This window comes from Pseudomonas trivialis (assembly GCF_036864995.1).
Lineage (GTDB): Bacteria > Pseudomonadota > Gammaproteobacteria > Pseudomonadales > Pseudomonadaceae > Aquipseudomonas > Aquipseudomonas trivialis.
On sequence record NZ_CP142151.1, the window covers coordinates 2,290,726 to 2,406,068 of the forward strand.

A 115,343-nucleotide genomic window follows, 5' to 3' on the forward strand; every position below is an offset into this window, starting at 1 on the left:
GGCAAGGTGGGCGGCGATGCCCAGGCGATTGAGCCAGTCGGTCACCGATTGGGCCAGCTCGCGCACCGGCGCCTGCACATACACCGCTGTGGTGCTGGGCTCGATCAGCGGCGGCTGGGTCAGCGCGCCGCCGCACAGTGGCAGGCGTATTTTCAGGGTAAAGCTGCTGCCCAGCCCCGGCTCGCTGACCACCCGGATCTCGCCGTCCATCATCTGCGCCAGCCACCGGCAAATCGGCAGGCCCAGGCCCGCGCCGCCTTCGCTGGCGGTGGCCGGCGCCTGGTAGAACAGGTCGAACAACTTGGCCTGCTGAGCCTCTGCAATGCCGGCGCCGGAGTCGGTGACCTGCCATTCCAGCTCCACATGGTCGCTGTCGCGCGCCGTGACCCTGGCGCGAATCACCACGCGCCCGATGTCGGTGAACTTGATCGCGTTGCTCACCAGGTTATTCAGAATCTGGCGGATGCGCATGGGGTCGCCCAGTACCGCGTCCGGCAACTGCGCGTCAATGCAGCTGTAGAGCTGCAAACCCTTGCGGCGGGCGAAGGCCGCGTAGGTGTGCAAGGTGTCTTCGAGCATGTCCAGCGGGCAGAACTCCACGGCTTCGATCGCCATTTGTCCGGACTCGATCTTCGACACGTCGAGCACGTCGCTGATCAGCTGGAACAGGGTGGCCGATGAGCGCTGGATGGTCTGCAGGTAGGTTTGCTGGTGCGCGTCAAGGTCGGTCAGGCCGAGCAGTTCCAGGGTGCCGAGCACGCCGTACAGTGGCGTGCGGATCTCATGGCTCATGGTCGCCAGGAACAGCGTCTTCGCCTCGTTGGCGGCATCGGCGGCGCGGCGTGCATCTTCCAGCGCCTGGGCGTCGTCGATGTGCCGGGTGATGTCGTTGAACGCATACAGGCGCACGTCCTCGGCCTGATAGCGGGTCGACACGAAGCCGATCTGCAGGTGCCGGCCTTCGATCTCCAGGTGGATTTCGCCGCTGTCGGCACCGTCATGGGTGCCGGCCATGGCGGCCACCAGGCGTGCAGTGCCTGGCCATTGCTGGGCGCGCTGGTTTTCGATCAGTACCTTTCCATCGCTGCGCCTTACCACGCACAGGCCGGTGGGCGCGGTGTCGATGATCACGCGGCTGAACGCCACGCTCTCGGCGATGCGTTCGTGTGCCAGGCGCGCCGGGTTGATCACCTGGCGCCGATACCAGCGGCTGCCGCCCCAGCCCAGTGTGACCAGGCCGACAAGGAACAGCGCCAGGGTGCTCAACGGCCACAGCGCCGAGTGGAAGAAGTGCGAGTAGTTCAGGCCATACACCGCGCTCCAGGGTTGCTCGCCGGGCTGGGTGATCTTGAATTCAAAACCGTCGGCGGTGAAATGCACGCCATCGCCGAGCGGCGCCTGGGTCACTGGCCCGACCAGTCGGCTGCCGTCCGGCGCAAACAGGGTAAGACGGTCAAACGCGGAGTGTTCGAGCACCCGTTGTACGTCGTCGACCCGGGACAGGTCGAGCAAGGTGCCGACCACCGACTGCTCCGGGCTGTCGAGCGGCAGGCCGATGTAGGCCAGCAGATCGTCGGGCGCGGGGCCCGCTTGCCAGTACACGCGATTGGGTTGCAGCGGCTGCGGCGTCTGCTCCAGGGCTTGCTGTACTGCGTTGACCTGTGCGACCAGATTGCCGGTGTCTTCGGTGTTTTCGCGACGCTGGTAGCCCACCGATGGAACCGTGATGGTGTAGCGGGTATGCCGATCGAGGAGGAAGGTTTGCGGCGCCTCGTACGGCGACGACGACCAGAAGGCGCTGTAGTAGCTGGTCAGGTGCGCGCCGAGTGCGAAGATCTGCGGTCTGGCGGCGGCGCCGACTTCCTGTTCGTCGAACTTGACGCCGAACGGCACTGAAAACGAATACTTCTGCCCTTCGTACAGGGTGCGCCGGGTGTCGACCATGCGGCTTTTGAGGCTGACCTGCACATGGGTGGCGCGCAACAGCTCGGCCTGGATGCCGGGGTGGGTGAGGCTGCGCAGGTAGGACTCCTGTTCCTGCAGGTTTTCCATCAGCCGTGCAAAGTGAAAGCGCGTGGCGCCGTAGCGGGTTTCGATGGCCCGTTGCAGCGACCAGTAGTTGGTGAGCACCAGCAGCAACGCAATGCCGATCAGTACCATCAGGCCCTTGTTCAGGCGCAGGGAGCTACGGGTGAAGGCTTCGAGGACCGCGTTGTTGTGCTTCATCAAGGGTTTCCGCAGGCGCAGGAGAAATCGGCACTGGATGGAGCTTACTCCTTATAAAAGGGCAAATAATCCGGGGCCGTCTGCTAGTGAGATGTCGCAGGGCCATCATTGTTCAGTAGTTGCTGAAATTGCTCTGAAGACACGGCGTGGGAGATCAGGAAACCCTGCACCTGGTTGCAGTCGATCTTGCGCAGCAAGGCCAGTTGCTGGGGCGTTTCCACGCCTTCGGCGACCACCGTCAGGCCGAGCTTGCGGCCCAGGGCGATGATGCTTGCCAGGGCCTGGGCGATGCCTTCGTTGTCGTGGCTGCCCTGGACCAGCGCCTGGTCGATCTTCAATTCCGTAAAGGGCGTGGACACGAGGTTGAGGTACGAGCTGTAACCCTTGCCGAAATCATCCTGCGACAGGCCAAAACCCTTGATGCGCAGGCGACAGGCACCGGCGTAGAAATTACTGATGTCCTGGGGCACCGAGCATTCCATCAATTCGAAGCAGATCAGCCCTGGGATGCCGTCGTGGTGCAGCACGAATTCCAGCAGGCGGTCGGCCAGGTCGTGGCTGTTGAGCAGGTGCGTGGGCAGGTTGATCGACACCGGAATTTCGTAGCCGCGCTGGCGCCAGCGCTCCTGGGCCTGGATCGCCTGCTTGAGCATCAGCCACAGCAGGCGTTCTTCCAGTTCGAACGCTTTGATCGCCGGCAGAAACGCGGCCGGCAGCATCACGCCTTGCTCGGGGTGCATCCAGCGCACCAGCGCTTCGGCGGCGACGATGCGCCCGTTGGCCAGGGATTTTTTCGGCTGGAACCACGCCTGCAACTGGCCGCTGCTCATGGCCTGCAGCAGCGCGTGACGGTCGATGTCCAGGTGCTCGGCCAGCGCCGGGCAGGGCTTGCGCACCTGGTTGTGCAATTGGTCCACCAGGCTGCGCAGGGCGTCGATGGCGACCGGTTTGGAGATCAGCCCGATCACCTCCACATCGAGGTTCTTCGCCACCAGGCTTGCGGCCATCAGCATGCGCCGCGACGCCGCGCTCATGATCGCCAGCGCCGGCTTACAGCGCAGGCCGGCCAGGCACTGGATAAATTGCACGCCGTCCATGCCGGGCATCAGCAGGTCGGTCAGCACCAGGTCGAAATCCCTCTGGCGCAGGCGCTCCAGCGCTTGCTTGCCGTCCTGGGCCGCTTCGAGCATGAAATCCCCCAACTCACCGAGCAGGTGCTGCAGGTAGATGTGCTGCAGGGGGTGATCCTCGACAATCAGAATACTAATGGGCTTCATGGGTGATCCGTGCATAAGGCGCCAGGGAGTTGAAGAGAGCCCGCAACGCAAAGGGTTTGACCAGGCAGTGGTTCATGCCTGCGGCCAGGCACAGGTCGGCCTCGCCGCGCATGGCGTTGGCGGTGGCCCCGATGATCGGCAGCGGGCAGCCCTGGCGGCGCAGTTCGCGTGCCAGTTCGTAGCCGTTGAGGTGGGGCATGTTCACGTCGGTCAGCACCACATCGAAGTGGCCGGCGGCGTACAACTGCAAGGCTTCGCTGCCGTCGGCGGCCAGCTCCACGGTACAGCCGAGCTCTTCGAGTTGGTCGCGCAAGATCAGTTGATTGATGACGTTGTCTTCGGCCACCAGCAGGTGCAGGTTGAGTTGGCTCAGATCGCGCGGGCGCGTCTGTGCATCGGTGCGGGCCACCCACAGGCCCTGTGCCTGGCTGACGGCCTGGTGAATTGCGCTGAGGTGATTGAGGTTGACGTGCCAGCCGCCGGCGTCGACCTCCAGCGTCGTGCACGTGCTGGCGCTCACGTGGATCACCGGGCCCGGCCAGTCGGGCACCAGCGAGGGATCGACACTGCCGGGGTGCACTTGCAGCAGCAGGTGATTGTCCGCCAGTGTCGGCAGGCCGGCCTGAGCCCTTGCGCCCCAGCGGCGCAACCAGCCGCTGATGGCGTGCGCCAGTTCAGGGATCGGCGAGACCACGTAGACGGTTTCGGCCAGCAGGGGTGGCATGGGGGCGGTGGGCGCTTCTTCCAGCGGCAGGATCAGGCTGAAACTGCTGCCCAGGCCCAGCTCGCTGACCATGCGGATGTTGCCGTTCATCAACTCGGTGAGGCGCTGGCAGATCGGCAGGCCCAGGCCGGTGCCGGCGACCACGTTGGTGTTGCCTTCACTCTGGTAGAACGGCTCGAAGATCCGCGCCTGGTCCTCCTGGGCGATGCCTTTGCCGGTGTCCGACACCTGCCACAACAGGCTGGAGCGTTCGCCGTCGCGGCCCAGCACCTTGACCCGCAGCACCACGCGCCCGTAGTCGGTGAACTTCACCGCGTTGCTGAGCAGGTTGTTGAGAATCTGGCGCAGGCGCGTCACGTCGCCGATCAGTCGCTCGGGCAGTTGGGGGTCCAGGCACGCATACAGTTGCAGGCCTTTGCCCTGAGCCGCTGCGGCATAGCCCTGGATGATGTCGTGGACCACTTCCAGCGGCGAGAACTCGCTCAACTCCAGGGCCAGTTGCCCGGCTTCGATTTTCGAAACATCCAGCACGTCGCAGATCAACTGCAGCAGCGTCGAGGACGAGCCTTCGATAGCTTGCAGGTAGTCTCTCTGCTGTGCGTCCAGGTGCGTGCGCGCCAGCAGTTCGAGGGTGCCGAGCACGCCGTACAGCGGCGTGCGGATTTCATGGCTCATGGTTGCCAGGAACAGGGTCTTGGCCGCATTCGCCGCATCCGCCGATTGCCGCGCGTCTTCGAGCGCCGCCTCGACCTGCTTGCGCGTACTGATGTCGCTGAAGGCGCAAAACAGCACATCTTCGCCGCGATAGCGGGTGGGGGCGCTGCTCAGGTACAGATGGCGACCGTCGACGGTTTCAAAGTAATCGCAATGCTCGCTTGCCTGCGCGTCGAATGCCTGCTCGATCCAGCCGGCGCGCAGGGCCTCGCGCTCGGGGCCGTCGCCCAGCCATTGCTGGGCCAGGGTGTTTTCCAGCACCACCTGGCCATCGGTGCGGCGCAGCACACAGAGGGCGACGGGCGCGGTCTGGATCACGTCGCGGCCGAACGCTTCGCTTTCGATCAACGCCTGGATGCGATGGATCGAGGGGATGATGAAGCGCTGGTCGACGCGGCGCATCACCAGCCAGATCAGCGCCAGGCTGCACAGGCAGAACACCAGCGAGCCGAGCAATTGTTTCCACAGCCCGGTGACCACTGCGCGCAGGTCGATGGAGTACATCAGTTGCCAGTCCGAGGACTTCAGGTGTTTGCGAATCACCAGGTGATCGGGCAGCCAGCCGTTGCCGACGAAACCGAAGAAGCTGTCTTCCCGCGGTTTGAGAGGTTGCTGGCGCAACTGCGCATCGGCGCGGTTGCTGAACACCAGCATGCCCTGGGAGTTGAGCATCATGAACTCACCGGCGCTGTGATCGCCGAGGGCCTGGGACACTCCGCGGCTTTCCATTTCCAGGCCCAGCCAGCCGGAGGCGGGGTCGCGGTCGTCGAGGCGAATGAAGATGTAGAGGTGCGAGTGTTGCTCGGTCTTGTCGCTGAGCCACAGTTCCTTGAGCGTGGCCGGGTCGCTGTGTTGCAGCGCTTTGAGGCGATTGAGCATGCACCTGGAAATCGGCAGCACCTGTGCGGTGGCGTCATACAGCCGCGTGACCTGCGGCACGGGGCTGGCGCTCACGTAGAGCAGGTTGACTTGTCTGGCCTTGAGGTAATCGCGCATGCGCGTGGTCAGCCAGAGGCTCCACTGGCTGCCCGGCGTGTCACCCAGCTGCAGGTGTTGTTCTTCTGCGGAGGCGGGGTAGATCGGCGAGCGCTTGCGTACCGCCGACAGGCTGAGGCTTTCGAGCAGGGCCTGGCGGTTGGTGAAAAAGGTGTGGGCTTGGGCGATGGCGCTGCTCATGTAGCCGCGCCGTTGCGAAATATCGTTATTGAAGGTGGACAGCAGGAAGGTGTAGACCCCGCTGAGGATGCCGATCAGCAGCACGGCCGCGAAGATTCGCAACAGCCGCCTGGCGGCTTCGGGTCGGGAAAGGACGGGGTTGATCTGCAGCAGGTAACTTTTCAATCGCATCGGCGCACTGTAAGCAGGCGTGTGCGCCGGGGGCATAAGACGATCCTTAAAAGCCGGCTACTTGTAGTACATATCCACCACCACGGCGCCCTCGAACGGGCCGGGAATCGGCAGGGAGCGCCATTTCAGATCGGCGCGAAATTCATCGTGGCTCTGGCCCAGGCCCATCAACTGCTGCAGGGTGAACCAGGTATTGAACGCCAGCGGCTGCTGGCTATCGGCGCGTGACAGCGAGATGCCCACCGAACTGTTGTTGTCCGGCACCAGCAGGCCGTTGATCACGCTGCCGCCGCCCGCCGTGCTGGCGAAGCGCGCGCTGACGGTGTAGGGGGTGTCGCAACCCTTGCGCAGGTTCAGGCTGAAGTTGGCGCTGCTGGCGACTTCGCCGATGGCCGCCTGGCGCGAGGGCGTGGGGAAGGTGACCACGCTGGGGGTGATGGTCAGGTCGGGGGTGCAGGGTACGAAGCGGATGTCGTTCATGCCGGTGACCACGTAGTTGAAGTTGCTGTTGGGCCGAGAGTTGAGCCCCTGCACGCCGTCCAGTTGAAACACGCGATAGGACGTGAGGGTGCTCGCCTGGCCGCTGGGGGGCGTGGGGTCGTATTTTTCGATGAACACGCTGAAGTTGAGGGTGAAGCGCGCCTTGTCCCAGCCGATGCAATTGGACGTGCAGCCACGGTCGGAATAGAACCCGGTGCTGACCTTGCCGCTGCTTTGGGTGATCGGCTGGTTGTTATAACGGATGCCCACGCGAATTCCCTTGCCGATGCTGACGTTTGCCGGGTTGACGTAGAAATACACCAGCTCGCGGCCGACGCGGTAATCGTCCTTGCAGATCACGTTCGTGGAGCGTGGCCCGGACTCCCAGATAATGGTGCCGTTGGGCGCGTCGGCGGCCACCGCCAGTGCGGTGCCCAGCGCTTCCTGGGTGATGATCGAGTCGGTGCCGTCCTCGCGGCACGCCAGGGCATGGCTGGTGGCGGGCAATACGGCGCAGGCCCACAGCAGCAGCGGCAGGCAGCGTTTGATAAGTGACATGGGGGCCTCGTGTTGGTTACTTGAGCGCCGCACTGTGGCGGGTCTGCAAGCCGATATCGTTGATGTTGGTGAAGTGCAGGGTGACGCCTGCGGACAAGGGACTCGGTGCGGCCAGGGTTTTGCTCTCGCGGGGTTTAAGCAGCAGGTAGTCGCTGAGCACCTGGGTGTCGGTGTGCACGTCCACCAGCGACAGGTAAAACGCGCTGGGGTTGCTCACCGTAACGCTTTGCCCGCCGTCACTGCGCCATATCAACTGTTGCAGCGCCTCGGCTGAACCCCCCTTGAGCGTGGGCGGCCGATAGAGCAACTTGAGCCGTTGGCGGATCGCGAACTGCACGGCGTTGGGGCTTTGCGGCTTCAGAGGAATTTCCATGATGTTGAGCCACAGCAGCGATTCACGGTCGCTGGGCAGGCCTTCGCCGGCGTACAGAATGCGCAGCTTGTGATGCTCCCCGGCGCCCAGCTTTACGAGGGGTTCGGTCGCGGCAAACAGCACCGTGCGGTCGTCGGGAGCGTCGCCGGTGATCCAGGTTTGCACCACCATTTCACGGTTGGCCTGGTTGACCACACTGATGCTGGCGTCCCTGTCCTGGCCGAAATAGATCAGGCGCGTGCCTTCGATTTTCAGCGCCGCATGGGCGGGCGGTGGCGCGAGGGCCAGCAGCGCACCGGCCAGAAGCAGCATTCTGAGTAGGAACATGAGCACGGGAACATCCATGGAGGCGTAGGGGAACGCAGGCCATGGTAGGGAGAGGGCGGCGCGATGGCTTTGAGGCGATTCTTAAAAGCACTTGCCTTGTGCGCGCCCGCGCCGCGCCGTTTCAGAATCGCCTTAAAGTCAGGTCTGACCCGTGACGGTTAACGTGGTCGGCGTTGAATGATCGACGTTGATGGCCAACTGTCAGGTTTACCCTATGCCCAATAAAGCCTTACGCCTTGTGATTGCCGATGCCGAGCTGCTGCCCCGGATCAAGATCGAGAAAATGCTCAACCAGCTGGGCTATCACCGTATCGCCCCGCTGAGTTCGTTCGATGAGCTGCAGGCGTTGACGCGCGCGGGCGGTGTGGCGTTCGACCTGTTAATCATCAATACGGCGCTGGTGCATTCGCGGCAGATCAACCTGTTGAAGTACTGCCACGATAACCCCTTGATCCGCCACACCCTGATCTACGACGGGCAATGCGCGCAGCCCTCGATGATTTCGGTGTCGGTGAGCCAGACCCTTCACCTCGCCCTGTCGCAATCGCCGGACTTCAACTCGTTGCGCTGTTGCATGGAAATTGTTGACCCGACGCACAGCCTGCCGCTTGTCGAGCGACCGACCTTGCGCGCGGTTGACACACGGCCGAGCCCACCTGCTGCTTTGCCGCGCACATCGTTTAAGGGCGATGCGGCGGTGGTGGCGTGCGCGGTGGGGTTATCGCCCAAGGGCTGAGGGCAGCTCTGTTCAGGCAACCGCACTGTTGGGGGCAGCTATCCAGACCGTCACACTGTTGTGGCGAGCCCGCTCGCCACGACAAGCGTGGCGGCGCCTGGCTGGGTTGATAGCCTTCGAAAGCGCTACTTGTCCTTGCGCGCATCCATGGTCTTGCGATGCTCCGCCAGAAACGGCTGCTCGGCCGGGTCAAAGCGATCGATCCCGGCGGTGAAGCGGTGCCAGTATGGATACAACGGCTGGCGCCGCGTGACGGCCTCGATACGCGATGACTGTTCCTCGGTGAGTTTGAGCTCGGTGGCGGCCAGGTTGTCGCGCAGGTGCTCCTCGGTGCGGGCGCCGATGATCAGCGAGGTGATCCCCGGACGGTCCTTCAGCCAGGCCAGGCAGGTGCGTGCCACCGATACGCCGTGCTCGTCGCCGACGGCGGCGAGGGTCTCGATGATGTCCAGCGCGCGTTCCTGATCATGCACGTAGGGTTCCGGCCAGTCGCTGCCCTGGCGGGTGTTGGCCGGCGGCTTGTGCCCGCGTCGGGTCGAACCGGTCAGCAGGCCTTCGCCCATCGGGCCCCACACCAGGGTGCCGATGTTCTGGTCCAGCGCCAGCGGCAGCAGTTCGTACTCGGCCTCGCGGGATTCCGGGGTGTAGTAGATCTGCTGGGTGATGGGCTTGAGCATGCCATGCAACTCGGCCTTGCCCAGGGCTTTCATCATTTGCCAGGCAGTGAAGTTGCTGGTGCCGAAGTAGCGGATCTTGCCCGAACCCACCAGCAGGCGCAGTGCTTCGAGGGTTTCCTCGATCGGCGTCAGGCCGTCCCAGTTGTGCAGTTGATACAGGTCGATGTGGTCGGTGCCCAGGCGCTTGAGGCTGGCTTCGCAGGCGCGAATCAGGTGGTAGCGCGAGGAGCCGGAGTTGTTCGGGTTGTCGTCCACGGGGCTGCGGCCCTTGGTGGCCAGCAGGATGTCGTGGCGCTTGTCGCCCAGGGCCTTGCCGACCACTTCCTCGGCCAGGCCGTGGGAATACAGGTCGGCGGTGTCGACCATGTTCACGCCCGCTTCGAACGCGATATCAAACATGCGCCTGGCCTGGGGCACATCCACAGCGCCGCATTTTTCGAACTCGCCGCGCCCGCCGAAGGGCACGGTGCCCAGGACGATTTCGGATACCAGCAAGCCCGAATGGCCCAGTTGTCGATACTGCATGTCGCCTCCTGTTTCACATTGAACGTAGGGTTGTGAACGAAACAGGGCGCGATAGTTTGAATTTTTTACCTGAAAAAACGCCGACCTGTTGCTGGCTAGAACACCGCCTTGACCTGCAGCCCCAGCAGCAGGGCGTTGTCGATGTGTTCCCCGGTAAACGCGCCTGGCTCGATGATGTATTGCACATCCGGGCGCAGGCTCAGCCACGGCGTGGCCTGGTAGCCGTAGCTGAGTTCGATCAGTTGTTCGGCGCTGTCCAGTCCGTCAAAGCCGGCGCCGACCCGACTGCGCGGGTTTGGCACGGCGCGCCCGTAACCGAGGGCGAGGGTATCGCGCGGCCTGCCGGTGAACGGCTGGTACAACACCACACCGGTGCCGTACCACTTGCTGAACGGCGAGGCCGCTTCGCTGGCTGCCGAGTATTGACCGAACACATGCAGACTGCGGCCCTTGCTCACGTCGCTGGCCCACACCGCCTGGTCGATCAACAGGTAGTGACCGCTGCGGCCGCTGACCTGCCGGTCGCTGCCGATGCGTTTCACCTCGGAGCTGTCGTGGTAAAAACCGAGCTTGTATTCGCCGGGCAGGGCGCCTGCGTGTTTGTACACCAGTTCGATCGGCACCACGGTGCCGGTGGTGCGTTTGGGCCCCAGGTGCCAGGCGCGGCTGGCGTTGCCGTTGCTGTCGGGGTCGACGTTGAACGCCGCCACCCGCAGTTGCCAGGCCGGGGAAAAGTCGTATTTGAGCCGCACGCCCAGGCGCGCATTGGGGTAGTTGGTCCAGCCACTGCCGCCGGACATGTTCAGCGGGTGGCCGCAGAGTCCGGCGTTCATGAAGTTGCACAGGATGCCGCTGTCCAGGCCGCCGAGGTCGTTGCCCATGGCCATGTAGCCGAGCTTGACGTTCAGGGCCTGGGTGAACAGCGTGCGTTCGTAACTCAACTCGGTGAGCCGGGTGTAGAGGCCGCCGTAGTTTTCCTGGATCGGCAGGCGGTTGCCCACCATGTCCTCGGAGGCGCTGTTGCCACGGCGGTCATTGACGGTCAGTTGAATACGGTCGTTGTTGCTCAGACCGTAGAGCTTGCCCAGATCGAACTGCACGCCGAGCTTGAGGTTTTGCGAGTAGCGCGCCGAACGGTGCGTGCCGCCCTTGGCGTTGTAGGCGGTCTCGCCGCTGTAGTCGCCGATGAAGCGGATGCCTTGCGCTTCCAGTTCACGGCGCAGGCCGCCCCAGTCGCCGGTGAGCGTGGTGTTGTCGGCGTATGCGGGCAGCGCGGTGGCAAATGTCAGGCCCAGCAGCAGGCCGCCGAGTCGGGGGTCGGAAAAAATGCAGTCATGGGGGCTTCCAGACAGAAGGCGCGGTGCCGCGAGGGGCACCGCGCGCGCAGGGTTATGGCAGGGCGTAGGCGATCACGTAGTCGCCACGGTCAGTGGACTGGCGTGCGCCGCCGGCGGTGACCACGATGTACTGCTTGCCGGTCTTGGGCGAGACGTAGGTCATCGGGCCGCCCTGGCTGCCCACGGGCAGGCGGGCTTTCCACACTTCGTCACCGTTGCCGCTGTTGAAGGCGCGCAGGTAGAAGTCCTGGGTGCCGGCGATGAAGATCAGGCCGCCCTGGGTCGACAGCGTGCCGCCCAGGGTGGGCAGGCCGATCTTGATCGGCAGGTGCATGCGGATGCCCAGAGGGCCGGTGTCTTCCACCGTGCCGACCGGCACTTGCCAGGCGATTTTTTGCGTCTTCATGTCGATGGCGGTGAGTGTGCCGAACGGCGGCGCCTGGCACGGAATGCCGGCCACCGACAGGAAGCGGTTCTTGTTCACCGCATACGGCGTGCCCTTGAGCGGCACGGCGCCCATGCCGGTGTTCAGTGCTTCACCACCGGAGGCGGCCAGGGCCTTGTTCTGCGACGGCACCATCTGGATCCACAGGCCCAGGCGCATGTCGTTGACGAAGATAAAACCGTGCACCGGGTCGGTGGAGAGGCTGCCCCAGTTCATGCCGCCGAGAGAACCCGGGAAGCTCAGGGATTTGTCGGTGCCCGGTGCGGTGTAGAGGCCGTCGTAGCGCATGCCCTTGAAGTCGATGCGGCACAGCAACTGGTCGTACGGCGTGGCGCCCCACATGTCCGATTCACTGAGGGTTTGCGCGCCGATCTGCGGCATGCCGACGGATTTTGGCTGGGTTTTCGCGTAGGGCTCGTTGGGAATGTTCGCGGCCTTGACCGGCACTTCCTGCACATCGGTGAGCGGTTTGCCGGTGGCGCGGTCAAGCACGTAGATCTGCCCGGCCTTGGTGCCGATCACGACTGCCGGCACGGCTTTGTCGCTGCCCGGTGGGGTGAAGTCGATCAAGCTCGGCTGCATTGGCAGGTCGAAGTCCCACAGGTCGTTGTGGACGGTCTGGTACACCCATTTTTCCGCGCCGGTGGAGGCGTCCAGCGCCAGCACCGAGGCGCCGTACTTGTGATTGAGCGCCGTGCGCTCCACGCCGTAGATGTCGGTGGACGAACTGCCCATGGGCAGGAAGACCGTGTTCATCAGCGGGTCGTAGGACATCGGCGCCCAGCTGTTGGGCGTGCTGCGCACGTAGGTGCTGCCAGCAGCCGGCGCCTGCTTGTCTTCGGGGTTGCCCGGGTCGAAGGCCCAGCGCATCTGGCCGCTGATCACATCAAAACCACGGATCACGCCGCCCGGCATGTCGGTCTGCACGTTGTCCGCCACGCGGCCGCCCACCACCACGGTGGTGCCGGCGATCAACGGCGCCGAGGACAGTTGGTAGTAGCTGTCCGGCACATTGCCCAGGCCCGCCTTGAGGTCGACCTGGCCATGGGTGCCGAAATCTTCGCAGAACTGGCCGGTGTCGGCGTCCACGGCGATCAGACGTGCGTCGATGGTGTTGGTCAGCAGACGGCGCTGGCACTGCCCACCGGCGGGGACGCTGGCGGCGATGACCGGCGAGCTGCCCGGTTGGGTGGGCTGTTTGAGCGGTGCGGTGGCGTCGAAATACGCCATGCCACGGCAACGCTGCCATACCGCCGACTGCGCGTTGACCTCGTTCTTCCACAACTCCTTGCCGGTGTCGGCATCCAGTGCGATCAGGTTGTTGTGCGGCGTGCAGATGAACACCTTGTTGCCGATCTGCAGCGGCGTGAGCTGGTCTTCGGCGCCGTTGCCGTCGCTGATGGCCACGTCACCGGTGCGGTAGGTCCAGGCCACTTTGAGCTTGTCGACGCTGTCACGGTTGATCTGGTCCAGCGCGGCGAAGCGGCTGCCGCCTTCGGTGTTGCCGTAGTGGGCCCAGTCTTTCTGCGCATCGGCTGCAGTCACCGGCGTGACGCCAGGACCGGCGCCGGTAGGGGCAACGCTCGGATGGGCGACAAACATATTGCCCGCCGCCACTGCCACGCCCACCGCCAGCACAGCCGCCACGCCATACGCGCCACGCGCAGGCCGGCCGACCAGCAGCGGGTACACCAGCGCCACCACCAGACCAATGGCTGCGAACATGAACAGCCGCGAGAACAGTGGCCAGAACACCAGGCCCACGTCCGCCACCGCCCAGATGGCCGTGCCGACGAGGAACGCGCCGAACAGCCACGCGCCCGCCGCTTTGCGTTTGGCGATCAACAGCCCGGCAATCGCCATGGCCACGCCGCCGATCAGGAAGTACCAGGAGCCACCCAGGCTGACCAGTTTGGCGCCGCCGACGGCAAGCGCAAGGCCGAGCAGGGCGATGATCACGCCCAGGCCCAGCAGGAAGAATCTAGAGACGCCAGCGGCGCGCGATGCTCGTTTCATGTCGAAAGGACTCGATTGAGAGAGGGCAAAGACCGGATTTTAGCAACATAAGTAACCGGTTAGTACATTACAGTCTCGCAATAGACTGTTACCGAGACTGCCACAGTCAATTGAAAAAGTTGTGGCGGGGCCGTCACTGTAGCGAGCGGGCTTGCCCCGCGTTGGGGTGCGAAGCGCCCCTTATAAAGGACGAATGCGCTGCATCAGGCAGTGCGCGGAGACTGCTTTGGGGCCGCTTCGCAGCCCAGCGCGGGGCAAGCCCGCTCGCCACAACATAGATCGCTCACACAGGTCAGATCGAACTTGCCCTGATTTTGCCGTGGAGCTTTTTCGGTGGGTTTTCATCGTCTGCCAGTGCATCGCCGCCCAGGCTGCGGGTCAGCTCTACGGCTGCCTGCTGGAACAGCGGATGAAGGGTCTGCGCTTGCTCGGCGGTGAGACGGCTGGCCGGGCCGGACAGCACCAGTGCGCCGATCAGGTTTTCTCCTGGGCCGAAGATCGGCAGCGCCATGGAGGCTGCATGCGGGTCGGTGGCGCCGTGGGAATAGATCGGTTTGATCATCCTCGCCGCCAGCAAATGTGGCGAGCGGGCTTGCCCCGCGTTGGGGTGCGAAGCACCCCCTATAAAGGACGAATGCGCTGCATCAGGCAGTGCGCGGAGGCTGTTTTGGGGCCGCTTCGCAGCCCAACGCGGGGCAAGCCCGCTCGCCACAGCACAGGTGAGCCATTGCTCACACAGGTCAGATCGAACTTTCCCTGATTTTGCCGTGGAGCTTTTTCGGTGGGTTTTCATCGTCTGCCAGTGCATCGCCGCCCAGGCTGCGCGTCAGCTCTACGGCGGCCTGCTGGAACAGCGGATGAAGGGTCTGCGCCTGCTCTGCGGTGAGACGGCTGGCCGGGCCGGACAGCACCAGTGCGCCAATCAGGTTTTCCCCTGGGCCGAAGATCGGCAGCGCCATGGAGGCTGCATGCGGGTCGGTGGCGCCGTGGGAATAGATCGGTTTGATCATCCTGGCCGCCAGCAAATAGGGCGTGCGCAATGCCTCGGCACCGGCCGCGCCGTCCATCGGGCGGGTGTCGCCGGGTTGCAGGTGCAGGCGCAGGTGGTGGGGCGAGTTGACCCGGTAGAGGCACATTCTGTAGGCACCATGGCGCACGTAGAACGAGGCGGTTTCGCCACTTTCCTGGGTCAGCCGGTGCAACAGCGGGGTGATGTGGCGCTCCAGGTCGAGGCCGTCCTGGTACACCGTGTTCAGGCGCATGATTTCAGTCGCCAGTTGATAGCGGCCGTCCGCCAGGCGCGTGATCAGGCCATGGTTTTCCAGCGATACCATCAGACGCATGATTGTGCTTTTGATCAGCCCGGTGCGCGCCGCCAGCTCGGCCAGCTCGAGGGCGGTGTCGCCTATCCTGAAGGCGGTCAGCACGGTGAGCACCCGATCAGCCGAAGCAACCCCGGTGACGGCCGGGCGTGGGCGGGTTTTTACCATGGGGTGCTCCTTGAGGATGTGCGGGTACGCTGCAAAATACTGGCATTGCCCGCGAGGGGCAATGCTCAAGTGCTTGACCTTGCAGCGTTTAACCGCGCCTCAGTGGGCGTTCGCCGCTTTGCCGAGTTCGAGCGCCTGCATCTGCTTGCGCCCCATCAGCAACACCATCACCGCACCGGCAGCACACAGCGCCGCCAGTGGCAGCAGCGCCAGGGCATAACTGCCCGTGGCGTGATGGATGGTGCCGTACACATTGACCATGATGCCGCCGCCGACCAGGTTGGCCATCGCGCCCACGGCGGCCAGGCCGGCAGCGGCCGTGGAGGACGACAGCCAGGTGGACACCAGCGCCCAGAACGGCCCCTTCATCGAGTAGGCGCCGATCAGCACCATCGACAACATCACCACCGTGGCCACCAGCGATGAGGTGACCAGTGCCAGCAACAGTCCGGCGGTGATCAGCAGCAAGGTGGTCGCGGTGTGCCAGCGGCGCTCACCGGTCTTGTCGGAACTGCGTCCCCACACAATCATCAGGACCGACGCCAGCCCATAGGGAATGGCATTGACCAGGCCGATCTGCAGGTTGTCCAGGCCAAAGGTCCTGAGCAGTTGCGGGGCCCACACGCTCATGGTGCTGCCGGCGGCCGATGCGCCCGAGTAAATCAGCGCCAGCACCCAGATGTGCTTGTGGCGCAGCAGTTTCCACAGCGAGATATGCCCGATTGCGGTCTTGCGGCTGCGTTCTTCGTCGAGACGCCCGGTCAGCCAGCCGCGCTGTTCGTGGCTCAACCATTTGGCCTGTTCGGGGCGGTCGGTCAGCACGAACAGGCAGGCGATCCCGAGCAGCACCGCAGGGATGCCCTCAATGATGAACAGCCAGTGCCAGCCGCGCATGCCGAACCAGCCATCCAGGCTCAGCAGCAGGCCGGAAAGCGGCGAGCCAATGAAGTTGGCGCCGGGAATGGCCACCATGAAGATTGCGACCATGCGTCCACGGTAGGCCGCCGGCAGCCAGTAGGTGAGGTACAGCAATACGCCCGGGAAGAAACCCGCTTCGGCGGCACCCAGCAAAAAGCGCATGACGTACAGGGAGTTGGCGCCCTGCACGAATGCGGTGCCGGCGGAAATCAGCCCCCAGGTAATCATGATCCGGGCGATCCACACCCGTGCGCCAAAGCGTTGCAACGCCAGGTTGCTGGGCACCTCCACGAGAAAGTACGAGACGAAGAACAGGCTGCTGGCGAAACCGAAGATCGCCGGGGTAAGGCCCAGGTCCTGGTTCATTTGCAGGGACGCCATGCCGATATTGCCCCGATCGATGATCGCGAGCAGGTAGCAGAGGATCAGGAACGGCAACAGCCGCCACGCCACCTTGCGCATGGTCGAGCGCTCGATGGCGCTGATTTCAGTAGAGCTGACAGGCATGACTCTCTCCCATTTTGTTTTTGTCGGAGAAGCGTATGAGCCCGCTCTTCATCAAGTGAAGTGCGGGCGGTGTGCGGGCAAATCAATCGGCGAACAGGTGGCGGTTGGCCACCGCGCGTGGCTCAAGCGGGTCGCCGTTCCAGACGTCGAGAATCTGTTGCAGCGCCAGCATGCCCACACGGTCGCGGGCCTCATGGGTATTGGCGCCGACATGGGGCGTGGCGACCAGCGTCGGCAGGCCCCACAAGGCGGAATCGGCCGGTGGCGGTTCGGGGTTGAAGGTGTCGAGGCCGGCGCCGGCGATCTGCCGGGTGCTCAAGGCGTGGACCAGCGCGTCGGTATCGATCAGCTCGCCGCGTGCGGTATTGATCAGCAGGCTGCCGGGGCGCATCTGCGCGAACTGCGCCGCACCAAACAGGTTGCGGTTCTGCTCGGTGAGCGGGCAATGCAGGCTGATGACATCGCAGCCGGCGAGCAAGGTCTGGAAATCGTCGGCGCGCTCGACGTTCGGCTGGTCGGGCAAGTGCGCAAGGTAGGGGTCGTACACCTTGACGGTCATGCGCAGCGGGGTCACCAGTTCCATCAGGATGCGCCCGATGGCGCCCAACCCCACCAGGCCCAGGGTCTTGCCGCAGAGTTCGATGCCTACGGAGGTTGCCTTGTCCCAGTGCCCGTCACGCAGGCGTGCATCGAGCAGGGCGGTCTGGCGCGCGACGCTGAACATCAGCGCCAGCGCGTGTTCGGCCACCGATTGAGCGTTGGCGCCCAGGGCGATGGTCACGGGGATATTGCGCTCGGCGGCGGCGGCGATATCGATGGTGTCGTAGCCCACACCGTGCTTGGCGATGATCTTCAGTGCGCGAGAGGCGTTGATCATCTCGCGGGTCAGGTTGCCCTGGCGCACGATGATGGCGTCCGGCTGTTCGCGGGCAATGATGGCGGTTAGTTCATCGGCCGGCAGGTAGGGCGTGGTGGGGATGACGCGCACCCCGTGGGCGGCGGCGTGAGCCATGGCCTCGGCGGTCAATTGCGGGCCGGTCAGCAGAAGGGTTCGGGTCATGTTGCGCACCTTGGTTTTGTTATCTGAGTGCAGTTGGCGCTCGTGGCGGCGCTCAACGTTGGCTTGAAAGCTATCATAATGAAACGTCGTTGCAATAAATAAATTTGCTCGATTTGGGTTTTCGGCGCGTGCAGGTGTCGCTAACTCTTTATTTGATAAGGTATTTCTTTTTTAAATTTACCGATTTCAAATTTTCGTGATGCGCCTTGATCGGAGTCTGGTGTTGCTACGTACGAATCTTGGTGATAATTTCGAAATGGCGTTTCGTTTATGATGATGCGCCATCAATAAAAATCACAAACAAGAGGAAGACCCCATGTCCATCGGATTCAGAGTGCTCCATCAGCCACGCAAAGTTGCCGCTGATTGGGTGGAGCGCTACCGCACGGTGCCCGTGGCGAACATCAGCGATTCGATGAACCGCATGACCGCCGGTGGCGCCAGCCTGCAGCCGATGCACAGCAAGGGCGTGCTGGTGGGGCCGGCGCTGACCGTCAAGGCGCGCCCGGGGGACAACCTGATGCTGCATCACGCGCTGGATATCGCGCAGCCGGGCGATGTGATCGTGGTGGACGCCGGCGGCGACCTGAGCAACGCGCTGATCGGCGAAATGATGGTGGCGTATGCGATCAAGCGCGGCGTGGCCGGCATTGTGATCAATGGCGCCATTCGTGATGCGGCAAGCATCGGTGCCGGCGACTTCCCGGTGTTCGCCGCCGGTATCACCCATCGCGGCCCGTACAAGGATGGACCGGGCGAAGTGAATGTGCCGATTGCCCTGGGTGGCATGGTGATCGAACCGGGCGACCTGATGATCGGCGACGAAGACGGTTTGCTCTGTGTGCCCTTCGATCAGGTCGGCGAGGTGTATGATCGCGCCTACGCCAAGCATGCCGCTGAACAGAAGCAGCTTGAACAGATCGCACTGGGTGAAAACGACCGCACCTGGGTCATGAAATCGCTCATACAAAAGGGCTGCGCGTTTAGTTGAACCCTGCTTCCCCGTCCCGCTGGCCCGCGCCGATACGCGCGCTGCGCCATCGCAATTTCCAGATCTACTTTGTCGGCCAGGGCCTTTCCACCCTGGGAAAGTGGGTGCAACAGGTCGCGCTTGCCTGGCTGGCCTACCACCTCACGGGTTCGGCCGTGCTGCTGGGGACCATTGCGTTTCTGACGCTGTTGCCCCAACTGCTGATCGGGCCGCTGGCGGGCGCCTGGTCCGACCGCCACGACAAACGCCGCCTGTTGATGGCCGTACAGGCGGTGCTCGCCGTGCAATCGGTGGCCCTGGCGCTGCTCACCTGGCAGCACTGGATGGGGCGCGAGGTGATCATTGCGATGGCGCTGCTGCTGGGCTTGCTCAACGCCCTGGAAACCCCGCTGCGGCAAGCCTTGATCGCCAGCTTCGTCGATGACCCCGGCGACCTGCCCAATGCCCTTGTGCTCAATGCGATGTTGATCAATGCCGCGCGCTTTATCGGCCCGCCGCTGGCCGGGATGCTGATCAACTGGAGCGGCGAGGCGGGTTGTTTTCTGCTGACGTCCATCGCCTTCGGCATGTTGCTGGTCGGCCTGGGCAAGGTGCAGAGTCGCGCGCAGGCCAGGGCCCAGGGCTCCACCGGGGAGATTTTCCGTGAAGGCCTGCGTTACCTGTGGCGCACCCTGGCGATTCGGCGACTGTTGATCAGCGTGGTGATGGTCAATCTGCTGGCGTCCTGCTACTCGGTGCTGCTGCCGATTCTGGCCAAGCATGCGTTCAGCGGCGATGCCCAGACCCTGGGCTGGCTCTGGGGCGCGGCCGGTGCCGGGGCCTTTGTGGCGACGATTTTCCTGGCCTTTGCCGGCAGCGCCTCGCGGCTGAGCCGCATCATTGTGCTGGGCACCGTAGTGTGTGCGGTGTCGCTGTGCGCGATGGCGGCCAACCCGCCGCTGGGGTATACCCTCGCAGCACTCGCCGGGCTGGGGTTCGGCATCACGGTGAGCAATGTCAGCAGCAATATGACCCTGCAAGGCGCCGCGCCGGAAGCGCTGCGGGGCAGGGTCATTGCGTTTTATATCGCCATGCGTTTCGGCTTTGAAGCGATTGGCGGTTTGTTGGCCGGCCTGCTGGCGGCAGCCCTGAACGTGCAATGGACCCTGCTGGTGGCGGGGGTGTTGCTGGGGGCTTACCAGGTGTGCAGTGGGTTGCTGCAAAAACGGGCCGAGAAAGGGCGGCGTTAAAACGCTTGCCGCCGCCCTGGCTGGCTAGAACTTGAAGCGCCCCACCAGCCCCTTGAGCTGCGCAGAAATATCCGTCAGGCGACCCGAACCGGTCTGCGCCGAATGCGCGAAGCCTTCGACCAACTGCGCATCGGCATGGATCTGCGCGATATGGCGGTTGATCTCCTCGGCCACCTGGTGCTGTTCCTCGGCGGCGGTGGCGATCTGGGTGTTCTGGTCGCGGATCGAATCCACCGAGCCACGGATCTTTTCGAAACTGTCGCGAGCCTGCTGGATACGTTCCACGCTGGTGTGGGACACCTGCAGGCTGCCTTGCATCTGCTGGGTCACTTCCTGGGTGCGGCAGGCGAGGTTGCCGAGCAGGCTGTCGATTTCGCCGGTGGAATCGGCCGTGCGACGCGCCAGGGCGCGAACTTCGTCGGCGACCACCGCAAAGCCACGGCCCTGGTCACCGGCGCGCGCGGCTTCGATGGCGGCGTTGAGCGCCAGCAGGTTGGTCTGTTCGGCAATCGAGCGGATGGTATCGAGAATGGTGTTGATGTTGTGGCTGTCCTGCTCCAGCAACTGCATGGTATGGGTCGACTTCTGCAGGTCTTCGCTGAGCTTGAGCACGCTGCCGGTGGCTTCGCCGATATGCTGCTCGCCGGTGTGCACGTCGCGGTAGCCCTGGTCGGCGCTCGACGCGGCGGCGCTGCAGGAACGTGCCACTTCGTTGGCGGTGGCCACCATTTCGTTGAACGCGGTGCTCACCAGTTCCACCGCTTCACGTTGGCGACCGGCGGCCTGGTTCAGGTTGTTGGCCACATCGCTGGTGTCGGCGGCGGCAGTCTGCAGGTCGGCGGACGCATTGCCGATGCGCTGCACCAACTGCGCGATCATGCCCAGGAACTGGTTGAACCAGCCGGCGAGGATCGCGGTTTCGTCCTTGCCCTGCACCTTGAGCTGGCGTGTGAGGTCGCCTTCACCTTCGGCGATTTCCTGCAGGCCGTCGGCCACGCCACGAATCGGGCGCACGATCACTCGGGCGAAACTGGCGCCGACGATGGCGAAGACAATCGCGAGGGCGGCCGCAATGGCGGCGATCAACCAGGTGAGACGGGTGGCGTCGGCCATCACTTCGTCACGTTTGATCAGGCCGATAAAGCGCCAGCCCAGGTCTTTGGAGCTGACCACGTTGGCCATGTAGGGCACGCCGTCGATCTCGACCTGAGTCACGCCGTCGCCGCGCTTGGACAGCTGCGCGTAGTTGGGGCCCAGCTCGACCAGGGGCTTGAAGTTGTGTTTGGCATCGCTGGGGTCGACCAGCACGTTGCCATTGGCCTCCACCAGCATCAGGTAGCCGCTGTCGCCCAGCTTGATATTGCGCACCAGTTCGGTGAGCTGCTTGAGTGACACGTCCAGGCCGACCACGCCGAGGATCTTGCCGGTGGCATCGGCGACGGTGTGCACCGTGCCGATCAGCGTCACATCGTCCGGCGCCCAGTAATAGGCGCCCGTGCGCACGGTGGTGCCTGGCGCGGCGACGGCGGCCTGGTACCAGGGACGCAGGCGCGGGTCGTAGTTGCTGATCTTGGGGTCATCCGGCCAGCTGGCGTAGCCGCCGTCGCTCAAGCCCAGGGACAGGTAGGCGGTGCTGGCATGGCTTTTGGCGAACTGGTCGAAAATCGCCAGCAGTTCCTGGTTGGTCGGGGTCAGCGGGAGTTTCGCCGCGTCGGCGCCCACGTAGCTCTTGAGATCCCTGGCCGCGACCATGCGCGGGTCCTTGGCCAAGTAGTCGACGTTCTGACTGATGCCGTCGAAAAACTGCTTCATGCCATTGTCGATCTGACGGATTTCGCGGCCGCTGCTGTCGAGGAAATTGGCCTTGGCCCCCTCGCGCACGTTCATTACGACCAACACCGCGACAAGGATCACCGGCACGCACGCGATAGCCGCGAACGCCCAGGTCAGCTTCTGCTTGATATTCATGACTTCACCCGCGGATATTTATAGTTTTGGCAAGGGGAAACGCTAGCGCTGAATGTCGCATGGGTTGTTTTGAGGGGAGATTGCCATGCGTACCCCCGGTTTATCGACCGAGGGGGCATTCACTTGAGGGGAGGGCGTGATCAGCCGATGGTGGTATCGGCGAGGGTGTCACGGCGCATCGATTGCAGGTTTTTCTCGATGGTTTCGCAAATGGCTTCCATCTGGATCTGGTGTTCGCTGGAGCGGAACGGGCTTTGCAGGTCGGTGCCAATGCGTTCGATGGCCAGCAGCATAAAGCCCACCACGGTGGAGGCCAGCGGTGTGAACCAACCCAGGGATTCCACCAGGCCCACCGGCACGATCAGGCAGAACAGCGAGATAAACAGCCGTGGAAAGTATACGTAGGGGTAGGGCAGTGGCGTATTGGCGATGCGCTCCATGCCGCCCTGAGCGTTGGACAGATCGACCATCGTTGATTCGATCCGCGCCAGGCGAATGCTGTCCAGGTGCCCGGCCTTGTATTCGCGCGACAGAATCGCTGCGGAGCCGGTGAGAATGTCATTGGCAAAGTTGTTGGTGGCGCCATTGCGCGCGAACTCTTCGGCGGGAATGAACGCACGGACCTCATCGGGGCACGGCTCGCCCCTCAGGTGAGCGGCCAGGCAGTTGACGTAGGCCACATGCCGGCGCAACAAGGTGGACTTGATCGGGTTCACTTCACTGCCGGGGTCATCAAGCAGGGTCAGCACCTGGCGCGCGAAGCTGCGCGAGTTGTTGACCATCGCCCCCCACAGCGTGCGTGCCTCCCACCAGCGGTTGTAGGCGCTGCTGTTGCGAAAGCTGATCAGCACGATCAACGCCGAACCCAGCAGCGTGAGCGGCATCAGCGGCAGGTTGACCTTGGCGTTGAGGAACAGCATGAAGTCCACCGTCACGGCGATATCCCACAGCAATAGCCAGAACAGGGACCAGCCCACGTAGCCCATGGTCTTGATGATCAGGCGGTATTTTTTGAGGATGGCGGCTTTCAAATGAGGACCTCGCGGCGGGGCGGTGAGCGACTATGCTCTAGCTCGGACGCCAGCTTGCGGGGAAGGTTCGGCGCGGGACTGAATCGGTTAAGCCACTTAGGCTGTTTCGGAACAATTTTGGTAAAGACGCGGTCCGCTTGTTTAATCACTATAGATTGCGCTCAAAGCAAAACGCCATTATCGGTACTGCAATTGAGATCAGTGCATCCAAGTTGTTTGATCAGGGCTTTTTCTCATGTGTGGCAGTTCGTTGAAGTTGGCGATGGAAGAGTCGGTGCAAGCGTTTGAGCAGCATGTAGAGTTTGACGCTTGCATGCGTATTCATTACAAGATGTTACTGGGGACCTATTCAAAAAGAGCATTTTTTTATAAGACGGCTTTGAAGTTCAACCGTTTGATGGTGTCGTTTACGTTGTTCAGCACCTATTTTTCCAAACCGGTACCGTTACTGTCCGAGGTCAAAGAGTTTTGTGTGGCGCGCGGCTTTTCTTCCCGGAACAGTCTTGAGTCGATATTCCTGCTGTTTCGCGCATTGGGCTTCATGAAGGTGGCGGGGCACCCCGATGACAGCCGTCTGCGGGTATTCGGCCCGTCGCCCCAGGCCTGTCAGGAGGTCAGGTTACTGCTCAGGTCGGTGGTGGAACCGACGCAGCTGATGTGCGCCGGGCAGGACATTTTTGCGGGCGTGGAGCAGTTGGACGATCACGCCTACCTGTCCCGTTATTTCAAGGGTTATGCGACCCTGCTCGGCAATGACCTGTCGATTGATCTGCTGCTGCCTGACTGTTATTGGCTGGTCAAGCGCGATGCCGGGCATATGTTGATGCTGGCGATTTATAACGATGCCTGTGCACCGGATAATCCGGGGGCAAGTTTCCGGGTGTCCTCCTATTTGTCTATCGCCGAACAACTGTCCGTGTCCAAGACCCATGTTATTCGCCTGGTGCAGGAAGGCGCTGATCGAGGGTATTTCAAGGTGCATTCGAAAACCCAATTGGAAGTACTGCCGTCCTTTATAAACCTGGTTCGAAGATTCATGGCGTATTCATTTGCCACTTGCTTGCACAGTCTTAAACTGAGTCATGTCAGCCGCACATAGACCGCCAGCGCACGGGGAGTCAAGGGATGCCGAATAACGTGAAACTCAGGCCGCGCATGCAACGTCTGTTGTCTCCGGCGGTGACTCAGGCCGAACTTATCGGCATCATCGCCTGGCTGGGCGTGTTGCTGGCCGGGCCTTTGAAGGCGTCCGGTGTGGCAGAGGGGCTGATCACACTGGGCCTGCTGCTGGTGTGCGGCTACCACCGTGTGGCCACCAACTTTTTCGTCTGGCGTGTGCTGGGTGTGGTGTACATGGTGTTGCTGTGCGTCGGTTTCTTCCATGTGATCGGCGCCAACCTGGAGCTGCGCGTGTTTGCCTTGCCGCTGGCGGTGACCCTGGTGGTCAGCAGCGCGCTGCTGTTTATCTCGGTACAGGACTTTTTGCTCTGCGCGGCGCTGGTGTGGGCGGTGATGTGGCCGATCCTCTCCGAGTCGTTCTATGAGGGCGCGCAGGTTTATCTGTTCATCTTCTGCGCGGCGTCGGTGTCGATCGGGTTCATCCTGAGTTTTTCCTACCTGAAGAACCTGCGTTCCGTGCTGCTGGTGGAAAGCGAGTTTCGTGTGTTGGCGCAGACGGACTACCTCACCTCCATTCTCAACCGGCGCGCACTCATGGAGAGTTTCGCCAAGTTGATCGCTGCGGGGGAGAGCGGCTATTTCCTGATGCTGGACATTGACAGTTTCAAGCTCAAGAACGACCAGTTCGGCCACGATGTCGGCGACCGGATTTTGTGCGCCATGGCCGATTGCCTCAAGGCCACGCCCGGCAGCCACAGTTTCGGTCGCATCGGCGGTGAGGAATTCGGCGTATTGCTGGTGGGGGACGACCCTTCAGTGGGCAGTGCGTTTGCGTTGCGTCTGCTGCACAACATTCGCTGCAGTGTTGCGCCGCCCCATCATTACACCTGCAGCGCGGGCATGACCGGCTTCGCGGCGGGAGCGGACATGTCGACGGTGCTCAAGAATGCCGACCGCAACCTGTATATGGCCAAACGCAACGGCAAGGACTGTGTCTATCTGGATGGCGCGCCGGTGCGGGAGCAGTGCGGTGACGCGGACACTCGCGTCACCACCAGGGCCTGACTCAGCCCTGGGCCAGGATGCTCGCCAGCAGCCCGGGAAAGCGCGTCTCCAGTTCCTCGCGGCGCAGCGAGTTCATGTGAGTGGTGCCGACGCTGCGGGTGTGCACCAGCCCGGCGTCACGCAGCACGCGGAAATGGTGGGACATGCTCGACTTGGGCCGCCCGCCGTCCAGTTCGCCGCAGGAGGCCTCCGGCACGCCGGCCAGGCAGCGCACGATATCCAGGCGCACGGGATCACTCAGGGCATACAGCAGGCGCTCGAGTGTGAGGTCTTGCAGGGCAGGGTGTTTGAAGGCTCGCATGGCGGCGGATGATAACAGGGGGGTAGCGCCGAATACCATAGTTCGATTACCATCGAACTATCGAATTACCCACTTCACTTCTGGAGTTTCCCGATGACTGCACTGTTCGAACCGTTCACGCTCAAGGATGTGACACTGCGCAATCGCATTGCGATCCCTCCAATGTGCCAATACAGCGCCGATGACGGCATGGTTAATGATTGGCACCTCGTGCACCTGGCCAGCATGGCCCGTGGCGGTGCCGGGTTGCTGGTGGTCGAGGCCACCGCAGTGTCACCGGAAGGGCGCATCACGCCAGGCTGCGCCGGTATCTGGAGCGATGCCCACGCCCAGGCTTTCGTGCCGATGGTCAAGGCGATCAAGGCCGCCGGGGCCGTGCCGGGCATCCAGATCGCCCACGCCGGCCGCAAGGCCAGCGCCAACCGCCCGTGGGAAGGCGATGACCACATGCCACCCTCCGACCCGCGTAGCTGGGAAACCATCGCGCCTTCGGCGATTGCCTTTGGTGCCAACCTGCCCAACGTTCCGCGCGCCATGACCCTGGACGACATTGCCCGCGTCAGGCAGGACTTCGTCGACGCCGCGCGCCGCGCCCGTGACGCCGGCTTTGAGTGGATCGAGCTGCATTTCGCCCATGGCTATCTGGGCCAGAGCTTCTTCTCCGAGCATTCCAACCAGCGTACCGACGCCTACGGCGGCAGCTTCGACAATCGCAGCCGTTTCCTTCTGGAAACCCTGGCCGCCGTGCGTGAAGTCTGGCCGGAAAACCTGCCGCTGACTGCGCGTTTCGGCGTGATCGAATACGACGGCCGCGACGAGCAGACCCTCACCGAATCCATCGAGCTGGCCCGCCGCTTCAAGGCCGGTGGCCTGGATTTGCTCAGCGTCAGCGTGGGTTTCACCATTCCTGACACCAACATCCCATGGGGCCCGGCTTTCCTTGGGTCGGTGGCTGAGCGCGTACGCCGCGAAGCCGGCATTGCGGTGACTTCGGCCTGGGGCTTCGGCACGCCGGACCTGGCTGAAGCTGCCTTGCAAAATGGTCAGTTGGACCTGGTCTCGGTCGGCCGCGCGCACCTGGCAGACCCGCACTGGGCGTACTTTGCCGCCAAGGAACTGGGTGTGGAAAATGCCTCGTGGACCTTGCCCGCGCCTTACGCGCATTGGCTGGAACGCTATCGCTGAGGCGAGCTGTACCGCTGCATGAGCCACTCGATCGAGTGGCTTTTTTTTGCGTGGATTTTATTTGGTAGCACCTTTGATACAAAGTGGACACAAGAAAAATAACAAATGAGAATACATGTCAAACGAGAATGCATTGATATACCATGCGCCTCGAAATTGGCAGGGATGCCGCCCCATCTGGCTTTTTACTAGGTTCGTTATCCATGCGTCGTACCCTGATTTCCATCTGTGTGCTTCAGGCGTTTTCTCCGTTCACCTGGGCAGAAGATGCTCCCGCCGACAAGGCCAGTATCGAGCTGAAAGCCACCAACGTGACCGGCGCGGCCGACTACGAAACCGCGCAGGGGCCGGTCAAGGGCTACCGCGCCACCCGTTCGGCCAGTGCGACGCGTACCGATACCTCGATTCATGAAACCCCGCAGTCCATCAGCGTGGTGCCCAAGGATGTGGTCGAAGACATCGGCGCCACGCGCCTGCAGGAAGCCCTCGACTATGCCGGCGGTGTGGGTCGGGCGAACAACTTTGGCGGTCAGGGCCTCACCAACTTCACCGTGCGCGGCTTTACCACTGCCGAGTTCTACCGCAACGGTTTCCCGATCAACCGTGGCTACCCGGCCATGCCGGACGCCAACACCATCGAACGCCTGGAAGTGCTGCGTGGGCCGGCGACCATGCTCTACGGCCGCGGCGATCCCGGCGGCACCTTCAACGTGGTTTCCAAGCAGCCCTTGGCCGAACGCACCGTCACCCTCGGCAGCCAGCTCGATGACCAGGGCATGAAGCGCGGCACCCTCGATGCGTCCGGCCCGCTGGATGAAGAAGGCCGTCTGGCCTACCGCCTGAACGTGGTGGGCGAGGGCGGCGACACCTTCCGCGACCACGTATCCACCGAACGCTACGGCGTGGCCCCGGTGCTGACCTGGCAGGCCAACGACGCCACCAAGGTGATCTTCGAAGGCGACTTCATCCGCAACAATCACCCTCTGGATCGTGGCCTGACCCGCTTCGCCAACCAGCGCAGCACGCCGTCGCGCGATACCTTCTGGGGCGAAAAATACGCCGGTGACCTGCACAACGACAACAACATGGCCCAGCTGCGTTTCGAGCACATGCTCAACGACAACTGGACCCTCGGCGGCGGTGTCCAGTGGCTGGACGGCACCATGAAGGGCGACGGCGTCGAGGCGAACAACGCCTCCAGCCTGGGCGCCGACGGCCGCACCCTGCAACGCAATTTCAACTACCGCAAGCTGGAATGGACCGACCAGGACTACCAGCTCAACCTGACCGGGCACTTCTCCACCGGCGGTTTCGAACACACGCTGCTGACCGGTGTCGAGTACGAAGACTACGACTACAAGTCGATCATCCAGCGTTCCAGCGCGGCCATGGGTACGTTCCCCATCGACATCTTCAATCCGGTCTACGGCCAGCCGCGTCCGGCGCTGACCCGCACCCCCACCCACGACAAGGAAAACCTCAAGACCTACGCCGCCTTCGTCCAGGACCAGGTGGCGTTGACCGAACGCCTGCGCGTGTTGGCCGGTGCGCGCTTCGAGCGTTTCGAGCATCAGTACACGTCCTATGTGCCTGGCGTGAGACCCTGGGACGCGGCCGACAACGCCGTCACCCCTCGGGTCGGCATCATGTATGACCTGACCGACACCGTAGCCCTGTACGCCGATGCCGCGCGTTCGTTCAAACCCAACACCGGAGCCAGCCGCCTGGGTGGCGGGTTCGATCCGGAGCAGGGCAAGTCCTATGAGATGGGGCTCAAGTGGGAGGCGCTGGAACAGTTGAGCGTTGACGCGGCGATCTACCAGATCGAGAAGAAAAACGTGCAGGGCATCGACCCGCTCGACTCAGCCTTCAACGTTGCGACGGGCCAGGTGCGCAGTCGCGGGTTTGACCTCAACGTGGCCGGCAACCTGACGCCGCAATGGCGAGTGATCGGCGGCTATGCCTACGTGGATGCCGCCGTCACCAAGGACACCACGGTGCGCACCGGCACACGCCTGGCCAACATCCCACGCAACAGCTTCAGCCTGCTCAACGTGTATGAGTTCCAGGACGGCACGCTCAAGGGGCTGGGGCTGGGCGCAGGCGGCAAATACGTCGCTGAGCGCGCCGGGCAGACCAGCAACTCGACGTTCACCATGGGCTCCTACACCGTGGTCGACCTGCTCGGTTACTACAAGGTCAACGAAAAGGTCAGGCTGAACCTGGACGTGAAGAACCTGTTCAACAAGGAGTATGAAGAGGGCTCGTTCCTGAACTTCTATGCGTATCCGGGTGAACCACGCACCGTGCAGGTGGGGATCTCCTACACCCTCTGACCCTGAGCTATCCCTATGACGAACGGGCTTGCTGTGGCAAGCCCGCTCGCCACAACAGGACCGCCCCCCACAGGACCGGGTTGAAGATTCGGGGAAGCCGCTTTAGAGCGGCGTCAACACGTTCATCACCGTATCCAGCGCCACACGGGTGTCATCCAGTTGCACCAGCGAGGCGTGCCGTGCGCCCAGGGCGTCGCGGTTCTGGATCGCGGTGAGGATCGCCTTGTGCCGGGGCAGGCTCAGGCCCTGGATATCCGGGCGGCGGTTGGTGATGTTGATCGATTCGCGCAACGGCAGCGACAGCATGTTGCACATGTAGGCGAGGAGGTCGTTGCGCGTGGCGTCGGCGATGGCGCGGTGAAAGTCCAGGTCGGCCTGCAACAGCTGTTCGTGGGTTTTCGCGGTTTCCATGCCCAGGTAGGCCTGCTCGATGCCGGCGATGTCTTCGTCGGTGGCAGTGGTCGCGGCCATCGCGGCGATTTCCGGTTCGAGGATGCGCCGCACGCCGGCCAGCGTGTTGAAAAACTCACTGTGGGGCGTGGACTGCATCAACCAGGACAGCACGTCCGGGTCGAGCAGATGCCACTTCAGCCGGGGCCGCACCACCGCGCCGACCCGGGGCTTGGAATACACCAGCCCCTTGGCGCTCAGCACCCGGGTGGCCTCGCGCAGGACCGAACGGCTGACCTTGTATTCCTCGCACAGCGTGGCTTCCATGGGCAGCCGTTCTTCGGGCTTGAAGCGACCGGAAACGATGTGCATGCCCAAGTCCTGAACGATCTGGGCATGCATGCTTTTGCGCGGCTTGGGCGGCTGGTGATCCATAACGACAGGCAGGCTCTGGCTTAGATTCGGCGCATCATAGCATCCCGATTAATGGGAATGCCGTGGGACTTCCGCGCCGCGGCAACCCACCAGAAAGTCGAAGTCGCAGCCCTGGTCCGCCTGCAGAACATGGTCGATGTACAGCTGGCGATAGCCGCCGACGATCAGGTTCTGCACAGGCTTGAGGTCAGCCATGCGCGCTGCCAGCTCGGCCTCGGAGATGTCCAGGTGCAGGCGGCCATTGGCGCAGTCCAGTTCGATCCAGTCACCTTCCTGCACCGTGGCCAGCGGCCCGCCCGCAGCGGCTTCAGGGGCCACGTGCAACACCACCGTGCCGTACGCGGTGCCGCTCATGCGTGCATCGGAAATACGCACCATGTCCGTCACGCCCTTGGCCAGCAGCTTGGCCGGCAGGCCCATGTTGCCCACCTCGGCCATGCCTGGATACCCCTTGGGCCCGCAGTTCTTCATTACCAGGATCGAGTTGGCATCCACGTCCAGCTCCGGGTCGTTGATGCGCGCCTTGTACATGTCGAAGTTCTCGAACACCACAGCACGGCCGCGATGCTGCATCAACTCGGCACTCGCCGCCGAGGGCTTGAGCACCGCACCCAGCGGCGCCAGGTTACCCCGCAGCACGCAAATGCCGCCGTCGGCGCGGATCGGGTTGTCGAGGGTACGGATCACTTCGTCCTGGCCGTAGATCGGCGAGTCCTTGGTGTTTTCGCCCAGGGACTTGCCGTTGACGGTGAGAGCGTTCGGGTGCGGGATCAGATTGGCTTCACCCAGACGGCGCAGCACCGCCGGCAGGCCGCCGGCGTAGTAGAACTCTTCCATCAGGAAGCGCCCCGACGGCTGCAGGTCGACAATGGTCGGCATGCCCCGGCCGATGCGGGTCCAGTCGTCCAGGTCGAGCTCCACACCGATGCGCCCGGCAATGGCCTTCAAGTGAATCACCGCATTGGTCGAACCGCCGATGGCCGCGTTGACGCGAATTGCGTTTTCAAACGCTTCCTTGGTAAGGATCTTCGACAACCGCAAGTCTTCGCGCACCATCTCCACCGCGCGCATGCCGGACATGTGCGCCAGCACATAGCGCCGCGAATCCACCGCTGGAATCGCCGCGTTGTGCGGCAGTGAAGTGCCCAGCGCCTCGGCCATGCAGGCCATGGTCGAGGCGGTGCCCATGGTGTTGCAGGTGCCCGCCGAGCGCGACATGCCGGCCTCGGCCGCGAGGAAATCATCGAGGGTAATGGTGCCGGCCTTGACCTGTTCACTGAGCTGCCACACCACGGTGCCCGAGCCGATGTCCTGACCCTTGTGCTTGCCGTTGAGCATCGGTCCGCCGGTGACCACGATGGCCGGCACGTCACAACTGGCGGCGCCCATCAGCAGCGCCGGGGTGGTCTTGTCGCAACCGGTCAGCAGCACCACGCCGTCAATCGGGTTGCCGCGAATGGCTTCTTCCACGTCCATGCTCGCCAGGTTGCGCGTGAGCATGGCGGTGGGGCGCAGGTTTGATTCGCCATTGGAGAACACCGGAAACTCCACCGGGAAGCCACCGGCCTCGATCACGCCGCGTTTGACATGCTCGGCAATCTGGCGGAAATGCGCGTTGCACGGGGTCAGCTCCGACCAGGTATTGCAGATACCGATGATCGGCTTGCCATGGAACTGATGGTCGGCAATGCCCTGATTCTTCATCCAGCTGCGGTACATGAAGCCGTTTTTGTCGGCAGTACCAAACCACTGGGCGGAGCGTAGGCCGGGCTTTTTATCAGACATGATCGATTCTCTTATTGTATGACTATATGTTCTATCTGCGGCTAAACATAAGCGCAAATTCGCAGCTTTGGAAGTGTTGTTTTGCAAATAGTCCTACTATATAGTCAGCCTCAACTGAGGTATGACCCTGACGCTTTTTCGTCAGAGGCGTCCCCGAGCTTCTATAAGAACAACAATCGGAGATCGACCCCCATGAGCCAGGAACTGCGGCTTATTCGGCGTATCACGCTGAAACTGATTCCCTTCCTGATCCTGCTGTACCTGATTGCCTACGTGGACCGTTCCGCCGTGGGCTTTGCCAAGCTGCACATGGGCGCCGATGTGGGTATTGGCGATGCAGCCTATGGCCTGGGCGCCGGGCTGTTCTTCATTGGCTACTTCCTGTTCGAGATTCCCAGCAACTTGATGCTCGACCGCTTCGGCGCGCGGCGCTGGTTCGCGCGCATCATGATCACCTGGGGCGTCATCACCATCGGCATGGCCTTCGTGCAAGGTCCGCACAGCTTCTATGTGATGCGCTTTCTGCTCGGCGCGGCGGAGGCGGGTTTCTTTCCCGGGGTGCTCTATTACATTACCCAGTGGTTCCCGGTGCGCCATCGCGGCAAGATACTCGGGCTGTTCATCCTGTCCCAGCCGATTGCGATGATGATCACCGGCCCCGTCTCCGGCGGCCTGCTCGGCATGGACGGCATCCTCGGCCTGCACGGCTGGCAATGGCTGTTCATCGTGATCGGCACCCCGGCGATCCTGCTCACCTGGCCGGTGCTGCGCTACCTGCCGGACGGCCCGCAGCAGGTCAAATGGATGAGCGAGGACGAAAAAGCCTGGCTCAGCGGCGAGCTGCACAAAGACCTGCAAGCCTACGGCCAGACCCGTCACGGCAACCCGCTGCACGCCCTCAAGGACACGCGCGTGTTGCTGCTGGCGCTGTTCTATCTGCCGGTGACCCTGAGCATCTACGGCCTGGGCCTGTGGCTGCCGACCCTGATCAAGCAGTTCGGCGGCAGCGACCTCACCACCGGTTTCATCTCGGCCGTGCCCTATCTGTTCGGCATCATCGGTCTGCTGCTGATTCCGCGCAGTTCCGACCGTTTGAATGATCGCTATGGCCACCTCGCCGTGCTTTATGTGCTGGGCGCCACCGGCCTGTTCTTCAGCGCGTGGCTGAGTGCGCCGGTGCTGCAGATGGCCGCGCTGTGCCTGGCGGCGTTCGCGATGTTTTCCTGCACGGCAGTCTTCTGGACCTTGCCGGGGCGTTTCTTTGCCGGCGCGAGTGCGGCGGCGGGCATTGCGCTGATCAACTCGGTGGGCAACCTCGGTGGCTATATCGGCCCGTTCGTGATCGGCGCGCTGAAGGAATACACCGGTAATCTGGCGTCGGGCCTGTATTTTTTGTCTGCGGTGATGCTCTTCGGGCTGGTATTGACCCTGGTGGTCTATCGTCTGCTCGAGCGCCGGCATGTACTGCCTGCCGACCAGTTCGCCGCCAGCGCCCGTGGCGCCACACGTACTTAACTCAGGAGAACAGATATGCGTTTAGTCCAGTTCGAATTGCGCAACGGTGAGCGTCGCGTCGGTGTTGTCGATGGCGACACGTTGCGTGAAGTGCAGGGCGCCCACAGCGTGCGCGAATTGGCCCTGGCGGCCATCGACACAGGCGTGGGCCTGGCGCAGCAGGTCGAGCGCCTGGGCCTGGGCGACCGCCATGATTACCCGGCGCTGCTCGCCGACCTGAAGATCCTGCCGCCGCTGGACCACCCGGACCCGGCGCATATGCTGATCAGCGGCACCGGCCTGACCCACCTGGGCAGCGCCTCGGCGCGCGACAAGATGCACCAGCAGGTCGGCGACGAAGGCGCGATGACCGACACCATGCGCATCTTCAAATGGGGCGTGGAGGGCGGCAAACCCGCAGCCGGCCAGGCGGGCGTGCAGCCAGAGTGGTTCTACAAGGGCGACGGCAGCACCGTGGTGCGCCCGGGCGAGGCCTTCCCGGTGCCGCCGTTCGCCGAAGACGCCGGCGAAGAACCGGAGATCGGCGGCCTGTACGTCATCGGCCCCGACAGCAAGCCGTATCGCCTGGGGTTTGCGGTGGGCAACGAGTTCTCCGACCACATCATGGAGCGCAAGAACTACCTCTACCTGGCCCATTCCAAACTGCGCAGTTGCAGCTACGGCCCGGAGCTGCGCGTGGGCGAGCTGCCCCAGCACCTGGCCGGCACCAGCCGCATCCTGCGCAACGGCGAAGAAATCTGGCGGAACGAATTCCTCAGCGGTGAGGCCAATATGTGCCACAGCCTGGAAAACCTCGAATACCACCACTTCAAGTACCGTCAGTTCCTCAAGCCCGGCGACGTGCACATTCATTTCTTCGGCACCGCCACGCTGTCATTCGCCGACGGTATACGTACCCAGCCCGGCGATGTGTTCGAGATCAGCCAGGCCGAATTCGGCGCGCCGCTGGTCAACCGAGTCGGCAGCAGTGCCGCGGCATTCGAACCCGGCAACGTCATCACCCTTTAAAGGAGACCTCACCATGACCCAGTTCCTCGGCCACAATTACATCGGCGGCCAGCGCAGCGCCAACGGCAGCGTCAAGCTGCACAGCGTCGACGCGACCACCGGCGAGGCCTTGCCCCAGGATTTCTACCAGGCCACCCCTGAAGAGGTCGACGCCGCCGCCCTGGCCGCCGCCCAGGCTTACCCGGCTTACCGTGCGTTGAGCGCCGCGCGCCGTGCGCAGTTTCTCGATGCCATCGCCGATGAACTGGACGGGTTGAGCGACAACTTCATTGAGCTGGTATGCCGCGAAACCGCATTGCCGGCCGCGCGTATCAAGGGCGAGCGCGGGCGCACCAGCGGCCAGATGCGCCTGTTCGCCACGGTGCTGCGCCGAGGTGATTTCTACGGTGCGCGTATCGACAAGGCGCTGCCGGACCGTCAGCCCATGCCGCGCCCGGACCTGCGTCAATACCGCATCGGCCTCGGCCCGGTCGCGGTGTTCGGGGCAAGCAACTTCCCACTGGCATTCTCCACCGCCGGCGGCGACACCGCCGCAGCGCTGGCCGCCGGTTGCCCGGTGGTGTTCAAGGCCCACAGCGGCCACATGGCCACGGCCGAGCAGGTGGCCAACGCGATCATCCGTGCGGCCGAGGCCACCGAGATGCCGGCCGGTGTGTTCAATATGATCTTCGGCGGTGGCGTCGGCGAAGCCCTGGTCAAGCACCCGGCGATCCAGGCCGTGGGCTTTACCGGTTCGCTCAAGGGCGGCCGCGCACTGTGCGACATGGCGGCGGCGCGTGCGCAACCGATCCCGGTGTTTGCCGAGATGTCGAGCATCAACCCGGTGATCGTGCTGCCCCAGGCCCTCGCAGCCCGCGCCGAAACCGTCGCCCGCGACCTGACCGCCTCGGTGGTGCAGGGGTGCGGCCAGTTCTGCACCAACCCGGGCCTGGTGATCGGCATTGCGTCGCCGGCCTTTACCGCATTCACTCAGCAGGTGGCGCAGTTGATCGGTGAACAACCGGCGCAAACCATGCTCAATGCCGGCACCCTCGGCAGCTACGGCAAGGGCCTGGAAAAACTCCTGGCACACCCCGGCATCCAGCATCTGGCAGGCACTGCGCAGGCCGGCAATCAAGCCCAACCGCAGTTGTTCAAGGCCGATGCGCAGTTGCTGATCGACGGCGATGAAGTCCTGCAGGAAGAAGTGTTCGGCCCCACCACAGTGTTTGTCGAAGTCGCTGACCAGGCACATCTCAGCGCCGCGCTGCACGGCCTGCACGGTCAACTGACGGCGACGGTGATCGGCGAGCCGGGCGACCTGCAACAGTTCGCCGAGCTCACGCCCCTGCTGGAACAGAAAGTCGGGCGCATCCTGCTCAACGGCTACCCGACCGGCGTGGAAGTGTGCGATTCGATGGTGCACGGCGGCCCGTACCCGGCGACGTCCGATGCCCGTGGCACCTCGGTCGGCACCCTGGCCATCGACCGCTTCCTGCGCCCGGTGTGTTTCCAGAACTACCCTGACAGCCTGCTGCCCGACGCGCTGAAGAATGCCAACCCGCTGCGTATCCAGCGGCTGGTGGACGGCACGCCGTCGCGCGAGGCGCTGTAAACAACCCGGATCAGGAGGCGTCATGTCGTTTATCGCCGTTACCCCGCACCGTGCGCAGTTGGGCGAGGGGCCGTTCTGGGACGCGCCCACCCAGGCGCTGTACTGGGTGAATATCGCCGGCAAACAGGCCCTGCGCCTGATGGGCGGGCAACTGCAGGTGTGGCAATTGCCCGAGCACGTCTCGGCGTTTATCCCGTGCGATAGCGGCGACGCGCTGGTGACCTTGAGCAGTGGCGTGTATCGCCTGGACCTGGTCACCCAAGCGCTGACCCTGCTGTGCGTGGCCGACCCGCAGGCGGGCAACCGTGGCAATGAAGCGCGCTGCGATGCCCAGGGCCGGCTGTGGCTGGGCACCATGCAGAATAATATCGGCGAGCAGGGTGAAGACCTGCCCATCACCCGGCGTTCCGGCGGGCTATTTCGCATCGATGCCGATGCGACGGTCACGCCGCTGCTGAGCGGGTTGGGCATTCCCAACACCTTGCTGTGGAGCGACGACGGCCGCCAGGTGCATTTTGGCGACAGCATGGACGCCACGCTGTATCGGCATGGCATCCAGGCGGACGGTCAGCTTGAGCCGCCGCAGCTGTGGTTCGGCCCGCATGCGCGCGGCGGGCCCGACGGCTCGGCCATGGACGCCGACGGCTATATCTGGAACGCGCGTTGGGACGGCAGCTGCCTGCTGCGCCTGACGCCTGCCGGGGAGGTCGACCGCATCGTCGAGCTGCCCGTCAGTCGCCCCACCAGTTGCGTGTTCGGCGGGCCGGACCTCACCACGCTGTACATCACCAGTGCCGCCAGCCCCTTGGGCCATCCGCTGGATGGGGCGGTGCTGGCCATGGAGGTCGACGTGGCAGGCAAGCCCTGTCACCGCTTTGCCGGATAAGCCTTAAAAACGAACATTCAAAAACAACAACAAGGAGTCACCCTATGAATCGTCGTCGTGGTTTGCGTTCCCTGTGCTGCGCCGCTGTCGCGGTGTCGGCCATGAGCCTGAGCGGCCTGCTGCTGGCTGCTGAAGAAGTAAAAATCGGCTTCCTGGTCAAACAGGCCGAAGAACCCTGGTTCCAGACCGAGTGGGCCTTCGCCGAAAAAGCCGGCAAGGAACACGGCTTCACCGTGATCAAGATCGCCGTGCCCGATGGCGAGAAAACCCTCTCGGCCATCGACAGCCTGGCCGCCAACGGCGCCAAGGGCTTTGTGATCTGCCCGCCGGACGTGTCCCTCGGCCCGGCCATCGTCGCCAAGGCCAAGGCCAACGGCCTCAAGGTGATTGCTGTGGACGACCGTTTCGTCGACGCCAAGGGCGCGTTCATGGAAGACGTGCCGTACCTGGGCATGGCCGCGTTCGAAGTGGGCCAGAAGCAGGGCGCCGCGATGGCCGCCGAAGCGAAAAAACGTGGCTGGGACTGGAAGGACACCTACGCGGTGATCAACACCTTCAACGAGCTCGACACCGGTAAAAAACGCACCGACGGTTCGATCAAATCCCTCGAAGAAGCCGGCATTCCCAAGGACCACATCCTCACTGCCGCACTGAAAACCCTCGACGTTCCGGGCAGCATGGACGCCACCAACTCGGCGCTGGTCAAGCTGCCCAGCGGCGCGAAAAACCTGATCATCGGCGGCATGAACGACAACACCGTGCTCGGCGGCGTGCGCGCCACGGAAAGCGCCGGGTTTGCGGCGGCCAACGTGATCGGCATCGGCATCAACGGCACCGACGCCATCGGCGAATTGAAGAAAGCCAACAGCGGTTTCTTCGGCTCGATGCTGCCCAGCCCGCACATCGAAGGCTACAACACGGCGCTGATGATGTACGAGTGGGTCACCAAGGGCACCGAACCGCCGAAATACACGGCGATGGACGAAGTGACGCTGATCACCCGGGAAAACTTCAAGGAAGAACTGACCAAAATCGGGCTGTGGAAATGAGTGCGGCCGCCCTGCGTTTTGAGGGTATCGGCAAAACCTTTCCCGGGGTCAAGGCGCTGGACGGCATCTGCTTTACCGCCCAGCCGGGGCAGGTGCATGCGCTGATGGGCGAGAACGGCGCGGGCAAGTCGACGCTGCTGAAAATTCTTGGCGGCGCCTACATTCCCAGCAGTGGCTCGGTACAGATCGGCGCGCAGACCATGGCGTTCAAATGCGCCGCTGACAGCATTGCCAGCGGTGTGGCGGTGATCCACCAGGAACTGCACCTGGTGCCGGAAATGAGCGTGGCGGAGAACCTGTTCCTCGGGCACCTGCCGTCGCGCTTCGGCGTGGTCAACGGCGGCCTGCTGCGCCAGCAGGCGCTGGCCTGCCTTAAGGGCCTGGCCGATGAAATCGACCCGGACGAGAAGCTCGGCCGCCTGTCCCTGGGCCAGCGCCAACTGGTGGAAATTGCCAAGGCGCTGTCCCGTGGTGCCCATGTGATCGCCTTCGATGAACCCACCAGCAGCCTCTCGGCGCGGGAAATCGACCGGCTGATGGCGATCATCGCGCGCCTGCGCGATGAGGGCAAAGTGGTGCTCTACGTGTCGCACCGCATGGAAGAGGTGTTCCGCATCTGCGACGCGGTCACGGTGTTCAAGGACGGGCGCTACGTGCGCACGTTCGAGGACATGAGCGCGCTGACCCACGACCAGTTGGTGACCTGCATGGTCGGGCGCGATATCCAGGACATCTACGACTACCGCCCGCGCGAGCACGGTGAGGTGGCGCTCAAGGTCGACGGGCTGCTCGGCCCGGGCTTGCGTGAGCCGGTCAGCTTCGAGGTGCGCAAGGGCGAGATCCTCGGGCTGTTCGGGCTGGTGGGGGCAGGGCGCACCGAGCTGTTTCGGCTGCTCTCCGGGCTGGAGCGCAGCACCGCAGGGCAGCTGGAGCTGTGCGGCGAAACCCTGCACCTGCGCTCACCGCGCGATGCCATCGACGCCGGCGTGCTGCTGTGCCCGGAAGACCGCAAGAAGGAAGGCATCATCCCGCTGTCCAGCGTGGCGGAAAACATCAACATCAGCGCCCGTGGCGCCCATGCCTCGTTTGGCTGGCTGCTGCGCGAGAAGTGGGAGAAGGGCAACGCCGGCCAGCAGATCCAGGCGATGAAGGTGAAGACGCCCAACGCCGAGCAGAAAATCATGTACCTGTCCGGCGGCAATCAGCAGAAGGCCATTCTGGGCCGCTGGCTGTCGATGCCGATGAAGGTGCTGCTGCTCGATGAGCCGACGCGGGGCATCGACATCGGCGCCAAGTCGGAGATCTACCAGATCATCCACAACCTGGCCGCCAGCGGCATTGCGGTGATCGTAGTGTCCAGTGACCTGATGGAAGTGATGGGGATTTCCGACCGCATCCTGGTGCTGTGCGAAGGCGCCCTGCGCGGCGAACAACGGCGTGAACACGCCACTGAATCCAACTTGCTGCAGCTGGCCTTGCCGCGCGGCCCGGCCCACTGAGAGACGACTATGACGACCCAAGACAACGCGCTGCCCAAAGCGCGCAAACCCCTGGACCTGCGCGCGCTGCTGGATAACTGGGCGATGCTGCTGGCGGCCGTGAGCATCTTCGTGCTGTGCGCCTTGCTCATCGACAACTTCCTCTCGCCGCTGAACATGCGCGGCCTGGGCCTGGCGATTTCCACGGTAGGCATCGCCGCCTGCACCATGCTGTTCTGCCTGGCCTCGGGGCACTTCGATTTATCGGTGGGCTCGGTGATCGCCTGTGCCGGCGTGGTGGCGGCCATTGTGATGCGCGACACCGACAGCGTGATGCTGGGCATCGGCGCCGCCCTGGGGATGGGCCTGCTGGTGGGGCTGATCAACGGCATCGTGATCGCCAAGCTGCGGGTCAATGCGTTGATCACCACGCTGGCGACCATGCAGATTGTGCGTGGCCTGGCCTATATCTTTGCCGACGGCAAAGCGGTGGGCGTGTCCCAGGATCAGTTCTTCATCTTCGGCAACGGCCAGTTGCTGGGCGTGCCGGTGCCGATCCTGATCACCATCGTGTGCTTCGTGTTCTTCGGCTGGCTGCTCAACTACACCACCTACGGGCGCAACACCATGGCCATCGGCGGCAACCCGGAAGCGGCGCTGCTGGCGGGGGTCAATGTTGACCGCACGAAGATCATCATCTTCGCCGTGCACGGCCTGATCGGCGCCCTGGCCGGGGTGATCCTCGCCTCGCGCATGACCTCGGGCCAGCCGATGATCGGCCAGGGTTTCGAGCTGACAGTGATTTCCGCCTGCGTGCTGGGCGGGGTGTCGCTGAGCGGCGGCATCGGCATGATCCGCCACGTGATTGCCGGGGTGCTGATTCTGGCGATCATCGAAAACGCGATGAACCTGAAGAACATCGACACGTTTTATCAATACGTGATCCGCGGCTCGATCCTGTTGCTGGCGGTGGTCATCGACCGCATGAAGCAACGCTGACCTCAAGCCATATGAGCAACCCAATCTGGGAGGGGCTTGCCCCCTCCCACAGTTTCAATCGGCGGAGGGTTTGCAGCCAGTGTTCGTCCTGGATTCCACGACCATGAAGCAACGCTGACCTCAAGCTATATGGGCAAACCAATGTGGGAGGGGGCTTGCTCCCGATAGCGGTGCATCAGTTGGCATATCAATAGCTGACCCACCGCCATCGGGAGCAAGCCCCCTCCCACAGTTTCAATCGGCGGAGGGTTTGCAGCCAGTGTTCTTCCTGGACTCCACGACCATGAAGCAACGCTGACCTCAAGCCATATGGGCAACCCAATGTGGGAAGGGGCTTGCTCCCGATAGCGGTGCATCAGTTGGCATATCAATAGGCGACCCACCGCCATCGGGAGCAAGCCCCTCCCACAGTTTCAATCGGTGGAGGGTTTGCAGCCAGTGTTCTTCCTGGACTCCACGACCATGAAGCAACGCTGACCTCAAGCCATATGGGCAACCCAATGTGGGAAGGGGCTTGCTCCCGATAGCGGTGCATCAGTTGGCATATCAATAGGCGACCCACCGCCATCGGGAGCAAGCCCCTCCCACAGTTTCAATCGGTGGAGGGTTTGCAGCCAGTGTTCGTCCTGGATTCCACGACCATGAAGCAACGCTGACCTCAAGCCATATGGGCAACCCAATGTGGGAGGGGGCTTGCTCCCGATAGCGGTGCATCAGTTGGCATATCAATAGCTGACCCACCGCCATCGGGAGCAAGCCCCCTCCCACAGTTTCAATCGGCGGAGAATTTGAAGATTGTGTTCTGGGTGTAGGTCTGCCCCGGGTTCAAGCGGGTCGAGGCAAAGTTGGGCTGGTTGGGCGCATCTGGAAAATGCTGGGTCTCCAGGGTAAACCCGCTCCAGTGCAGGTACGTCTTGCCAGCCTTGCCCTTCACTGAACCATCGAGGAAGTTGCTGGTGTAGAACTGCACTCCCGGCTCGCTGGTGTAGAGCTGCAGACGGCGGCCCGACTCGGGGTCATGCACCTCGGCAGCCAGTTGCTTGACGTCGCCCTTGGTATCCAGCGCCCAGTTGAAGTCGAACCCGCCTTGCTTGGGCTCGGCGAACTTGAGCTGCGGGTGATCGTCCTTGATGTGCTGGCCGATAGGCGTAGGTTTGAGGAAGTCCATCGGCGTGCCCGCCACCGGTGCCAGTTCGCCGGTCGGAATCAGTGTGGCATTCACCGGCGTGTAGTGGCTGGCGTGCAGAGTGGCGACCTGCTTGAGGATGTCACCATTGCCCGCGCCGGCCAGGTTGAAGTAGCTGTGGTTGGTGAGGTTGAGCACCGTGGGTTTGTCGGTGGTCGCCTTGTAGTCGATGTGCAGTTCGTTTTTGTCATTGAGGCGGTAGGTGACTTCGGTCTTCAGATTGCCGGGGAAGCCCATTTCGCCATCCTTGGACAGGTAGGTGAGGGTGACGCCCACCGAGTCCTTGTCCTTGACCTGCGCGGCTTTCCATACGTGCTTGTCGAAGCCCTGGGCGCCGCCATGCAGCGAGTTGGGGCCATCGTTGAGCGGCACCTGGAAGCGCTTGCCGTCGAGTTCAAAGGCGCCGCCGGCCAGGCGGTTGCCGAAACGGCCGATGGTCGCGCCAAAGAACGCGGTGCCGGCCTGATAGCCTTGCACGTCATCAAACCCGAGCACCACGTCCTCGACCTTGCCGTGCTTGTCCGGCACCTTCAACGACTGCAACACGCCGCCGTAGGTGATGACCGTGGCTTGCATGCCGTGGCTGTTGCGCAGGATGTACTGTTCGACGGGCGTGCCGTCGTTGGTCTTGCCGAACAGCTTGTGCTCGCTGCTCAGGCCGGCTGCCTGGGCGCCGCCACTGGCAACCAGCATGGACAGGGCGAGGCCGGAGAGCAGGTATCGAGGGTGCTTCATGGTCGAACTTCCTTTTGTTGTTTTGAGTGGAATAGTTCTACTAATAGCGATATTTTGTCGGTGCGACAGCGAATTTATAGCCTTTAACGCCGATTTCGTAAAATAAAATAAGACTAATTGATCGAGGCAACCGTTATATGAGTATTCCGCAGGCTGTGTATCCCGACCTCAAGGGCAAAACCGTGCTGGTGTCCGGCGGTGCTTCGGGCATTGGTGAGTTCATGGTGCGTGCCTTTGCCGCGCAGGGTGCCAAGGTAGCGTTTGTGGACCGCGCGCAGAGCCAGGGCGAACGCCTTGCCGCGTTGTTGAGTTCGCAGGGGCATACCGTCGAGTTCGTGTGCTGCGACATTACCGACGAGATTGGCTATCGCGCGGCTATCGGCCGGTTCGAGCATTCGCTGGGGCCGATCACGGTGCTGGTGAACAATGCCGCCAATGACGTGCGCCACACCCTGGAGGAAGTCGACTCGGAGACGTTCGACCGGTTGATCGCGGTCAACCTCAAGCATGCATTCTTTGCCGCCAAGGCGGTGGTACCGGGAATGAAAGAGGCGGGCGGCGGTTCGATCATCAACCTGGGCTCCGTCGGCTGGATGATGGCCTCGGCCGGCTACCCCGTTTATGCCGCCAGCAAGGCGGCGGCCCACGGCATGACCCGTGCCCTGGCGCGTGAGCTGGGGCCCAGCCATATCCGCGTGAACACGCTGGTGCCGGGCTGGGTGATGACCGAGAAGCAACTGGCGATGTGGGTGGACGATGCGGCCAGGGACTTGATCGCGCGCAGCCAGTGCCTGCCGGGCAGCGTGTTGCCGGAGCATATTGCCAATATGGCGTTGTTTCTGGCGTCGGATGCGGCGGCGATGTGTTCGGCGCAGAACTTCATTGTCGACGGGGGCTGGGTGTAGGCACACCGATTGGCGCTGGATGGAACGTCGCCCGGCTGGCAGTATCGAAATGTTTCCAACCTACTGTTGCAACCCACGGGAGAACCGAGCATGACTGACTACCAGCCGCCGAAAGTCTGGACCTGGGACGCTGAAAGTGGCGGCACCTTTGCCAGCATCAACCGGCCTATCGCCGGTGCCACCCATGACAAGGCGCTGCCGGTGGGCAAGCATCCGTTGCAGTTGTACTCCCTGGCCACGCCCAATGGGCAGAAGGTCACGATCCTGCTGGAAGAACTCCTGGCACTGGGGCACACCGGCGCCGAATACGACGCGTGGCTGATCAAGATCGGCGACGGCGACCAGTTCGGCAGCGGGTTCGTGGCGGTGAACCCGAACTCGAAGATCCCCGCGCTTATGGACCACAGCGCCGCCACGCCTATTCGCGTGTTTGAATCCGGCGCGATCCTGCAGTATCTGGCCGAGAAGTTCGCTGCGTTATTGCCCACGGAGCCGGCAGCGCGGGCGGAGTGCCTGTCGTGGCTGTTCTGGCAGATGGGCAGTGCGCCTTACCTGGGCGGCGGTTTCGGGCATTTCTATGCCTATGCGCCGAGCAAGATGGAGTACCCGATCAATCGCTTTGCCATGGAAGCCAAGCGTCAGCTGGATGTGCTGGACAAGCGCCTGGCCGAGAGTGAATACATTGCCGGGGATGACTACAGCATTGCCGATATCGCGATCTGGCCCTGGTACGGTGGGTTGGTGTTGGGCCGCCTGTATGACGCCGCAGAGTTTCTTTCGGTGCATGAGTACACCCACGTGATGCGCTGGGCCAGGGCGATCGACGCACGGCCGGCGGTCAAGCGCGGGCGTCGGGTCAACCGGGTGTTCGGCGAGGTGTCCGAGCAACTGGCGGAGCGGCATGAGGCTGCGGACCTGGATTGATTGCACAGGCTTTGGCTGCCGTGCTCCTTGTGGGGAATGGATTTATTGTGGTGAATGGATGTGTTGTGGCGAGCGGGCTTGCCCCGCGTTGGGGTGCGAAGCGCCCCCAATCCAGCAAAATGCGGTGTACCTGATACGGCTCAGCGCCTGGTTTTGGGGGCTGCTGCGCAGCCCAACGCAGGACAAGCCTGCTCGCCACAGAAGCGCTCGCCACTGCGGGGCCCGTTGCCACAGCGCTTTTACAGATCTTGTAATAGTTTTGCGTTGTGGGAAATTTATGTTTCGGTTGTAGGATTCAAGTCCTTTTCCCATCGCAGGACTTGCATGAACGCCCTCTCGGAGCCCCCCAGTCGTCTTTCCCCAAGACACGCACCGTCGCTGTTCCCGCTCAAGCACCCCGTATTCCGACTGCCAACCCTGTCCCGGTCCACTGATCGAGCACTGCCGTGCCCGGCCTCCTGAAAACTGAACACAGAGACTTATAGAAATGGAATGGTTAGCGGACCCAACGGCCTGGCTTGGCCTGGCGACCCTGATTGTGCTGGAACTGGTGCTGGGCATCGACAACCTGGTGTTTATCGCGATCCTGGCGGACAAGCTGCCGCCGGAGCAGCGCGACCGTGCGCGGTTGATCGGCCTGTCCCTGGCGCTGCTGATGCGCCTGGGCCTGCTGGCGAGTATTTCCTGGCTGGTCACCCTCACTCAGCCGTTGTTCGAGGTGTTCGACAAGAGCTTCTCCGGCCGTGACCTGATCATGCTGTTTGGCGGCGTGTTCCTGCTGTTCAAGGCCACCATGGAGTTGCACGAGCGGCTCGAAGGCCATGTGGCCCAGCGCAGCGGCAATGTGGCGTATGCGATGTTCTGGCCGATCGTGGCGCAGATCGTGGTGCTCGACGCAGTGTTCTCCCTCGATGCGGTGATTACCGCCGTGGGCATGGTCGATGAACTGGCGGTGATGATGATCGCGGTGATTGTCTCCATCGGCCTGATGATCGTGGCCAGCAAGCCGCTGACCCGCTTCGTCAACGCACACCCCACGGTGATCATGCTGTGCCTGGGCTTTTTGATGATGATCGGCTTCGCGCTGACCGCCGAAGGCCTGGGTTTCCATATTCCCAAGGGCTACCTGTACGCCGCGATTGGTTTCTCGATTCTGATCGAGGTGTTCAACCAGATCGCGCGGGCGCGCCGCAAGAAGTCGGCACAGGGTGTGTTGCCGGTGCGTGAGCGCACCGCCCATGCGGTGATGCGCCTGCTGGGCGGGCGCCGTCTGGCGGTGGAAGAGGTGGATGACGACGTCGCCGACCTGCTGGGCGAGGCGGATGCCGCCCAGGGCCCGCTGTTCGACCGACGTGAACGGGTGATGATCAGCGGCGTGCTGCAACTGGCCGAGCGGCCGATCCGCACCCTGATGACGCCACGGGCCAAGGTCGACTGCATCGATCTGGCGGACGATGCCGAGACGATTCGTCGAACACTCATGCACTCGTCCTACTCGCGTCTGCCGCTGATCCGCAACGGCGCGGTAGATGAACCGCTGGGCTTTGTGCACAAAAAGGAACTGCTCAAGGAGTACCTGGCCGGCAACGAGCCGAACCTGGAACACCTCGCGCGCCGGGCGATCAACCTGCTGGACAGTTTTTCGATCCTCAATGCCCTGGAACAGATGCGCCAGGAATCCACCCACATCGCCTTCGTGATCAACGAATTCGGCGACTTCATGGGGGTGTTGAGCATGACCGACATCCTCGAATCCATCGCCGGCGAATTACCGGACGCCAGCGAGATCGAAGGGCCGGATATCGTCGAGGAGGGCGCGGGCTTTCGCGCCAATGGGGCGTTGAACCTGAACCAGGTGCGTCAGCGCACCGGCTTCAAGGCTGCGGCGACCGAGGACTATCAGACCCTCGCCGGGCTGGTGATGAGCCTGCTGGACCGTCTGCCCGTGCTGGGCGATAGCCTGGAACATGAGGGCTGGCGCCTGACGGTGGCGGCGGTGGAGGAGCGGAGGGTCACACAGGTGTTGCTGGTGCCGTCGGCACGTAGTCTTTAAACACGTCCTCCAGAAATGCTTCCTGGTCCTGCGGGTCACCGATGCCCTTGAGGTTTTCCACCTCCCGGGCATTTTTATACACCACCAGGGTCGGGGTGCCGTCCACGCCTTCGATCTTCGGTGTCTGCGTCGTGTCCAGCACTATGCTTTTAATGCCGTGGCCGTATTTTTCGGCTACCCGCTCAAAGCGCTGGCAGGCGCCCATGCAGGCCGGGCAATAGGGCGAGGTGAACAAGGCGATAACCAGAGGATGTTCCTCCAGGATGCTCTGGTATTCCTTGAGGTCATTGATAACGGTATTTGCAACGCCCATGACGATCTCCTTGCGTACGCGGTTGAAAACCCATTACCGGTACGCTAAATCGGCCGATCCTCAGCGTCTACTGTCAACCTTCACAGGTATCAAACGTCGCGGTCACGCTCTATGCGTTCGCGCGCCTTGCGCGCCTGGCCGGCGCATTTGCGGTATTCCTCATTGTCGCGGGACGCCTTCGCCTCGCGGTAGCCGTGGTGGTTCTGGCTCGTGTAATCCGCGTTGAACGCCTCCTTGAGCTTCTGCAATTCTTCCTTGCATTCGCGGCGGTCGTTGCTGGCCCAGGCGCTGCCGGCTGCCAGCAGTGTGAGCACTAACAGGGTGAGACGAAGCTTCATCGGGGCGCATTCCTTGTCGTCAGAGGTGTGCCAAAGGCTAGTCCAGCGCCGGGATTTTTCCAGAGGGTGCTGCGCGCGGTAACGGGGCGGTGACGCACTGGCATGGCGCTGTCACCCCTGTATGAGGCCCTGGGTAGCACGGCGACAGGAAGCGCCGACGCAATGCCGTATTTCGCTGTGCTACTCATCCGCTTGATTACCAACAGTTTTATTCTTGCCATGGTTTTCTGTTAGTGCCAGTGGCACACTTTCTGCTGTCTATTCCGTTGTTACATACCAAGTTCCGGTATAGCGGAATATATAGCCCCTGGAGTGCTCGCCATGCATCACCGACCTTTCGTGTTCAAAGCGTGTGTTTTTCTTTTCGCCGCCTCGGCGTCCCTTGCCAGCCTGGTGCAGGCGGCGGACAGCAAGCTCGATGCCGTGCTCAAGCGCGGGCATCTGATCGTGGGCACCGGCAGCACTAATGCGCCGTGGCACTTCCAGGGGGCGGATGGCAAGTTGCAGGGGTTTGATATCGACATCGGCCGCATCGTCGCCAAAGGGCTGTTCAATGATCCGAGCAAGGTCGAGTTCGTGGTGCAGTCGTCCGACGCGCGCATTCCCAACCTGCTGACCGACAAGGTCGACATGACGTGCCAGTTCATCACTGTCACCGCCAGCCGTGCGCAACAGGTGGCGTTCACCCTTCCGTACTACCGCGAAGGCGTGGGCCTGCTACTGCCCAACAACAGCAAATACAAAGAGATCGAAGACCTGCAGGCCGCAGGCGACAGCGTGACCGTGGCCGTGCTGCAGAACGTGTACGCCGAAGAGCTGGTGCACCAGGCGCTGCCCAAGGCCAAAGTCGACCAGTACGACAGCGTCGACCTGATGTACCAGGCCGTGAACTCCGGGCGCGCCGATGCCGCCGCCACCGACCAGTCTTCGGTCAAATACCTGATGGTGCAAAACCCCGGCCGCTACCGCAGCCCGACCTACGCGTGGAGCCCGCAGACCTATGCGTGCGCGGTCAAGCGTGGCGACCAGGACTGGCTGAACTTCGTCAACACCGCCCTGCATGAAGCCATGACCGGTGTGGAGTTCCCCACCTACAAGGCCTCGTTCAAGCAGTGGTTCGGCGTGGACCTGCCGGAACCCGCGATCGGCTTCCCGGTTGAGTTCAAGTAAATCGTAAACCCTGGGGCGTCGCCGACGACGCTCCGAGCAGGTGCTGCCAACCATGAACTATCAGTTGAACTTTGCCGCCGTGTGGCGCGACTTCGACACCTTGCTGGCGGGGCTCGGCCTGGGCCTGACGCTGGCGTTGATCTCGATCGCCATCGGCTGCGTGATTGGCCTGTTGATGGCCTTCGCCATGCTGTCCCGGCACCGCGCCTTGCGCATCCTCGCCTCGGTGTACGTCACAGTGGTGCGCAATACGCCGATCCTGGTGCTGATCCTGTTGATCTACTTCGCCTTGCCGAGCCTGGGCATCCGGCTGGACAAGATCCCCTCGTTCATCATTACCCTGTCGCTGTACGCCGGTGCCTACCTCACCGAGGTGTTCCGCGCCGGCCTGTTGAATATCCCCAAGGGCCTGCGCGAAGCCGGCCTGGCCATCGGCCTGGGCGAGTGGCGCATTCGCGCCTACATCAGCGTGCCGGTGATGCTGCGCAATGTGCTGCCGGCGCTGTCGAACAACTTTATCTCGCTGTTCAAGGACACGTCACTGGCCGCCGCCATCGCGGTGCCCGAGCTGACTTATTACGCCCGTAAGATCAATGTCGAAAGCTACCGGGTGATCGAAACCTGGCTGGTCACGACGGCGCTCTACGTGGCTGCCTGTTACCTCATCGCCATGCTGCTCCGTTACCTGGAACAGCGCTTGGCGATCCGTCGTTAGGAGCGGCCTCCATGTATCAATCCCCCAGTTGGCTGCAGGAACTGTGGATCGCCCGTGACACGCTTTGGGCCGGCTTCCAGGCCAGCGTCTACGTGTCGGCCCTGGCGATACTTTTCGGCACCATGATCGGCATCGTCGCCGGCTTGATCCTCACCTACGGCAGGTTCTGGATGCGCGCGCCGTTTCGCCTGTATGTCGACCTGATCCGTGGCACGCCAGTATTCGTGCTGGTGCTGGCATGTTTCTACATGCTGCCGGCGCTCGGTTGGCAGATCAGCGCGTTCCAGGCCGGTGCGGTCGGGCTCACGCTGTTTTGCGGCTCCCATGTGGCGGAAATCGTGCGGGGTGCCCTGCAGGCCATCCCCCGTGGGCAACTCGAGGCGGGCCGGGCGATTGGGCTGACGTTCTACCAGTCTCTGGGCTACGTGCTGTTGCCCCAGGCGCTGCGCCAGATCCTGCCGACCTGGGTCAATTCGTCCACGGAAATCGTCAAAGCCTCGACGTTGCTCTCGGTGATCGGCGTGGCCGAGCTGCTGCTCAGCACCCAGCAGGTGATCGCACGCACCTTCATGACCCTGGAGTTCTACCTGTTCGCGGGCTTTCTGTTCTTTGTCATCAACTACGCCATTGAATTATTCGGGCGCTACATTGAAAAACGGGTGGCCTTGCCATGAACCAGCCTCAAACAACCCAACCGCTGCTGGACATTCGCGGCCTGCACAAACACTACGGCGAGCTCGAAGTGCTCAAGGGCGTCGACCTGAGCCTGCAGCGCGGCAACGTGGTAACGCTGATCGGCTCGAGCGGCTCGGGCAAGACCACGCTGTTGCGCTGCGTCAACCTGCTCGAAGAGTTCCAGGGCGGGCAGATCACCCTGGAGGGTGAGTCCATCGGCTACAGCGAAAGCAGCGGCAAGCGCGTGCGTCACCCGGAGCGTATGATCGCCCGGCACCGCGCGATGACCGGCATGGCGTTCCAGCAGTTCAACCTGTTCCCCCATCTGACGGCGTTGCAGAACGTCACGTTGGGCCTGTTGAAAGTCAAGAAGATGGCCAGGGACGAAGCGGTGGCACTGGCCGAAAAATGGCTGGACCGCGTGGGGCTGCTGGAACGGCGCAATCACTTTCCCGGCCAGTTGTCCGGCGGTCAGCAGCAACGTGTGGCGATTGCCCGGGCCATTGCGATGAACCCCAGCCTGATGCTGTTCGACGAAGTTACCTCGGCCCTCGACCCGGAGCTGGTCGGCGAAGTGCTCAGTGTGATCAAGGGTCTGGCCGAGGAGGGCATGACCATGTTGCTGGTCACCCATGAGATGCGCTTTGCCTATGAAGTCTCGGACAAAATCGTGTTTATGAACCAGGGCCGCATTGAAGAGCAGGGCAGCGCAAAAGAAGTGTTCGAGCGCCCGCAATCGCCGCGCCTGGCGGAATTTTTAAAGAACATCCGTTTTTAATCAGGAGCCTGTTTTTATGAGCATTACTCGTTACGGAGCCGGCAGCACCGCCGGAGGTGGTCAGCCTCGTCCTTTTGCCCGCGCGGTGGAAGCCGACGGTTGGCTCTATGTGTCGGGCCAGGTGCCTGCGGTGGACGGCGAAATCATCACCGGCGGGATCATCGAGCAAACCCGGCAGACTATGCGCAATGTCGTGGCGATCCTCGAAGAGGCCGGCTACGAGTTGAAAGACGTGGTACGCGTCGGCGTCTGGCTGGAAGACCCGCGCGACTTCTGGAGTTTCAACAAGGTCTTCGGCGAATACTTCACCCCGGAACACGCCCCGGCGCGGGCCTGTGTGCAGGCCAGCATGATGGTGGATTGCAAGGTGGAGATCGATTGTGTGGCCTACAGGAAAAAGGGCTGAACTGCCATGACCGAAGACCCCATCAAACGCCGCGCCAAGGGCCTGGACCGGGCATTCGATATCCTCGATTTTCTCAAGGAGGTCGGCCAGCCCCTGCGTCCGAATGATATCGCCAGCGGCATCTGCAGCCCCAAATCCACGGTCTACGAACTGGTCGCCTCGCTGCTGGAGCGGCGCATTCTGGAGACCGTGGGCAAGGACGGCCACGTTTATCTGGGCCGCCAGCTGTACTTTCTCGGCCAGGCGCACCTGCGCCATTTCGACTTGACCCGCGAGGCCGACCACGCCTTGCAGGAAATAGTCAGCCAGACCCGTGAAACCGCGCAGATGTGCCTGCTCAACGGGCGCAAATACACGGTGGCGCTGATGCGCGAGGGCGAGCGGCATTTCCGTATTTCCTCGGACATCGGCGAAAACGCGCCGATCCCGTGGACTGCCTCCGGGCGCCTGTTGCTCGGGCACCTGAGCGACCAGCAGATCATTGACCTGATCGACCCCGACGACTTCATCCTGCCGGACGGCCAGCGCTTAGCGCTGGACACCTTCCTGGCGCAGATCCGCCAGGCCACCCTCGACGGCTTCTTTTCCTTCGACAGCGTGGCCGACACCTTCACCCACTGCTTCGCCGCCCCGGTACGGGACGCCCAGGGGGTGAGCATTGCCACCCTGTGCATCGTCGCGCCACGGGCCGACGCAATCACCCATTACAACGATTACCGCCGGGTGTTGATCGACAGCGCCAACCAACTGGCCCGGCGCATCAACGAATAGGAGTTTTGCATGTCCGCCCTCAACGCCGTTGAAAAAGGCGCCGCCGCCGTCGGTGCCCATCTGGTCCGCGACGTCAGCCTGCCGGCCCTGGTTCTGCACCGCGACGCCCTGGAACACAACATTCGCTGGATGCAGGACTTTGTCCGCAGCAGCGGCGCCGAACTCGCGCCCCACGGCAAGACCAGCATGATGCCGGCGCTGTTTCAGCGTCAGCTCGCCGCCGGCGCCTGGGGCATCACCCTGGCCAATGCCGTGCAGACCCGCACCGCCTACGCCGGTGGCGTACGCCGTGTGTTGATGGCCAACCAGTTGGTGGGCGCGCCGAACATGGCGCTGATCGCCGAGTTGCTGGAGGATCCGCAGTTCGACTTCCACTGCATGGTCGACCACCCGGACAACGTCGCCGACCTGGGCCTGTTCTTCGCCGCGCGCGGGATGCGCCTGAACGTGATGATCGAATACGGTGTGGTCGGCGGCCGCTGCGGTTGCCGCAGCGAGCAGCAGGTGCGCGACCTGGCGGCGGCGATCAAGGCCCAGCCCGCCCTGGCCCTCACCGGTATCGAAGGCTACGAAGGGGTGATCCACGGCGAGCACGCCATCAGCGGCATCCGCGACTTTGCCGCGAGCCTGGTGCGCCTGGCGGTGGACCTGCAGGACAACGGCGCATTCGACCTCGCCAAACCCATCGTCACCGCCTCGGGCTCGGCGTGGTACGACCTGATCGCCGAGTCTTTCGAACAGCAGAACGCCGCCGGCCGTTTCCTCAGCGTATTGCGCCCGGGCAGCTACGTGGCCCACGACCACGGTATCTACAAGGACGCGCAATGCTGCGTGCTCGACCGGCGCAGTGATCTCGACGAAGGGCTGCGCCCGGCCATGGAAGTCTGGGCTCACGTGCAGTCGCTGCCCGAACCCGGTTTTGCGGTGATTGCCCTGGGCAAGCGCGACGTGGCCTTTGACGCCGGCCTGCCGGTGCCGCTCAAACGCTACAGGGCTGGCGTCGTGCCGGCCGAGGGCGACGACGTGAGTGCGTGCCAGGTCACTGCGGTGATGGACCAGCACGCGTTCATGACGGTGGCGCCGCAGGTTGAATTGCGCATTGGCGACATCATTTCGTTCGGCACGTCACACCCTTGCCTGACCTTTGACAAGTGGCAGGTGGGGTGCCTGGTGGATGACGAGTTGCGCGTGATCGAGTCCCTGCATACCTGTTTCTAGACCGAGTCGCCTTTATCGCAGGCCATCCGCCACACCGGAGAGCAACGCCATGACCACGCAACCGCGCATCGCCCTGATCGGCGAATGCATGATCGAACTGCAACACCGCGCCGACGGCAGCCTGCACCAGAGCTTCGGCGGTGACACCCTGAACACGGCGGTGTACCTGCGCCGCGAGCTGGGCGCGGTGGGCACGGTCGACTACGTCACCGCCCTGGGCGATGACAGTTTCAGCGATGCCATGTGCCGGCAGTGGACCGACGAGGGCCTGGGGCTGGGCATGGTCCAGCGCCTGGCCGGGCGTCTGCCGGGTTTGTATTGCATCCAGACGGATGCCCATGGCGAGCGTAAATTTCTCTACTGGCGCAACGAAGCGGCGGTGCGCGACTGTTTCACCACGCCTGCGGCCGAGCCGATCCTGGCGGCGTTGCCGGGCTATGACCTGGTGTATTTCAGCGGTATCACCCTGGCGGTATTGGGTGAAATCGGCCGCGAGCGTCTATTGCAGGCGCTGGCCGAAACCCGCAGGCGCGGCGGCAAGGTGGTGTTCGACAACAATTACCGGCCACGCCTGTGGGCCGATGTCGAGGCGGCGCGGGTGGCGTATCGCAAGGTCATGACCGAGGTGGACATTGCCTTGCTCACCGAAGACGACGAACAAGCGTTGTTCGGTTATGCCGACAGCGAGCAGGTGTTCGCCGCGTACCCGGCGATCACCGAGGTGGTGCTCAAGCGCGGCGCGGATGAGTGCCGAATTCGCTGCGACGGCGCGCGCGTTGCCGTGCCGGCGTTGAAGGTCGAAACGGTGGTGGATACGACGGCGGCGGGGGATTCGTTCAGCGCGGCGTACCTGGCCGCGAGGCTCAAGGGCGGTTCGCCGCAGGAGGCTGCGTTGGCGGGGCATCGGTTGGCGAGTCGAGTGATTCAGGTGCCGGGGGCGCTGATACCCCGGGGGTGAATGGCCGCCTGGGGCGGATCGGGAGCAAGCCCCCTCCCACATTTAATCGCGTTCACATCCCTCAGTCCCGGTAAAACACCTGCACCAGGTGATACCCGAACTTGCTCTTGATCGGCCCGTGAACCACCTTCACGGGCTTCTTGAAGATCACCGCATCAATTGCCCCCACCATCTGCCCCGGTCGCACTTCACCCAAATCACCGCCGCGCTTGCCCGATGGGCAGGTGGAATACTTCCTGGCCAGCACATCGAAGGCTTCGCCCTTGGCGATGCGCTGCTTGAGTTGTTCGGCTTCTTCGCTGGTTTTCACCAGGATATGACGGGCTTGGGCTTTCATCGGGTTCTACCAGGTGGGCGACGGCGCGCGATTATGCCTGAACTCACTGGGCCACGCCGATCATGCTGCGGATTTTGGTGGCCAGCAGGTCAATGGAAAACGGCTTGGCCACCATGTCCATGCCGTCCTCCAGGAAGCCCTGGCGCTCGGCGGCTTTCTCGGCGTAACCGGTCATGAACAACACGCGCAGACCGGGGCGATGCTGGCGTGCGATTTCTGCCAGTTGCCGGCCGTTCATGCCCGGCAGGCCGACGTCGGTCACCAGCAGGTCGACGCGCAAATCCGACTCCAGCAGCGGCAGCGCCGCGCGGGCATCCGCCGCCTGGTGTGCGGTGTAGCCGAGTTCGTCGAGCACATTGACCACCAGCATGCGCACCGCCGCGTCGTCCTCGACCACCACCACCGCTTCACCGGCCAGGGCCACCGGCGCTTCGCTCAAGTGCGTCGGCAAACTGCTTTCCAGCGCGGTGCCGTGCAGGCGCGGCAGGTACAGGCGCACGCAGGTGCCCTGGCCCGGTTCGCTCTGGATGGTGACGTGGCCGCCGGACTGCTGGGCAAACCCGTAGATCATCGACAAGCCCAGGCCGGTGCCCTGGCCGATGGGCTTGGTGGTGAAGAACGGATCGAACGCCTTGGCGAGGATTTTCGGCGCCATGCCGCTGCCGTTGTCGCTCACGCCCAGCATCACGTAGTCGCCGGCCTTGACCGGTTCGAGAGTGGTGATATCGGTGCCGTCCAGGTAGCTGTTGGCGGTTTCGATCAGCAGTTCGCCGCCATCGGGCATCGCATCGCGGGCGTTGATCACCAGGTTGAGCAGGGCGTTTTCTAGTTGGCTGGCGTCGGTGTTGACCGGCCAGATGTCCTGGCCCAGTTGCACCTTGAGCGAGATGTGCGCGCCCTTGGTGCGCTGGAACAGATCCTCCAGCGACGCCACCAGTTGATTGGGGTCGGTGGGCTGGCGGTCGAGTGACTGGCGCCGCGAGAACGCCAGCAGCCGGTGGGTGAGGGCGGCTGCGCGGTGGGCAGAGGACACGGCGGCGTCGGCAAAGCGGCCGACCTCTTCGCTGCGCCCGCCGGCGATGTAGCGCTGCATCAGGTCGAGGCTGCCGATGATGCCGGTGAGCATGTTGTTGAAGTCATGGGCGATGCCGCCGGTGAGCTGGCCCACCGCTTCCATTTTTTGCGCGTGGCGCAGCGCGTCTTCGGCGCGCTCGCGTTCGTACATCTCGTTCTGCAGGCGCTGGTTGGCCTCGGCCAGCGCCTGGGTGCGCTGGGCCACGCGTTCTTCGAGGTTCTCGTTGAGGTGGCGCAGGGCTTCCTCGGTGAGTTTGCGTTCGGTCTCGTCGATCACAAAGATGTAAAAGCCATTGACCGAACCGTCGTTGCTGAAGCGCGGCAGGTACTTCATCAGCGCATGGCGCGGGCGACCGTCGCGATGGGGCGTCAGGGTCATGAAGCTGCAGGCCTTGCCGCGCAGGGCGGCGGCGATCTTGTCCTGGCGTCCGGCGTACACCTCGTCGCCGAGCACTTCGCGGATGGTCTTGCCGTACAGCTCCTGGGGCGTCATGCCGTACCACTCAAGGTAGGCGCTGTTGTTCAGGCGAAACCGCTGTTCATGGTCGACATAGCCGATCAGCACCGGCATCGCGTTGATGATCAGTTGCAGCTCGGTCTGGCTTTGGCGCAGGGCCTGTTCGGTGTGCTTGCGTTCGGTGAGGTCCAGCGCGGCGCCGAGGAAGCGCGCCGGCCGCCCCTGGGGGTCCTTGTAGCAACGACCGCGGGCGAATACCCAGCGCACTTCGCCGTCGGCCTGCATCAGGCGGTATTCCTCGGCGTATTCGGTGCCGAAAGTGATGCAATGCTTGATGCTGCGCGTGACCATGCCACGGTCTTCGGGGTGCACGCCCAGCAGGTAGTCGCTGATCGGCAACAGGCTGGCCTGATCGGGGTCGACGCCGTGGAGGAAGGCGAAATGCGCGTCGGCGATAAAGCGGTCTTCGCCGATATCCCAGTCCCAGGTGCCTACCGCGTCGGTCGCCGCCAGTGCCAGTTGCAGGCGTTGCTCGGTGTTGTGCTGGGCCTTGAGGCTGTCTTCGGAGCGCTGTTGCAGCTCGATGGCCTTGCGGCGGCGCTCGTTGGTCTCGATGGCGGTGACCAGGATGCCGGCGACCTGGCGGCTTTCATCGCGCACCGGGCTGTAGGTGAGGTCGAGCCAGATCTCGGCGTCGCGCCCCTCGCGCTGCAGCACAAAGCGCTGCTCGCTGAAGGTGCGCACCTGGCCGCCGAGCACGGCATCGTAGATGGGGGCGGTGAAATCCTGCAGTTCCGGCCAGGTGTGATGCGCCGGCTGGCCCAGTGCGTCCGGGTGCTTGTTGCCAGCCAGTTGGGCAAAACCATCGTTATACAACTGGATAAGGTCGCGGCCCCACAGCAGCAGCATCGGCATTGGCGAATGCACGACGATATCCACCGCTGTACGCAGGCTTTGCGGCCAGTCATTGGCCTCACCGAGGGGGCTTCGTGCCCAGTCCAGCCGCGCAATCAATGCGCCGGCTTCGCTACCGGTGGATGTTCCATTCATGAAAAAAGCCCTGAGCCTGACGCTTTGAAAAAATGACAACACCCATTATCTCTTGGGAAACGGCAGGGTGACTACCCTCGGAAAATAGCATGCCCTGGATATTTTTCTGCAAAACCCCGCCTTTGGGCTGAAACCTTTCATCTTCTGGCCAGTTCGACGCCTTACGCCAACAGTGATCTAGTCGCAGATCCCAACGTGAGAAAAGTTACATACTTTTGTACTCCCGCTCGGCAACCTATTTTTGACTTTCTACCAATCAAGCGTACGTCAACTATTCGAGTACGGTTCAGATGCTGATCTCCAACACAGGTTTTTCGAATACTTATCCCGCAGACGAGCACCGATTTCCTGATATACAGCGCCATGGGGGCATGTTGGCCTCACCCTCGCGCGTCACCCGCTCTACGACATCCGGTGCGCCACCGGCGGCACAGTTGGCAACTTCGCTCGAAGCTTCGGACCAGCAGCTGGCTGCCAATTACATCCAGGCGCTGTCGTCCGCGCTATGGACCAACCAAAGCGACTATCTAGACACTGAGCTTGGAAACATCCCGGCCAAATCAACCTTCGGGAAATGGTGGCAACAGTACCGCGATGCCATGAACAACCCCAACTTCGTGCACTGGGTCAAGGCACGCGGGCTCGACGTTTCCAGCATCTTGCTGGAGCCCCACAGTGGCTTCCTTTCGGCTTTCTTCAACGGTAAAAAGAATTCCTTCGGCCCGAAACGGATGCTGGATGGAAAGAGGTTTCGGGCCCCATCCTCAGTGTGGCGAAAGTACTCGTGCCTTCACGCAGCGGCACGCGCGTGGTTCTGGGACCGCCGACTGACCGCGCTGCTCTTGAAGTCATTGGGAATTTTTATGGTGAACCCAACACCGAGAATCCGACCCGGGAACAGGCTCGGGCAAGAGCCGTCCAGATGAGCGCCACCGGGGTGTTCGCGGCCATTCCTGCCACCGACCCAGAGCGTTCGCAAACCATTCGTGGCCCGCAGGCGCTGGCAGTGCAGCAGCAATTGCTGGCAGATATCGATGACCACTACAGCGTTGTCATGGGTGAGCCAGATAAATCTTCTCGTGCAAAAGCAGACAAGGCATTGGCTGCTCAATATGTCGCAGCACTGCGCAATGCTTCCTGGAGCGGCTACCTTACCGAGAGCACGCGCCTGGACGAAATCCCCATGCGATCAACGCTGGGCCACTGGTGGCAACTTTACTGTGATGCCTTTAATAACCCGCAATTCCAGCATTGGGTAAAAGAAAGTGGCCTTGACCTGTCAACGATGGTCATTTCTCCGATCACCAAGGAGGTGTCCGGCGCTTTCAACGACGAGTTTGAAGTCAGAAGCCTGGACAGCGACACGGGTTGGGCAAGGGTGGCGGCACCGATCCTGAATGCAGCGGGTGTTGTGTTCGGTCGGCACGACAATCTGATCAAGCCACCTTCCGGCTATCCTGACAACTCGCCTCCGCTGATGGTGGTGGGCGATTTTCTGGGTCAAGACGCCCAGAATTTCACCAAAGAACAGGCAGCTTCCGTGGCTGATCGGATCGCTGGCACGCCCATCTCGGCCATGGGGGGCGGCCAGCGTGGTGAGCGATATTCACTGGATGCGCTCGGCACTCAGCAACTGGCATTGGCCAATGCTCGCGACCGGTACAACCTGATCCAGGGCCTTACCAGGGTTGCCACGTCACTGCCCACTCAATCGGCGAGCAATTTGAATGGCCAGCTCGATAGCACGACGTTTGACGTGCATCCACATTCATCATACGGGCAGTCCCACAGCGTCCAGCCGGGTCACGCGGTCAGCCTCAGACAGTTTCTTCAGGGCAGTGGCTTGAGCGTCCCAGGCAACCGTGAGCAGGTGGCGAACCTTCTCACTGTGCTGGCTTCGCCGCTGCCCAAACCATCAGAACGGGATAATTATTGGCGGTTGTTAAGCCCATTTACCTTTAGCCGCGAGCCAAGAGCCCTGATTCAAACCTGGAGCACTCAGGCGCTTGACTCTGCCCTGTACAAGCGGGTCTTTGAGGAGACTGATCGAACCCGTGAGCACTATCCGACTGCTCAGAGACTCAAACAGCTGGTTTCCAGCCCGCAGGCCAAAGCGCTGGGCGAATCGTTGCGGGTCAGGCTGCAAGGTAAAGCCGATGCCGCGGGCGGGGCGGAGTGGGCGGCGGCGGCAATCGTACTCAGCCTGGATCCGATGGCCGGCACGCAACGTAACAGGGTGGCCGGCTACGACCTGGCCGGGCAAAGCAATTGGGGCAAGACGCCGACAGCCATTGTCGACGATCTGGCCAGGCATCTGGTCGTTGAAGGCAGCATCAGTCAGTCAATGGCGCCTGTCGCGACCCGATTGCTGCTGGCCGGAATCGCCCCTGAGCTTCTGGTAGCTGATCTGCCCGCCGACCTGGTCTATGGCTCTCACACATGGGCCAGCTTCAGCATCGCTGTGGCGCGTATCGAAAAAATATTCCCTGGCGCGTCACAATCCATGACCTTCAAGCAGATCATGAAGTTCGGCAGCACTCAGCCGATTTCGGCCAGCGAACACGTCATGCAGGCTGACGCGCAACGCAATGCGATGGTGGATTGGGGTGTCGTCAATGGAATGATTGCGAAACGCTCGGACGACACCTATTCAAACGCAGAGGTCGAACTGGCGCGCAGCCGATTCAACCAACAACTCACACAACTGGTCGCGGCCAGTAATGCCCAGCAGGCGGCCGTGCCCTCACGCAGGGACATGGCGCTGGCGCAATTGAAAGCGACGTTCGGTGACACCATCGACTATGAAAAACGGTCGATCAAGCACGCGTCCTTTCTTACCCCGCCAGAGCTGCTTGGCATCCAGATGACCCTGATATTCAAATTGGAGGATGTCTGGGCCGAGCATTTCTCAATCCTGGAGCTCTACATGGCCGGCGTGTTGGATAATCCAGACGCCAAGTGGGTGTGTGATGATGAGAGGATTGCGTTTGATCGTATAAAAAATGCCGCCAGCACGCTGCCGGCTATCGGACAACGTTTTGATGAAAGTATGGATCGCTACAGTGAAAAGCTTAAAAGCTCTGTGGCCGTGAATATTCAGAACATGATTGCCCGGTTGCCGCTGAAGGATCGCAGAAACTTTGAGTTTGGCACCCCCACGTTATATTCAGCTCGCGAAGGGTTTTTCGTAAACTCGCGCGAGGACTATGCCGATCAGGCTGCCTCGCATAAAGGGCATTACGGCTTGATTATCCGTACCCGAAGAACATCACCGCCAACAGATTACGAACTGTTTCCGGGTAAGGGCATATTGCAGAAAAAAACCGGCTTGCCGGACCCGCTCCCGTTGGGGCCGAGCAACGTCAACGAGGCACCCATGGTGTTCGACGGCGGGGTGACGCAGGGGGAGGAAGCCGGCCAGCCTTTTGCGCTTGACTTCCAGGCATACCAGGAGGGGACAAGCCCCAGGGCGCGTTCGGTATATACAAATATTATTCTTGAGTCGGTTCCCGTTTCGACCAAAGAGGACGTACGTTCGCTATCCAGTGATGAACCCGCCGATACCGACAGTGTCCCGAGAAGTTTCTTCACCCGCAACACAAAAAAAATAGCGCAAAGCGCCGCTGATTTTTTTCTTTTCAACCTTGAAGCGCTCAAGAACGAAGCGAAAGGCGTCACCCGCTATGAGCGCGTGGAAAAGTCTGAAAAAGACATTAAAGATACCCTCTTCAGGATGATTCCGTTCGTGGCAGCCGCGCAGGCAGCGAAAGAGGGCAATTATGTCGAGGCATTTGCAGACGCTGGACTGGATGTGTTCGGGTTTCTGGTGCCCGAATTCAAACTCGCCGAAGAAGGTGAGGGGCTTTTAGTGAAAACCGGCAGCAAGCTTGTCGGATCGCTGAGTGAGGCAGGCGCCGAAACAAAAGTCGCGTCAAGGTTAACGCTGGTCGACAACATTGGCGAATTATCGGCGGGTGGATATGACATCAACCGCCAGCGTCGCCTGAGCCCTTTGCAGTTGAATGAGCTTGCACAGCGAGCGGATATTGCCATGGGATCCGTGGGGGCAGGCGGTGAACCCATCTCCGTTGTCGCGCAATTCGATGACGCCTCGCAAAAATGGTATGCCTATGATGCACAGGCGGCCCAGTCCTATGGCCCGCCGCTGAGTGATTTCACTCCCGAGACCTCTGCGCCACTGACGGCCGAACCAGCGCCGACTCCCGGTGCCGCCACCTTGCTGGATCGCGGCTTGGAACAGGACAACGTCATACAGATGGGTGGGGCGATGAAAGACCTTAAATTCATTGGCGGCGAAGTCCATACCTTCACCGACGTTTATAAAGGGCGTAAACGTCTTAATATCGTTGCCCACGGCACCCGACGCGATTGGGTCGACAAGCTGTTACGCAATGGCTCCGAGGTAGTGATCGATGGAAAAGCCTATAGCGCCAAACAGTTGATAGGTCTGCTGAAAGGCAAAGGCGTGGACCCTGCTGATTTTGATAATGTGCGGCTGTTGATCTGTCACTCGGCAGAAGGCAAGGGACGCTCTTTCGCCAGTCAGTTTCAAAAAGCAATCAACCGGCCGGTGAAAGCGTTCGAGGGGACGGTGGCGATTCACAACGGATCGACGTCCATCACGTCCTCCCGTAATCAATTGCTGAGTCACTATGCCAACCAGTACCCGGGCCTGACGGACGTTGCCGCGCAACAGCTCGCCGACAGCCAGTTGAAGCGTGACTTTGTCAACAAAGTCACGCAGCACGTGGAAAAGAAGCACGGTGATTTGATTTTGATTAACACGGCGGGTGTGGGTCAGCCGCCCAAACATGCCCTGCAAAAAATCAACTACCTACCGCGTCACTTTTCATAAGGCTGACCTTGACCCCCGCCTCTTGCAGGTCGGGGGTTCATTGCGCCAGCCAGCCGCCGTCGATGTTCCATGCGGCACCGCGTACCTGGCTGCCGGCGTCGCTGCACAGGAACAACACCAGCTCACCCAGTTGCGGCGGGGTGACGAACTCAAGCGATGGCTGTTTTTCGGCGAGCAAATCATGCTGCGCCTGCTGCGGGTCGACGCCCTTGGCGATGCGATCATCGATCTGCTTCTGCACCAGCGGGGTCAACACCCAGCCGGGGCAGATCGCATTGCAGGTGACGTTGCTGGCAGCCGTCTCCAGGCCCACCACCTTGGTCAGGCCGATCACGCCGTGCTTGGCCGCCACATACGCCGCCTTGCCCACCGAACCGACCTGACCGTGCACCGAGGCAATATTGACGATACGCCCCCAGCCCTTGGCCTTCATGCCCGGCAGGCTCAGGCGGGTGGTGTGGAACACCGAGGACAGGTTGATCGCAATGATCGAATCCCAGCGCTCCACCGGGAAGTCTTCCACCGCCGCCACATGCTGGATGCCGGCATTGTTGACGAGGATATCCACGCCGCCGAATTCGCGCTCGGCGTAGGCGAACAGCTCGGCCAGTTGCGCCGGGTCGCTGACGTCGGCCGGGTGATGACCGACCTTGCCGCCGAACGCCTGCACCTGGGCGACCACTGCGTCGGCGTCGCCGAAGCCGTTGAGGATCAGGTCGGCACCGGCCTCGGCCAGGCTCAGCGCGATCCCCAGGCCGATGCCGCTGGTGGAACCGGTGACCAGGGCGGTCCTGCCATGCAAATTCGTCATAAAAACCTCACACAATTGCGTTGTGGCGAGCGGTTAAGCCCCAATGCCGTTCAATTAAGCGCAGATTCCCTGTGGCGAGCAGGCTTGTCCTGCGTTGGGCTGCGCAGCAGCCCCAAAACCAGGCGCTGAGTCGTATCAGGTACACCGCGTTTTGCTGGATTGGGGGCGCTTCGCACCCCAACGCGGGGCAAGCCCGCTCGCCACAAGGGATGGGTTTCCTGTATTTCTTACTGCGCAATGTGCGCGGCGACCAGGAGCTCCCGGGTGTAGGGGTGCTGCGGCGCGTCGAACACCTGATGGCTCGGCCCGCGTTCCACCACCTTGCCGTCCTTGACCACGATCATGTCGTGGGCCATGGCGCGTACCACCGCCAGATCATGGCTGATAAACAGATACGTCAGGCCATATTTTTCTTGAAGTTCGCGCAGCAGCGTCACCACCTGTTTTTGCACCGTGCGGTCCAGCGCCGAGGTGGGCTCGTCCAGCAGCATCAGCGCAGGTTTGAGCACCAGTGCGCGGGCGATGGCGATGCGCTGGCGCTGGCCGCCGGAAAATTCGTGGGGGTAGCGATGCCGGCTGGCCGGGTCCAGGCCCACGTCCCTGAGCACCTGGATCACCTGTGCATCGCGTTCGGCCAGGCTGCACGGCGCGTGCACCTCCAGCCCTTCGCTGATGATCTGCTGCACCGACATGCGCGGGCTGAGGCTGCCGTAAGGGTCCTGAAACACCACCTGCATCTGTTTGCGCCACGGGCGCATCTGCTGATGGCTGAGGGGGTCGAGGGCCTCGCCCTGGAAGCGAATGCTGCCGGTGGAGTCGAGCAGGCGCAGGATCGCCTGGCCCAGGGTGGATTTACCCGAGCCCGATTCGCCGACAATCCCCAGGGTCTTGCCGCGTTGCACGCTGAGGCTGATGCCGTCCACTGCCTGCAGGTACGTCTTGCGGCGAAACAGCCCGCCGCCCAACGCAAATTTCACGCTCAGGTCGTCCACCTGCAACACGGTTTCGCGGGTGTCGCTGCACAACGCTTCGCCCGAGGGTTCGGCGTCGAGCAGCAACCGGCTGTAAGGGTGCTGCGGCGCGGTGAACAGGGTTTCGCACTCGGCCTGTTCGACAATTTCGCCGGCCCGCATCACGCACACGCGCTGGGCAATGCTGCGCACCAGGTTGAGGTCGTGGCTGATCAGCAGCAGCGACATGCCCAGACGTTGTTGCAGCGACTTGAGCAGCAGCAGGATTTTGCGCTGCACGGTCACGTCCAGCGCGGTGGTGGGTTCGTCGGCGATCAGCAGTTGCGGCTCGCAGGCCAGCGCCATGGCGATCATCACCCGCTGGCGCTGGCCGCCGGAGAGTTGGTGCGGATAAGCCTTGAGTCGCTCCCGGGGTTTTTGAATGCCCACCAGTTCGAGCAGTTCGAGGATGCGCGCCTGCGCCGCCTTGCCGCCCAGGCCCTTGTGCAGCAGCAGGGTTTCGCCGATCTGCTTTTCGATGCTGTGCAGCGGGTTGAGCGAGGTCATCGGCTCCTGGAAGATCATCGCAATGCGGTTGCCGCGCAGTTTCTGCAAGGTGGCGGGCGCTGCGCCGATCAATTGCTGGTCACGGTATTTCACCGAGCCTGTGGTGTGGGTGCCGGCTTCGGGCAGCAGTTGCAGGATCGAGTGGGCGGTCACCGACTTGCCCGAGCCCGACTCGCCCACCAGTGCCAGGCATTCGCCCTCGCGCACGTCCAGGCTGAGGTTGTGCACCACGGTCTGGCCGCTGAACGCGACGCACAGGTCGCGGATTTCGATGAGGTTCATAGGCAGTCACTCATGAGCGGGGATCGAAGGCATCCCGCAGGGCCTCGCCGATAAACACCAGCAGCGACAGGATTAGCGCCAGGGTAAAAAATGCCGTCAGGCCCAGCCACGGCGCCTGCAGATTCTGCTTGCCCTGGGCGATCAACTCGCCCAGCGACGCACTGCCGGCGGGCATGCCGAAGCCGAGGAAATCCAGGGCGCTCAAGGTGGAAATCGCGCCGGTGAGGATAAACGGCAGGTAGCTCAGGGTGGCGGTCATTGCATTGGGCAGGATATGCCGGCCAATGATCTTGCCGTCGCCCAGGCCCAGGGCGCGCGCGGCCTTGACGTACTCCAGGTTGCGCCCGCGCAGGAACTCGGCGCGCACCACGTCCACCAGGGCCAGCCAGGAAAACAGCGCCATGATCCCCAGCAGCCACCAGAAATTGGGCTCCACGAACCCCGACAGGATAATCAGCAGGTACAACATCGGCAGCCCCGACCACACTTCAAGGATGCGCTGCCCGAGCAGGTCCACCCAGCCGCCGTAGTAACCCTGCAAGGCCCCGGCGGCAATGCCGATGGCGGCGCTGATGGCAGTGAGGGCCAACGCAAACAGGATCGATACGCGCGCACCGAAGATCACCCGCGCCAGCACATCGCGGGACTGGTCATCGGTGCCCAGCCAGTTCACCGCCGAGGGCGGGCTGGGGGCAGGGCGGGTCAGCTCGTAGTTGGGTGTGTCGTCGCTGAACGGGATCGGCGGGAACAGCATCCAGCCGCCGTCATGCTTGATCAGGGTTTGCACGTAGTCACTGCGGTAGTCGGCCTGGAACGGCAGCTGCCCGCCGAACTGTTGCTCGGTGTAGCGCTTGAACACCGGAAAATACAGCTCGTTCTTGAAGCTCAGCACCAGCGGTTTGTCGTTGGCGATCAGCTCGCCGCCGAGGGTGAGCATGAACAGGCCGATAAACAGCCACAGCGACCACCAGCCCCGGCGGTTTTTCTTGAAACGCTCGAAACGGCGGCGTGCCACGGGAGACAGGTTGAGCATCAGGCGTTCCTCGCGGCGAAGTCGATACGCGGGTCCACCAGGGTGTAGCAGAGGTCACCGATGAGTTTTATCAGCAAGCCGAACAGCGTGAAGATGAACAACGAGCCGAACACCACCGGGTAGTCCCGCGACACTGCCGCTTCGTAGCTCATGCGGCCCAGCCCGTCGAGGGAAAAAATCACCTCGATCAGCAGGGAACCGGCGAAGAACACGCTGATGAACGCCTGGGGAATGCCCGAAATCACCAGCAGCATCGCGTTGCGAAACACGTGGCCGTAAAGTACGCGGCGTTCGCTCAAGCCCTTGGCGCGGGCCGTCACCACGTATTGGCGGGTGATTTCATTGAGAAACGAATTTTTGGTGAGAATGGTCAGCGTGGCGAACCCGCCGATCACCAGCGCGGTGACCGGCAGCACCAGGTGCCAGAAGTAGTCGGCAACCTTGCCCACGGTGCTCAGTTCGTCGAAGTTGTCCGAGACCAGGCCGCGCACCGGGAACCAGTTCAGCGAGGTGCCGCCGGCGAATACCACGATCAGGAACATCGCGAACAGAAACGCCGGCATCGCGTAGCCGATCACGATGGCGGTGCTGCTCCACACATCGAAGCTGCTGCCATGGCGCACCGCCTTGCGGATGCCCAGGGGGATCGACACCAGGTAGGTGATCAAGGTGGCCCACAAACCGAGGGAGATAGTCACCGGCATTTTTTCCAGGATCAGCTCGATCACGGTTTTGCCGCGAAAGAAGCTGTTGCCGAAGTCCAGTTGGGCGTAGTTGCTGAGCATCAGCCACAGACGCTCCGGGGCCGGCTTGTCGAAGCCGTACTGCTTTTCGATGTCCTTGATCAGCTTGGGGTCCAGGCCTCGGCTGGCGCGCGAGGCGCTGATGCTTTCGCCTGCGCCGGCCCCCACGCCGCCGCCGCCGATCCCCTGCAGGTGGGCGATGGCTTGTTCCACCGGTCCGCCGGGCGCGGCCTGCACGATCACGAAATTCACCAGCAGGATGATGACCAGGGTCGGGATGATCAGCAGCAGGCGCCGAACGATATAGGCAAACATCAGCGGGTACCTGCGCGTTTTTTCAGTGCGGCGTTCATTTGCTCATTAGTCAGCGGCGTGGGGCTGATTTCCCACCAGGTTTCCAGGGCTTCGTCATTTTTGGCCTCGATGGCCGGGCGACCGAAGCGGTTCCACCACGCGGCGGAGGTGCCCGGCGGGTAGTAATTGGGAATCCACAGGTAGTTCCATTGCAGCACCCGGTCCAGGGCGTGGGCGTAGGTGAGCATCTGCGCCTGAGTGTTTGCCTTGACCAGGCCTTTGATCAGGCTATCGACGGCCGGGTCTGTGAGCACCATGTAGTTGTTGGCGCCGGGGTCACGGGCGGCCGCCGAGCCAAAGAAGTTGTACAACTCCATCCCGGGCGAGGTAGTGACCGGAAAGCCTGTGACGATCATGTCGTAGTCCCGCGCCATTACGCGGTTGACGTACTGCGAGGAGTCGATACGACGAATGTTCAGGGTGATGCCGATCTGCGCCAGGTTGCGTTTGTAGGGCAGCAGCAGACGTTCCATGCCGGTCTGCGTGTTGAGGAAGGTAAATTCCAGCGGCTCGCCCTGGGCGTTCACCAGCTTGTCGCCCTCGGGTTTCCAGCCGGCTTCCTCCAGCAGGGCCAGCGCTTGCAGCTGTTTGTCGCGGATCACGCCGCTGCCGTCGGTGACCGGCGCTTTGAACACCTGGGTGAACACCTCGTCGGGCACCTGGCCGCGCAGCGGTTCGAGAATCGCCAGTTCTTCCTGGGTGGGCAACTGGGTGGCGGCCAACGGGCTGTTGGAGAAGTAGCTCTGCTGGCGAATGTAGAGGTTGTGCATCATCTGCCGGTTGGCCCACTCGAAGTCCCACAGCATCGCCAGGGCCTTGCGCACGCGGCGGTCCTTGAACAGCGGATTTTGCACATTGAATACGTAGCCCTGGGCCGGTTGCGGCATCTCTTTGGCCAGGTGCGCGCGTTGCAGACGGCCGTCGTCCAGCGCCGGGCCGTTGTAGCCGATGGAATAACCGGTGGCGGAGAACTCACGGTTGAAATCGTAGGCGCCGCCGCGCAGCACCTGGCGCGCCACCTCGGTGTCGCCAAAATATTCCAGGCTCAGGTGATCGAAGTTGTACAGGCCACGGCTGACCGGCAGGTCCTTGCCCCACCAGTAGGGGTCGCGGGTAAAGGTGATGGTGCTGCCCGAATCGATCTTGCTGACCTTGTACGGGCCGCTGCCCAGAGGCGCTTCATAGCCGCCGCCGTTGGCGAAGTCGCGGGTTTTCCACCAGTGCTCGGGCAGCACCGGCAGGCTGACCAGGTCCAGGGGCAGGGTGCGGTTCTCGTTGCTGGAGAAGTCGAAGCGCACCTGACGCTCGCCTTCGACCTCGACGCGTTTGACATCGGCGAACAGCGTACGAAAACGCAGGCTGCCTTGGGTCATCAGCAGGTCGTAGCTGTAGCGCACGTCTTCGGCGGTGATCGGTGTGCCGTCGGCAAATTGCGCCTTGGGGTTGAGGTAAAAACGCAATGACAGGCCATCGTCGGCGCGTTCCATCTTTTCTGCGACCAGGCCATAGACCGTGTAGGGCTCATCCAGCGAGCGCTGGGCCAGCGGGGAATAGAGCCAGCCGTCGATCTGAGACACGCCGATGCCTTTGTCGATATAGGGCAGCACATGGTCGAAACGGCCGATCTCCAGCGCCGAACGGCGCAGCGTGCCGCCCTTGGGCGCATCGGGATTGGCGTAGTCGAAGTGGCTGAAACCGGCGGGGTATTTGGCTGGCTCGCCGTAGACCGTCAGGTAGGGCTGCGGGGCTGCGGTCACGGCCGTGCTGACCAGCAGCAGGGCCAGGATGGAACTGATCAGTGGGGGAAACGCCAATCGCATGGTCAGCCTTGAGCGCCGGGTGAAGAATGAGGGCTGTACGTTAGCGGCTTACGGGTTGCCCGTCACCCCATGCACAACGGCCCGCCAGAAGGCGGGCCGTTGTTGGGGGGCATCAGCGCGGCAGAATCAGTCCTGGCGGCTGGTGACTTCCAGCAGGTGATAGCCGAACTGGGTTTTCACCGGGCCTTGCACGGTGTTGACCGGGGCGCTGAACACCACGCTGTCGAATTCCTTGACCATCTGACCCGGGCCGAACGAACCCAGGTCCCCGCCCTGACGGCTGGATGGGCAGCTGGAGTTGGCTTTGGCGATTTCTGCGAAATCGGCGCCGCCTTCGATTTGGGATTTGAGTTCGTTGCACTTTTCTTCAGTGGAAACGAGGATGTGGCGGGCGGTGGCTTTGGCCATTTGAGATAACTCCTTGATGTAAAAAGGGTGAGCGTACTGGATTCAGGTGGTTATTTGTTGGCAAAGTTCCACGGGGTTTTTGATCGGGCAGACGAGCGCGCCACGGTCCTGTGGCGCGCCCGCTCGCCACAGGAATACTCAACGCGGTGTTTGATGGGTTTTACAGGCTGGCCGACTCATAGGTATTGCGAGTCTGTTCGATCTCTTCGACCAGCCCATCGATGCCCGCCAGGCGCGCGCGGTTGTCATGGTCCCAAGGGTGAAAACCGGGTTTGAAGTAATGCAGCCACGGCACCAGCATCCGCGGGAATACGCCTTTGGGACCGTAGAGGAATTTGCACATGCGCCAGAACCCCTTCAAATGACCGCCGGCCTTGCGGTCGGCAAACAGCAGGCGTACATGGAAATCCAGCACCACCAGCCAGAAGAACAGGGTCGTGAACAGCATGGTGCCGGTGCGCAGCAGGTAACGCTTGGGGCCGGGCTTGATGACGCGGTTCCAGACATCGAACGCCACGGCCTTGTGCTCGGTTTCTTCAAGGGCGTGCCAGTACCACATCTGCTGGTAGCCCTTGAGTGAATCGCCGAAGCGCGAGGGGTCGCTGAGGAGGATTTCCGCAAGCATCGCGGTGTAGTGCTCAAGGGCGATAGTCACCGCCAGGTTGAAGGACGGCGGCAGGTGTTTTTTCTGCAGATCGAGGATCACCTTGAGGCGGCTGTCCAGTTTATGCGCCGGCAATCCCGCGTCCTCCAGCAGGTTGTTGTAGGCCACGTGTTCACGGCTGTGCATGGCTTCCTGGCCGATAAACCCCTGGATTTCCTTTTTCAGCGCGGGATCGTCGATGCGCGAGCGGTAGTGGCGCACGCTGTCCATGAAGAACAGCTCGCCCTGGGGAAACAGCAGCGACAGCGCGTTGAAGAAATGCGTGACGAACGGGCCTTGTTCATGCCAGTTCTTGATGCGCTCGGCAGGCAAGGCAAAACGGATATCGCGACGGATAGGCAACATGGTGCGTGCTCCTTTTTCAGAGACGGGGTTCGTCGTTGGGTTCGAACACTGGCCTGCGCGGCTTGGGCGCCATGCGTTTGCTGGCGAACACCACCAGCGCCTGGTAGGCGGCCGGCAGGCAACGGGCGAGCAGGTCGAGGAAATACGCGTCGCGGCCGATCAGCACGCGGCGCTTGTTTTTGCGCACGCCTTGCAGGATCACCCTGGCGACCTGGTCGGCGTCGGTGATGAAGAGTTTTTCGAAGTCGGCGCGGGCCTGTTGCTCGCTGTGGATCAGAAAGCCGGTCATGTTCGCGTCGATGCGGCTGCTGCGGCAGATGTCGGTGCGGATGCCGCCGGGGTGTACGCAGGTGGCGGACACCCCGCAGCGTTGCAGGTCCAGCTCCTGGCGCAGCGCCTCGGTAAAGCCACGCACGGCAAATTTGCTGGCGTTGTAGCCGCTCATGCCGGGCTGGGCGAACAGGCCGAACACGCTGGAGGTGTTGATGACATGGCCGTTGCCGCTGGCCTTGAGGTACGGCAGGAACGCTTTGGTGCCGTGCACCACCCCCCAGAAGTTGATCCCGATGATCCATTCCAGGTCGCTGTAGCTCACGCCTTCGACGGTGCTCGACAACGCCACGCCGGCATTGTTGAACACCAGGTTGACCGCGCCATGCTCCGCCACGCAGCGCGCGGCCCAGTCATTCACGGCCTGGCGGTCGGCCACGTCCAGCACCTGGGTGGTGACCCGTACCGGCGACAGGGTCGAGGACCTAATCAACGCTTCGGTGTGCTCCAGGCCCTGGCGGTTCACGTCCGCCAGCGCCAGGTGACAACCTTCTCGCGCCAGCGCCAGGGCCAATGCGCGGCCCATGCCGGACGCCGCGCCGGTGATGGCCGCCACGCGGCCGTTGAATGATTTCATGACAGGCTGCCTTCTGCAGTGGGATGGGGCGCAGGCGTTGCGCGCGTGGGCGCCGGGACGGGGGCCAGGTCGACCCCATAGTCCTTGAGCGCAAAGTGCCGGGTGAGCTGCCTGAAACGCCAGGTGGAGCCCGGCCACAACGTGGTGTTCTTGCCGGTGCGCGGGTCGAGGTACCAGCTCTGGCAGCCGCCAGTGTTCCAGATGGTGCGCTTGAGCCTGTCCTGCAATTGGCTGTTCCAGGCCTGTTCGACGGCAGGCTTGACGTCTACCGTGGCGATGCGTTTGCGCTGCATCTGTCGCAACGCATCGAGGATGTAGGCGACCTGGGCCTCGATCATCAGAATCATCGAGTTGTGCCCCAGCCCGGTGTTGGGCCCGACAATCAGGAACAGGTTTGGATAGCCCGGCACCGTGGTGCCTTTATAGGCATGTGCGCCGTCGTGCCAGGTGTCCATCAGGTCAACGCCGTGGCGCCCGATGATGCAGTCGCGGGGCAGGGGATCGCTGGCCTGGAAACCGGTGCCGAAGATCAGGCAGTCGGCCGGGTGCTTGATGCCGTCGGCGGTGATTACGCCGTCGGCTTCGATGCGCAGCACCGGTTCGGTCACCACCTCGACATTGCTGCGCGACAGCGCCGGGTAGTAGTCGTTGGAGATCAGCACGCGCTTGCAGCCGATGGTGTAGTCCGGCGTGAGGGTCTTGCGCAGCGATGGGCGGGCGACCTGCCTGCGCAAATGACGCAGGGCGATTTTCTGCACCATTTTCATCAGCCGGGGATGCAGGGCAAAGCCCACCACGCGACCTTCGAGCGCCCAGTAAAAGGCGCTGCGGACCAGCCGCTGGGTGAAGGGCAGGTGTTTGAACAGCCAGCGTTCGGCGGCGGAAATCGGTCGGTCGGGCTTGGGCATGATCCACGGCGGGGTGCGCTGGAACAGGTCCAGGTGCGCCACCTGCGGTGCAATCTGCGGTACGAACTGGATGGCACTGGCCCCGGTGCCGATCACTGCGACACGCTTGCCCTTCAGGGAATAGTCGTGGTCCCACTGCTGGGAGTGGAAGCGCTTGCCCTTGAAACTCTCCAGACCCGGAATGTCCGGCAGCGCCGGGCGCGACAAGCCGCCCATGCCCGACACCAGCACCCGCGCGCTCACCTGGCGGCCATCGCTGAAGCTCAGCTGCCAGCGCTGCTGGTGTTCATCGAACACCGCGCGTTGCAGTCCCATGCCGAACCGCAGGTAGGGCGCCAGCTCAAAGCGCTGCGCGCATTGCTCGAGGTAGGCGCGGATCTCGGCCTGCGGCGCAAATTGCCGCGACCAGTGCGGGTTGGGCGCAAACGAATACGAGTACACGTGGGACTGCACATCGCAGGCGCAGCCGGGGTAGTGGTTGTCGCGCCAGGTGCCGCCGAGGGTCGGGGCTTGCTCGGCAACAAAAAAGTCATTGAAGCCAGCCTGCTTGAGCTGGATGGCCATGCACAGGCCGGCAAAGCCTGAGCCGATGATGGCAATGTCGATTGATTCACGCTGGGTATTCATGGGCAGTCCCTCATGGGCATCGGGTGCGCTCCTGTTTTTTGGATGAAACACCATTGCAAAGGAAATTTGAATTACATATTTTAAAAAAGATTTTAAATAATCTACCTGAAAAATTCGCCCACGCCAGGACCTTGTTTGGTATGTGCGCCTTGTCCGACGGACGCGCACGCTATGAGTGAGGCCCGCAAGCAGGGCAGGGACGATGGCTGAGGCCTCGATCAATAACGGTCGGGTCGCCAGCTCCAGGGAAGCGGAGGACGAAGCGATGGCTGTCGAATGGGGTGTGGCTGCAGCGGTGTTTGTCGGTGCAAGCGCGGCGTTATGGGGCTTGAGTGCCTGGATGACGCGGCGCATAGAAGCGGCCGTGCCGCGCAACGGGCGGGTGGTGGAGGTCAATGGCGAGCGCTTTCATTATGTCGAGGAGGGCAGCGGCCCACCGCTGGTGATGATTCACGGTCTGATGGGCAGCAGTCGCAACCTCACCTATGCCTTGTCTGGCCGATTGAGTGCGCATTTTCGCGTGATCAGCCTCGACCGCCCGGGCTCCGGCTATTCCTCCCGTGGCAAAGGCACGGCGGCGGACCTGCCGGCCCAGGCGCGGCAGATCAGCGAGCTTATAAACACCCTGGGCCTGCATAAACCGCTGGTGCTGGGCCATTCCCTGGGCGGCGCGATTGCCCTGGCGCTGGCGCTTGATCATCCCGAGACGGTGTCCGGCTTGATTCTGGTGGCGCCGCTGACTCATCCCCAGCGCCTGTTGCCGCCGGTATTCCTGTCTCTGGCCGTGCGCCCGGCGTGGCTGCGCCGCTGGGTCGCGCACACGCTGACCTTGCCCATCGGCCTGTTGACCCAACGCTCGGTGGTCAAGGGCGTGTTCGCGCCCGATGCCGCCCCGGCCGATTTCGCCACCCGAGGCGGCGGATTGCTGGGCATGCGTCCTGACAATTTCTACGCAGCCTCCACCGAGATCAACCAGGTCAACGATGACCTGCCGCACATGGTGGCGCGCTATCCGCAACTGACCCTGCCGATCGGGCTGATCTATGGCTCGCGGGACAAGGTGCTCGACTTGCGCAAACACGGCCAGGCCCTGACCAGCAAGGTGCCCGGGCTCAAGCTGCAGGTGGTGGAGGGCTGTGGGCACATGCTGCCGATTACGGCTACCGAACGGGTGGCGGTGTTGGTGGAGCAGGTCGCCAGACGTGCCCGAACTGGAGAAAACGCCACGATTGCGCCTGCGCCACTTGCCTTGGTGCGTCCGTAGCGTGGCGATTCGACGCGCGATTTCACCGCGTCAACGCCCGCTCTGCAGACCTGACCGAGCAGCTGAAAAACAGACTGCCCGGTCACGCAAAAAAGGGCTGAAGAAATAGTTGACGAGCTAACGATTCCGCGCTATTTATTTTAAAAAATTATTTCAATGTGTAATTTGAAACAGTTTTTGAAATGCCTAAGAGCGAATAAAATAATGAAAAAAACGCCTTTTATCGCATGGCTGACTGCTGCAGGCAGTCGGCGCTCCATCAACCCGCTTGCTGCCCAGCGTGCGCGGAGGCTGCCATGAATCAGACCCTGGCAGCACCAGGCGTATGGACCGACGGCAAGCGCCACCTGTGGTGGCTGGGCATCATGCCGCTGGCCACGCCCTTGCTCTCTGGAGCCCTGGCCATCGCCACTGGCGTTCAAACGTTGTGGTGGGTGGGCGTGCTGGTGATCTTCGGCCTGATTCCCCTGATCGACGGTCTGCTCGGCGAAGACGTCAGCAACCCGCCCGAGTCCGCCGTCAGCCACCTCGAAAGCCAAAGCTACTACCGCTGGATCGTCTACATCGGCGTGCTGTTCGTGATCGCTTCGGTGGTGGTCACCGGTTGGCTCGCGGCCGGCGGCATCGACTGGATCATCAACGGTGGCCTGCTGCGCGCCACCGCCACCCTGGACCCTGCCAGCGGGCTGGCAAAAGCCGCCGCCGTTATGACCGCGCGCACCGAGTTGCACGGCGCGGTTGGCTTGTTCACCTACCTGGGCATGGCGATGTCCACCGGCGCGGCCACCGGCATTGCCATCAATACCGCCCATGAGCTGGGCCACAAGCCTCGTCCGCTGGAGGTGTTCCTGGCCAAGGTGACCCTGGCGCCGACCTTCTACGGGCACTTTTACACCGAACACAACCGTGGCCATCACGTGCGGGTTGCCACGCCGGAAGACCCTGCCAGTTCCCGGCTGGGCGAAAGCTTCTGGGCATTCCTGCCGCGCTCGGTGTGGTTCAGCGCCCGCTCGGCGTGGAACCTGGAGCGTGAACGCCTGCGCAAACTCGGCCTGCCGGCCTGGCACTGGAAAAACGCCGTATTGAGCGCGTGGATGTACAGCGTGGTGTTGTGGGGCGCGATGATTGCCTGGCTGGGCGCGGCAGTGATTCCGTTTCTGATCATTCAGGGCGTGTACGGCTTCTCGTTGCTGGAGGTGGTCAACTACGTCGAGCATTACGGCCTCAAACGCCAGAAGTTGCCCAATGGCCGTTATGAGCGCTGCTCGCCGCGCCATTCGTGGAACAGCAATCGCATCGTCACCAATATCTTTCTGTTCCAGTTGCAACGGCATTCGGACCATCACGCCAACCCCACCCGCAGTTACCAGTCGCTGCGTCACTTCGATGAGTCGCCGCAACTGCCCTACGGCTACGCCAGCATGATCGTCTGGGCCTATGTGCCGTACCTGTGGCGCCGCCGTATGGACCAACGCGTGCTCAATCATTACGCCGGCGATCTCTCACTGACCAATCTTCAACCGTCACAGCGCGCGAAGTATCTGCACCAGTACGGTCGCGGCGCTGCGCCCCATTGAAGCTGCAATAACGTTGTATGACCCGAACAACAATAATTTCAAGGGAAGGACGTCCACCATGCAAACACCTGCCAGGTTCATCTCTCCTATCGTTCTGGCCGCGTTGGGCCTGATCGTCTACCACCAGGCCCAGGCCGCGCGCATCGAGCCCGCCGGCAGTGCCTTTACGGCGCAGGGCCCGATCAGTTTTTCCAAGGGCAAGCTGATCAGCGCCGACTGCACCATCAAGGTCGCCGGCAAGGTCGCGGCCGATGGCTCCTCGGTGAATGTCGACAAGGTCGAGTTCGACGGCGGCCTCAAGTGCAGCCGCGTCGAGGCTATCAACCTGCCCTGGGTGCTGATCGCCCGGGACACGCAAAGCGGCTCCATGTCCAGGATCAGCGTCGACGTGCATGCCTTCGGCCTGGGCGGCAAGTGCGGCCCGTCTACCGCCGATGGCACCTGGGATAACGCCACCGGCAAGCTGGAGGCCCGCGATGTGCCGATTGGCGAGGACTGCAGGATCAAGTCGGTGTCGATCAAGATGCCGCCCACTTTCAAAGTGGTCGACTGAGCACTCGGATTTGTTACAGCGGTAAATGCATTGAAATTTGGCTGGAAAGGGAAGTTCTGCAGTTTCACCGTGACCTCTCGTTCATGGCCATTACCCCTGGCGAAATGATTCGCCACAACATGTGAGGAAAAACAATGAAAAGCTTGAAAACCCTCGTTTGTGCAACTTCGTTTGCCCTGTGCCTTGGCGCGGCGTCGATGGCTAATGCGGCAACTATCGCGCCGGCCGGTGCCGGCTTCTCGACGGCAGGCTCCATCACTGTGACGTCGCCTGCCTCCCTGAACCTGCCCGTCACATGCAACATCACCTTCACCGGTACCGTCGCAGGCAACGGTGCGAGCGCTGCCATCACCGGTGCATCGGTCAGTGGTTCCAACTCCCTGTGCAGCGTGCCGGTGCTGCAAGGCTTGCCCTGGACGCTGAGCGTCGCCAGCGGTGGCCCGGATGCGTTCACCGGGACGGTTTCCGGGGTGAACTTCAAGATCCTCAACAACTGCTCGAGCTCGCCGGTGACCATCAATGTCAACTGGAGCAACTCCACCAATACCTTGAGCGTCCCAAGCGCCCAGACCGTGGGCAGTTGCAAGATCACTGCGCTGACTGCCGTGCCGAACCCTGCGTTTACCGTGACGCCCTGAGGGCCCGGAGCGCTTGACGTGATGATCACACGTTGAAATACGCAAGTGCCTCGCAAGAGGCACTTGTTGCGGCGAGGTCAGGTCGGGACAGCCGATCCTGGAGGATAAAAATAAGGAGTGGAGCATGAATAATAAGAAACGGCAGGCCCGCACATTGTTGAGCCTGGCAGTCCTCGGCGGCCTTATCGGTGTAACGGGTCAGACGCAAGCCGGCGGTTTTGGAACGCCGACCTTCGGCGCTCCCGGATGGGGGCGTGCCTTCGGTGGCGGCTCGCTGTTCCAGAACGATCCTTCGGCGGCCTATAACAACCCGGCGGCCATGGCCTTTATCGATCACAACATCTCGCAGTTCACCGTTGATTACGCGCGTATCAACGTCAAGTACAAGGGCACGGCCAAGGATTATGCAGGCAATGCACCTGCCAGCGTCGACCCCACGGATTTCAGCTCCACGCCTCGGACCGGCGACGGTGGCCAGGGCGGCTTTACTGCGTGGCTCCCAACCGGCTTTATGGTAATGCCGATCAACGATCGCTTTGCCTTCGGCTTGAGCCAGGTGGTGCCGATGGGTGCGCGCACCACGTGGGACCAGGACTGGATCGGCCGCGACTTTGCCGTCGATACCCGCATTGAAACGGTCGGTGTCACCGGCTCGTTATCGTTCAAGGTCAACGATCAGTTCTCGCTGGGCGGTGGCGCCATCGTGCAGCACACCAAGGGCTTTGTGAGCCAGAACCTTGACCTGTATTCGGCCGCGGCGCTGTCGCCGAACATCGGTCTGCCGTTCCCCTCAGGCGTAGGCTCCGCGCTGATGCGCGTGAAGGTGGATAACACCTCCGTGGGCTGGTTTGCCGGCGTGGTCTGGAAACCGACCGATGTCGACACCCTGGGCCTGAACTACCACGCAAAAATCAAGAACAAGCTGGAGGGCAAATACAACATCTACGCCGACGAGGCCAACAGGACGCTGATCGAAAGCGGCCTGCCGTCGCTGGCGTATCCAGGGCTGAACCTCAACGCCAACGGCGCCAATGCCTCGGCGCAACTGGACGTGCCGGCCAACGCCTCCGTTGACTGGGTACACCAGTTCAATGACCGCCTGACCCTGGGCGCCAGCGTCACCTGGACCCAGTGGTCGTCGTTCAAGGCGCTGACGTTGAAGTCCGACGGCCAGCAAATCGTGTCGATTCCCTATAACTACAAGGACACCTGGATGGTGTCGCTGGGTGGTGACTATAAATTCACCGATGACTTCACCTTCCGCGCTGGCGTGGCCACCGACCAGACGCCTACGCGCAACTCCACGCGTGACCCGCGTATCCCGGACGGGGATCGGATTTTCGCGTCCCTGGGCTTCGGCTACAACATTCGCGCCATTCCCGGTTTGAGCATCGACGGTGCCTACTCGCGGCAATTCGTCGAGAAAGCCAAGCTCAGGACGCAAAACCAGGACCGTCTCGGTGGGGCGACGCTGGACGGCAAGGCCGATGCGAAGGGCGAAGTGGTCAGCCTGTCGGCGACCTACGCGTTCTGACCTCGTCGCCATGGGCCTCACGGGCGACCCATGGCGATGCAATCGAGTAACAGGCGGCTGACGGGGTCGGCTGCTTTTTTTGGCTCAAACATTAAATAAAAATTTCAAAGTTTAATTTGAATTTGCTCCATCCTGAAATCGAGAGAGGTGTCCCATGGTTATCTGGTTATTGGTGGGTGTCGCCGCCGCGATTGTCCTGGCGTATCGACAAGCCGCCGCCGCGCTGTGGCTCGGCACTGGCCTGGTATGGCTGGCGATGGGTTACCTGTTCAGCGTGGCGGCGGGTGTGGGCATCACCCTTGCGGCGCTGCTGGTGGTATTGCCCGCGCTGCTGCTGGCGATCAAACCGCTGCGGCGTGCGCTGTTGACCGGCAAGGCGCTGGCGCTGTTTCGCACGATCATGCCGGCGATGTCCGACACCGAGCGTGCGGCCATCGAGTCCGGCACCGTGTGGTGGGACGCCGAGCTGTTCAGCGGCAAGCCCGACTGGCAGCGCCTCTTGAAAGCTGCACCGGCCAGTCTGAGTGCCGAAGAGCAGGCCTTTCTCGACAACGAAGTCGAAACCCTGTGCGACATCGCCAACGACTGGGAAACCACCCAGGTCTGGCAGGACATGTCCCCGCAAGCCTGGCAGTACACCAAGGACGCCGGGTTCCTCGGCATGATCATTCCCCGGCAGTACGGCGGCAAAGGCTTCTCCCACTACGCCCATTCGCAGGTGGTGATGAAGCTGTCGACCCGCTGCTCGGCGGCGGCGATTTCGGTGATGGTGCCCAATTCCCTGGGCCCGGCCGAACTGCTGTTGCATTACGGCACCGATGCCCAGCGCAACTACTACCTGCCGCGTCTGGCGCGGGGCGAAGATATCCCGTGTTTCGCGCTGACCAGTCCGTATGCCGGCTCCGATGCCGGTGCGATTCCCGACCTTGGCATCGTCTGCAAAGGCCTGCACGAGGGCCAGGAAGTCCTCGGTTTCAAAGTCACCTGGGACAAGCGCTACATCACGTTAGGGCCCATTGCCACGGTGCTCGGCCTGGCGTTTCGCGCCGAAGACCCCCAGGGCCTGCTCGGCGCGCCGGGGACGCTGGGCATCACCTGCGCGTTGATCCCCACCTCGCACCCCGGGGTGAACAGCGGCCGTCGCCACTGGCCATTGAACGCGGTATTCCAGAACGGCCCCACCACCGGCAAGGATGTGTTTATTCCGCTGGAGTGGGTGATCGGTGGCCGTGAACAGGTCGGCAATGGCTGGCGCATGTTGATGGAATGCCTGGCGGCGGGGCGCGCGATTTCGCTGCCATCGGCCAACGTCGGCCTGGGCAAGGTCGCGGTGCGCGGCACCACGGCGTACGCGGCGATGCGCAAGCAGTTCGGCCTGCCCATCGGCAAGTTCGAAGGGGTGCAGGCACCGCTGGCGCGCATGGCCGGGCATCTGTATGCCTGCGATGCGGTGCGCAAGGTGTCGGTAGCGTCTCTGGATGCCGGGGAGAAGCCCTCGGTGATTTCGGCCATCGCCAAGTACCACGTCACCGAGCGTGCGCGGATGATCGTCAACGACGGCATGGACATCGTCGCGGGCAAGGGCATCTGCATGGGGCCCAACAACTTTCTGGCCCGCGCTTACCAGCAAAGTCCCATCGCCATCACGGTGGAAGGCGCGAACATCATGACCCGCTGCCTGATCATCTATGGCCAGGGCCTGATTCGTTGCCATCCCTATGTGTTTCGCGAGATGGAAGCGGCGCGCAACCCGGACCGGCGCAAGGCGCTGGAAGCGTTCGACAGCGCGATGTTCGGCCATATCAGCTTTGTGCTGGCCAACACCGTGCGCGCGGCGGTGCATGGGCTGACCGGCGGCCGCCTGATTGCCGCTCCGGCCCACACCGAGCCCGCGCTTGCGTGCTACTACCGCCAGGCCAATCGTCTGTCGGTGGTGCTGGCGCTGGTGTCGGACGTGTCCATGGGCGTACTCGGCGGTGCCCTCAAGCGCAAGGAAAGCATCACCGGGCGCCTGGGCGATGTGCTGTCGCAGTTGTACATCCTGTCCTGCGTGCTCAAGCGCTTTGAAGACGACGGCCGGCCCCAGGCGGACCTGCCGTTGGTGCACTGGTCGGCCCGGGACGCATTGCTGCGGGCCCACGAAGCGTTGGCCGAAGTGCTCGATAACTATCCGTCCAAAGCGGCGGCAGCGGTGCTGCGTGGCTTGAGTTTTCCGTTGGGCATCCCCCTGCGCAAACCGTCCGATCACCTGCTGGCCGAGGTCGCCGACCTGGTGCAGACGCCCTGCGAAACCCGCGACCGTTTGCTCGCCGATTCCTATATTCCCCGGCCGGAAATCGACAAGCTGGCTTACGGCGAATTGGGCTTCCGGTTGTTGCCTCAACTGGAGTTGATCGAAGCGCGGCTCAAGCCTGCGATCAAGCAGGGCGTGCTCGAACCGATGCCGACTTCCGCTGTGGCCTTTACCGCCTGGCGCGTCAAGGCGCGGGCGCTGGACCTGATCAGCGATGACGAAGACACCCTGCTCGGGCGCTATGTGGAATACGCCGACCACGCCATCCAGGTGGACGACTTCGCGCAAGACTTCGGTTTGCTGGAGGCACTGCAGCAGCGCAAGCAAGCGCTGGAGCCGGCCAAAGTGGCGAGCGGGCTTGCCCCGCGTTGGGCGGCGAAGCAGCCCCAAAACCAGCCCACGCGCAGTGCCTGATACCACGCATTCGTCTTACGGGGGCTGCTTCGCCGCCCAACGCGGGGCAAGCCCGCTCGCTACAGAGGCCTGTGGCAGTTTTCGAATAGTGTGCAAGGAATGTATTTATGAGTGACCGCTACCTTTCGTTCGTCAATTCCCCCTGGGGGCGACGCGTGGCCCAGGCCGCCGGCCTGCCGCAACCCGTGCCTCTGCAGCGCCATCGCAGCGGTCAGGCCGCGTTGGTCAATCCGGTGATCGTCGCCGGGGCAGGGCGCCTGGCCGAGCAGGTGCACCGCCTTTTCACGGCCACCGACACCGTCGCTGCCACCCCGGCGACGCTGAAGGCGCCGTCTACAGTGAAGGTGCAGGGCGCGGTGTTCGATGCCACCGGTGTGGTCGACGTGCAGCAGCTCGACACGCTCTACGCGTTCTTCCACGCCAATGCCCGGCGCCTTGGCCCGCAGTCACGGGTGGTGGTGCTCGGCACCGCGCCGGAACACTGCCAGGCGCCGCCGCAGTCCATCGCCCAACGCGCCCTCGAGGGCCTGGTGCGCTCGCTGGCCAAGGAGCTGCGCCGGGCCATTACCGTGCAGTTGATCTACGTGGCGCCGGGCGCCGAAGACGCGCTCGACAGCAGCCTGCGCTTTTTCCTGTCGCGCCGCTCCGCGTATGTCTCGGGGCAAGTGGTGCGCCTGGAGAAACCGGTGGACGGCCAGGTCGCGGTCGACTGGGACGCGCCCTTCGCCGGCCGCCGTGCGTTGGTGACCGGCGCCAGCCGGGGCATCGGTCTGGCCATCGCCCAAGTGCTGGCCCGGGACGGCGCCCATGTGGTGTGCGTGGATGTGCCCCAGGCCCGGGATGCATTGCAACAGGCGGCGAGCAGCGTGGGCGGCTCGGCTCTGGCGCTGGACATCACCGCCGCGGATGCCGCCGCCTCGTTGCATGACCACATCAGCCAGCACGGCGCCTTTGATGTGGTGGTGCACAACGCCGGGATCACCCGCGACAAGACCATCGCCAAAATGAGCGAAGACGCCTGGCGCAGTGTGCTGGCGGTCAACCTGCAGGCACCGTGGCAATTGAGCCAGGCGCTGCTCGACCAGCAGGGCCTGAACCCGGGCGGGCGCATCGTCTGCGTGTCGTCGATTTCCGGCATCGCCGGCAACCTGGGGCAGAGCAATTACGCCACCTCCAAGGCCGGTGTGATCGGCCTGGTGCACGCGCTGGCACCCCAGGCGGCCGCGCAGCAGGTGACAGTGAATGCGGTGGCGCCCGGGTTTATCGAAACCCGGATGACCGCGAAAATTCCGCTGATGATCCGCGAAGCGGGGCGGCGCATGAATTCGCTGTCCCAGGGCGGTCAGCCCATCGACGTGGCCGAGACCATCGCCTGGCTGGCCCATCCGGCCTCGGGCGGGGTCAATGGCCAGGTGGTGCGGGTATGCGGCCAAAGCCTGCTGGGAGCCTGAGCCATGGACTACGTAACGCAGATCATCGACCCGCCACCTTCGCGCACCCGACTGCTGCTGGACGGGGTGCGCGCCTTGCGCAAGCCCGCGCTCGACGGTGCGCCGCTGTTGCCCACTCAGTGCCTGGTGCGTTCGGCCGTGGAGCTGTCACCTGCTGGCATCGCCACCTATGGCCGTGCCTGTGGTTTCCGGCGTGAGCAGGGCGTGCCGCTGTCCTATCCCCACGTACTGGCGTTTCCCTTGCACCTGATGCTGCTGACCCGGCCGAGTTTCCCGTACCCGGCCAGCGGCATGGTGCACCTGGCCAACCGCATCCGTCAGCATCAGCGTTTGCACGAAGGCCAGGCCCTGCGCCTGGAGGTGTATTGCGAGCGCTGGGTGGCCCACCCCAAGGGCCAGGCGCTGAGCATCGCCACCCGCGCTTACGGCGCCGGCGCCCTGGTGTGGGAAAGCGACAGCCTTTACTTGCGCCGCGAGGTGGAAAATCCCGTCGGCGAGCCGTGGCACGACGCGCTGCCCTTGCAGGAAGAAGGCCTGTTGCGCACCCAGCGCTGGGTGTTGCCCGCCGACCTGGGACGTCGTTTCGCCAGGGTGTCGGGGGACTTCAATCCGATTCATACCTCGCTGATCGGCGCAAAAATCTTTGGTTTTCGCCGCGCCATCGCCCACGGCATGTGGACCCTGGGCCGGGCGCTGGCCGCCGGGCAACCACCGGGCGGCCTGGCCGCAGCCGAGGCCCATTGCGACTTCAAATTGCCGATCTTCCTGCCCGGCCAGGTCGCGCTGTGGAGCAATCCGCTGAGCGGCCCGCGCCGGGCATTCGAAGTGCGCAACGTCGCGGGCGACAAGCCGCACATGCGCGGGCTGTTTATCTGGAAAGAGAACCTGGCATGAGTGACTACAGCTTCAACCCGGCGCCGACACGCCGTGTGGCGATCATCGGCGGCAACCGCATTCCGTTCGCCCGTTCCAACACGGTGTATGCCTTCGAGAGCAATCAGGATTTGCTGGTGGCTGCGCTGCAAGGCCTGGTGGATCGCTACAACCTGCACGGCCAGCGCCTGGGCGAGTTTGCCGCAGGCGCGGTGATCAAGCATTCGCGGGACTTCAACCTGGCGCGAGAGTCGTTGCTGTCGACCACACTGTCGCCTGAAACGCCCGCCTACGATGTGCAGCAGGCCTGCGGCACGGGGCTTGAAGCAGCGTTGCTGGTGGCGAACAAAATCGCCCTCGGCCAGATCGAGGTGGGCATTGCCGGTGGCGCCGACACCACCTCCGATGCGCCCATCGGCATCAATGAATCCCTGCGCCACGTATTGCTGGCGGCCAATCGCGGCAAAGGCCTGGGCGATAAGCTCAAGGCGCTGCTCAAGGCGCGCCCGGCGATGCTGTTCAAGCCACTGCTGCCGCGCAATGGCGAGCCGCGCACCGGCCTGTCCATGGGTGAGCATTGCGAAGAAATGGCCAGGCGCTGGCAGATCAAGCGCCTGGCCCAGGACGAATTGACCCTCACCAGCCATCAGCGTCTCGATGCCGCCTACGCGCGCGGCTTTTTCGATGACCTGATCAGCCCCCATCGCGGCCTGGCCCGCGACAACAACCTGCGCGCCGATACCAGCCTGGAAAAACTCGCCGGCCTGGCGCCGGCCTATGACCGCGAGCACGGCACCCTCACCGCCGGCAACTCCACGCCGCTCACCGATGGCGCCTCGGTGGTGCTGCTGGCCAGTGAGGCCTGGGCCGTCGCCCATGGCTGGCCGGTGCTGGCCTACCTGCGAACCGGCGAGACGGCGGCGGTGAATTTCGTCGACGGCAGCGAAGGCCTGCTGATGGCCCCGGCCTACGCCGTACCGCGCATGCTCAAGCGTGAAGGGCTGAGCTTTGCCGATTTCGATTTCTTCGAGATCCACGAAGCATTCGCCGCCCAGGTGCTGTGCACGCTCAAAGCCTGGGAAGACCCCGACTACTGCCGCGAACGACTGGGCCTGGAGGCGCCGCTGGGCGCCATCGACCGCGCGAAGATGAACGTCAACGGCGGCTCGCTGGGCTGCGGTCACCCCTTTGCCGCCACCGGAGGCCGGCAACTCGCCGCGCTGGCCAAGGCCATCCATGAACGCGGCGCAGGGCGCGGCCTGATCTCGATCTGCGCAGCGGGCGGCCTGGGCATCACCGCCATCGTCGAAAAATAGCGCCACCCATAACAACAACAGGGAAAACTGCCATGAACGCTATCAGCCTGGAACAGACCGAACGCATCTGGTTGAACGCTTACCTGCCCGGGGTTCCGGCAGACATTGAGGGCGATATAGAGGCCTACCCATCGTTGCGCGAAGTGTTCCTCGAACACTTGGAGAAATTTCGCGAGCGCGTGGCCTACGTCAGCATCGGCACCGAGATGACATACGCCGACTGGCAGGCTCAGGGCATTGCGTTTGCCGCGTGGCTGCAGGGCCAGGGTGTGAAAAGGGGCGACCGCGTGGCGCTGATGATGCCCAATTGTTTGCAATATCCGATCTGCTTGCTGGGCACGATCCTGGCCGGTGCGGTGGTGGTCAACGTCAACCCGCTGTACACCTCCCATGAGCTTAAACACCTGCTCAAGGACAGCGGCGCCGAGACCGTGGTGATCTTCGAAAACTTCGCCCACACCCTGGAAAAAGTCATGGAGGGCAGCAGTGTCAAACGCGTGGTGGTGGCAGCCATCGGTGACCTGCTCGGCACCTTCAAGGGCGCGGCGATGAACTTCATCCTGCGCCGTGTGCAGCAGCAGGTGCCGGTGTTCCACCTGCGCGGTTCGGTGCGTTTCAACCAGGTGTTGAAACAGGGGCGGGCGCTCAATCACCTGCCGGTGCCGATGCAACGCGATGACCTGGCCTTTCTGCAATACACCGGCGGCACCACGGGCGACGCCAAGGGTGTGATGCTCAGCCACCGCAATATCATCGCCAACCTGTTGCAGGCCAAGGCTTGGGTCGGCGACCAGTTGGACCAGGCGCAACAGCAGAGCAACGTGACGCTGTTGCCGCTGTATCACATCTTTTCCCTGACGGTGAACTGCCTGATGTTCATGTGCCTGGGCGGGCGCAATATCCTGATCGCCAACCCACGGGACGTGAAGCGTGTGCAGATGATCCTGCGCAAGGAACGCTTCAACGGGATCGCCGGGGTGAACACGCTGTTCAACGGTTTGCTGGAGAACAAGGACTTCTGCGCGCGGGATTTTTCCGCCCTGCGCCTGGTGATCGCCGGCGGCATGGCTACCCACACCGCGGTGGCCAAGCGTTGGAAGGACGTCACCGGGCTGCCGATCATCGAGGGCTACGGCCTAACCGAATGCTCGCCGGTGGTGAGCATCAGCCCCATCGATATTTCGCGCATGCGCGAGATGGAATTCACCGGCAGCATCGGCGTGCCGCTGCCGTCGACCTGGGTGCGGTTCGTGCGGGCAGACGGCGAGATTGCCGAGATTGGCGAACAGGGCGAATTGCAAGTGCGCGGCCCGCAGGTGATGCAGGGTTACTGGAAGCGGCCCAAAGAAACGGCGGAGGTATTGGACGCGCAGGGTTGGTTGTCGACCGGGGATATCGGGGTGATGGATGAGCGTGGGTATATCCGTCTGGTGGATCGCAAGAAGGACATGATTCTGGTCTCGGGTTTCAATGTGTACCCCAACGAGATCGAAGACGTGGTGGCGATGCATCCCGGCGTGGCTGAAGTGGCGGCCATCGGGGTGGAGGATGGGGTGACCGGAGAGAGAGTGAAGATTATTGTGGTGCGCAAGGATCCGAGCTTGAGCCAGGCGCAGATTCTTGCGCATTGTCGGGAGTATTTGACGGGGTACAAGGTGCCCAGGTATGTGGAGTTTCGGAGTTCCGAGTTGCCCAAAACTACGGTGGGGAAGGTGTTGCGCAGGGCTTTGCGGTGAGCTTTTTGGCTGGGTTTACGGGGGCATATCCGTTATTTAGGTGATGGCGGCTGGCGGCTCCGCCCTTACGGCAGGTCACTTTTGGAAGGACCGGAAGCCGGCCCGGCGTCCTTAGAGCCGACCGGAATTGTCTGCCGAGCGCTGTACAAAATGTGGGAGGGGGCTTGCTCCCGATGGCTGAGTGTCAGTCAGCTTATGTATAGCTGACCCACCCTCATCGGCAGCAAGCCCCCTCCCACATTTGGATCTCCATTTGTCTGATGGATATCACACTGCTTTTGATCTTGCTTTTGATCTTAGGCGCCCCGTCAACCACCCATAGACCCCGCCCAAAAAGCTCAACCCACATAAGCCCCCGGATTTACCAAATTCAACGGCCGCTGCCCCCCCAACGCCGCCAGCAGATTATCAACCGCACACCTGGCCATCGCCTCCCGTGTCTCATGAGTCGCCGACCCAATATGTGGCGTCGCCACCACATTATTCAACCGCAGCAACGGCGAAGCATGCTCCAGCGGCTCACGCTCGAACACATCCAGCCCGGCCGCACGAATCGTGCGCTGTTGCAGCGCGTCCACCAGCGCCGTCTCGTCCACCACCTTGCCCCGCGAGATATTGATAAAGATCGTCTCTGGCCCCATCAGCGCAAACTCGCGTGCGCCGATCAGCTTTTCCGTCTGCGCTGTCAGCGGCAACGTGAGGCACACAAAGTCAGCCTGTTGCAGCAGGTCGTCCAGGCTGCGGTACTGCGCACCAAAACGCGCGTCCACCTCAGGCTTGGGCGAATGACTGTGGTAGATCACCGGCATGCCAAAGCCGAAATGCCCACGCTGGGCCAGGGCTTCGCCGATACGGCCCATGCCGACGATGCCCAGGGTCTTGCCGTGCACGTCGCTGCCAAAATGCGCGGGGCCGATGTTTTTGTGCCATTGACCGGCGCGCACCATGTCGGCCAGTTCCACCACCCGGCGGGCGGTGGCCAGGATCAGCGCAAAACCGGTGTCGGCGGTGGTTTCGGTGAGTACGTCCGGGGTATTGCTGAGCAGGATGCGGCGTCGGGTGAGGTAGTCGATGTCGTAATTGTCGACGCCCACCGACACACTGGCCACGGCCTCGAGTTTGGGCGCCAGGTCGAGCAGTTCGGCGTCCAGGCGCAGGCTGGCGCCGAGCAGGCCGTGGGCGCCGGGCAGGGCGTCGCGCAGTTTGGCCAGGCCGGCTTCGTCAAGGGCATCGATCAGGGTGACGTCTGCGTGTTCGTGCAGGCGCGCCATCAGCGGTGCGGAGAGTTTTTTGTACAGCACGACGGATTTTTTCATGAGGTCTTTACCTTCAGCTCCAGAGTAGGTGAGGACGCGCGGTCGCTGGCGCCGGGCTTGAGGAAAATGGTCAGCACGACTGACAGCATCAACGCACCGCTCATCAGCAGGTAGGAAGTGCCCGGCGAACCGGTGCTGCTATTGAGGTAGCCCACCAGGTACGAGCCGCCGAACGAGCCGAGGGCGCCCATGCTGTTGATCAGTGCCATGGCGCCGCCGGCGACGTTGGCCGGGAGAATTTCCGGCACGATGGCAAAAAACGGCCCGTAGGGCGCATACATGCAGGCCCCGGCAATCACCAGCAGGGTGTAGGACCACCAGAAATGTTCGGCGCCAAGCGCGTAGGAGGCATAGAAGGCGATGGAGGCAATCAGCAGCGGCGGCCACACGAAGCGTTTGCGCTTTTGCAGCTTGTCCGAGCCCCACGACACCACGAGCATGGCGATCACCGCCGCCAGATACGGCAGCGCCGACAGCCAGCCGGCCTCAACCATATCCATCTGAAGGCCTTTCTTGAGGATCGACGGCAACCACAACACAAAGCCGTACACGCCGATGCTCCAGCAGAAAAACTGCAGCGCGAGGATGATCACCTTGGGCGAGCGAAACGCTTCGGCGTAGTTCTTAACAGCCTTGATGCCTACCTGTTCGGCGGCGAGGGCGCTTTCCAGGCTTTGTTTTTCGCTGTCGCTGAGCCATTTGGCGTCCTTGGGGCGCTCGTCGGCGAGTTTCCACCAGATAAACGCCCACAGCACCGCCGGCAGGCCTTCGATGATGAACATCCAGCGCCAGCTGAAATGCTGCACCAGGTAGCCGGATACCACTGACATCCACAGCATGGTCACCGGGTTGCCGAGGATCAGGAAGGTATTGGCCCGCGAGCGTTCGGCACGGGTGAACCAGTGGCACAGGTACACCAGCATCGCCGGCATCACTGCGGCTTCGACCACGCCGAGCATGAAGCGAATCACGATCAGCATGTAGGCGTTGGACACCACGCCGGTGAGGGTGGCGAGGCCGCCCCAGAGGATCAGGCTGACGAAAATCAATTTTTTGACGCTGCGTTTCTGCGCGTAGATCGCCCCCGGCACCTGGAAGAAGAAGTAGCCAAGGAAAAACAGCGCGCCCAGCAGCGATGACATGCCCGGCGTGATCATCAGGTCTTCGGCCATGCCGGAGGCGGCGGCAAAGCCATAGTTGGCGCGGTCCAGGTAGGCCAGGCTGTAGGTGATGAACACGATGGGCATGATGTACCACCAGCGGCGGGTGGCGAGTTTCACGGTTTCCATAAGGTTGCTCCTGAGCTTGTTGTAGTTGTGGCAACAGGGAATGGGTTATGCAACGGATCGGGTGGTCAATTCAGCGCGGGTCGGCAGGCCCTCCATGTCGCCGCGACTTTGCACGGCGCGGCTGCCGATCCAGTTGCCGCGCTGCACCGCTTCGGGGAAGCTCAGGTTTTCCAGCAGGGCGCTGATCATGCCGACCGCGAAGCCGTCGCCGGCGCCGACGGTGTCGACCACCTTGTCCACCGGCACGGCGGCGATAAATCCCTGGTCCATCTGGGTGCGGAAATAGGCGCCGTCCGCGCCGAGCTTGATGGCCACGGCTTCGGCGCCCTGGTCCAGGTAGAACGCGGCGATATCGGCCGGGTCATCCAGCCCGGTGAGCAGGCGCCCTTCGTTCAGGCCCGGCAGTACCCAGTGGGCGAGGGCGGCAAGGGCGTTGATTTCGCGGATCATCTGTTGCTGACTGGCCCACAATGCCGGGCGCAGGTTGGGATCGAACGACACACTGCGTCCGGCCTTGCGCATCTGCGTCATCAACTCGAAGGACAGCGCGCGCGTAGCCTCGGACAACGCCGGCGGGATCCCGGTGGCATGCAGATGGCGCGCCTGCAGCAGCGCCGGGTTCAGCGAGTCGACGGACAAATGGCTGGCCGCCGAGCCCTTGCGGAAATACTCCACCTGAGGATCGTTGCCCGTCTCTTCGCGGGACTTGAACTGAAAGCCCGTAGGGTGCAGCGGGTCGACCGCCACATGCCGGCAGTCCAGGCCTTCGTTTTGCAAGGTGTCGACCACAAAGCGGCCGAGGGAGTCGTTGCCCACCCGGCTCAGCCAGGCGACCTTGAAACCCAGGCGCGACAAACCGATGGCGACGTTGCTGTCGGCCCCGGCAATGCGTTTGTGAAATTGCATGACATGGGCCAGATCACCGGTTTGCTCGGCGACCAGCATCGCCATGGTTTCGCCGAACGAAAGGATATCGATCTCAGACATGGGCACTCTCCGCGCGAGGTTGGCCAAGGCAGGCGAGGGCGGCGACCTGGCGGGCAGTGACCTCGACCAAATCATCGCCCTGCAACGGAAACTCCACCGCCCGGGTAATACCTTGGTTCATGTGTTTGAGTAATTGTTCCCACAGGTGCAGGTCGGTGGCACTGGGCGGCAGTGCAACCAGCTTGCCGTCCGCACGCCGGGCCACGGCCTTGCAATGCAGGTAATCCACGTGCCTGCCCAGCAGGCGCGCGGCCGTGAGGGACGACTGGTCCTGCCAGTGCCAGTTGCCGATATCGAAGGTCATCTTCACCGGCAGGCCAAGGCGCTCGACCTCGCTGAAAAAACGCTGCATCGGTTCGATCCGCCCGCCATGCAGGGTCTGGTCGTTTTCCACCAGCAACTGCACTGCGTGCCGGTTGAGCAGGGCGTGCAGGCTTTGCAGATCGTTGGTGTCGGTGAAATAGCCGAGGGAGACTTTCAGCCAGCGCGCGCCAAAGGCCTGGGCACGGTCCAGGGTGGCGGCGAGTTCCGCATTCGGCTGAGCGCGGCCGGCCACCCACAGCTCCAGCGGTGAAGAAAATACCGCTTCGAGTCCATGACTGGCAGCGGCCTGCGCGAGCTCGGCGGGTTGCTCGGTGGTCAGCAATTCTTCGCGCCACTCGATGCGTTGCGCGCCGGCAGACACCAGCAACTGGACGAAACTCAATTGGCCCTGCTGGCGAACCAAGTCGGCGCCGTAGCTGGAAAGGCTGATGGAAACGGGGTAGTTATGCATTGTTGTGTACCTCTGAAACCGGTTTCATTTTTATACGCAAAACAAATGCGGGAGCTGGCTTGCCTGCGATAGCGGTGGGTCAGTCGGCTACTGCTTCGTCTGATAAACCGTCATCGCAGGCAAGCCAGCTCCCACAGGTAATTGGGTGGAGCCTCGGATAATCAGTTGCGGCAGGAAATCCAGGCGGCGAGTGGGGGCTGTATCACCGCGCAGCCGCTTGAGCAGACAGTCAAACGCGCTGGCGCCAATCGCCTCGGTCGGCTGGGCGAGGGCGGTGATGCCGTTGCCCACCAATGGGTACCAGTCCAGGTCATCCAGCGCAATCAGCCCCACGTCGTCAAACAGGCTGCAACCCAGGGCTTTGAGCGCGCGGGTGCAGGCCAATGCCGCGATGCCATTGGCGCAGAACACGGCCTTGGGTCCGGGCTTGCCGAGAAACGTTTGTAAAGGGCCGTGCAAGTCGGCATCCAATTCCAGCAGCGTACCGACCAATGCCGGGCGCTGCGCGATCTCGGCATGAAAACTGTCCAGGCGCTCCTGGCGTGAACTGGTGCCGTCGGCGGCTTCGCTCACCAGCAATACCTCGCGATAACCCTGCTGTTCCAGATGCTCCAGCGCCATGCGGACCGCTGCCGGGTTGTCCAGGCCTACCAGGTCGCTGTGCAGCGGCTCGACCCTGCGGTCCACCAGCACCAACGGCATTTCCTGTTGCAGTTCCAGCAATTGATCAAGGTGATGACCGAGGGTATTCACGATCAGCCCTTCGATGTTGTAGGAGCGCAGCGCGGCGAGGTGCTGACGCTCCTGCTCGTCGCAACGGTCGGTGTTGCACACCACCAGGCTGTAGCCATGCTGGCGGCAAGCGGTCTCGACGCCGTGCATCACGGCAATGGAATAGGGGTTGCGGATATCGGCGACCAGCATGCCGATCAGGCGCGTGCGCCCGCGTTTCAAGCCGCGCGCCATCTGGTTGGGGCTGTAGCCGAGTTCACTGATGGCCTGTTCGATGCGCAGGGCAATGGCATCGGAGAGCAGGGCGCGGTCGTCGCCGATAAAGCGTGACACGCTGGCTTTGGAGACGCCGGCACGTTCGGCGACGTCGAGCATGGTCACGCGGCTGCGCTGGGCGGAGGAAAATGGTGTCACGGTAGACGGGCCTTTCTTATTGGAAGTGCAGTTACACCGCTCGCACAGGCCGGCTGAAACCGGTTTCATAAAATGCCAGGCAACCTGTTTCGTCAAGCACTATTTTAGAAAACGCCCGGTGTGCCGGGCTTGGAGAACCCGACGAATGGACAGGGCCACCTGTTAGTTATGACAGTATCCGGCCATCAGCTTTAAGCGTTTAATTTTTCCCAGGGCAGACAGGAAGCATGGCGTTCCTGATTCGCTGAAACGAAATTAACCCTGAGGCCGGAACATGACAATTATCCCAAAACCCCATTCCCGTCGTTCCGGAATAACCATGAGGTCCGCCCCGATTGCAGGTGGATTGGATCCGTTGACGGTGCCAGGGGTCAATACGGCGGACGGCAGAGGTGTGATTTCGCAGGAAATGCTGCTCAAACCGCTGAAATTGGAGATTCCCTCCTGGCAACCCGAGCCGAGCGAGCCTTATGACAAACAGCATACCTGCGAAGTCTGGTGGGAGAGCGACGATGGCCCCAGGCTGCTCGACACTTTTTTCGTGGGGGTGCCACCACCTGCTGTGCCGAATTTTTACGAGCGTGAAATCAGCCTGGTCCATTTGCGCAGCCGCTCGCGGGTCGCGCACCTTTACTACAGTGTTCGCAGTGAGGGTGGCCAGAGTTTCAGTGATCCCAAAGTTACAATCACCATTGATCTTGAGCGTCCGATGCTGTTGCGGCCAAACGACATGCTGGCGTTTCAGGTGCCTCCCGGAGCGGTGCTGGATGAGCAATACATGCTCGATCATCAACCAACGGTCTTCGAGCTCCCGACCTATAACATCGAGGCACCGGGTGACCGGGTCGAGATCTATCTGTCCAATTCGCCAATCCCTCCCAAAACCCCGATGGATGGGGAGTCACCGGTGGATTTTGGTACTGCACCACGTACGGTCACGCTGGACTCAGACGCTTTTCGTCGTCTGAACAGTGGCCCTGCGTATGCGTTTTTCCGGATTTTCGACGCGGCTGGCAATTACAGCGATATGAGCGCGGGCTTGCCCTTCGTCATAGGTGGAGGTCTGCTGGCTCCGAGCATTCGCCCTCCGGCCTACGTCGATCAGTTGATCAAGCGCGATGATGCGCGTGCGGGCGTGTTCGTACGTATTGACTATCCCGGTTGGTCAGCAACCGCAGGGCATCAAGTGATTGTGTATTGGGATGGTCGTCCGAGCGTCGTTCAGGCGGTGACACGGATGCCATTCGAGGTTGAAGTTCCCTGGCCTGTTCTGCGAGGTAATAACGCGGTTTTGGCTGCGCAGACCGTGCAGGTAAGTTACGAATTGATGGGCCTCAACCCTTCGCCGACGATGTCCGCGCTTCTGCCAGTCAATGTCGACCTGACGATTGCCGGTCAGGACCATCCCAACGCTCCCGCGCTGCTGAACTCGACATTGGCTCCTGTGGAAGTCGAGGGGAGCACCGGCACCAACCTGCTGGTTGATGCAGACAGAGGCAATCCCATTCGTGTGCGCGTGCGGTTGTTCAGCACGCCGCAGCCAGGTGACGTGTTGGACCTGTTCTTGAATAGCAAAGGCCCGGTAGCCACTTATACGGTGAAGGCGGGTGATGCCGCCGGTACCTGGGTGAACTTTCCGGATGTGCCGGCGACCGTGCTCGATGGCTTCGCACTGACGGCTCATATGCTGCATTACATCACCAGTAATGGCGTTAACGAACAACGTTCCCCTGTGACAACGCTCAATACCAGGTTCTTGCCGTTGCCCGCCCCGGTGATATAACACACCCTCACCAATGGTTATTTGACGTGCCGTTCGCAAACCAAACCGGTGAATGGCGTGGAGTGGTCAATGCTGGCCGATGGCGTGCGCTGGTTTATAGCAGCGAATACCAATATTCGTGTGGATGACATCGTGAAGTTTAAATGGCAGGGGTTCAACGAGAACAACTGGAATACTCGAAATCAGAATGTGGTATTCGAGCAGTCGTTGCAATGGGACGCCAATCATACAGCAGCAGGGGCTATATTTGTAATGAAAGAATACGACGCAGCATTGTATCCACTGCGTCAATTCAAATCCGCTACCGGCAGTTATGAAGTATGGCGTGGCGGCGTGAAGGTGGGTGAGTCATCGCCAGGGTACGTGCGGATCGATCTGACGTATTCAACGGGTTGTTATTGCACGCCGCGTGGCGTGGTGTGTAGCTAGGTTGTTCGTTGTTGATTCGTCTGCCGTGTTTCAGTCGACGTGGTGTGCGTGTTGCGTGTAAGCATTAAAGGGTGCGTGATTGATACAGGATGCTTTATCAATCAGCGGTGTATGTCGTGATGTTCAAAGATCAACTGTCGGAGCAAAATAATGGAACCTACAAACAGAGAAATCATAGATAGTTTCTTCCCAAAACTACCTACCGATTACGCACCTGAACGATACGATACGGGGACGTTTGAGGATCAGGTGCCTGGTTACGAAGGATTGTTGACGCGCACGGGCTCAAAGAAGCAGCGTACCAACTTTAATGTGCCACTGTACGATGGCGCCAGTGTAGATATAACCAAACCTGATGTAATCAACGTCGAAATTGCTCCTTACACCGACCTGAGAACCCTACTGGCAGAGGACCCCAACAAGCCCCAGACAGAAACCGAACTTGAAGATAACTACTTTTCTACCTATGCCTTCAAGTTTCAACTTCGTCTGGCGAATCAGCCTGACCCTATTCCGCTGCCGATACCACAGGGTTATCGCTCTCCTGGGTTGTATCTGCTCAGGTACCAAGTGAAATTCCCGGACACGAACGTCGCAAACTATTCGGTCGCGCAACTATTGGTGGTCGATGAGACGTCGCCCTACGACGGCCCCCGAGTCAGGCCTCCTGCGCCAGAGCTGCCTGCGGTTATGACGGGGCCTCTGGACCGAGACTATATTCGCCAACAGCCAAACGAGACGGTGTATCTGCCGATTCCTTACGGCCCATTGCAAGGCTTGTCGCCGGGCGATACTGTTGAGATGTTTTTTGGCTCTTCCGATCGACCTTACGTATTTGCTCCTCCCAGCACGGAAACCAAATATCCATTGGATCCCCTGTTGCCGTCTTCCATTCCATTGCCATTGTCGGTTGTCGAGGCTGAAAGGAAGGGGAACTACACAGTTCGCTACGTCATATACGATATTGCCGGGAACCCCTCGGAAATATCCTACAGTCTGGACCTTGAAGACTTGATGGAGGCGCCTCTGCCACAAGACTTCTTTGCACCATTGATCGAGCTTGCCGTCCCCGGTGATGGTCTGATTAATATCAAGGATGTGGCAGATATCAACGGTTTGAGGGTGTCGATTCCGCCCTATCTGAATGCCCTGCGCGGCACGGATGAGATTGAAATCGAACTGAAATTGGGGACCGATATAATCACGAAGACCGTTCCCTTGGGCAATAATAATCTTCCGCTGGCGATTCAGTTCACCGTCCTTGAGGTGGAGCAGCTTTATGGGGCTCGAACACCGCCAAGAGGCAGGCTGCAAGTGATAGCGTCCTATGTCATAAAGCGCGGAGCGAACACTTATCCAGCAACGCCGTTAAGCACGCCATTCGATCTGGACTTGTCTGTTGTCGGCCCTGATATCACGCTGCCCGGTACTATCAATACCCACCTCAAGGCGCCCGTGATCAATGGAATACGTGACAATGGCCTATTTGGGCCTGACAATCACCTGGAAGTAGATGATGCTAATAAACCTGCCAGAGTACTTATTGAATTGTGGACAGTGCCTGCCTTGCCTCAGGACTCGCTGACTTTCACGATTACGTTGAATTATGGCAATGTTTTATATCGGCAGGAGGTGAAAGTCCTTCCTCCGAGTGGGTTGATCGAGTTCACGATTCCCTTTTCTGCTATCAGAGCGGCGGGAGGCCCTGTGCAGGTGGTGTCGTATACCGTCACGTCGCCTGCCAGTGAAAATCCGCAGTATTCGGAAGAGGCAATTGTCCAGGTTGAGTCCATTATCCTGCAAATGGCTGCGCCCAGGGTGCTCAATAATACCGGTACACTCACCTGTGATAGTTTGAGGCCGATTAATACTGGGAGCCTTTTGATACATATTTCTGGATCGGATTATCTGGCGGGAGGGCAGCAGGTCGAAGTGACGTATATGGGGTTCCAAAATAACACCAGTACTCCGCCCGCAGTGGTCAACGAAACTCGAATATTCACAGTGCCTGATGATATTGCGGCCCGCAATGGGTTCGAGGTGGACTTTAACGTGGGTTCTGCGCTCTTGTATAACCCGATTAACGCTAGTAAATCACTGTTGGCGGTTGGTTCGGCAACCGTTACTGTCAGCACGCAGTATTTGGGAGCAATGGTGCCTTCTCTCCCCGCTAATTATAGAGTTCGAGGTTACAGAAGTGCCACTCGCAACAGCAGCTACTGTGCCGGTGGGTATGTGCCTTAGGGTTAAGTGCCCATGAAAATACCAAAGAGGGCATCCCCCTCTTTGGGTGTTTCATTACATTAATGATGATGCCTCAGCTATGTTGAGGGCGCTGCTCCCTACGCCACAGGTTACCTGTTGATGTGATTTATTCGGAACTTTCCTACAGATTTTAGGTTTGCGCTGTTCAATTATTGCACCGCTTGATGGGTTGGGTCGCACGCGTTTTAGAACCCTTCCTATCGTTTCGCGCTGGAACTAGAGGTCCATTATATGTCGGCAGTATTTAACTTCAAACGCACACCCTTGAGCATTGCGTTGACGGCCCCAGCCATCGCTTTATTGCTAATGGCTGCGCCCAATGCCCACGCGCAAGTTATAGTAACAATTCCTGGTACTTCGATATCGAGCGGTACGCGGGTTGATGATTATTTGCTGAATCCAAATTCGAGCTTGACTGTCCATGGCGCTGTCACCAATCAGATTGTAATGAATGCTGCAGGGCTGATTGTTGAGGCAGGTGGCGCGACACAGGATATCAGTGCAAGGCTGCAATCGACTGTCCTGATTGATGGCTCGCAGGTCACTGCTCGCTCCTCGGCGAATCAAGCCATTATGGTGGCCAGTAACAGCAGTCTATCGGTGATCAATAACAGTACGGTGATACATACCTCCGGCTGGGGTGTGTCTGCTACCCGAACCGCAGGCGGAACAGATGGTTCATCGGTAACGATAAAAGACAGCAGTGTCATCGCCGCGACTCGTGGTATTTCGTCCGCAGGCTACGGCGTGGTGAATCTGGACAATGCGCGTGTCGAAGCCACGCTCGCGACGGGTACTGGCCTGGTGCTGTTCAACTCCGACGCCACGGCAAGGAACAACAGCCGTATCATCGGCGGCGTCAATGGCGTCAACATGCGCAACGACGCCACCCTGACCCGCACCAACTCCTTGATACTCGATAATTCCGTGGTCCAGGGCAAAACTGGCGCCGCCATTCTGGTGAACCCGGCCGCTACCAATAGCACCCATGCCGATATTCAAGTGCTTAACGGTTCGAACCTGCTCAGCGGCACTGGTGATCTGCTTCAGGTAGCCAATAACTCCACCGCAAACATGAACGTCGACAACAGCAACCTGTTCGGTGATGTGCGCATTGGCGCGGGCAGTACGGGCACTGTGCAACTCAACAATAACGCGTCGCTGACCGGCCAGTTGTTCAACGTCAAGCAACTGGATGTCAACAGCAATGCCCAGTGGGTGCTGGTGGGTGACAGCCAGGTCGATGCGCTGAAAATGGGCGGCGGTAATGTAGTGTTTGGCGACCCCGCGCAATACGTCCAGTTGAACACCAACAGCCTGACCGGTAACGGCACCTTCAAGATGCACACCAACTTCAACACCGGCGATACCGACCTGTTGAATGTCAACGGCAATGCCGAAGGTAATCACCAACTGCTGGTGGGCGCCAGTGGCTCGGAATTGGCTACCGGCAACGCGATCAAGGTGGTGCACACCGAAAGTGGTGGTGCCAGGTTCGGCCTGGTGGGCGATACCGTCGATGTCGGTGCATACGAATACGGGCTCAAGCAGGAGGGCACTGACTGGTTCCTGGATCCCGAAAAGCGGGGCACCAGTACCAGCGCCAAGGCCGTATTGGCGCTTGCCAACGCGGCACCGGTGGTACTGCGAGGCGAGGAGAGCATCCTGCGTACGCGCATGGGTGAAGTGCGCTTCGGCGAAGGCAAGAGCCAGGGCCTGTGGATGCGCGGTTACGGTAACAAGATTGACGTAGCGGCCAACAGCAACGGCGTCGGCTATTCGCAGAATCAGGCAGGCCTGAGCCTGGGTGCGGACTGGGCGATGGATGAGCTGTGGACACTGGGTGTGATGGGTGGTTACAGCAACTCAAACCTGGGCCTGAGTCGCGGCAGCAGCGGTATGGTCAACAGCTACTATGCCGGTCTCTACGGTATCTTTCGTGACGACGAGAGCGGGGTGTATGTGGACCTGACGGCCAAGGTCAACCGACTGAACGGCCAGAGCCAGGTCAACATGAGTGACGGTCAGCGCGCCAAAGGCAAATACTCGCAGGACGCGGTAAGTGCTTCGGTTGAAGTCGGCAAGAATATCAAGATCGATGACGACGGTTTGTATCTTGAACCCTTCGCGCAGTTGTCCGTCGCCGCCATTGGCGGTTCGAACTACACCATGGACAACGGTCTGAAGGCGAAGAGCGATCGTGCCACTTCGGCGATCGGCAAGGTGGGCATGACCGCCGGTAAAAATATCCAGCTCGACAGCGGCGGCATCCTGCAGCCGTACCTGCGTGCGGCGGTGGCACGTGATTTCAGCCCGGACAACAAGGTCTATATCAACGATCAGGCCTTTAAAAACAACCTGTCGGGCGGCAGTTACGAGGTCGCAGGCGGCATGGCTGTTTCATTGTCGCCAAGCCTGAGCGTGCATGCTGAAGCCACGCACATGAAAGGCAAGGCTTACGACCAGCCGTGGGGCGCCACGGTAGGCTTGCAGTACGCCTTCTAAGGTACTCACGCACTTGAAAAGGGGAGGCTCAGGCTTCCCCTTTTGCGTTTTAACCGAACAACCCTGCGGCAATATTGATCGAAAAACCCAGAATCGCCGTATTGAACAGAAAGCCGATCAGCGATTGCCCCAGCACCACCTTGCGCAGGCTGCGCGTGGCCACGCCCACATCCGAGGTCTGCACCGCCACGCCGATGGTGAACGAGAAATACAGAAAGTCCCAGTAATTGGGCGTACGCAAGCCTTCGGCAAAGCGCAGCGCGGGCTCGTCGCCATCCCAGGTGTAAAAGAGGCGGGCGTAATGCACGCTGAAAATCACCCCGATCAATAACCACGAACCGATTACTGTCATCCCGGTGAAGCCGTAGTGCAGTAGGCGTGCGGTGCTGTCCAGGTCCTTGATGCCCACCAGATTCAGGGTGATGGTCGCCAGGCTGGCAATCGCGGCGATGCACACCACGAACAGCACCAGCCCGGCGTTCTCGTCTTCGATCTCGGCGATGCGTTTTACGTCGTCGGCGCGCGAGCGGCTGGTCAGCCACAGCATCAGCAGCAGATAGGTCCAGACGCCGGCGTTCCAGCCGATCAGGATTTTTCCGATAAGCGTATCGGCCGGAGCAAGGATGCCGACGGCAACGCCCAGGACGGCGGCGCAGGAAAGGCGAGGGTGGGTGCGGGCAAGGAAGGCCATAGGCGCTCACAACAGGGTGGTTGAGAGCACCATAGCCTATTCGGTTGTACTTGATCATGAACTCGACAGGCGAACACCGGGGTGTCGATCAGTCGGGCGTGTGCCGCTTGCGCACGAGCTTCATCACCACCACAAAAAACACCGGCACAAACACCACCGCCAGTGTCGCCGTGATCATCCCGCCGATCACACCCGTACCAATCGCCTGCTGGCTCGCCGAACTGGCGCCGGTGGCGATTGCCAGCGGCACCACGCCGAGGATGAACGCCAGCGAAGTCATGATGATCGGCCGCAACCTCAGCCGCGCGGCCTTGAGCGTCGCGCTGATCAGGTCCTCGCCCTGGTCATACAAATCCTTGGCGAATTCGATGATCAGAATCGCGTTCTTTGCCGACAGGCCGATGATGGTGATCAGGCCAACCTTGAAGAACACATCGTTGGGCATGCCGCGCAAGGTCACCGCCAGCACTGCTCCGAGCACGCCCAGCGGCACCACCAGCAGCACCGATGTCGGAATCGACCAGCTTTCATACAAGGCTGCCAGGCACAGGAACACGATCAGCAGCGACAGGCCCAGCAGGATCGGGGCCTGGGAGCCGGACAAGCGCTCCTGCAATGACAGGCCGGTCCATTCCTGACCCAGGCCGGCGGGCAACTGGCTGACCAGGCGCTGGATTTCCGCCATCGCCTCGCCGGTGCTGTGCCCCGGTGCGGCTTCGCCGGTGATCGCGATAGCGGGGTAACCGTTGTAGCGGGTCAACTGCGCCGGACCCTGGGTCCACCGGGCTTCGACAAACGCCGACAACGGCACCATCTTGCCGTCCTTGTTGCGCACGTTGATTTTCATCAAGTCCGCCACTTGGCTGCGCTGATCGCCTTCGGCCTGCACCACCACCCGCTGCATGCGGCCCTGGTTGGGGAAGTCGTTGACATAGGCCGAACCGATCGCCGAGGACAACACATTGCCCACATCGGCAAACGATACCCCCAGCGCATTGGCCTGCTTGCGGTCCACTTCCAGCTGCACCTGCGGCGCCTCGGCGAGGGCGCTTTCACGCACGTTGGCCAGGATCGGGCTTTTTGCCGCCGCATTGAGCAGGTCGGTCCGCGCCGCCATCAACGCTGCGTGGCCGACGCCGCCACGGTCCTGCAGACGAAACTCGAAACCGCTGGAGGTGCCCAGGCCGTCAACCGGCGGCGGCAGCACTGCGAAGGCAATCGCGTCCTTGAGGCCGCCAAAGGCCGCGTTGGCGCGGTTGGCAATCGATGCTGCGGAGGCATCGGCGCCGCGGTCCGACCAATCCTTGAGCGTGGTAAACGCCAACGCCGCGTTTTGCCCCGAGCCGGAGAAGCTGAAGCCCATGATCATGGTGGTATCGCCCACCCCGGTCTCGGTGGCGTTGTGCGCCTCGATCTGCTCGGCCACCTGCACCGTGCGGTTCTTGCTTGCGCCCGGCGGCAGTTGGATGTCGGTAATGGTGTAGCCCTGGTCTTCCACCGGCAGGAACGAAGAAGGCAGGCGGGTGAACATCCAGCCCAGGCCCACCAGCAAGACCAGGTAGATCAGCAGGTAACGCCCGCTGCGCTTGAGCGCATAGGTCACCCACCCTTCGTAGCGGTCGGTGAGTTGTTCAAAACGCTTGTTGAACCAGCCGAAGAAACCGCCCTTGGCATGGTGCTCGCCTTTGGCGATGGGCTTGAGCAGGGTGGCGCAGAGGGCCGGGGTCAGGGTCAGGGCCAGGAACGCCGAGAACAGGATCGAGGTGGCCATCGACAGCGAGAACTGCTGGTAGATCACCCCCACCGAGCCTTTCATGAAGGCCATCGGCAGGAACACCGCCACCAGCACCAGGGTGATGCCGATGATGGCGCCGGTGATCTGACCCATGGCTTTTTTCGTCGCGTCCTTGGGCGACAGGCCTTCGGTGACCATGATGCGCTCGACGTTCTCCACCACCACAATCGCATCGTCCACCAGGATGCCAATCGCCAGCACCATGCCGAACATGGTCAGCACGTTGATCGAGAAGCCCAGCACCAGCATGGTGGCGAAGGTGCCCATCAAGGCAATCGGCACCACCAGGGTGGGAATCAGCGTGTAGCGCACGTTCTGCAGGAACAGAAACATCACCGCGAACACCAGGGCCATGGCTTCGAGCAGGGTGTAGACCACTTTGGTGATCGAGACCTTGACGAACGGCGAGGTGTCGTACGGGATCTTGTATTCCACATTGGCCGGGAAATAGCGCGACAGCTCGTCCATCTTGGCGCGCACCAGGGTCGCGGTGTTCAACGAGTTGGCGCCCGGCGACAGTTGCACGCTCACGGCGGTGGACGGCTTGCCGTTCAGGCGTGTGGAGAACTGGTATTCCTGGCTGCCGACTTCCACCCGCGCCACATCGCCGACACGTACGGTGGAACCGTCCGGGTTGGCCTTGAGCACGATGTCGGCGAATTCCTGCGGCGTCGACAACTGGCCCTTGACCAGAATCGCTGCGGTGATTTCCTGGGTGTTGGTGCCCGGCAGGTCGCCGATGCTGCCGGGGGCAACCTGGGCGTTCTGCGCGGCAATCGCGGCGTTCACGTCGGCCGGCGTGAGGTTGAAGCCGATCAGTTTCTGCGGGTCGATCCAGATGCGCATCGCCCGTTCCGAGCCATACAGCTGCGCCTTGCCCACGCCATCCAGGCGCTTGAGCTCGTTCATCACGTTGCGCGCCAGGTAATCGCTGAGCGCGGTGTCATCGAGCTTGCCGTCATTGGAGGTCAGGGTCACCAGCAGCAGGAAGCCGGCGGAGACTTTCTGCACCTGCAGGCCTTGCTGGGTAACGGCCTGGGGCAAGCGCGGCTCTACCGCTTTGAGGCGGTTTTGCACATCCACCTGAGCCATCTCCGGGTTGGTGCCCGGCTGAAAGGTGGCGGTAATGGTGGCCGAGCCCAGGCTGCTCTGGGATTCGAAATACAGCAGGTGATCGGTGCCGTTGAGCTCCTGCTCGATCAGGCTGACCACGCTCTGGTCCAGGGTCTGGGCCGAGGCGCCCGGGTACACCGCGTAGATTTCGACTTTCGGCGGCGCGACGTCAGGATACTGCGCCACCGGCAACTGCGGGATGGCCAGCGCACCGGCCAGCAGGATAAACAAGGCCACCACCCAGGCGAACACCGGGCGGTCGATAAAGAACTGCGGCATGGCGGGTTATTCCTTCACGAGCGGGCTGGCGTCGACTTCAACGGTGTCACCGGGACGCGCGTGTTGCAGGCCTTCGACGACGATACGGTCGCCCGGCTTGAGGCCGCTGCTGACGATCCAGCGATCACCGATCACCGAGCCCAGCTCTACCGGCTGCTGGCTGACTTTCTGCTCGGCGTCCAGCAGCAGCACCATCGGGATACCGGCGCTGTCGCGGGTGATGGCGCGCTGCGGCACGCTGATGCCTTGCCGGTCGACGGCCTGCTCCAGGCGTACCCGCACAAAGCTGCCGGGCAGCAGGTCGAGGTCCGGGTTGGGGAACTCGCTGCGCAGGATGATTTGTCCGGTGCCGGGGTCGACGCTGATCTCGGCGAACAGCAATTTGCCCGGCAACGGGTACAGGCTGCCGTCGTCCAGAATCAAGGTGGCCCTGGCCTGGTCCTGGCCGACCTGCTTGAGGCTGCCGGCGCGGAAGGCGCGGCGCAGGTCGTTGAGCTCGCGGGTGGACTGGGTGAGGTCGGCGTGAATCGGGTCCAGTTGCTGGATGGTCGCCAGCGGCGTGGCTTCGTTCTGGCCGACCAGCGCGCCTTCGGTGACCAGCGCACGGCCGATGCGTCCGGAAATCGGTGCAGTAACGGTGGCATAGCTCAGGTTCAGGCGGGCGCGGTCGACGGCGGCTTTCTGTGCGGCAACCTCGGCGCTGGTCTGGCGCACGGCGGCGCGGGCATTGTCGTAGTCCTGGCCGCTGATCGCGTTGCCTTCCACCAGTTGGCTATAGCGCTGCGCTTGCAAGCGCGCCTGGAAGGCGTTGGCCTCGGCCTTGCTCAGGTTGGCCTGGGCGCTGTCGAGGTCGGCCTTGAACGGCGCCGGGTCGATGCGAAACAGCACATCGCCCTGTTTCACGTCATGGCCTTCCTTGAACACACGCTGCAGCACCACACCGGCCACCCGGGCGCGCACCTCGGCAATGCGCGGCGCGGCGATGCGCCCGCTCAGCTCGTTGGTGATGGACAGTGGCTTGGCCTGCAGGGTTTCGATGCGCACTTTGGCCAGGGGCATTTGCGGCGCCTTGGCCGTGGACTTTTCACACGCGCTCAGCGCCAGTGTGAGTGCCAACAGGCAGAATGGCGCAAACAGATTCTTCGACATGCTCTTATCCCAATATTGACTGGCGCATCCTAAGGTCACCGGCGCCGTGGTGCTGTAAAGCTGTGTAGGTGGTGTGTGAAGAAATGTAAGGTGCAGCCCACTGTGGGCCGAGGGCGTATATCCTTGCACAATCCTGCAAAGCCGTACTATTTGGAAACATCTTGATGCCGAACATCCTGCTGGTGGAAGACGACGCCGCGCTCTCCGAGCTGATTGCCAGCTATCTGGAACGCAACGGCTATCAAGTCAGTGTGCTCAGCCGTGGCGATCAGGTGCGTGAACGCGCGCGCCTGAACCCGCCGGACCTGGTGATTCTCGACCTGATGCTGCCCGGCCTCGACGGCCTGCAGGTGTGCCGCCTGCTGCGCGCCGACTCTGCAGGCCTGCCTATCCTGATGCTCACCGCCCGCGACGACAGCCACGACCAGGTGCTGGGCCTGGAGATGGGCGCCGACGACTACGTGACTAAACCCTGCGAGCCGCGCGTATTGCTGGCGCGAGTGCGCACCCTGTTGCGGCGCAGCAGTTTATCCGAACCCCAGGCGGCAAACGACCAGATCATCATGGGCAACCTGTGCATCGACCTGTCGGAACGCACCGTCACCTGGCGCGAGCAGCCTGTGGAGTTGTCCAGCGGTGAATACAACCTGTTGGTGGTGCTGGCGCGCCATGCCGGCGAAGTGCTCAGCCGCGACCAGATCCTGCAGCGCCTGCGCGGCATCGAATTCAATGGCACTGACCGGTCGGTGGACGTGGCCATCTCCAAGCTGCGTCGCAAGTTCGACGACCACGCCGGCGAAGCCCGCAAGATCAAGACCGTGTGGGGCAAGGGCTACCTGTTCAGCCGCTCCGAGTGGGAATGCTGAGCCATGTTTCGTGTCCTGCTGCGCCTCTACCTCATCACCATCGTCACCTACAGTGCGGCGATCTATCTGATTCCCAAGCTCACCGTGCTGTTGTTCGAGCACCGCTACCTGGACTACAACATCGAGCAGTCGCGCGGCCAGCAAAAGCTGATCGTCAAACAGTACCTGCGTGCGCCGGTGGAGCGCTGGTCGCAAGTGACCGAACAACTGGGTCGCGACTTTGCCCCGCAGAAAGTGCATCTATTGCTGCGCAAGGACGCCAGCTTCACCCCGGCCGAAGAGAAGCTGCTGGAGCAGGGCAAGCCGGTGGTCCGCCTGGGCGAATGGGGTTGGATGGGGGAAATCAGTTCGCCGATCAACGATCAGTTCGTGGTCAAGCTCACCATTCCCGACGACCCGCTGGACATCAACCTGTTGTACTGGTCGATGAACGTGCTGGTGGGCGGTGCGCTGCTGGCCTGCCTGTTGGTGTGGCTGCGCCCGCACTGGCGTGACCTGGAGCGCCTGAAAAACACCGCCGCGCAGTTGGGCATGGGCAACCTGTCTGAACGCACGCACATCCCGCCCAGTTCCAACATCGGCGGCCTGGCTGCGGTGTTCGACACCATGGCCGACGACATCGAACGCCTGCTCAACCAGCAGCGCGACTTGCTCAACGCCGTCTCCCATGAATTGCGCACGCCCTTGACCCGGCTGGATTTCGGCCTGGCGCTGGCATTGTCCGAAGACATGCCCCAGCCCGGGCGCGAGCGTCTGCAGGGGCTGGTCGCGCATATTCGTGAGCTGGACGAGTTGGTGCTGGAACTGCTGTCCTACAGTCGCCTGCAAAATCCGGCGCAATTGCCGGAGCGTGTGGAGGTGATGCTCGACGAGTTTATCGACAGCGTGCTGGGCAGCATCGACGATGAGCTGGCAAATCCCGGGATTGTGATCGACGTGTCACTCGACTGCGCGATGGAGCGCTTCAGCCTCGACCCGCGCCTCACTGCGCGCGCCTTGCAGAACCTGCTGCGCAACGCCACGCGTTACTGCGACGCGCGCATTCAGGTGAGCGTCAGGGTGGACGCCGAGGGCTGTGAAATCTGCGTGGATGACGACGGCATCGGCATTCCCAGGGACCAGCGTGAACGCATCTTCGAACCGTTCTACCGCCTGGACCGCAGCCGCGACCGTGCCACCGGCGGCTTTGGCCTGGGCCTGGCGATCAGCCGGCGCGCCCTGGAAGCCCAGGGCGGCAGCCTGATCGCCGAGGCGTCACCGTTGGGCGGCGCGCGTTTTCGCGTGTGGTTGCCCACTGTCGGTTGATCAGAGCACCTTGACCGCGCGGCCGATGGCCTGGATCGGCCCGGTCGGTTTGCCGGTGGGCGAGCCGCGCGGGTCTTCCAGGGTCAGTTCGAACAACTGGTTTGGCGCAAGCGGCGGCAACTGGTCAAGCGGCACCGACAGCGTTTGCCCGGGCTTGACCAGCCCCAGGGACACCGGGCCCTGCCAGCCGTCGCCCTTGGTCCAGAACTGCAATGCCTTGTCGGCGGGCACTTGCATCACCCCCAATGGAATCAACTGGATCTGCTGGTTATTGCTCGCCTGGATCACCCAACCCGGTGCCTGACTTTGCGGCGCCACCAGCACCACCACAAAACTCGGCTCGGCGAGGGGCGGGCGGACCAGCAACAGCGTTGCCAACACCATGCTCGCCGCCAATCCTGCAGCGGCAAGGCCACGCCAAACGGCCAGCAGGTTCCACCACGGCACGCGCGGGGCGGGCACGGCGAGCGTCTGCTGAATGCGTCGCCACAGGTGCTGCGACGGCGTCACCGGCTCGGCCAGCGTCGTCAGCGGCAACAGACGTTGCTCCCAGGCATCCACCGCCGCGCGCAGGTCGGCGTCATGCCCGAGTTGCTGTTCGACCTCGGCGCGCTGCGCCAGCGGCAGGGTGCCCAATACGTATTCGCCGGCCAGTTCTTCAGTGTTCATGTCATGCACTCCCGCAAGGCGGCGAGGCTGCGTTTGATCCACGCTTTGACGGTGCCCAGCGGGGTGCCGAGTGCCTGCGCGATTTCGCTGTGGGAATAGCCGTCGACATAGGCATGCAGGATGCAACGGCGACGGGCCGGGTCGAGCCGCTCCAGGCAGGTGTGAATCTGCCCGGAGCGTGCGCGGAATTCAAAGGCTTCAGCGGGTTCTGCCAGTGGCTCGTGTTCTTCGCTCAGCGGCACGTCGCGGGCGGTCCTGCGCACCACGTTCAGCGCCTGGTGGCGGGTTACGCTGTACACCCAGCCGCGTGCCGAACCTCTGCCGGGGTCAAAACCTGCAGCGCCGCGCCAGATCCTGATAAACGCGTCATGCACGGTATCTTCGGCCAGCGCCTTGTCGCGCACGATGCGCAGCGCCACGCCGAGCAAGCGGCTGCTTTCCTGCTCATACAAGCGGCGCAAGGCTTGTTGATCGCCACGGGCACAGGCCAGCAGGCAGGCGTCGTAATCAAACAAATGATGTCCCCAGCACAAACCTTCTGCAGGCGCGACCACCCTCGCTCCTGCAGAAGGAAACGGTGATATTCCTCCGGCAGCGTAGCTGAATTTACTCAGCTGGCTGACCAGAAAAGATAGTCCGCCTGGTATTTCACCACTTCCTGCTGGCCTTTATTGGCAGCGGTGCACGCGCTGCCCGGTGCAACGCCACCTTTGAGCGCCACCCGCTGGATATAACTGACGCCGCTCATGGCGCCCTTGCCCTCGGCCGGGTTGGCCTTGACCAGTTGATACGGCAGGTTGCCGGGGCTCGACGGTGCCACGGCCAACTGCGTGCCGGTGATTTTCGAGCCGTCCTTGGCCTGCCAGGTCGCAGGCGGGCCGAAATAGGTGCCGACCGGCTTGCCGCTGCGGTCATTCAGCACGGCCTTGGGGCCGACGAAGGTCCATTCGGTTTCACCGGCAGCGTTGGCCTTATCGCGGCATTCGTAGGTGATTTCGCCGACGCCGGTAGTCTCCATCGACACTTTGTGGCCAGCCGGCACCTTGATACTGTCGGGCAGGTTGGTCTGGGCGAATGCCGCAGGGCTGGCGGCCAGCAAACCGGTCAGGCAGAGCAGGGCTTTTGCGTTCATGGTGTTTCTCCATTGAGTAGAACAGCAGGGTTGCTGCCGGTACTACCCAGGCGCGCGGCGATTGGATGCATACATGAGAAAATAAAATCGAGGAGGCGCACACTGTGGCCCCGCTTTACCCGAAGAGAGATTGGCCATGACTGGTGTTCACACGTGCGCTCAACAAGGTTTCTCGACTCAGGCCGCGACCTACGCACAGGGCCGACCGGATTACCCAAGGCAGCTCACCGGCTGGCTCGCCGATACCTTGCGCATCGCTGCGCAGTCGACGGTGATCGACCTGGGTGCCGGCACGGGCAAGTTCACCCGCCTGGTCAGCACCCTGGCGCCTGCATTGATCGCGGTGGAGCCGGTGGCGCAGATGGGCGCGCAGTTGGCCAGGCTGCTGCCGGATGTGCGGCTGGTCAACGGCACCGCTGAAAGCATCCCGCTGGCCACGGCGAGTGCCGATGCGGTGGTCTGCGCCCAGGCCTTTCACTGGTTTTCCACCCAGGCTGCACTGGCCGAGATTCACCGCGTGCTCAAGCCTGACGGGCGCCTGGGGCTGGTGTGGAATGTGCGCGATGAATCGGTGGATTGGGTGGCGGCGATCACCGAAATCATCACGCCGTATGAGGGCGATACGCCGCGCTTTCACACCGGGCATTGGCGCGAGGCTTTCACCGGTGAGTATTTTTCCTCACTCGACATGACGTGTTTTCCCTACCGTCATGTTGGCAGCCCGCAGGAGGTGATCATTGATCGCTTCCTGTCCGTGAGTTTTATCGCCGCGTTGCCGGCACCGGACAAAGCCAGGGTCAGTGCACAATTGCGCATGTTGATCGACACCCATCCAGCCCTGAAAGGTCGCGATACGATCGCCTTTCCTTACCAGACTCAGGGGTACGCGTGTCGCCGGCTGGCGCAAAAGGCATAAAGTCAGATCACATTGATATAAGTGGTTATAAGAAAAATCGCTATCCTGCCGCCAGAAATTTATAAGGCCGCAGGTAGCGTTAATGGATGTGGGAAATATTGGTTTTGTGGTTGCCGGCCTGATCGTGGGGTTTATCGTGGGCATGACCGGCGTGGGCGGGGGCTCGCTGATGACGCCGATCCTGTTGTGGTTCGGCATTAACCCGGCCACCGCCGTGGGCACCGACCTGTTGTATGCGGCCATCACCAAGTCCGGTGGCGTGCTGGTGCACAGCCGGAACAAAAACATTGACTGGACCATCACGGGCTGGCTCACCCTGGGCAGCGTGCCGGCGGTGTTGCTGACCCTGTGGTTCCTCGCCAGCCTGCACACCGACCCCACTGCGATGAACGCGGTGATCAAGCAGGCCCTGGGCGTGGTGCTGCTGCTCACGGCCCTGGCGATCCTGTTCAAGCAACGCCTGTTGGCCTTCGCCCAGCGCCATGCCGGCGATGATTACCACATGAGCCCGCGCAACCTGAACGGGCTGACGGTGGTCACCGGCGCGATTCTCGGCACCATGGTCGCGCTCACGTCCATTGGTGCAGGCGCCCTCGGCACGGTGGCGCTGTTTATTCTTTATCCGTTCCTCGCCACGCGCCGTCTGGTCGGTACCGAAATCGCCCATGCCGTGCCCCTGACGCTGGTCGCAGGTCTTGGCCATGCGAGCATGGGCAACATGGACTGGCACCTGCTGGGCTTTTTGCTGATGGGCTCGCTGCCGGGCATTTACCTGGGCAGCCACATGACCGGCAGGATCCCGGACGGCGTATTGCGCCCGTGCCTGGCGATCATGTTAATGGCCGTCGGCTACAAACTCGCGTTCTAGCCTGCACACCCTTCAAGTGTGGGAGTGAGTAGGCCCAGGCAACCACATCCCCGTGGCGAACGGGCCTCTTGTGGCAAGCGCGGCTGTTAAGGCGAGCGGGATTGTCTCTGTGGCGAGCGGGCTTGCCCCGCGTTGGGCTGCGCAGCAGCCCCAAAACCATCCTCCGCGCAGTTTCAGGTACACCGCATGTTCCTTGATGAGGGGCGCTTCGCACCCCAACGCGGGGCAAGCCCGCTCGCCACAACAAGCCCGCTCGCCACAGAGGTTTCAGGTCGAGCTTCCAGCATTCGATCCAGTAGGTTTTCAGGCCTCTTTCGGGCTATTACCAATTTGCCACACAAACGGCGGTTCGCTGTTGATGGCCGTCGGCTACAAACTCGCGTTCTAGCCCGCAAACCCTTCAAGTGTGGGAGTGAGTAGGCCCAGGTAACCATACGCCTATGGCGAGCGGGCCTGTTGTGGGGAGCGGGCTTGTTGTGGCGAGCGGGCTTGCCCCGCGTTGGGCTGCGCAGCAGCCCCAAAACCATCCTCCGCGCAGTGTCAGGTACACCGCATGTTCCTTGATGAGGGGCGCTTCGCACCCCAACGCGGGGCAAGCCCGCTCGCCACAACAAGCCCGCTCGCCACAGAGGTTTCAGGTCGAGCTTCCAGCATTCGATCCAGTAGGTTTTCAGGCCTCTTTCGGGCTATTACCGATTTGCCACACAAGCGGCGGTTCGCTGTTGATGGCCGTCGGCTACAAACTCGCGTTCTAGCCCGCAAACCCTTCAAGTGTGGGAGTGAGTAGGCCCAGGTAACCATACGCCTATGGCGAGCGGGCCTGTTGTGGGGAGCGGGCTTGTTGTGGCGAGCGGGCTTGCCCCGCGTTGGGCTGCGTAGCAGCCCCAAAACCATCCTCCGCGCAGTGTCAGGTACACCGCATGTTCCTTGAAGGGGGCGCTTCGCACCCCAACGCGGGGCAAGCCCGCTCGCCACAACAAGCCTGCTCGCCACAGAGACAAGCCCGCTCGCCACAGAGGTTTCAGGTCGAGCTTCCAGCATTCGATGCAGCAGGTTTTCAGACCTCTTTCGGGCCATTACCGATTTGCCACACAAGCGGCGGTTCGCTGCCGTTGATCACCCAATCGCCGACAATCCGCGCCTTGTAGATCACCGGGTTGTGTGACGACACCGTGCGTGCGTTGCGCCAGTGCCGGTCCAGGGCCTTGCCCTGACGCACATCCGAGGCACCCAGCGCATTGAACAATTGGCTGGTGGCGCGCTGGATCAGTTCCGAGACCACCACCTGCGCGGTTGCCGATTCAATCTCGGCGGCCACATTGGCGTCACGCTCTGCGGCATCGTCCCCGCCGAACCGTGCCAGGTAGGCGCGTTGCGCCGGCGCCGCCGCTTTCAGCGCGCTGGCCTCGGCGGCATACACGAGCGCGGCGACTTCACCCACCACCTGCTGCACCTGCGCGTCCTGGCTGACATGCGCAGCATTGCCATGGCTGTAGATGCGCTTGCGGTCACGCACCTGCCGGGCCACATCGTTGAGCGCTGCTCGGCCGATGCCGGCCAGGGTTGCCAACAGAACTAACTGATAGAACGCGGTCTGGTATTTGAAGCGCGTGGCAAAGTCGATCACGTCCTGCGCTTGCACCACCGCATCGGTAAACCGCGTGGTGCCGCTGCCGGTGGTGCGCTGGCCGAAACCGTCCCAGTCATCGCTTTGCACCACCCCGGGCTGGCGGGTGCGGGTGGCGGCGATCACGTCGCCGCCCGTATCGCTGCGCCGCGCATAAACGTCGATCCAGTCAGAGAAAATACTGCCGGTGCTGTAGAACTTCTCACCATTGAGTGTCCACTGTTCGCCGTTGGGGCTGACCTGGGTGACCACATCGCCAATCGCCACCGTGCCGATTTCGGTCCAGGCGCAGCCGACGATATCGCCGTCGACAAACCGTTTGAACCACAGGTCGCGCCCGGCGCTCGGTGGCGCGTTCAGGCGGTCTTCGGCAAACGCAAAATGCCCGCGCAGGGCCTGTGGCACGTTGGAGTCGGCAGCCGCCAGCTCGATCAGCAGTTCAAACAACTGCGGCAACGAGGCGCCGCCCCCGCCATATTCCACCGGTACACGCACCGCGCCGAAACCGGCCTGCTTGAGCCACTGGATCGGTTCACGGGGCAGGGTGCGCGTGTGTTCGCGCTCAAGCGCGCCCTCGGCGATACGCTGGAAGATCGGCCGGAAACGGGCGGCCAGTGTCGGGTAGTCGACGCCGATGGACAACGGGTTGATGACGTGGTGTTCGGTCATGGGGAACGGCTCCTGGGCAGTGATCATGTGCGAGGGGGATTGCACACTCCGTGCCGGGTGCGACAGCCCGTGTTTACGGGGGCCAGGTGCCATTGACTGTTGCACCAGCAACAGTGGATCGACAAACCGGCGCAATCGGTGACAGTGGCCGATGGGTATGCCCGGTGCCCGTTTTGCGGGCGCAGCCCTTGTGCGCCGGGCCTTTACCGAGGCCTGGCACGCTTGCTGCTCAAGGCTTGATACATCCCTGTGTGCGAGGAACCTCAAGATGAGTCAGCAAGCCGTGAAATTTGCCTATTGGGTGCCCAACGTCAGCGGTGGGCTGGTGGTGAGCAAGATCGAACAGCGCACCCACTGGGGCATCGACTACAACCGCAAACTGGCGCAACTGGCCGAAGCCGCCGGCTTCGAATATGGCCTGACCCAGATCCGCTTCACGGCGGGTTATGGCGCCGATAACCAGCACGAATCGGTGGCATTCAGTCACGCCCTGCTGGCCGCGACCACCAAACTCAAGGTGATTGCCGCGATCCTGCCGGGCCCCTGGCAGCCGGCGCTGGCGGCCAAGCAGCTGGCGACCATCGACCAGCTCACCAACGGCCGCATCGCGGTGAATATCGTCAGCGGCTGGTTCAAGGGCGAGTTCCAGGCCATCGGCGAGCACTGGCTGGAGCACGACGAGCGCTATCGCCGCTCCGAAGAGTTCATTCGTGCGCTCAAGGGCATCTGGTCCCAGGACAATTTCACCTTCAGAGGTGACTTCTATCGCTTCGACAACTACACCCTCAAGCCCAAGCCACTGTGCCAGCCGGAAGTGTTCCAGGGCGGCAGCTCACGGGCCGCGCGGGACATGGCGGCGCGGGTGTCGGACTGGTACTTCACCAACGGCAACACACCCGAGGGCATCCAGGCCCAGGTCAACGATATTCGCACCAAGGCCGCGGCCAACAACCATTCGGTCAAAGTGGGTGTGAACGCTTTTATCATTGCCCGCGACACCGAAGAAGAAGCCCGTGCGGTACTTGCGGAAATCATCGACAAGGCGGACCCGGAAGCGGTCAACGCCTTTGGTGATGCGGCCAAACAGGCGGGCAGGGCCTCACCGGAAGGCGAGGGCAACTGGGCCAAGTCCAGTTTTGCCGACCTGGTGCAGTACAACGACGGCTTCAAGACCAACCTGATCGGCACGCCACAGCAAATCGCCGAGCGCATTGTGGCGCTCAAGGCGGTGGGTGTGGACCTGATACTGGCCGGGTTCCTGCACTTTCAGGAAGAGGTCGAGTACTTCGGCCAGCGCGTGCTGCCGCTGGTGCGCGAGCTGGAAGCCAAGGCCGGCATCAAACAGGTGGCCTGATATGACCGCGGGGGTCAGGGCAGGGCCTGCAAGGTCAGCACCTCGAACCCCTGCGCCGTCACCGCGACGGTGTGTTCCCACTGTGCCGACAGGCTGTTGTCCCTGGTCACGACCGTCCAGCCATCCTTGAGGTTGCGTACCTTGGCGCTGCCCTGGTTGAGCATCGGCTCGATGGTGAACACCATGCCTTCACGCAACTGCAGGCCGGTGCCGGGGCGGCCGACGTGCAGGATCTGCGGTTCTTCGTGCATTTCGCGGCCGATGCCGTGGCCGCAGTATTCACGCACCACGCTGTAGCCGTTGGCTTGCGCATGGCTCTGAATCGCGTGGCCGATATCGCCCAGGTGTGCGCCGGGTTTGACCTGGCGAATGCCTTCCCACATGGCCTCGAAGGTCTTGTCCACCAGCCGCTGTGCCTTGGGCGCCACGTTGCCGATCATGTACATCTTGCTGGAGTCGGCGATAAAACCGCCTTTTTCCAGGGTGATGTCGATGTTGATGATATCGCCATCCTTAAGCACGTCCCTGGCATTGGGCATGCCGTGGCATACCACTTCGTTGATCGACGTATTGATGGAGAACGGATAGTCGTACTGCCCCAGGCTGGCCGGGCGCGCCTGCAGGTCGTTGCGGATGAAGGCTTCGACGGCGGCGTCCAGTTCCAGGGTGGAGCGACCGACGGCAACGAAGCCGTCGAGCATGGTAAATACCTCGGCCAGCAGGCGCCCGGCTTCGCGCATCACGGCAAGTTGTGCGGGGGTTTTGATCATTATCTGCGAGACGACCTCAGGGTTAAAAGTTTGCCATATGTTTCTACAAGTTTAACCTGTTTAACCGAGTTTGCCGGGTTAAACGTTTAATCGAAGCCGTTCGGCGATGATTCATGCCACTGCAATAGTTCCAGATTCAGTTATATAAACGACGCCTCAGCTTATGAGGAAAAGTTACAACGGGTGCCAGTTTTGCCGAGTACGCTCATTAAGTGAAAGCGTCTTCCAGGGTTGGCAGGACGCGGCGGGGATGTGCCCGCCAGACACATAACAATCAGTTGGCGGTCTCATAAAAAGGAGAGGTTAGCCATGCTTTCGGAACTGGAACTACGCAGCATCATTGAAGGAAGTTTTCTGCCCAAGCGGTGTGAATGCATTAAAGCCGAAGACGCTTCGCTGACGATCAAAGTGTATGACGAACGTGATCGTGACCGAGTGGATCTGGAAGTCAAAGGCATCAATGCCGACAAGCTCGACAGCAGCCGAGCCATCTGCAATCTGATCACCGGGTTGCGTGAAGACCTCAAGCACACGCAGGAACCTGTCAAACGTATGGGGTCGATTTATCGATGACCCGCAGGCTCGGTTAAACGCCGAGCCTCTGTCAGAACGGCGGTTGCCGTTCTTTTTTTGCCCGGGCAGGCTCAGTCCAGCTGTAGACGGTACGGCAGGTCCGGGCCAGTCCGGGTGCAGGTCAAGGCCGAGGCGCGAATCGCGAAGCCCAGCATCGCGTCGATCTGTTCGCGCGTCAGCTGGCGCAGGCCTTGCACCGAGTCCAGTTGATGCTCGGTCAACCAGGCAATCAACGCAGCCTGGAAGGTGTCGCCGGCACCCACGGTATCGGCCATCACGATCTTCATCGCCGGTTGCGACCAGGTGCCATGCTGACGGCTGAACACACTGGCACCGTCACCGCCACGGGTGAGGAACACCAACTGGCAGCGATGTTTCAGCCAGCCCTGCAGCACGCTTTCCGGTGATTGGTCGGGGTAGAGCAGGTGCAGGTCTTCGTCGCTGACCTTGATCAGGTCGGCATGCTCTGCCAGTTGCGCCACGCGCTCGCGCCACAGCTGAATATCCGGCTGCGGGTTGAGGCGCACGTTGGGGTCGAGGCTGATCAGGCGCTTGCCGCTTTCACGCTTGACCAACTCGAGCAGGGTATCGCCAATCGGCTGCACCACCAGCGAAAACGAACCCACATGCAGCCCGCGAATTTCATCGCCCAAATTTGGCAGATGGTCGATTTCCAGCAGGCGGTCGGCGCAACCCTCGCCGCGGAAATTGTACTGCGGTGAGCCATTGGCCCCCACCGCAACCATCGACAGGGTGGTGGGTGCGGCGAACTCCAGCAGAAACCGCTCGCTGACGCCTTCGTCCTTGAGCACCTGCAACAGGCGACGTCCCAGGAAGTCGGTGGACAGCCCGCCAAACAGCCCGGCCTCGACGCCCAGGCGGCGCAGGCCGACCGCCACGTTAAACGGCGAGCCGCCGGCAATCGCCCGGTAATTGAGCTTGGCGGCTTGCCCGCCGACCTCTTCCTCGCTGAAAAAATCAAACAGCGCTTCACCACACACCAGATACATAGTCGTTCGCTCTTAAAGGGTTGCCACGTGCTGTTGATAGCGTTCGTAAGCCTGTTGACAGGCAAGGACATTGGCTGCCACCGGCAACGTGCGGCTGGCCGGGTCGACGCTGACGCATTTGTCGCACAGGCTGGCCAGGGATTCGCCGCTCTGGCACCACGCCGCCTGGATCGCTGCGCCGAGGGCAGCAGCTTCGGGTTGCTCGGTGCAGATCACTTCGGTGTTCATGATATCGGCAACCATCTGCCGCCACACCGGGCTTTTCGAACCGCCGCCGATCAGGCAGATACGCTGGCTTTGCAGGCCGGTCTCGCGCAGCAGGTCGAGGCCGTAGCGCAGGCCGAAGGTGGTGCCCTCGACCACCGCGCGGCACAGGTTGGCGCGGGTCAGGTTGGTCATGGTCAGGCCGTGCAGGCTGCCGGTGGCATGGGGCAGGGCGGGCACGCGCTCGCCGTTGAGAAACGGCAGCATGCTCACGCCGTCGGCGCCAATCGGAGCCTGCTCGACCAGGGCGTTGAAGGCCGCCAGGTCCAGCTCGAACAGCTCGCGAATCACCCCGGTGGCGTTGGTCAGGTTCATGGTGCAGATCAACGGCAGCCAGCCGCCGCTGGAGGAGCAGAAAGTCGCCACCGAGGCCTGGGGGCTGATGTTGGGCTGATCGGAAAACGCGTAGACGGTGCCCGATGAGCCCAGGCTCATGGTGATCACGCCCGGCGCGATATTGCCGGTGCCGATGGCGCCCATCATGTTATCGCCGCCGCCGCTGGAGACGATGGCACGGGGGTTGATGCCCAGGCGTTCGGCGACGGCGGGGAGGATCGTGCCCACGGCCTGGTCGGCTTCGATCAGCTCGGGCAGGGCCGCTTCCAGGCGACCGCTGGGGTCGATGTGGTTGAGCAGCGCCACATCCCATTCACGGGTGTGCACGTTGAAATAACCGGTGCCCGACGCATC

At 62.3% G+C, this 115,343-nt stretch carries 93 protein-coding genes and 1 pseudogene (2 of these 94 only partly in view); 47 read left to right on the top strand and 47 right to left on the bottom strand.

The window, feature by feature from the left end:
- The 5 genes from VRB54_RS10170 to VRB54_RS10190 form a co-directional block, all read right to left on the bottom strand.
- Positions 1 to 2,226 carry the 5' portion of a hybrid sensor histidine kinase/response regulator gene (locus VRB54_RS10170; protein WP_338480674.1) on the bottom strand. The gene continues 972 nt to the left of window position 1, outside the view, so only the first 2,226 of its 3,198 coding nucleotides appear in the window; its start codon is at positions 2,224 to 2,226; its stop codon lies off the left edge, out of view.
- A gap of 83 nt (positions 2,227 to 2,309) precedes the next feature.
- Positions 2,310 to 3,503, bottom strand: a complete 1,194-nt coding sequence (locus VRB54_RS10175; RefSeq protein ID WP_338480675.1) for an EAL domain-containing response regulator — start codon at positions 3,501 to 3,503, stop codon at positions 2,310 to 2,312.
- A complete protein-coding gene (locus tag VRB54_RS10180; protein ID WP_338481084.1) occupies positions 3,490 to 6,288 on the bottom strand; it encodes an ATP-binding protein in 2,799 nt (932 codons plus the stop codon). Before VRB54_RS10180 ends, VRB54_RS10175 begins: the two co-directional genes overlap by 14 nt.
- 57 nt (positions 6,289 to 6,345) lie before the next feature.
- Positions 6,346 to 7,326, bottom strand: a complete 981-nt coding sequence (locus tag VRB54_RS10185) for a hypothetical protein (protein ID WP_338480676.1) — start codon at positions 7,324 to 7,326, stop codon at positions 6,346 to 6,348.
- 16 nt (positions 7,327 to 7,342) lie between these two features.
- The gene (locus VRB54_RS10190; RefSeq protein WP_338480677.1) at positions 7,343 to 8,026 is read right to left on the bottom strand and encodes a molecular chaperone; all 684 of its coding nucleotides are present in this window, start codon (positions 8,024 to 8,026) and stop codon (positions 7,343 to 7,345) included.
- Positions 8,027 to 8,240: 214 nt separating this feature from the next.
- Here VRB54_RS10190 and VRB54_RS10195 point away from each other — a divergent pair, with 214 nt between their 5' ends.
- Positions 8,241 to 8,762 (top strand): chemotaxis protein CheY, encoded by a 522-nt coding sequence (locus VRB54_RS10195; protein WP_338480678.1) that lies wholly within the window; start codon positions 8,241 to 8,243, stop codon positions 8,760 to 8,762.
- A 125-nt stretch (positions 8,763 to 8,887) separates the two neighbouring features.
- Here VRB54_RS10195 and VRB54_RS10200 read toward each other — a convergent pair whose 3' ends face one another.
- The 7 genes from VRB54_RS10200 to VRB54_RS10230 form a co-directional block, all read right to left on the bottom strand.
- On the bottom strand, positions 8,888 to 9,964 hold the full coding sequence (locus VRB54_RS10200; RefSeq protein WP_338480679.1) for an aldo/keto reductase: 1,077 nt from the start codon (positions 9,962 to 9,964) through the stop codon (positions 8,888 to 8,890).
- A gap of 95 nt (positions 9,965 to 10,059) precedes the next feature.
- The gene (locus tag VRB54_RS10205) at positions 10,060 to 11,292 is read right to left on the bottom strand and encodes a carbohydrate porin (RefSeq protein ID WP_338481085.1); all 1,233 of its coding nucleotides are present in this window, start codon (positions 11,290 to 11,292) and stop codon (positions 10,060 to 10,062) included.
- Positions 11,293 to 11,353: 61 nt separating this feature from the next.
- Positions 11,354 to 13,762 (bottom strand): glucose/quinate/shikimate family membrane-bound PQQ-dependent dehydrogenase, encoded by a 2,409-nt coding sequence (locus VRB54_RS10210; RefSeq protein ID WP_338480680.1) that lies wholly within the window; start codon positions 13,760 to 13,762, stop codon positions 11,354 to 11,356.
- Between the two features lie 292 nt (positions 13,763 to 14,054).
- Positions 14,055 to 14,324, bottom strand: a complete 270-nt coding sequence (locus VRB54_RS10215) for a hypothetical protein (protein ID WP_422396080.1) — start codon at positions 14,322 to 14,324, stop codon at positions 14,055 to 14,057.
- Positions 14,325 to 14,502: 178 nt separating this feature from the next.
- A complete protein-coding gene (locus VRB54_RS10220) occupies positions 14,503 to 15,252 on the bottom strand; it encodes an IclR family transcriptional regulator (RefSeq protein WP_338480681.1) in 750 nt (249 codons plus the stop codon).
- A gap of 99 nt (positions 15,253 to 15,351) precedes the next feature.
- Entirely contained in the window at positions 15,352 to 16,677 is a 1,326-nt protein-coding gene (locus tag VRB54_RS10225) for an MFS transporter (protein ID WP_338480682.1), read from the bottom strand.
- Positions 16,678 to 16,759: 82 nt separating this feature from the next.
- A complete protein-coding gene (locus VRB54_RS10230; protein ID WP_338480683.1) occupies positions 16,760 to 17,737 on the bottom strand; it encodes a hydroxyacid dehydrogenase in 978 nt (325 codons plus the stop codon).
- Positions 17,738 to 18,053: 316 nt separating this feature from the next.
- Between VRB54_RS10230 and VRB54_RS10235 the strand changes: the two genes are divergently transcribed.
- Both VRB54_RS10235 and VRB54_RS10240 read left to right on the top strand, forming a co-directional pair.
- Complete coding sequence (locus tag VRB54_RS10235; RefSeq protein ID WP_338480684.1) at positions 18,054 to 18,728, top strand: RraA family protein; 675 nt, start codon at positions 18,054 to 18,056, stop codon at positions 18,726 to 18,728.
- Positions 18,725 to 19,957: an MFS transporter gene (locus VRB54_RS10240; RefSeq protein ID WP_338480685.1), complete on the top strand. Its 1,233-nt coding sequence runs from the start codon at positions 18,725 to 18,727 to the stop codon at positions 19,955 to 19,957. Before VRB54_RS10235 ends, VRB54_RS10240 begins: the two co-directional genes overlap by 4 nt.
- A gap of 24 nt (positions 19,958 to 19,981) precedes the next feature.
- Here the strand turns inward: VRB54_RS10240 and VRB54_RS24540 are convergent, their stop codons facing one another.
- The 3 genes and pseudogenes from VRB54_RS24540 to VRB54_RS10250 all read right to left on the bottom strand — a co-directional run bounded on the left by VRB54_RS24540 (position 19,982) and on the right by VRB54_RS10250 (position 22,956).
- The gene (locus tag VRB54_RS24540; RefSeq protein ID WP_422396099.1) at positions 19,982 to 20,836 is read right to left on the bottom strand and encodes a methyl-accepting chemotaxis protein; all 855 of its coding nucleotides are present in this window, start codon (positions 20,834 to 20,836) and stop codon (positions 19,982 to 19,984) included.
- A 6-nt stretch (positions 20,837 to 20,842) separates the two neighbouring features.
- Positions 20,843 to 21,925: pseudogene (locus tag VRB54_RS24545) on the bottom strand (HAMP domain-containing protein); the annotation flags it as partial.
- Positions 21,926 to 22,065: 140 nt separating this feature from the next.
- On the bottom strand, positions 22,066 to 22,956 hold the full coding sequence (locus tag VRB54_RS10250; protein WP_338480689.1) for a bestrophin family protein: 891 nt from the start codon (positions 22,954 to 22,956) through the stop codon (positions 22,066 to 22,068).
- A 262-nt stretch (positions 22,957 to 23,218) separates the two neighbouring features.
- Here VRB54_RS10250 and VRB54_RS10255 point away from each other — a divergent pair, with 262 nt between their 5' ends.
- On the top strand, positions 23,219 to 24,055 hold the full coding sequence (locus tag VRB54_RS10255) for a hypothetical protein (protein WP_338480690.1): 837 nt from the start codon (positions 23,219 to 23,221) through the stop codon (positions 24,053 to 24,055).
- A gap of 26 nt (positions 24,056 to 24,081) precedes the next feature.
- Positions 24,082 to 25,140: a GGDEF domain-containing protein gene (locus VRB54_RS10260; RefSeq protein ID WP_338480691.1), complete on the top strand. Its 1,059-nt coding sequence runs from the start codon at positions 24,082 to 24,084 to the stop codon at positions 25,138 to 25,140.
- A gap of 1 nt (position 25,141) precedes the next feature.
- Here VRB54_RS10260 and VRB54_RS10265 read toward each other — a convergent pair whose 3' ends face one another.
- On the bottom strand, positions 25,142 to 25,441 hold the full coding sequence (locus tag VRB54_RS10265; RefSeq protein WP_209981353.1) for an ArsR/SmtB family transcription factor: 300 nt from the start codon (positions 25,439 to 25,441) through the stop codon (positions 25,142 to 25,144).
- A 93-nt stretch (positions 25,442 to 25,534) separates the two neighbouring features.
- Between VRB54_RS10265 and VRB54_RS10270 the strand changes: the two genes are divergently transcribed.
- A complete protein-coding gene (locus tag VRB54_RS10270) occupies positions 25,535 to 26,626 on the top strand; it encodes an NADH:flavin oxidoreductase/NADH oxidase (RefSeq protein ID WP_338480692.1) in 1,092 nt (363 codons plus the stop codon).
- Between the two features lie 203 nt (positions 26,627 to 26,829).
- On the top strand, positions 26,830 to 28,962 hold the full coding sequence (locus VRB54_RS10275) for a TonB-dependent receptor (protein ID WP_338480693.1): 2,133 nt from the start codon (positions 26,830 to 26,832) through the stop codon (positions 28,960 to 28,962).
- 102 nt (positions 28,963 to 29,064) lie between these two features.
- Here the strand turns inward: VRB54_RS10275 and VRB54_RS10280 are convergent, their stop codons facing one another.
- Together VRB54_RS10280 and VRB54_RS10285 are read right to left on the bottom strand one after the other, a co-directional pair.
- The gene (locus VRB54_RS10280) at positions 29,065 to 29,787 is read right to left on the bottom strand and encodes a FadR/GntR family transcriptional regulator (RefSeq protein WP_338480694.1); all 723 of its coding nucleotides are present in this window, start codon (positions 29,785 to 29,787) and stop codon (positions 29,065 to 29,067) included.
- Positions 29,788 to 29,835: 48 nt separating this feature from the next.
- Positions 29,836 to 31,572, bottom strand: a complete 1,737-nt coding sequence (locus VRB54_RS10285; RefSeq protein WP_338480695.1) for an IlvD/Edd family dehydratase — start codon at positions 31,570 to 31,572, stop codon at positions 29,836 to 29,838.
- Between the two features lie 192 nt (positions 31,573 to 31,764).
- Between VRB54_RS10285 and VRB54_RS10290 the strand changes: the two genes are divergently transcribed.
- Genes VRB54_RS10290 through araH form a run of 7 tightly spaced genes read left to right on the top strand, consistent with a single transcriptional unit; the run spans position 31,765 to position 40,101 of the window.
- The gene (locus VRB54_RS10290) at positions 31,765 to 33,087 is read left to right on the top strand and encodes an MFS transporter (RefSeq protein ID WP_338480696.1); all 1,323 of its coding nucleotides are present in this window, start codon (positions 31,765 to 31,767) and stop codon (positions 33,085 to 33,087) included.
- Between the two features lie 15 nt (positions 33,088 to 33,102).
- Entirely contained in the window at positions 33,103 to 34,095 is a 993-nt protein-coding gene (araD1, locus tag VRB54_RS10295) for an AraD1 family protein (RefSeq protein ID WP_338480697.1), read from the top strand.
- Positions 34,096 to 34,108: 13 nt separating this feature from the next.
- The gene (locus VRB54_RS10300; protein WP_338480698.1) at positions 34,109 to 35,689 is read left to right on the top strand and encodes an aldehyde dehydrogenase (NADP(+)); all 1,581 of its coding nucleotides are present in this window, start codon (positions 34,109 to 34,111) and stop codon (positions 35,687 to 35,689) included.
- A 22-nt stretch (positions 35,690 to 35,711) separates the two neighbouring features.
- The gene (locus tag VRB54_RS10305; RefSeq protein ID WP_338480699.1) at positions 35,712 to 36,575 is read left to right on the top strand and encodes an SMP-30/gluconolactonase/LRE family protein; all 864 of its coding nucleotides are present in this window, start codon (positions 35,712 to 35,714) and stop codon (positions 36,573 to 36,575) included.
- A 44-nt stretch (positions 36,576 to 36,619) separates the two neighbouring features.
- Positions 36,620 to 37,624, top strand: a complete 1,005-nt coding sequence (locus VRB54_RS10310; RefSeq protein ID WP_015372308.1) for a substrate-binding domain-containing protein — start codon at positions 36,620 to 36,622, stop codon at positions 37,622 to 37,624.
- Positions 37,621 to 39,123 (top strand): L-arabinose ABC transporter ATP-binding protein AraG, encoded by a 1,503-nt coding sequence (gene araG / locus VRB54_RS10315; protein WP_338478196.1) that lies wholly within the window; start codon positions 37,621 to 37,623, stop codon positions 39,121 to 39,123. Before VRB54_RS10310 ends, araG begins: the two co-directional genes overlap by 4 nt.
- Before the next feature lie 9 nt (positions 39,124 to 39,132).
- Positions 39,133 to 40,101 (top strand): L-arabinose ABC transporter permease AraH, encoded by a 969-nt coding sequence (gene araH / locus VRB54_RS10320; RefSeq protein ID WP_069665466.1) that lies wholly within the window; start codon positions 39,133 to 39,135, stop codon positions 40,099 to 40,101.
- Positions 40,102 to 40,873: 772 nt separating this feature from the next.
- On the opposite strand, the gene VRB54_RS10325 is transcribed toward araH, so the two are convergent.
- Entirely contained in the window at positions 40,874 to 42,022 is a 1,149-nt protein-coding gene (locus tag VRB54_RS10325; protein ID WP_338480700.1) for an aldose epimerase family protein, read from the bottom strand.
- Positions 42,023 to 42,159: 137 nt separating this feature from the next.
- On the opposite strand from VRB54_RS10325, the gene VRB54_RS10330 reads away from it, so the two are divergent.
- From VRB54_RS10330 to VRB54_RS10340, 3 genes are all read left to right on the top strand, one after another.
- The gene (locus tag VRB54_RS10330) at positions 42,160 to 42,927 is read left to right on the top strand and encodes an SDR family NAD(P)-dependent oxidoreductase (RefSeq protein WP_057010163.1); all 768 of its coding nucleotides are present in this window, start codon (positions 42,160 to 42,162) and stop codon (positions 42,925 to 42,927) included.
- 90 nt (positions 42,928 to 43,017) lie between these two features.
- Positions 43,018 to 43,851, top strand: a complete 834-nt coding sequence (yghU, locus tag VRB54_RS10335) for a glutathione-dependent disulfide-bond oxidoreductase (RefSeq protein WP_338480701.1) — start codon at positions 43,018 to 43,020, stop codon at positions 43,849 to 43,851.
- Positions 43,852 to 44,338: 487 nt separating this feature from the next.
- Positions 44,339 to 45,904, top strand: coding sequence for a TerC family protein (locus VRB54_RS10340; protein ID WP_338480702.1), 1,566 nt, complete (start codon positions 44,339 to 44,341; stop codon positions 45,902 to 45,904).
- On the opposite strand, the gene VRB54_RS10345 is transcribed toward VRB54_RS10340, so the two are convergent.
- Together VRB54_RS10345 and VRB54_RS10350 are read right to left on the bottom strand one after the other, a co-directional pair.
- On the bottom strand, positions 45,864 to 46,217 hold the full coding sequence (locus VRB54_RS10345) for a thioredoxin family protein (RefSeq protein WP_338480703.1): 354 nt from the start codon (positions 46,215 to 46,217) through the stop codon (positions 45,864 to 45,866). The genes VRB54_RS10340 and VRB54_RS10345 overlap by 41 nt on opposite strands.
- A gap of 89 nt (positions 46,218 to 46,306) precedes the next feature.
- Positions 46,307 to 46,555, bottom strand: a complete 249-nt coding sequence (locus tag VRB54_RS10350; RefSeq protein WP_338480704.1) for a hypothetical protein — start codon at positions 46,553 to 46,555, stop codon at positions 46,307 to 46,309.
- Positions 46,556 to 46,876: 321 nt separating this feature from the next.
- On the opposite strand from VRB54_RS10350, the gene VRB54_RS10355 reads away from it, so the two are divergent.
- Genes VRB54_RS10355 through VRB54_RS10390 form a run of 8 tightly spaced genes read left to right on the top strand, consistent with a single transcriptional unit; the run spans position 46,877 to position 53,246 of the window.
- Positions 46,877 to 47,725, top strand: coding sequence for a transporter substrate-binding domain-containing protein (locus VRB54_RS10355; protein ID WP_338480705.1), 849 nt, complete (start codon positions 46,877 to 46,879; stop codon positions 47,723 to 47,725).
- Between the two features lie 52 nt (positions 47,726 to 47,777).
- Positions 47,778 to 48,440, top strand: coding sequence for an amino acid ABC transporter permease (locus tag VRB54_RS10360; protein ID WP_015372301.1), 663 nt, complete (start codon positions 47,778 to 47,780; stop codon positions 48,438 to 48,440).
- An 11-nt stretch (positions 48,441 to 48,451) separates the two neighbouring features.
- Positions 48,452 to 49,114: an amino acid ABC transporter permease gene (locus VRB54_RS10365; protein ID WP_338480707.1), complete on the top strand. Its 663-nt coding sequence runs from the start codon at positions 48,452 to 48,454 to the stop codon at positions 49,112 to 49,114.
- Complete coding sequence (locus VRB54_RS10370) at positions 49,111 to 49,893, top strand: amino acid ABC transporter ATP-binding protein (protein ID WP_338480708.1); 783 nt, start codon at positions 49,111 to 49,113, stop codon at positions 49,891 to 49,893. The genes VRB54_RS10365 and VRB54_RS10370 overlap by 4 nt, the downstream gene beginning before the upstream one ends.
- A gap of 16 nt (positions 49,894 to 49,909) precedes the next feature.
- On the top strand, positions 49,910 to 50,299 hold the full coding sequence (locus tag VRB54_RS10375; protein WP_003238127.1) for a RidA family protein: 390 nt from the start codon (positions 49,910 to 49,912) through the stop codon (positions 50,297 to 50,299).
- Between the two features lie 6 nt (positions 50,300 to 50,305).
- Positions 50,306 to 51,070, top strand: coding sequence for an IclR family transcriptional regulator (locus VRB54_RS10380; RefSeq protein WP_338480709.1), 765 nt, complete (start codon positions 50,306 to 50,308; stop codon positions 51,068 to 51,070).
- 9 nt (positions 51,071 to 51,079) lie between these two features.
- The gene (locus VRB54_RS10385; protein ID WP_338480711.1) at positions 51,080 to 52,288 is read left to right on the top strand and encodes an amino acid deaminase; all 1,209 of its coding nucleotides are present in this window, start codon (positions 51,080 to 51,082) and stop codon (positions 52,286 to 52,288) included.
- A gap of 49 nt (positions 52,289 to 52,337) precedes the next feature.
- Positions 52,338 to 53,246 (top strand): sugar kinase, encoded by a 909-nt coding sequence (locus VRB54_RS10390; RefSeq protein WP_338480713.1) that lies wholly within the window; start codon positions 52,338 to 52,340, stop codon positions 53,244 to 53,246.
- Between the two features lie 61 nt (positions 53,247 to 53,307).
- Here VRB54_RS10390 and VRB54_RS10395 read toward each other — a convergent pair whose 3' ends face one another.
- Positions 53,308 to 53,583, bottom strand: a complete 276-nt coding sequence (locus tag VRB54_RS10395; protein WP_057010175.1) for a peptidylprolyl isomerase — start codon at positions 53,581 to 53,583, stop codon at positions 53,308 to 53,310.
- 43 nt (positions 53,584 to 53,626) lie between these two features.
- Positions 53,627 to 56,164 carry a PAS domain-containing hybrid sensor histidine kinase/response regulator gene (locus VRB54_RS10400; RefSeq protein ID WP_338480714.1) on the bottom strand — a complete coding sequence of 846 codons (2,538 nt, stop codon included), beginning with the start codon at positions 56,162 to 56,164 and terminating at the stop codon, positions 53,627 to 53,629.
- 290 nt (positions 56,165 to 56,454) lie between these two features.
- On the opposite strand from VRB54_RS10400, the gene VRB54_RS10405 reads away from it, so the two are divergent.
- On the top strand, positions 56,455 to 57,090 hold the full coding sequence (locus tag VRB54_RS10405) for a hypothetical protein (protein ID WP_338480715.1): 636 nt from the start codon (positions 56,455 to 56,457) through the stop codon (positions 57,088 to 57,090).
- Positions 57,087 to 61,040: a hypothetical protein gene (locus VRB54_RS10410; RefSeq protein WP_338480717.1), complete on the top strand. Its 3,954-nt coding sequence runs from the start codon at positions 57,087 to 57,089 to the stop codon at positions 61,038 to 61,040. Before VRB54_RS10405 ends, VRB54_RS10410 begins: the two co-directional genes overlap by 4 nt.
- 37 nt (positions 61,041 to 61,077) lie before the next feature.
- Here the strand turns inward: VRB54_RS10410 and VRB54_RS10415 are convergent, their stop codons facing one another.
- The 9 genes from VRB54_RS10415 to VRB54_RS10455 all read right to left on the bottom strand — a co-directional run bounded on the left by VRB54_RS10415 (position 61,078) and on the right by VRB54_RS10455 (position 71,459).
- Entirely contained in the window at positions 61,078 to 61,851 is a 774-nt protein-coding gene (locus VRB54_RS10415) for a 3-hydroxybutyrate dehydrogenase (RefSeq protein ID WP_338480718.1), read from the bottom strand.
- Positions 61,852 to 62,078: 227 nt separating this feature from the next.
- A complete protein-coding gene (locus VRB54_RS10420; RefSeq protein WP_338480720.1) occupies positions 62,079 to 63,650 on the bottom strand; it encodes an ABC transporter ATP-binding protein in 1,572 nt (523 codons plus the stop codon).
- Positions 63,651 to 63,660: 10 nt separating this feature from the next.
- Positions 63,661 to 64,683 (bottom strand): ABC transporter permease, encoded by a 1,023-nt coding sequence (locus VRB54_RS10425; protein WP_338480722.1) that lies wholly within the window; start codon positions 64,681 to 64,683, stop codon positions 63,661 to 63,663.
- Positions 64,683 to 65,741, bottom strand: a complete 1,059-nt coding sequence (locus VRB54_RS10430) for a microcin C ABC transporter permease YejB (RefSeq protein ID WP_209981409.1) — start codon at positions 65,739 to 65,741, stop codon at positions 64,683 to 64,685. The genes VRB54_RS10425 and VRB54_RS10430 overlap by 1 nt, the downstream gene beginning before the upstream one ends.
- Positions 65,741 to 67,600 (bottom strand): extracellular solute-binding protein, encoded by a 1,860-nt coding sequence (locus VRB54_RS10435; protein ID WP_338480724.1) that lies wholly within the window; start codon positions 67,598 to 67,600, stop codon positions 65,741 to 65,743. The genes VRB54_RS10430 and VRB54_RS10435 overlap by 1 nt, the downstream gene beginning before the upstream one ends.
- A gap of 126 nt (positions 67,601 to 67,726) precedes the next feature.
- Positions 67,727 to 68,008, bottom strand: a complete 282-nt coding sequence (locus tag VRB54_RS10440) for a peptidylprolyl isomerase (protein ID WP_057010182.1) — start codon at positions 68,006 to 68,008, stop codon at positions 67,727 to 67,729.
- 160 nt (positions 68,009 to 68,168) lie between these two features.
- Positions 68,169 to 69,017, bottom strand: a complete 849-nt coding sequence (locus tag VRB54_RS10445; RefSeq protein WP_338480725.1) for a metal-dependent hydrolase — start codon at positions 69,015 to 69,017, stop codon at positions 68,169 to 68,171.
- 16 nt (positions 69,018 to 69,033) lie between these two features.
- On the bottom strand, positions 69,034 to 69,924 hold the full coding sequence (locus tag VRB54_RS10450; RefSeq protein ID WP_338480726.1) for an SDR family NAD(P)-dependent oxidoreductase: 891 nt from the start codon (positions 69,922 to 69,924) through the stop codon (positions 69,034 to 69,036).
- Positions 69,921 to 71,459 carry an NAD(P)/FAD-dependent oxidoreductase gene (locus VRB54_RS10455; RefSeq protein ID WP_338480728.1) on the bottom strand — a complete coding sequence of 513 codons (1,539 nt, stop codon included), beginning with the start codon at positions 71,457 to 71,459 and terminating at the stop codon, positions 69,921 to 69,923. Before VRB54_RS10455 ends, VRB54_RS10450 begins: the two co-directional genes overlap by 4 nt.
- A 202-nt stretch (positions 71,460 to 71,661) precedes the next feature.
- On the opposite strand from VRB54_RS10455, the gene VRB54_RS10460 reads away from it, so the two are divergent.
- The 10 genes from VRB54_RS10460 to VRB54_RS10505 all read left to right on the top strand — a co-directional run bounded on the left by VRB54_RS10460 (position 71,662) and on the right by VRB54_RS10505 (position 85,108).
- Positions 71,662 to 72,723, top strand: a complete 1,062-nt coding sequence (locus VRB54_RS10460; RefSeq protein ID WP_338480730.1) for an alpha/beta hydrolase — start codon at positions 71,662 to 71,664, stop codon at positions 72,721 to 72,723.
- A 296-nt stretch (positions 72,724 to 73,019) separates the two neighbouring features.
- Positions 73,020 to 74,300 (top strand): alkane 1-monooxygenase, encoded by a 1,281-nt coding sequence (locus VRB54_RS10465; RefSeq protein WP_338480731.1) that lies wholly within the window; start codon positions 73,020 to 73,022, stop codon positions 74,298 to 74,300.
- Positions 74,301 to 74,358: 58 nt separating this feature from the next.
- A complete protein-coding gene (gene praA / locus VRB54_RS10470; RefSeq protein WP_338480732.1) occupies positions 74,359 to 74,853 on the top strand; it encodes an alkane oxidation protein activator PraA in 495 nt (164 codons plus the stop codon).
- 134 nt (positions 74,854 to 74,987) lie between these two features.
- A complete protein-coding gene (gene praB, locus VRB54_RS10475; protein WP_338480733.1) occupies positions 74,988 to 75,491 on the top strand; it encodes an alkane oxidation protein activator PraB in 504 nt (167 codons plus the stop codon).
- Between the two features lie 124 nt (positions 75,492 to 75,615).
- Complete coding sequence (locus VRB54_RS10480) at positions 75,616 to 77,025, top strand: outer membrane protein transport protein (protein ID WP_338480735.1); 1,410 nt, start codon at positions 75,616 to 75,618, stop codon at positions 77,023 to 77,025.
- Positions 77,026 to 77,179: 154 nt separating this feature from the next.
- Complete coding sequence (locus tag VRB54_RS10485; protein ID WP_338480737.1) at positions 77,180 to 79,732, top strand: acyl-CoA dehydrogenase; 2,553 nt, start codon at positions 77,180 to 77,182, stop codon at positions 79,730 to 79,732.
- A 107-nt stretch (positions 79,733 to 79,839) separates the two neighbouring features.
- Entirely contained in the window at positions 79,840 to 81,183 is a 1,344-nt protein-coding gene (locus VRB54_RS10490; protein ID WP_338480738.1) for a 3-oxoacyl-ACP reductase, read from the top strand.
- A 3-nt stretch (positions 81,184 to 81,186) separates the two neighbouring features.
- Complete coding sequence (locus tag VRB54_RS10495; protein WP_338480739.1) at positions 81,187 to 82,077, top strand: MaoC/PaaZ C-terminal domain-containing protein; 891 nt, start codon at positions 81,187 to 81,189, stop codon at positions 82,075 to 82,077.
- Entirely contained in the window at positions 82,074 to 83,372 is a 1,299-nt protein-coding gene (locus VRB54_RS10500; protein ID WP_338480740.1) for an acetyl-CoA C-acetyltransferase, read from the top strand. The genes VRB54_RS10495 and VRB54_RS10500 overlap by 4 nt, the downstream gene beginning before the upstream one ends.
- Positions 83,373 to 83,404: 32 nt before the next feature.
- Complete coding sequence (locus VRB54_RS10505; protein WP_338480741.1) at positions 83,405 to 85,108, top strand: AMP-binding protein; 1,704 nt, start codon at positions 83,405 to 83,407, stop codon at positions 85,106 to 85,108.
- Between the two features lie 338 nt (positions 85,109 to 85,446).
- Here the strand turns inward: VRB54_RS10505 and VRB54_RS10510 are convergent, their stop codons facing one another.
- The 5 genes from VRB54_RS10510 to VRB54_RS10530 form a co-directional block, all read right to left on the bottom strand.
- The gene (locus VRB54_RS10510) at positions 85,447 to 86,424 is read right to left on the bottom strand and encodes a D-glycerate dehydrogenase (RefSeq protein ID WP_338480743.1); all 978 of its coding nucleotides are present in this window, start codon (positions 86,422 to 86,424) and stop codon (positions 85,447 to 85,449) included.
- Positions 86,421 to 87,713 (bottom strand): MFS transporter, encoded by a 1,293-nt coding sequence (locus VRB54_RS10515; RefSeq protein ID WP_338480745.1) that lies wholly within the window; start codon positions 87,711 to 87,713, stop codon positions 86,421 to 86,423. The genes VRB54_RS10510 and VRB54_RS10515 overlap by 4 nt, the downstream gene beginning before the upstream one ends.
- Before the next feature lie 45 nt (positions 87,714 to 87,758).
- On the bottom strand, positions 87,759 to 88,700 hold the full coding sequence (locus VRB54_RS10520; RefSeq protein WP_338480746.1) for a sugar kinase: 942 nt from the start codon (positions 88,698 to 88,700) through the stop codon (positions 87,759 to 87,761).
- A complete protein-coding gene (locus VRB54_RS10525; RefSeq protein WP_338480747.1) occupies positions 88,693 to 89,475 on the bottom strand; it encodes a sugar phosphate isomerase/epimerase family protein in 783 nt (260 codons plus the stop codon). Before VRB54_RS10525 ends, VRB54_RS10520 begins: the two co-directional genes overlap by 8 nt.
- Before the next feature lie 87 nt (positions 89,476 to 89,562).
- Positions 89,563 to 90,621: a LacI family DNA-binding transcriptional regulator gene (locus VRB54_RS10530; protein ID WP_338480748.1), complete on the bottom strand. Its 1,059-nt coding sequence runs from the start codon at positions 90,619 to 90,621 to the stop codon at positions 89,563 to 89,565.
- 394 nt (positions 90,622 to 91,015) lie between these two features.
- On the opposite strand from VRB54_RS10530, the gene VRB54_RS10535 reads away from it, so the two are divergent.
- The 4 genes from VRB54_RS10535 to VRB54_RS10550 all read left to right on the top strand — a co-directional run bounded on the left by VRB54_RS10535 (position 91,016) and on the right by VRB54_RS10550 (position 97,603).
- Positions 91,016 to 92,404: a hypothetical protein gene (locus VRB54_RS10535; protein WP_338480749.1), complete on the top strand. Its 1,389-nt coding sequence runs from the start codon at positions 91,016 to 91,018 to the stop codon at positions 92,402 to 92,404.
- Between the two features lie 69 nt (positions 92,405 to 92,473).
- Complete coding sequence (locus VRB54_RS10540; RefSeq protein WP_338480750.1) at positions 92,474 to 92,833, top strand: hypothetical protein; 360 nt, start codon at positions 92,474 to 92,476, stop codon at positions 92,831 to 92,833.
- A gap of 150 nt (positions 92,834 to 92,983) precedes the next feature.
- Positions 92,984 to 95,077: a hypothetical protein gene (locus VRB54_RS10545; RefSeq protein WP_338480751.1), complete on the top strand. Its 2,094-nt coding sequence runs from the start codon at positions 92,984 to 92,986 to the stop codon at positions 95,075 to 95,077.
- Between the two features lie 768 nt (positions 95,078 to 95,845).
- Positions 95,846 to 97,603 (top strand): autotransporter outer membrane beta-barrel domain-containing protein, encoded by a 1,758-nt coding sequence (locus VRB54_RS10550; RefSeq protein WP_422396081.1) that lies wholly within the window; start codon positions 95,846 to 95,848, stop codon positions 97,601 to 97,603.
- A gap of 49 nt (positions 97,604 to 97,652) precedes the next feature.
- Here the strand turns inward: VRB54_RS10550 and VRB54_RS10555 are convergent, their stop codons facing one another.
- The 3 genes from VRB54_RS10555 to VRB54_RS10565 form a co-directional block, all read right to left on the bottom strand.
- Positions 97,653 to 98,294, bottom strand: a complete 642-nt coding sequence (locus VRB54_RS10555) for a DUF1345 domain-containing protein (protein ID WP_338480754.1) — start codon at positions 98,292 to 98,294, stop codon at positions 97,653 to 97,655.
- 88 nt (positions 98,295 to 98,382) lie between these two features.
- A complete protein-coding gene (locus VRB54_RS10560) occupies positions 98,383 to 101,481 on the bottom strand; it encodes an efflux RND transporter permease subunit (RefSeq protein WP_338480755.1) in 3,099 nt (1,032 codons plus the stop codon).
- A gap of 6 nt (positions 101,482 to 101,487) precedes the next feature.
- Positions 101,488 to 102,630: an efflux RND transporter periplasmic adaptor subunit gene (locus VRB54_RS10565; RefSeq protein WP_338480756.1), complete on the bottom strand. Its 1,143-nt coding sequence runs from the start codon at positions 102,628 to 102,630 to the stop codon at positions 101,488 to 101,490.
- A 164-nt stretch (positions 102,631 to 102,794) separates the two neighbouring features.
- On the opposite strand from VRB54_RS10565, the gene VRB54_RS10570 reads away from it, so the two are divergent.
- Complete coding sequence (locus VRB54_RS10570) at positions 102,795 to 103,496, top strand: response regulator transcription factor (RefSeq protein ID WP_209981454.1); 702 nt, start codon at positions 102,795 to 102,797, stop codon at positions 103,494 to 103,496.
- Positions 103,497 to 103,499: 3 nt separating this feature from the next.
- A complete protein-coding gene (locus tag VRB54_RS10575; RefSeq protein WP_338480758.1) occupies positions 103,500 to 104,801 on the top strand; it encodes an ATP-binding protein in 1,302 nt (433 codons plus the stop codon).
- Here VRB54_RS10575 and VRB54_RS10580 read toward each other — a convergent pair whose 3' ends face one another.
- The 3 genes from VRB54_RS10580 to VRB54_RS10590 all read right to left on the bottom strand — a co-directional run bounded on the left by VRB54_RS10580 (position 104,802) and on the right by VRB54_RS10590 (position 106,602).
- Complete coding sequence (locus VRB54_RS10580; protein WP_422396082.1) at positions 104,802 to 105,470, bottom strand: anti-sigma factor; 669 nt, start codon at positions 105,468 to 105,470, stop codon at positions 104,802 to 104,804. It abuts the gene before it with no gap.
- Positions 105,467 to 105,985, bottom strand: a complete 519-nt coding sequence (locus VRB54_RS10585) for a sigma-70 family RNA polymerase sigma factor (RefSeq protein WP_422396083.1) — start codon at positions 105,983 to 105,985, stop codon at positions 105,467 to 105,469. The genes VRB54_RS10580 and VRB54_RS10585 overlap by 4 nt, the downstream gene beginning before the upstream one ends.
- A gap of 95 nt (positions 105,986 to 106,080) precedes the next feature.
- On the bottom strand, positions 106,081 to 106,602 hold the full coding sequence (locus VRB54_RS10590; protein WP_338480759.1) for a DUF3455 domain-containing protein: 522 nt from the start codon (positions 106,600 to 106,602) through the stop codon (positions 106,081 to 106,083).
- 136 nt (positions 106,603 to 106,738) lie between these two features.
- Between VRB54_RS10590 and VRB54_RS10595 the strand changes: the two genes are divergently transcribed.
- Positions 106,739 to 107,518 carry a class I SAM-dependent methyltransferase gene (locus VRB54_RS10595; protein ID WP_338480760.1) on the top strand — a complete coding sequence of 260 codons (780 nt, stop codon included), beginning with the start codon at positions 106,739 to 106,741 and terminating at the stop codon, positions 107,516 to 107,518.
- 82 nt (positions 107,519 to 107,600) lie between these two features.
- Positions 107,601 to 108,386, top strand: a complete 786-nt coding sequence (locus VRB54_RS10600; protein ID WP_057010206.1) for a sulfite exporter TauE/SafE family protein — start codon at positions 107,601 to 107,603, stop codon at positions 108,384 to 108,386.
- Positions 108,387 to 109,443: 1,057 nt separating this feature from the next.
- On the opposite strand, the gene VRB54_RS10605 is transcribed toward VRB54_RS10600, so the two are convergent.
- On the bottom strand, positions 109,444 to 110,682 hold the full coding sequence (locus VRB54_RS10605; RefSeq protein ID WP_338480761.1) for an acyl-CoA dehydrogenase family protein: 1,239 nt from the start codon (positions 110,680 to 110,682) through the stop codon (positions 109,444 to 109,446).
- A 268-nt stretch (positions 110,683 to 110,950) separates the two neighbouring features.
- Between VRB54_RS10605 and sfnG the strand changes: the two genes are divergently transcribed.
- Entirely contained in the window at positions 110,951 to 112,036 is a 1,086-nt protein-coding gene (sfnG, locus tag VRB54_RS10610; RefSeq protein WP_338480762.1) for a dimethylsulfone monooxygenase SfnG, read from the top strand.
- Between the two features lie 14 nt (positions 112,037 to 112,050).
- Here the strand turns inward: sfnG and map are convergent, their stop codons facing one another.
- On the bottom strand, positions 112,051 to 112,806 hold the full coding sequence (map, locus tag VRB54_RS10615; protein WP_338480763.1) for a type I methionyl aminopeptidase: 756 nt from the start codon (positions 112,804 to 112,806) through the stop codon (positions 112,051 to 112,053).
- Positions 112,807 to 113,115: 309 nt separating this feature from the next.
- Here map and VRB54_RS10620 point away from each other — a divergent pair, with 309 nt between their 5' ends.
- Positions 113,116 to 113,379, top strand: coding sequence for a DUF1652 domain-containing protein (locus tag VRB54_RS10620; protein WP_209981473.1), 264 nt, complete (start codon positions 113,116 to 113,118; stop codon positions 113,377 to 113,379).
- Positions 113,380 to 113,450: 71 nt separating this feature from the next.
- Here the strand turns inward: VRB54_RS10620 and VRB54_RS10625 are convergent, their stop codons facing one another.
- Positions 113,451 to 114,389 carry a carbohydrate kinase gene (locus VRB54_RS10625; RefSeq protein ID WP_338480764.1) on the bottom strand — a complete coding sequence of 313 codons (939 nt, stop codon included), beginning with the start codon at positions 114,387 to 114,389 and terminating at the stop codon, positions 113,451 to 113,453.
- A 12-nt stretch (positions 114,390 to 114,401) separates the two neighbouring features.
- Positions 114,402 to 115,343: the 3' portion of a xylulokinase gene (gene xylB / locus VRB54_RS10630; RefSeq protein WP_338480766.1), read on the bottom strand. Its footprint extends 540 nt past the window's final position; the window shows 942 of its 1,482 coding nt (coding positions 541–1,482); its start codon lies off the right edge, out of view; the stop codon is at positions 114,402 to 114,404.

Coding starts and splice junctions, on each gene's coding strand:
- VRB54_RS10175 (WP_338480675.1), bottom strand. CDS start 3,503: ATGAAGCCCATTAGTATTCTGATTGTCGAGGATCACCCCCTGCAGCAC.
- VRB54_RS10180 (WP_338481084.1), bottom strand. CDS start 6,288: ATGCGATTGAAAAGTTACCTGCTGCAGATCAACCCCGTCCTTTCCCGA.
- VRB54_RS10185 (WP_338480676.1), bottom strand. CDS start 7,326: ATGTCACTTATCAAACGCTGCCTGCCGCTGCTGCTGTGGGCCTGCGCC.
- VRB54_RS10190 (WP_338480677.1), bottom strand. CDS start 8,026: ATGTTCCTACTCAGAATGCTGCTTCTGGCCGGTGCGCTGCTGGCCCTC.
- VRB54_RS10195 (WP_338480678.1), top strand. CDS start 8,241: ATGCCCAATAAAGCCTTACGCCTTGTGATTGCCGATGCCGAGCTGCTG.
- VRB54_RS10200 (WP_338480679.1), bottom strand. CDS start 9,964: ATGCAGTATCGACAACTGGGCCATTCGGGCTTGCTGGTATCCGAAATC.
- VRB54_RS10210 (WP_338480680.1), bottom strand. CDS start 13,762: ATGAAACGAGCATCGCGCGCCGCTGGCGTCTCTAGATTCTTCCTGCTG.
- VRB54_RS10215 (WP_422396080.1), bottom strand. CDS start 14,324: ATGATCAAACCGATCTATTCCCACGGCGCCACCGACCCGCATGCAGCC.
- VRB54_RS10220 (WP_338480681.1), bottom strand. CDS start 15,252: ATGGTAAAAACCCGCCCACGCCCGGCCGTCACCGGGGTTGCTTCGGCT.
- VRB54_RS10225 (WP_338480682.1), bottom strand. CDS start 16,677: ATGCCTGTCAGCTCTACTGAAATCAGCGCCATCGAGCGCTCGACCATG.
- VRB54_RS10230 (WP_338480683.1), bottom strand. CDS start 17,737: ATGACCCGAACCCTTCTGCTGACCGGCCCGCAATTGACCGCCGAGGCC.
- VRB54_RS10235 (WP_338480684.1), top strand. CDS start 18,054: ATGTCCATCGGATTCAGAGTGCTCCATCAGCCACGCAAAGTTGCCGCT.
- VRB54_RS24540 (WP_422396099.1), bottom strand. CDS start 20,836: ATGATCGCGCAGTTGGTGCAGCGCATCGGCAATGCGTCCGCCGACCTG.
- VRB54_RS10255 (WP_338480690.1), top strand. CDS start 23,219: ATGGAAGAGTCGGTGCAAGCGTTTGAGCAGCATGTAGAGTTTGACGCT.
- VRB54_RS10260 (WP_338480691.1), top strand. CDS start 24,082: ATGCCGAATAACGTGAAACTCAGGCCGCGCATGCAACGTCTGTTGTCT.
- VRB54_RS10265 (WP_209981353.1), bottom strand. CDS start 25,441: ATGCGAGCCTTCAAACACCCTGCCCTGCAAGACCTCACACTCGAGCGC.
- VRB54_RS10270 (WP_338480692.1), top strand. CDS start 25,535: ATGACTGCACTGTTCGAACCGTTCACGCTCAAGGATGTGACACTGCGC.
- VRB54_RS10275 (WP_338480693.1), top strand. CDS start 26,830: ATGCGTCGTACCCTGATTTCCATCTGTGTGCTTCAGGCGTTTTCTCCG.
- VRB54_RS10280 (WP_338480694.1), bottom strand. CDS start 29,787: ATGGATCACCAGCCGCCCAAGCCGCGCAAAAGCATGCATGCCCAGATC.
- VRB54_RS10285 (WP_338480695.1), bottom strand. CDS start 31,572: ATGTCTGATAAAAAGCCCGGCCTACGCTCCGCCCAGTGGTTTGGTACT.
- VRB54_RS10290 (WP_338480696.1), top strand. CDS start 31,765: ATGAGCCAGGAACTGCGGCTTATTCGGCGTATCACGCTGAAACTGATT.
- araD1 (WP_338480697.1), top strand. CDS start 33,103: ATGCGTTTAGTCCAGTTCGAATTGCGCAACGGTGAGCGTCGCGTCGGT.
- VRB54_RS10300 (WP_338480698.1), top strand. CDS start 34,109: ATGACCCAGTTCCTCGGCCACAATTACATCGGCGGCCAGCGCAGCGCC.
- VRB54_RS10305 (WP_338480699.1), top strand. CDS start 35,712: ATGTCGTTTATCGCCGTTACCCCGCACCGTGCGCAGTTGGGCGAGGGG.
- VRB54_RS10310 (WP_015372308.1), top strand. CDS start 36,620: ATGAATCGTCGTCGTGGTTTGCGTTCCCTGTGCTGCGCCGCTGTCGCG.
- araG (WP_338478196.1), top strand. CDS start 37,621: ATGAGTGCGGCCGCCCTGCGTTTTGAGGGTATCGGCAAAACCTTTCCC.
- araH (WP_069665466.1), top strand. CDS start 39,133: ATGACGACCCAAGACAACGCGCTGCCCAAAGCGCGCAAACCCCTGGAC.
- VRB54_RS10325 (WP_338480700.1), bottom strand. CDS start 42,022: ATGAAGCACCCTCGATACCTGCTCTCCGGCCTCGCCCTGTCCATGCTG.
- VRB54_RS10330 (WP_057010163.1), top strand. CDS start 42,160: ATGAGTATTCCGCAGGCTGTGTATCCCGACCTCAAGGGCAAAACCGTG.
- yghU (WP_338480701.1), top strand. CDS start 43,018: ATGACTGACTACCAGCCGCCGAAAGTCTGGACCTGGGACGCTGAAAGT.
- VRB54_RS10340 (WP_338480702.1), top strand. CDS start 44,339: ATGGAATGGTTAGCGGACCCAACGGCCTGGCTTGGCCTGGCGACCCTG.
- VRB54_RS10345 (WP_338480703.1), bottom strand. CDS start 46,217: ATGGGCGTTGCAAATACCGTTATCAATGACCTCAAGGAATACCAGAGC.
- VRB54_RS10350 (WP_338480704.1), bottom strand. CDS start 46,555: ATGAAGCTTCGTCTCACCCTGTTAGTGCTCACACTGCTGGCAGCCGGC.
- VRB54_RS10355 (WP_338480705.1), top strand. CDS start 46,877: ATGCATCACCGACCTTTCGTGTTCAAAGCGTGTGTTTTTCTTTTCGCC.
- VRB54_RS10360 (WP_015372301.1), top strand. CDS start 47,778: ATGAACTATCAGTTGAACTTTGCCGCCGTGTGGCGCGACTTCGACACC.
- VRB54_RS10365 (WP_338480707.1), top strand. CDS start 48,452: ATGTATCAATCCCCCAGTTGGCTGCAGGAACTGTGGATCGCCCGTGAC.
- VRB54_RS10370 (WP_338480708.1), top strand. CDS start 49,111: ATGAACCAGCCTCAAACAACCCAACCGCTGCTGGACATTCGCGGCCTG.
- VRB54_RS10375 (WP_003238127.1), top strand. CDS start 49,910: ATGAGCATTACTCGTTACGGAGCCGGCAGCACCGCCGGAGGTGGTCAG.
- VRB54_RS10380 (WP_338480709.1), top strand. CDS start 50,306: ATGACCGAAGACCCCATCAAACGCCGCGCCAAGGGCCTGGACCGGGCA.
- VRB54_RS10385 (WP_338480711.1), top strand. CDS start 51,080: ATGTCCGCCCTCAACGCCGTTGAAAAAGGCGCCGCCGCCGTCGGTGCC.
- VRB54_RS10390 (WP_338480713.1), top strand. CDS start 52,338: ATGACCACGCAACCGCGCATCGCCCTGATCGGCGAATGCATGATCGAA.
- VRB54_RS10395 (WP_057010175.1), bottom strand. CDS start 53,583: ATGAAAGCCCAAGCCCGTCATATCCTGGTGAAAACCAGCGAAGAAGCC.
- VRB54_RS10400 (WP_338480714.1), bottom strand. CDS start 56,164: ATGAATGGAACATCCACCGGTAGCGAAGCCGGCGCATTGATTGCGCGG.
- VRB54_RS10405 (WP_338480715.1), top strand. CDS start 56,455: ATGCTGATCTCCAACACAGGTTTTTCGAATACTTATCCCGCAGACGAG.
- VRB54_RS10410 (WP_338480717.1), top strand. CDS start 57,087: ATGAGCGCCACCGGGGTGTTCGCGGCCATTCCTGCCACCGACCCAGAG.
- VRB54_RS10415 (WP_338480718.1), bottom strand. CDS start 61,851: ATGACGAATTTGCATGGCAGGACCGCCCTGGTCACCGGTTCCACCAGC.
- VRB54_RS10420 (WP_338480720.1), bottom strand. CDS start 63,650: ATGAACCTCATCGAAATCCGCGACCTGTGCGTCGCGTTCAGCGGCCAG.
- VRB54_RS10425 (WP_338480722.1), bottom strand. CDS start 64,683: ATGCTCAACCTGTCTCCCGTGGCACGCCGCCGTTTCGAGCGTTTCAAG.
- VRB54_RS10430 (WP_209981409.1), bottom strand. CDS start 65,741: ATGTTTGCCTATATCGTTCGGCGCCTGCTGCTGATCATCCCGACCCTG.
- VRB54_RS10435 (WP_338480724.1), bottom strand. CDS start 67,600: ATGCGATTGGCGTTTCCCCCACTGATCAGTTCCATCCTGGCCCTGCTG.
- VRB54_RS10440 (WP_057010182.1), bottom strand. CDS start 68,008: ATGGCCAAAGCCACCGCCCGCCACATCCTCGTTTCCACTGAAGAAAAG.
- VRB54_RS10445 (WP_338480725.1), bottom strand. CDS start 69,017: ATGTTGCCTATCCGTCGCGATATCCGTTTTGCCTTGCCTGCCGAGCGC.
- VRB54_RS10450 (WP_338480726.1), bottom strand. CDS start 69,924: ATGAAATCATTCAACGGCCGCGTGGCGGCCATCACCGGCGCGGCGTCC.
- VRB54_RS10455 (WP_338480728.1), bottom strand. CDS start 71,459: ATGAATACCCAGCGTGAATCAATCGACATTGCCATCATCGGCTCAGGC.
- VRB54_RS10460 (WP_338480730.1), top strand. CDS start 71,662: ATGGCTGAGGCCTCGATCAATAACGGTCGGGTCGCCAGCTCCAGGGAA.
- VRB54_RS10465 (WP_338480731.1), top strand. CDS start 73,020: ATGAATCAGACCCTGGCAGCACCAGGCGTATGGACCGACGGCAAGCGC.
- praA (WP_338480732.1), top strand. CDS start 74,359: ATGCAAACACCTGCCAGGTTCATCTCTCCTATCGTTCTGGCCGCGTTG.
- praB (WP_338480733.1), top strand. CDS start 74,988: ATGAAAAGCTTGAAAACCCTCGTTTGTGCAACTTCGTTTGCCCTGTGC.
- VRB54_RS10480 (WP_338480735.1), top strand. CDS start 75,616: ATGAATAATAAGAAACGGCAGGCCCGCACATTGTTGAGCCTGGCAGTC.
- VRB54_RS10485 (WP_338480737.1), top strand. CDS start 77,180: ATGGTTATCTGGTTATTGGTGGGTGTCGCCGCCGCGATTGTCCTGGCG.
- VRB54_RS10490 (WP_338480738.1), top strand. CDS start 79,840: ATGAGTGACCGCTACCTTTCGTTCGTCAATTCCCCCTGGGGGCGACGC.
- VRB54_RS10495 (WP_338480739.1), top strand. CDS start 81,187: ATGGACTACGTAACGCAGATCATCGACCCGCCACCTTCGCGCACCCGA.
- VRB54_RS10500 (WP_338480740.1), top strand. CDS start 82,074: ATGAGTGACTACAGCTTCAACCCGGCGCCGACACGCCGTGTGGCGATC.
- VRB54_RS10505 (WP_338480741.1), top strand. CDS start 83,405: ATGAACGCTATCAGCCTGGAACAGACCGAACGCATCTGGTTGAACGCT.
- VRB54_RS10510 (WP_338480743.1), bottom strand. CDS start 86,424: ATGAAAAAATCCGTCGTGCTGTACAAAAAACTCTCCGCACCGCTGATG.
- VRB54_RS10515 (WP_338480745.1), bottom strand. CDS start 87,713: ATGGAAACCGTGAAACTCGCCACCCGCCGCTGGTGGTACATCATGCCC.
- VRB54_RS10520 (WP_338480746.1), bottom strand. CDS start 88,700: ATGTCTGAGATCGATATCCTTTCGTTCGGCGAAACCATGGCGATGCTG.
- VRB54_RS10525 (WP_338480747.1), bottom strand. CDS start 89,475: ATGCATAACTACCCCGTTTCCATCAGCCTTTCCAGCTACGGCGCCGAC.
- VRB54_RS10540 (WP_338480750.1), top strand. CDS start 92,474: ATGCTGGCCGATGGCGTGCGCTGGTTTATAGCAGCGAATACCAATATT.
- VRB54_RS10545 (WP_338480751.1), top strand. CDS start 92,984: ATGGAACCTACAAACAGAGAAATCATAGATAGTTTCTTCCCAAAACTA.
- VRB54_RS10555 (WP_338480754.1), bottom strand. CDS start 98,294: ATGGCCTTCCTTGCCCGCACCCACCCTCGCCTTTCCTGCGCCGCCGTC.
- VRB54_RS10560 (WP_338480755.1), bottom strand. CDS start 101,481: ATGCCGCAGTTCTTTATCGACCGCCCGGTGTTCGCCTGGGTGGTGGCC.
- VRB54_RS10565 (WP_338480756.1), bottom strand. CDS start 102,630: ATGTCGAAGAATCTGTTTGCGCCATTCTGCCTGTTGGCACTCACACTG.
- VRB54_RS10570 (WP_209981454.1), top strand. CDS start 102,795: ATGCCGAACATCCTGCTGGTGGAAGACGACGCCGCGCTCTCCGAGCTG.
- VRB54_RS10575 (WP_338480758.1), top strand. CDS start 103,500: ATGTTTCGTGTCCTGCTGCGCCTCTACCTCATCACCATCGTCACCTAC.
- VRB54_RS10580 (WP_422396082.1), bottom strand. CDS start 105,470: ATGAACACTGAAGAACTGGCCGGCGAATACGTATTGGGCACCCTGCCG.
- VRB54_RS10590 (WP_338480759.1), bottom strand. CDS start 106,602: ATGAACGCAAAAGCCCTGCTCTGCCTGACCGGTTTGCTGGCCGCCAGC.
- VRB54_RS10595 (WP_338480760.1), top strand. CDS start 106,739: ATGACTGGTGTTCACACGTGCGCTCAACAAGGTTTCTCGACTCAGGCC.
- VRB54_RS10600 (WP_057010206.1), top strand. CDS start 107,601: ATGGATGTGGGAAATATTGGTTTTGTGGTTGCCGGCCTGATCGTGGGG.
- VRB54_RS10605 (WP_338480761.1), bottom strand. CDS start 110,682: ATGACCGAACACCACGTCATCAACCCGTTGTCCATCGGCGTCGACTAC.
- sfnG (WP_338480762.1), top strand. CDS start 110,951: ATGAGTCAGCAAGCCGTGAAATTTGCCTATTGGGTGCCCAACGTCAGC.
- map (WP_338480763.1), bottom strand. CDS start 112,806: ATGATCAAAACCCCCGCACAACTTGCCGTGATGCGCGAAGCCGGGCGC.
- VRB54_RS10620 (WP_209981473.1), top strand. CDS start 113,116: ATGCTTTCGGAACTGGAACTACGCAGCATCATTGAAGGAAGTTTTCTG.
- VRB54_RS10625 (WP_338480764.1), bottom strand. CDS start 114,389: ATGTATCTGGTGTGTGGTGAAGCGCTGTTTGATTTTTTCAGCGAGGAA.